An 89,027-nucleotide genomic window follows, 5' to 3' on the forward strand; every position below is an offset into this window, starting at 1 on the left:
TGGGGACGCGGCGCCATCAGACATGACCCCCTTCATCGGGGTCCTGACCCTTGACCAGCTTGTCGGCGGATTCGATGTCGTGCTCCTCGACCTCGTTGCCGCGGGCCAGCAGACCGTGCAGCGTGGCGCCCACCGCGGCCAGACCGATGGCGGCAAGGCCCGCGGTCTTGGTGACGCCCTTCCAGCCCTCGACCACCGGAGAGATCCGGGGATTTTCGGGCAGGTCGTTGTAGATGCCGGGCTTGTCCGCGTGATGCAGGACATACATCACATGGGTGCCGCCGACGCCGGCCGGGTCATACAGACCGGCGTTCTCATAGCCGCGCGATTTCAGATCCTCGATCCGGGTCTCGGCATGGGCCTGCATGTCGGCCTTGGTGCCGAACACGATCGCCTGCGTGGGGCAGGCTTTCGCGCAGGCGGGACCTTGGCCCACGGCCACCCGGTCCGAACAGAGCGTGCACTTATAGCTCTTGTGGTCGGTCTGGCTGATGCGGGGGATGTCGAAGGGACAGCCCGTGACGCAATAGCCGCAGCCGATGCAGTTGTCCTTGATGAAGTCCACGATGCCGTTGGAATATTGCACGATGGCACCGGGCGCCGGGCAGGCCTTGAGGCAGCCCGGGTCCTCGCAATGCATGCAGCCGTCCTTGCGGATCAGCCATTCCAGATCGTTGGTGGCCGGGTTCTCCCATTCGGCAAAGCGCATCAGGGTGAACATGTCGGGGGTCAGGTCGTGGGGGTTCTCATAGACCCCCACGTTCTCACCCACGGCCGGATGCGTGTCGTTCCATTCCACGCAGGCGGATTGGCAGGCCTTGCAGCCGATGCATTTGGACACATCGATCAGCTTGGCCAGCTTTTCCAGCTGGCGGTCGGGTTGCGGCACGTTGCGCGTGGCCGAGATGCGCACGACGTCGCGCGCATCGAAATAGGCCTCGGTCGGCTGCACGGGCGGGTTGGACGCCGCCGTGGTCGGGCTGTTTGCCATGTCGTTCATGCCACCGGCTCCTCGGCTGCGGGTTCGATGTTGACCAGGAACGCCTTGAATTCAGGCGTGTCCGTGTTCGCATCCCCGATGAAGGGCGTCAGGCTGTTGGGCCCCCAGCCCTTTTTCGCGGCGCCCATGAAGCCCCAGTGCAGCGGGATGCCCACGACATGCACGGTCTTGCCGTCGCAGGTCATCGGCCTGATCCGCTTGGTCACCACGGCCTTGGCCCAGACCTGCCCGCGCTTGCCCCAGACCCGCACGCGACCGCCCTTGGCGATGCCGCGTTCGGCGGCCAGCTCCTCGCTGATCTCCACGAAGAACTCGGGCTGCAACGCGGCGTTCACCGGGTTGTGCTTGGTCCAGTAGTGGAAATGCTCGGTCAGGCGGTACGAGGTCGCGACGAAGGGGAACTCGGAGCTGTCGCCAAGCCGCGCCACGTCGGATTCGAACACCCGCGCCACCGGGTTCCCGCGCATGCGCGGGTTGAACACGTTGGCCATCGGGCTCTCGAAGGGCTCCATATGCGTCGGGAAGGGCCCGTCGCGCATCATGCCCCGGGTGAACAGGCGCGACACGCCCTCCTGGTTCATGATGAAGGGGCCGACCTCGGTCGGGTTGGCGGTGGGCGCGATGTCAGGCACGTCATAGCCGCCCCACCGTGTGCCGTCCCACTGGACCAGCGGGCGCGTGGCATCCCAGGGCTGCCCCTGCGGATCGGCCGAGGCGCGGTTGTACAGCACCCGCCGGTTCGCAGGCCAGGCAAAGGCCCAGTTCAGGTACATGCCGACATCGTCGGGATCGGAATTGTCCCGCCGTGCCATCATGTTGCCGTCCTCGGTCCAGCTGCCGGCATAGATCCAGCAGCCCGCCATGGTCGTCCCGTCGTCGCGCAGCTGTCCGAAACCGGACACCTGCTGGCCCGCCTGAACGACCACCGCGCCCGTCGCCGGGTCGGTGACATCGGCCAGCGCGCGGCCGTTCATCTCGCGCGCCAGTTCCGACGGATGCGGCTCTCCGGGATCGGCATAGTCCCAGGACAGGTTCAGGATCGGATCGGGGAAGGCGCCGCCCTCGGTCCGATACAGCTCGCGGACCCGCGTCCAGATCTGCGCCATGATCCAGGTGTCATGCTTGGCCTCGCCCGGAGGCGTCGCGCCCGGCCAGTGCCATTGCAGCCAGCGGCCCGAATTGACCAGCGCGCCCTCGTCCTCGGCAAAGCAGGTCGTGGGCAGCTCCAGCACCTCGGTCTGGATGCTGGCGGTATCCACCTCGTTATGCGCGCCGTGGTTCTGCCAGAAATGCGAGGTCTCGGTGGACAGCGGGTCCATCACCACCAGCATCTTCAGCTTGGACAGGCCCGCGGTGACCTTGCCCCGGTCGGGGATGGACAACAGCGGGTTGAAGCCCTGGCAGAAATACAGGTTCACCCGATCGTTGTTCATCAGCTCGAACATGCGCATGATGTCATAGGCCGGGACGTCCAGCTTGGGCAGGTAGTCGAACGCCCAATCGTTCTCCTCGGTGGCGGCATCGCCCCACATGGCCTTGAGGAAGCTGACCATGAACTTGGGATAGTTCTGCCAATAGCTGGTCTGACCGGGCCGCAGCGGGGTAAAGCTGCGGGTGGACAGATAGGTCTGCCAATCGACCTCGCGCTCGGTCGGGATGTTCAGATAGCCGGGGATCAGGTTCGACATCAGGCCGATATCGGTCAGGCCCTGGATGTTGGAATGCCCGCGCAGCGCGTTCATCCCGCCACCGCGGACGCCGATATTGCCCAGGATCAGCTGCAGCATCGCCATGCCGCGGATGTTCTGGGCGCCCTTGGAATGCTGCGTCCAGCCAAGCGCGTACATCGACGTCATGGTCCGGTCGGGTGCGCTGCACTCTCCGATCATCGCGCAGATGTCTAGGAACTTGTCGCGCGGCGTGCCGGTGATGTTCTCCACGAATTCAGGCGTGTAGACATCGACATGCTGTTTCAGCATGTTCCAGACGCAGCGCGGGTCCTGCAGCGTCGGGTCGGTCAGCGCAAAGCCGTCCTCGCCGATCTGGTAATCCCAGCTTTCCTTGTCAAAGTCGCGCTTTTCTTCGTCATAGCCGCTGAAAAGCCCGTCCTGCCAGCCGAAATCCTCGCGCACGAGGAACGACGCGTTGGTATAGTTGCGGACATAGTCCCACTGGACCTTGTCGTTTTCCATGCACCAGCGGATCACCCCCATCAGGAAGGCGATGTCGGTGCCCGGACGGATGGGCGCATAGTAATCCGCGACCGATGCGGTGCGGGTATAGCGCGGATCGACCACGACCAGCTTGGCGCCGCGATGCGCCTTGGCCTCGGTCACCCATTTGAAGCCGCAGGGATGCGCTTCGGCGGCGTTTCCGCCCATCACGATCACCAAGTCGGTGTTCTTGATGTCAGTCCATGGATTGGTCATCGCTCCACGGCCAAACGTCGGGCCCAAACTGGACACCGTCGGGCCGTGTCAGACGCGCGCCTGATTATCGAATCCCACAATCCCCATGGACCGGACCGTCTTGTAGGTCAGCCATGCGGTCTCGTTCGTCGTGGCCGATGCGGCCAGGAAACCCGTCGTCGTCCAGCGGTTGACGGGGGTGCCGTCATCGTTGGTCGCGATGAAGTTCGCGTCGCGGTCGTCCTTGAGGGCGCGGGCGATCTTGTCCAGCGCCTCGTCCCAGGTGACCTGTTCGAACTGGTCCGAACCGGCGCGGCGCAGGCGGGGATGGGTCAGGCGCGTGGGCGCGTGGACGAAATCCTTCAGCGCCGCACCCTTGGGGCACAGCGTTCCGCGGTTCGTCGGGTGGTCGGCATCGCCCTCGATATGCATCAGCTCGGCGGTCTCGCCGGCCTTCACGTCGCCGCGGGAATACATGATGATTCCGCAGGCGACCGAGCAATAGGGACAGGTGTTGCGCGTTTCCGTCGTCGTGGCCAGCTTGAAGGGTCGCACATGCGCCGCCTCTGCTGCCTCTGCGGCGCCAAATCCCATGGCGCCCAGTGACGTTGCCGCAACCCCCGCTCCCGCCAGCCTCAGAAAGCTGCGGCGCGAAGGGTCGATATTCATGGGACCCTCCCCTTTGCCTGTCGAATTGGTAGGTAAGCACCAATCGTCCGCGTTTGCTCCGGCCAAGTCAAAACGTGATCCCTTGCGCGCGATCAAAACCCTGCGCTAGAAGGGCCGGACAAGCCGATGCGCCGGGTGCGTTCGGGCCGCGTGGGTTCCGCCGGAAACGGGGGCTTGGCACATCGGCGCGAGACCCGGCCATGAGCCCGCCGATCACCGCGCCCCATTCACACCCTCGGAGCCTGCCCCATGCCCCTGTTGTCGCGCCTGTTTGCCACGATGCTGGCCACCGCCCTGCCTTTGTCCGCCGCAGCCCAGGACACGCTGTATTTCTCGGCCATCCCCGATGAGGACGAGACCCGGCTGATCGAACGGTTCAGCGCCGTCGCGGACTATCTGTCGGAGGAACTGGGCGTTCCGGTCGCGTTCGTGCCGGTGAAATCCTATCCCGCCGCCGTCACCGCGTTCCGCAACGATCAGGTCCAGCTGGCCTGGTTCGGCGGGCTGTCGGGGGTTCAGGCCCGGCTGCTGGTCGACGGTGCCCGCGCCATCGCGCAGGGCGATGAGGACACCACCTTCGTCAGCTATTTCATCGCCCATACCGATACCGGGCTGGAGCGGTCGGACGATTTCCCCGAGGCCGCGCGCGGCCTGTCCTTCACCTTCGGGGCCAAGACCTCGACCTCGGGGCGGCTGATGCCCGAATACGGCATCCGCCAGGAGACCGGAGAGGCACCCGAGGATTTCTTCAGCCGCGTGGGTTTTTCGGGCGATCACAGTCAGACGCTGCGGCTGGTGGCGTCGGGGGCGTGGCAGGTTGGTGCGCTGAACTATACCGTCTATGACCAGGCCGTGGCCGACAACGCCCCCGAGGTCGAGACGACCACGATCATCTGGCAGACGCCGCCCTATCCCGATTACAACTGGACCATCAGGGGCGATGTCGATGCCCGGTGGGGCGAGGGCTTTGCCGACCGCGTGCAGGCCGCGCTGATCGGCATGGACGACCCGGACCTGCTGGCGGCCTTCCCGCGCAACGCCTTCATCGCGGCCCGGAACGACGACTATGCCCCCATCGAGCAGGTCGCCCGCGATCTGGATCTGCTGGAGTAACCTGTTGCAGCTGCTGGACGGGGCCGATCTGGGCTATGGCGGCGCGCCCGTGCTGTCGGGGGTGCGCCTGCATGTCGCGCCCGGCGAGCGGGTGGCCCTGCTGGGGCGCAGCGGGTCGGGCAAGTCGACCCTGCTGGCGGCGCTGCACCGGGCGGCCTTGGCGCGGGGCCTGCGCGTGGCGCTGGTCCCGCAGGACACGGCGCTGGTCCCGCAGCTGTCGGCCTTGCGCAATGTGCTGATGGGGCGGCTGGACGATCACGGCGCCTGGCGCAATCTGCGCACCCTGATCCGGCCCGCGGCCCCCGACCGGGCGGCGGCGCTGGCCGATCTGGCGCGCGTGGGCCTGACCCCCGAGGCCGATCGCGCGGTCGAGGGCCTGTCCGGCGGTCAGGCGCAGCGCGTGGCCTTGGCCCGCGCGATCCATCGCGGCGGCGACCTGATCCTGGGCGATGAGCCGCTGTCCGCCGTCGACCCCCGTCAGGCCGAGGCGCTGGCCGCGCTGATCCGGGGCGCCTTCCCCACCGCGATCCTGGCGCTGCATGACGTGGCCATCGCGCGGGCATTCGCCACGCGGGTCATCGGGCTGCGCCAGGGGGCGTTCCTGTTCGACCTGCCGGTCGCCGAACTGGACGCCGCGCGGATCGAGGCGCTTTATGGCTAGCCTGTCGCGCCTTGGGGTCGTGGCGGGTTTTCTGGCCGTGGCCGTCTTGTGCCTGCCGCTGGCCGATCTGGCCACCGCCGGGCACGACCCTTGGGCCACGCTGGCGCGGATGGGGCGCGGGTTCCTGTCGCCCGATTTCAGCGCCATCGAACAGATCGCGCGCGCCGTCGCGTTGACCGTGGCCTTTGCCGTCGCCGGCGTCGCCCTGGGCGGCATCGCGGGGCTGGCCATGGCGCCCTTCTATCGCTGGCGCATGGTGCGGGGCCTGGCCATCGCGCTGCGGTCGGTGCACGAGCTGTTCTGGGCGCTGCTGCTGCTGCAGGTCTTTGGCATCAGCATCTGGTCGGGGGTGCTGGCCATCGCGCTGCCCTATTCCGGCATCTTCGCCAAGGTCCTCTCCGAGATCCTGGACGAGGCCGACCGCCGCCCCGCCGACTGGCTGGGGCCGCGCGCCGACCCGCTGACGCGGTTCCTATGGGCGCGGCTGCCGCTGGCGGTGCCGCAGATGGTGACCTATGCGCTGTACCGGGTGGAATGCGGGCTGCGATCGTCGGCGGTGCTTGGCTTCATCGGGTTGCCGACCCTGGGGTTCCAGCTGGACACCTTCTTTCGCCAGGGCGAATACGGCGCGGCGGGGGCGGTCATGGCGATCTATATCGCGCTGATCGCCACGGTGCGGCTGTGGATGCGGCCCCGCGCGGTGCTGCTGTGGCTGGTGGCGTCCGCCGTGATGCTGGCGCAGGTGACATCGCCGCCGATGGGGCAAGGCGCGCTGTGGCGGTTCCTGAGCCAGGATATCATCCCCGCCCCCCTGCGCCGGGGCGATCCTGCCGCGCTGTGGCCTTGGCTGTGGGATCTGACCACCACGGCAATCCTGCCCGGTCTGGCCGCGACGCTGATCGTGGCGCAGCTGGCGCTGGTGCTGGCGGGGGCGGTGGCGTTCCTGGGCCAGGCGCTGATCGCGCGGCGGGTGACGGGGCGGGTCGGTGCGGCCGCCGGGCACCTGTTGCTGGTCATCCTGCGGTCGTTCCCGGAATACATGCTGGCCTATCTGTTCCTGCAGGTCTGGGGACCGTCCATGCTGCCCGCGATCCTGGCGCTTGGGCTGCATAACGGGGCGATCATCGCGCATCTCTTGGGCTGTCAGGCAGACGGGCTGCGCCTGCGCGCCGACGCGCCGCGCGGCCTGACGCTGTGGGGGTGGGAGATCGTGCCGCGCCTGTTCGGCCCCTTCGTCGCGCTGTGTCTGTACCGGTGGGAGATCATCATCCGCGAATCCGCGATCATGGGCATCCTGGGCATCGCGACACTGGGGTTCTATCTGGACGACGCTATCGGAGAGCTGCGCTTGGACCGCGCCATCGTCATCCTGGCCGCCACCGCGCTGGTGACGGTCGGCATCGACGCGCTGTCGCGCGCCATCCGCGCCCGGATCGGCGCGGGTCGGGTGCAGGTCGCGCCCGCAGGCACGGCGCCGGGGCAGGCGACCGGGTGCTAGGCCGCCATCGCGGGCTGACGCACGGCGCAGGCAAAGGCCAGGAACTTGCCGTCGTCATTGCCAACCAGATCGCCCATCCGGCGCGGCGTCCAGCCAAGCCGCGTGGCCATGCGCAAAAACGCCGGCGGCCCCAGGAACAGGCAATCGGTCGCGCCCACCTGATGCAGATGGCGGTTCGCGGCCTCCAGGATCGCCTCGGCCAGGCCGGGGATGGGCAGGGCGGCAAAGCGTGTCAGCTCCCACGACTGTGGATCGACGGGGGGTTCGTCATGGCACAGGTTGGTGGGCATGCCGGGCAGCAGCCCCAGATGCGCGTCGCGGATCATGTAGGAATAGACCACCTTGCCGCCGCCGAACGAACAGTCGGTGCGTTTCAGCCGCGCGCCCCCCACCGCGCGCCCGTCCTGATGGGCGATCACATAGACGGTGTCGAAGGTGTCGTATTGCTCGAACTCGATGCCCTCGGCGTGGTGCAGGGGCCAGGCCATCCGGTCCACGAAGATCTGCTTGCGCAGCTTGAAGAAGCTGGTCACCAGATCGAATTGCGCCATGTCCTGCGGCAGGCGGATCGTGGCGATCCGCACATCGGTCAGTGTCGTCGTCATGTCATGCTCCTTTATTGGCGATAGGTGTCGGGTAGCCGGGCCAGTCCCAGAAATTGCCGCCCACCCGTCACCGTGTTGGGCAGCCACAGGCCCCAATCGGTCACCTCGACCTTCAGGACCCCGTCCTGGGCATAGACGTCGAAATAGGTCAGCATCGTCTCGACCATGTCCCGACTGAACTCGGCCGTGGCCAGTTTAGGCTCTCTGATACTCTTCACCATCCGGTCCTCCGTTTGCTGGCATAGGTTAACGGAATGGGGGTGGGGCGGCCGGATGTCGCGCGAAAAACGGGAAAGCTGCCTTTTCAGTATGTCCGAAAAGGCATATTCTGGGGTTCTGCTGCCGGAGACCGCGATGCTGCACGACCTGATCCCCAATTTCGACGACGAGATCGCGCAGATGCATGTCCTGGCGCCGACCGGCTGGATCATGGGGTTCAACCTGACCTATCGGGGCCCGGAACACCTGTTCAACGCCTATCCCGACGCCTGGCGCGCCATCTATGAGGATCGGAATTACTTTTTCGGCGATCCCATCGCGATGTGGACGATGACGCATGACGGCGCCGCCCGCTGGTCCGAGGTGCGCATCCCCGACCTGCGCGGCGTGATGCAGGCCGCGCGCAAGTTCCGCCTGAACCACGGCGTTGCGATCTCGCGCAAGGTCGCGGGCAAGCGGTCGTTCCTGACCCTGTCCCACCCCGACCGTGAATTCACCGATGAGGAGATCGCGCTGTGCCGGGCCAAGTTCCAGCTGTGGACCGACCTGGTGCTGAACCGCGCGGCCCTGACCCCGGCCGAGCTGGACGTGCTGCGCTGTTTCCGCGACGGGTTGGGGCAGGCCGACACGGCGACCCTGCTGTCCATCGCGGAATCGACCGTCAAGCAGCGCGCCATCAAGGCCTGCAGCAAACTGGGTGCGAAAAGCCGCACCCAGGCTGTCGCGATCGCCGTGGCGCGCAACTATCTGTGACGCCTACTGGACGCTGCGGATCGCCGGATAGGCCGCGCGGAAATCGGCATGGGCCTGGGCAAAGGCGTCGCGCAGCGCCGGGTCCGGGGCCACGTGGCGGGTGACGCGCGGCGGCGTCATGACCTGATCCACCGTGCCCGCGCCCGCAGCCACCATGCCAAGCCGCGCCGCGCCCAGGGCCGCGCCGAATTCGCCATCCTCGGGCAGCGTCAGCGTGACGTCCAGCGCGGTGGCGATCACCTGCAGCCAGTATTCCGACCGCGCGCCGCCGCCGATCGCCATCAGCTGCGTGGGCTGCGCGCCCGTCGATTGCAGCGCCGCCAGACTGTCGGCCAGCCCGAAGGCCACCCCCTCCAGCACGGCGCGGGTCAGGTCGTCGCGGTCGGTCGCCGCCGCCATGCCCGTCAGGCTGGCGCGAATCGCGGGGTCGTTATGCGGCGTCCGCTCACCCGACAGATAGGGCAGGAAGCGCACCGCGCCGGGCGCGCGCAGCGGCCCCAGATCGGCGGTCAGCGCGGCGGGCTTGGCCCCGGTGACGCGGCCGAGCCAGTTCAGGCTGTCGGTCGCGGCCAGCATCACCCCCATCTGATACCAGCGCCCCGGCACCGCGTGGCAAAAGCTGTGCAGCGCCGTGTCGGGCGCGGGGGCATAGCCGTCGCGCGCCGCCAGCAGGACGCCCGATGTGCCAAGCGACACGAACCCCGCCCCCTCGGCCATCGCGCCGATCCCGCAGGCGGCGGCGGCATTGTCGCCCGCCCCCCCGGCCACGGTGACCGGCGCGGACAGCCCCCATTCGGCGGCCAGATCGGCGCGCAGCTGTCCGGCCGCGCCGGACCCCTCGACCAGGCGGGGCATCTGCGCGCGGGTCATGCCGGTGGCGGCCAGCAGATCGTCGGACCAGTCGCGTCCGCCCGTGTCCAGCCAGGCCGTGCCCGAGGCGTCCGACAGATCGCCCACCGCCTCTCCGGTCAGCCACAGGTTCAGATAGGCCGCGGGGAGCAGCACGCGGGCGGCCTGCGCGAACAGGTCCGGCTCATGCGCGGCCATCCAGGCCAGCTTGGGCGCGGTAAAGCCCGGAAAGACGATGTTGCCGGTCAGCGCCCGGAACCGCGGATCGGCGTCCAGGACCGCGGCCTCGGCATGGCTGCGCGTGTCGTTCCACAGGATCGCCGGGCGCAGCACGCGGTCGGCCCCGTCCAGCGCGCAGGCGCCGTGCATATGCCCCGCCACGCCGATGCCGCGCAGATCCGCGAATTCTGGATGCGCCGCGCGCAGGTCGGCCACCGCGCCCTGAAAGGCGGTGATCCAGTCGGCGGGGTCCTGTTCGGACCAGCCGGCATGGGGGTGGGCCACGCCGTAATGGCGTTCGGTCGCGCCCAGGGGCCGGCCCGCGTCATCCACCAGCAGGGCCCGCAGCCCCGATGTGCCCAGATCGATGCCAAGATAGCTCATCGCACTCTCTCCCTCTTGTTGGGCCGACCATGATCACCCCTGCGCGGATGTCCAGACGTCATGAACCGTCCGGTCGGGTGACAGACGTGATTGACAGAGGGCATGGTAACGATATCATGGCAACCGAGGACCAGAGGGGGGACGACCGCATGAGAGCCGCGATCGAGGCGCTGTGGCGCATGATAGACATCATCATGGCGGTGTTGCTGGCGGGCATGATCGTGCTGGTCTTTACCAATGTCGTCCTGCGTTACGGCTTCTCCAGCGGGTTGCGCGTCACGATCGAGCTGTCGCGCCTGTGGTTTGTCTGGGTGGTCATGCTGGGCGCCGCCGTGGCCCTGCGCCGGGGAGAGCATCTGCAGCTGTCGGAATTTTCCGAGGCGCTGATGCCGCGCTTCGTGCCGATCCTGCGGCGCATCTGCTGGGTGGTGGTGCTGGTCGCGGTGCTGATGCTGTTCCTGGGCGCCTGGCGGCAGACGCTGGCCAACTGGAACAACATCTCTCAGCTGACGGGGCTGCCTTCGGGGCTTCTGTATCTGGCGGGGGTGGTGTCGGCGGTGCTGATGGCGGCGGTGGCGCTGGTGCGCATCTTCGGCCCCGACCGCCCGCCCTTGGCCACCCGGCAGGAGCATTGAGATGACCCTGGCCCTGTTCCTCGGCGTGCTGTTCCTGGGCATCCTGGCCGGATTGCCGGTGGCCTTCGCGCTGCTGCTGTCGTCGATGGCGCTGATGGTGCACATGAACCTGTTCAGCGCCGACATCCTGGCGCAGTCGCTGATCAACGGCGTGGACAGCTTTCCGCTGCTGGCGGTGCCGTTCTTCCTGGTCGCCGGAGAGGTCATGTCGCGCGGCGGGCTGTCCACGCGCATCGTGGCGCTGGCCATGGCGCTGGTCGGGCATCGGCGCGGGGGCCTGGGATACGTCGCCATCCTGACCGCCATCGTGCTGGCCGGGCTGTCGGGATCGGCGGTGGCGGATGCGGCGGCGCTGGTCTCGATCCTCTATCCGATGATGCGCAAGGCGGGCTACCCCGAGGGGCGCAGCCTGGGCCTGCTGGCATCGGGCGGCATCATCGCGCCGATCATTCCGCCGTCGCTGCCGCTGATCCTGGTGGGCGTGGCGGGCAACATCTCGATCGCGAAACTGTTCATGGCGGGCATCGCACCGGGCCTGATGATGGCGCTGATGCTGATCACCATCTGGACCCTGATCATGCGCGGAGAGGAGATCGAGGTCCTGCCCCGCGCCACCCGCGCCGAACGCTGGAAGGCGCTGCGCGAGGGCATCTGGGCGCTGCTCTTGCCGGTCATCATCATCGGCGGCATCCGTTCGGGCGCCTTCACCCCGACCGAGGCCGCGGTGGTGGCCGCCGTCTATGCCATCGTCATCTCGACCGTGATCTATCGCGAACTGTCCTTCCGGGGCTTTGTCGACGTGCTGATCCAGGCGGGGCGGTCCACGGCCATGGTGATGTTCCTGGTCGGCTGCGCGATGGTCGCGGCCTGGCTGATCACGGTCGCGCAGCTGCCGCAACAGCTGGCCGCCCTGCTGCAACCGCTGATCGACAGCCCGCGCCTGTTGATGCTGGTCATCATGCTGCTGGTGCTGGCCGTGGGCATGGTCATGGACCTGTCGCCTACGGTGCTGATCCTGGTGCCGCTGCTGATGCCGGTGGTGCGCATGGCGGGCATCGACGAGGTCTATTTCGGGCTGATGTTCATCCTGAACTGTTCCATCGGGCTGATCACGCCGCCGGTGGGCACGGTGCTGAACGTCGTCTGCGGCGTCGGCCGCGTGCCGATGAGCCAGGCCGTGCGCGGCGTCGGGCCGTTCATCCTGGGCTATGTGGTCCTTCTGGGCCTGTTCATCCTGTTTCCGCAACTGATCACCGTGCCCGCCCGCATCCTGGGCGGCTGACATCCTTGAGGGAGGACCCAACCATGACGACGCTGTTCCGCACCACCTGCCTGGCCGCCATCCTGTCGGTGGCCGGCCTGGCCGCCCAGGCCCAGACCGCCCTGCGCCTGGCCCATGCCGCGCCCGAGACCGACCTGCAGCAGAATCTTGCCCTGTTCCTGAAGGAACAGCTGGAGGAGCGCAGCGGCGGAGAGATCACCGTCACCATCTTTCCCCAGGGCCAGCTGGGCAATGACGCGGCCATGGTGGATGGCACGCGATCGGGGATCATCGACGTGGTGATGACCGGCCTGAACAACATGACCGGCCTCGTCCCCGAGGCGGGCGCCTTCGAGCTGCCCTTCATTTTTCCGACGCGGGCGGATGCCTATGCCGTGCTGGACGGCGAGGTGGGCCAGGGGATCAGCGAGCAATTTCAGGGCCATGGCCTGAAGATGCTGGGATATCCGGAAAACGGCTATCGCAACATGACCAACAATCGCGGGCCGATCACCCAGCCCGGGGACGTGGCCGGGCTGCAGATGCGGGTCAACAACTCCAAGGCGCTGTCGGACATGTTCCAGGCGCTTGGCGCGACGCCCCAGCAGATCCCCGTGGCCGAGCTGTACACCGCGCTGGAAACCGGTGTGGTCGATGCGCAGGACCACCCCGTGGGCATCGTCCAAAGCTTCAAGTTCGACGAGGTGCAGGACTATCTGTCGCTGACCCAGCATGCCTATTCAGCCCTGGCCCTGGCCATGAACCTGAACAAGTTCAACGGCTTGTCCGAGGAACATCAGGCCCTGGTGCAGGAGGTCGCGACCGAGGCCGTGGCCATGCAGCGCGGCCTGGCGCAGGACCGCGAGGAGGAGATGCTGGCCGATCTGGAGGGCAAGGGCATGCAGATCAACCGCGATGTCGATGCGGCGGCCTTTCAGGAGGCGGTGCGCCCGGTCTGGGACGGCTTTGTGGCCCAAAACGGCGATGCCATCGTGACGGCCATCACCAGCCGCTGATCGGGAGGGGGCGGGCGACCGTCCCCCTGTTGCGTTGCGGGCGTTGCTGTGATGCGTTGCGTAACGGGTGGGTGTCGCAGGGCCAGCATGTGCTGGGTTTTTGGCCGCACGGGGCGTGCACCGGGGCTGCACCGGACAGGCACAGGGTGTACACCGCTTGCGCGCGTTGCGTTAGGGAATCGTCAGGACCCGGTGCTGGCGCGGGTCATCAGCTGGGGCGTGATGCCGATCAGGGCGGGGTCGGGCAGGGTGCCGTCCAGCGCCTGCAGGATCAGCGCGGCGGCCTGGGCGCCAATCCGGCCGGGAAAGGGGTTCACGGTGGTCAGGGGCGGGACGCAGATGGCCGCGATCTCGTAATCGCCGAAGCCTGCGATGGCCACGCGGTCGGGCACCGCCACGCCGCGCCGCTGGCATTCCGACAGCGCGCCAAAGGCCGACAGGTCGGACACGCAGACCACCGCATCGGTATCGGGCAGCCGCGCCAGCAGCTCGGCCATGGCCGCGGCCCCCTCGGCCATCGAGATGGGCGGCGCGCCGGCATCGATCAGCCGCGTCGCGTCCAGCCCGTGGCGCCGCATCGCGGCCACAAAGCCGCGCCTGCGGTCGGTGCCGCGGGTGTCGCGGGCGGCGTCCCCGCCGATGAAGGCGATGCGGCGGCGGCCCTGGCCCACCAGGTGATCGACCAGCATGCCCATCGCGGCGGCGTTGGAAAAGCCCACCACATGGCCGATGGGGCGGGCGGGCAGGTCCCAGATCTCGACCACGGGGATGGCGGCCTTGTCCAGCAGGGCGCGGGCGCGGTCGGTATGGGTGCCGCCGGTGACGACCATCGCCTCGGGGCGGCGGCGCAGCAGCTGGGCGATCAGGGTCTCTTCGGCCTGGACGTCGTAATCGGTATAGCCCAGCAGGATCTGCAACCCCCGCGCCCGCAGCCCGTCCGACAGCCCCCGCACCGTATCGGCAAAGTTGGCGTTGTTGATGGACGGGATCGTCACCGCGACGAAATCGCTGCGCTGCGAGCGCAGCGCGCTGGCAGTGCTGTCAAAGACATAGCCCAACTGGTCGGCAGCCTGCATCACGGCCGCGCGGGCGGTGTCGCTGACGCGGCCGTCATCCTTGAAGGCGCGGCTGACGGTCATGGGCGACACACCCGCCAGGCGCGCGATGTCGATCATGGTGGGGGCGCGGCGGGTCATGGGTGGGCCTGTGCGGGGGCTGCGGTCACTGTCCCGGATCGGGCGGCGGTTTTCAAGCCGGGGTCAGGTCGTGATCATGGGCGGTGGTGACGTGATGGTGGATCTGGCCGTCGAAGAACCGGGCCAGGACCGCCTCGGTCGCGGCCTTGGCGCGGGTCCGGGCGGGGCTGGCCAGGGCGGCATGGACCGTGTCCAGATCGGGATAGCTGATCGCCAGGATCATCGGGATCGAGGGCGCGCCATCGTCGCGAAACTCGGCAAAGTTCACGCGCACGGACAGGGCGCCGGGGAACGCCTGCCATTCGGGCAGCACCTCGGACAGGATGGCCGCGCGGAAGGCCGCGTCCTGGCCGTCGCGGATGCGGCCCTGGAACAGGGCGAAGCGGGTGATCATCGGGTGGGCTCCTTGGCCAGGGGGTTGGGAAAGAATTCCATCAGCGCGGCCTGATCCTGATCGCCCAAGCCCTGGGCGGTCAGCAGGCGGTGGATCTCGGCGCAAAGGGCGGTCAGCGGCATGGGGGTGTGGGTCGCGCGGGCCAGGTCCTGCGCGCCGTTCAGGTCCTTGACCATGTTGTCGATGCGCCCCGTCGGGCGATAGTCGCGGGCGGCAAAGCGGGGCATGTATTCCTGCAGGATGGCGCTGTCGGCCCGGCCACCCGCCAGGGCCGCGGGGATGCGGTCGGCGGCGACGCCCGCGGCCTCGGCCAGGGCGGTGGCCTCGGCCACGGCGAGGAAGTTCAGCCCGCAGAGGATCTGGTTGATCAGCTTGGTCGTCTGACCCGCGCCCACCGGCCCCATATGCGTCTGGTTCGAGGCGACCTGCGCCAGAACGGCTTGGGCGCGGGCGACGTGATCGGCCTCACCCCCCTGCATCAGCGTCAGATTGCCCGTGGCGGCCTTGGGCGCGCCGCCCGACAGCGGGCTGTCGACCCAGTGCAGGCCGCGCAGCGCCGCCCGCGCCGCCAGATCGCGCGTGGCCGCCGGGTCGATCGAGGACATGTCGATGATCAGCGTGCCGGGGGCCGCGCCCGCCGCCACGCCGTCGGGGCCAAAGACGGCGGCGTCGACGATATGGGGGGCGTTCAGCGACAGGATCACCGCCTGCGCACCGCGTGCGGCCTCTGCGGCGCTGGTGGCGGCCTGCGCGCCAAGCGCGGTCAGGGGCGCCAGTCGCGCGGGGTCCAGGTCAAAGACGGTCAGCACCGTGCCGGTCGCGGCCAGGCGCGCGCCGATGGCGCCGCCCATCGCGCCTGCACCGATCAGAGCTGTGGTCTGGGTCATGGGTCCGGTCCTGTCAGGTCAGAGGGATGCGGTGATGCCGCCATCGACGTAGAGCACATGGCCGTTCACGAAGCTGGCCGCGTCGGACGCCAGAAAGACGCAGGCGCCGACCAGCTCCTCGACCCGGCCCCACCGGCCTGCGGGGGTGCGTTTCTCCAGCCAGGTGGTGAAATCGGGGTCGGCGACCAGGGCGGCATTCAGCGGCGTGTCGAAATAGCCCGGCGCGATGGCGTTGCATTGCAGCCCGTGGCGCGCCCAATCGGTCGCCATGCCCTTGGTCAGATTGCCGACCGCGCCCTTGGTCGCGGTATAGGGCGCGATGGAGGGGCGGGCCAGCGCGGTCTGGACGCTGGCGATGTTGATGATGCGCCCCGCACCGCGCGCGATCATGTGCCGCGCGACCGCCTGTCCGACGTTGAAGACGGACGCCACATTGGTCTGCAGCAGCTGCTGGAAGGCGTCGGCGGGAAACTCCTCCAGCGGCGCGCGGAACTGCATGCCCGCGTTGTTGACCAGGATGTGCAGGGGGCCGTGATCGGCCTCGAACCCGTCCACGGCGGCGCGGGCGGCGGCGTGGTCGGTCACGTCGAAGGGCAGGGCGACCGCCCCGGGGATCTGCGCCACAGCGTCCGCCAGGCGGCCCGCGTCGCGCCCGTTCAGCACCACCTGCGCGCCCGCCTGTGCCAGCCCGCGCGCCAGCGCCAGGCCGATGCCCTGGGACGATCCGGTGATCAGGGCGCGGCGGCCGGTCAGGTCGAAAAGCGGGTTGGTCATGGGGCAACCTTTCGGGCGTGTTTGGCAGTGGACAGGGTGGTTTCCCGTGACTATGGTATCGTTAACAACGCCTGTCAAGCCGCCGGAGGACCGATGTCGCGACCCCAGATCCTGCAGATGGGCCCCTATCCCGCATGGGATCAGGAGCCGCTGGAGCAGATGTTCACCATGCACCGCCTGTTCGAGGCCACGGACCGCGCGGCCTTTCTGGCCCAGCACGGCGCGCAGGTGCGCGGCATCGCCACGCGCGGAGAGCTGGGCGCGGATGCCGCCCTGATCGCCGCCTGCCCGCAGCTGGAGGTGATCAGCGTCTATGGCGTGGGCACCGACGCGGTCGATCTGGCGGCGGCGCGGGCGCGGGGCATCCGGGTGACCAACACGCCCGACGTGCTGACCGAGGATGTGGCCGATCTGGGCGTCGGCATGGCGCTGGCCCTGTCGCGGGGCATGATCGGGGCCGAGGCCTGGGTCCGCGACGGGTCCTGGGCGGCCAAGGGCGGCTATCCGCTGCAGCGGCGGCTGTCGGGGCGGCGTGCGGGCATCCTGGGGCTGGGCCGGATCGGCATGGCGGTGGGGCAGAGGCTGGCGGCATTCGGCATGCCCATCGCGTATTCGGGCCGCGCGCCCAAGGCGGACGCACCCCAAGGCTGGACCTTCCTGCCCGATGCGGTCAGTCTGGCGCAGCAGTCGGATTTGCTGGTCATGGCGCTGTCGGCCACGCCCGAGACGCGCCACATCGTCGATGCCCGCGTGCTGGAGGCGCTTGGGGCCGATGGCATGCTGGTCAACATCTCGCGCGCGGCGAACCTGGACGAGGAGGCGCTGCTGGACGCGCTGGAGGGGGGGCGCATCGCGGGGGCCGCGCTGGACGTGTTCGAGGGGGAACCGGCGCTGAACCCGCGCTTTCTGGCGCTGCGCAACGTGGTCCTGCAACCCCATCACGCCAGCGGCACCATCGAGACGCGCCGCGCCATGGGTCAGCTGTTGCGCGACAATCTGGCCGCGCATTTCGCGGGCCGCCCGCTGCTCAGCGAGGTGGCGTGATGCGCGCGCTGGTCATCCATGCCGCCGGCGATCTGCGCCTGGAGGAGCGTCCCGACCCCGCGCCCGGCCCCGGCCAGCTGCTGCTGCGCCTGGCCGCCGGGGGGATCTGCGGGTCGGATCTGCATTACGTCAATCACGGCGGTTTCGGCGCGATCCGCCTCAAGGAGCCGATGATCCTGGGGCATGAGGTCTCGGCCCATGTCGAGGCTTTGGGCGAGGGCGTCACCGGTTTCGCGCCCGGACAGCTGGTCGCGGTCTCTCCGTCGCGGCCCTGCGGGGGGTGCCGGTTCTGTCGGCAAGGCTTGCCCAATCATTGCCTGAACATGCGGTTCTATGGTTCGGCCATGCCGTTTCCGCATGTGCAGGGCGCGTTCCGGCAGCTGCTGGTGGCGGATGTGGCGCAATGCGTGGACGCGACCGGGCTGACCCCGGGACAGGCCGCCATGGCCGAGCCGCTGGCCGTCACGCTGCATGCGACGGGGCGGGCGGGGCCGATGCTGGGCGCGCGGGTGCTGGTCACGGGCTGCGGTCCCATCGGGCTGTTGTCGGTGCTGGCCGCGCGCCGGGCGGGGGCGGCGCAGATCGTGGCGGCGGATCTGTCGGATTACACGCTGGATCTGGCGCGGCAGGTGGGGGCGGACCTGACCGTGAACCTGGCGCGCGACCCGGAGGGCCTGGCCGGATATGGCGCGGACAAGGGGCATTTCGACATGCTGTATGAATGCACCGGCGCGCAGCCCGCGCTGGTCGCAGGCATCGGCGCGATGCGCCCGAGGGGCGTCGTGCTGCAGCTGGGCCTGGGCGGCGACATGAGCCTGCCGATGATGGCCATCACCGCCAAGGAGCTGGACCTGCGCGGCAGCTTCCGCTTTCACGACGAGTTCGCGACCGGCATCGCCCTGATGCGGCAGGGGCTGATCGACGTGACGCCGCTGATCAGCCATACCGTGCCGCTGGAGCGCGCGGCCGAGGGGTTCGCCCTGGCCTCGGACCGCAGCCGGGCGATGAAGGTGCAGATCGCCTTTTAGGGCGCGGCCAGGGCCTGTTCGCGGGCGCGGAAATGCGCCCGCAGCCGGGCCAGCCGGTCGGCATCCCAGCCTGGCGGGTCGGTTACCGCCAGCCAGGGGTCGATGTGATCGACGTAGGAATAGAGGTGGCCGTGACCCATCGGCACCTCCAGCGCGATGGCCATGTCGAAGGCCAGCTGCAGCTGCGTCACGATGGGATACCAGCGCAGCGCGTCAGACACCTCGGGGGCGCGGGGATAGGCCAGCCAGCCGGGCGGGCGGAACCCGCTGTCGGGGCGAAAGAACACGATCGGGTCGCTGCCATATTGCAGATAGACGATGCGCACGCGGCCCCAGGGGCCGTCGCCGATATCGTCGCGGCGCCCGTCGGTGAACCGCACGACCTCTCCGGTGGTCAGCTGCGGCAGCCAGGCGGGGGAGCCGGGGTCGCGTTCCGCGGTCAGCGTCTGCCACAGCGGGCTGACAAAGGGCGGGCCGACCCACAGCGCGCCATCCACGGGCTGGTCCAGCATCTCGTGCAGGCGCAGCGATTGCTGCGAGGCATGCGCGCCCAGGCTGAGACCGTAGAGATAGAGGCGCGGGCGCGCCTCGGGCGGGCGTTCCAGCCACAGGCGGTGGACGGCGGCGAACAGCGCGCGCCCGGCATCGGTCGCGTAATCAGGCTGGACCAGCAGCGAGATCCAGCTTTGCAGATAGGAATATTGCAGCGCCACGGTCGCCACGTCGCCATGGTTCAGCATCTCCAGCGGCTCGATGGCGGCGGGGTCCATCCAGCCGGTGCCGGTGGGCATGGCCACGACCAGCGTGGCGCGGTCAAAGCCGCCCGCCCGCTCCAGCTCGCGCGCGGCCAGATCGGCGCGGGCCTCAAGCGTGTCGGCGGCGTTCAGGCCGACATAGACGCGCAGGGGCTGGCGCGCCGGGCGGCCCGTCACCGCCGTCAGGCTGTCGGGGTCGGGGGTGTTTGCGACAAAGATCCGGCCCTCGCGGCCCAGATCCTGCCAGGCGACCAGCGATCCGGGGCCGCCGGGCTGAAACGCCCCGGTGGGGGGCGTCAGATCGGCCGGGATCAGCGCATCCAGCGCCTGCGCGCTGGTGTCGATGCTGCGCACCACGCCGCGCAGCAACACGCCGCTGAACACCTGCTGGGCCAGAAACAGCGTGATGACGATGCCCAGCACCCGCGCCGGGCGGGGCGGCAGGACCCGCGCGATATGGCGGCTGACCAGCCGGACCAGCGCCGCCAGCAGCTTGGCCACGATCAGCAGGGCGGCGGCGACGACGATGCCGTGGCCCGCCACGATCAGGGGGGCCGCGCCTTCGGACGGGGGCAGGGCCATGGCGGCGCGGATGTCGTTCTGCCACCGGGTCGAGCGCGCCAGGAACACCAGGATGATCGCCAGCGCGCCCAGACCCATCAGCGGCACCACGATGCGCGCCTGGCGGTCGGGCAGGCCCGGCAGCTGCAGATAGCGCCACAGCATTCCCGCCGCGACCGTGGCGCCATATCCGGCGGCAAAGCTGGTGCCGGCCAGGATGCCCTGGATTTCGGGGCTGCGGGGGATCAGGCTGGGGGTCAGGGCGGCGGCCACGAACAGCGCGCCGACCACCAGCCCCACCCCCGAGGTCCGCCGGTCCAGCCAGGCGATCAGGCCGCGCCCCAGGGCCGTGCGGGGGGTGGAGGACCGGGTCACGCCGGCCTCAGGGCGCGCCGTCCAGCCACTGGACGACCAGGTCGTTCAGCTGGCGGTCGAACCGCTCAATATCGCCGGACTGCTCCAGCGCGGGGTCGGGAAAGCCGCGCGCGGCCAGCGCATCGACCAGCCGCAGCATCGCCCCGTGGCCGGGCCCGTCGCGATGGGTGCCATGGGCGGCCTTGAACGCGTCCCGCGCAGGCGTGGCCATGCGCGCCCGGACACAGGCGGCCATCAGCACGGTCGCCAGATCGGCCATGTCGTCCAGGGTGTGGCGCAGCGCCTGGTGGACCATCGCGGGCAGATCGTCGGGGGCGACGGGCACGCCCTCGATCGCGCGGTCGGCCAGCTGCAGGTTCACATGGGCGGTGGCGGTGCGCCAGAAGTCCTGCTCCAGCTCGAACGCGTCCTTGAGGCCGTGCAGGCGGGCGGCCAGGATGCGGTTCTGGCTGACCACATGCTGCAGATGGTCGCGGCAGATCGCGCCGCCGCCTTGGGTGGCCAGGGTCGTGGCCTCGCGCAGCACGATGGGGCTGGGGCGGTTGCGGGGCACCTGACGCGGCGGGGCGCCGGTCAGGGCGGGGATCATCGCATCGACGACGGCGTCGTCGCCCTGCGCCTGCAGGCGTTGGATGATGCCCGCGATGACCGCCAGATGGGCCGAGGGTGTGGCGATGGGCGCCATGCGGCGGCGCTGGCTTTCCAGCATGTCGGGGGCGGCACCGTGCAGGTCCAGATAGGCCGCCCCGCGCTGGTGGACCAGGACCGAGGCGATGGCCTCGGCATGCAGGTGGCGGCGCATCAGGGGGTTCGGGCTGCCGGTCTGGTCGGGTTGGTCGGTCAGCAGGCGCGGGTCGGCGCAGGCCTGCATCCAGTCGTCCAGAAAGGCCAGCGCGTCCGGGGTCGGGCGATAGAACAGCGGGCTGGCATGGAGGAAGGGCGCCTGGCGGGCCTCGGGGGTGTCGGCCTCCAGCAGGGTCAGGGCGTCGCGCTTGGTCAGATGCTCCTGCGCGGACCAGGCCGAGGCGCTGCCATGCACAAAGCCCTGCGGCGCCGCCCGGCACAGCGCCAGCAGCCGGTCGGGCAGGGACGGCAGGCCGCGCAGCGCGCCGGGCGCGTGGCTGCCCGCGTCGTGATGGACGACGATGTCGTCGGGCCCGACCTGGGACAGCACCTGACGCAGCACGAAGGGCCGCCAGGCACCAAAGGCCACGCCGCGCCCGTCGCGGGGCACGGTGGGGTTGGCGTCCCAGAAGCCGTCGGCCTCCAGCCGGTCGGCGGTGTAATGGATCGCGCTGTCGAAACCCGCCCCCGCCGCGCTGTCGCAGAGGAACCGGGCATTGTCGTGATAGGGCTGCGTGCCGTCCGAAAAGACCAGCAGATGCACGCGTCCGCGGGGTTGGCTGTTATCGCTCATGCGGGGTGGTATTCCATTGGCTGATGCGGAACGCCACCCTTTTGTCAGCCCTTGCTGAGCCGGGCGTGGCGACGGGCATATTGCTGCTTGTCGGGATAGCGTTTGATCAGCCGCTGCAGGCGGCTGAGGGCCTCGTTGCGATGACCGGCGCGGATCAGCAGGTCGGTGTTCAGCATGACCAGCGGCGGGTGGTCGTCCGCCCATTGCAGCGTCCAGTCCAGCACCGCGCGCGCGCCCGCATCGTCGCCCTGATCGGCCTTCATCTGCGCCAGGTCGCATTGCCGCCGCCAGTTCAGCGGCGCCAGCGCCAGCCCGCGTTCCAGCAGGCGGATGGCGTCGGGCACCCGATCCGCCGCCTGCGCGGCATCGGCCGCCAGGAACAGGATCGACGGGAACAGCAGCCGCCCCTCGTCCATCAGGGCGACCAGCGCCTCGGCCGCGCCGGGCGTGTCGCCGGCGCGCATCTGGAACAGCGCCCTGAGCGCGCGCAGGATCGAGGCGCGCGGCGCCAGGCGGATCGCCTCGTCCATGGCGGCCAGGGCCTCCAGGTGGCGGTCCTGTTCGTGGCGCAGCTCGGCCAGGCGCTTGTGAAAGATGGCGACCTGCGGCTTGGCGGCGATGGCCTCGGTCAGCATGGCCTCGGCCTGGTCCAGGTCGCCCTCGCGCAGCGCGATCATGCCGGTGAAGCTGTCGAAATGCGGCTTGAGGTCGGGCGACCAGACGCGGCGTTCCAGAATCCGCAGGATGGTGCGGAAATGGCCGCGGAACTTGTAATGCCCGCGCAGGTCGGACCGGGTGAAATCGGGCCATTCCCAGACCATCACCCGGTTGGTCGGCACCATCCGCTCGAACTCCAGCACGCCCGCGTCGATCAGCGGGGTGTAGTAGGTGCGGACGTGATCGACGACGAAGCGGTTGGGGAACAGCCGCTCGATCTCGGGGTCGGTGATCCAGAAGTTGCTGTCGTCGAAATCGCCCTGGGCGCGCAACAGGCCCGCCAGGGCGTTGATCTCTCCCTCCACCGGCTCGTGCCAGAAGGCCGAGGTGATCTGCTCCAGCCCCGCCTCCCTGCGGCCCAGCATCAACAGCGCCAGCCCGTGATACAGCGCGACCTGCGCAAAGCTGCGCTGGAACGCGACAAAGCCGCGGTCGATGGCGGCGCGCAGGTCGCAGATCTGCTGATACTGGCCGTCGAAATACATCTCTCGGACGGTCATCGCGTGGACGAAGGCGATGTTCAGCCCGCCCTCGATATGCTGGCGGGCGATGCGGATGAATTCGGCCCGGCGCCCGGTCTTGACCAGATGTTCGCAGGCATAGACCAGATACTGGCCGATTTCGCCCTCATTGGCGAACAGGTGCGGCTCGTCGCGCAGGCGGGCGGCCAGCAGGTCCAGCGCCTCGTGGCGGGCCTCGGGGGTGATCTGGGATTCGACGTCGCGGAAATCGCCGCCGCCGATGGTCTTGGCGGTCGAGCTGAAGGCCGACGAGGGCGGCGCCACGATCAGGTCCGACAGCGACATCGCGAACAGCTCCAGCGCGTCGCGCTGCACCTCGGTCAGGGCGCTGGTATCGGCGATGCGCACGAAAGTCAGTAGGCCCGGAAACATCCCGGTATAGCGGTCAAGCACGGCCTGATTGTCGCTGAACAGGATGGTGCGGGTGCCGTCGCCTTCCAGATTGGCGCGGATATGGGTCTCGAAGAACTCGTCGGGGACGAACTTGTTCGGCCAGGCGCGGTTCATGGCGCGCATGTCGCTGGTCAGATCGCCCCGGCGGATGTGATAGGACACCGTCCGCCGCCCGTCGCGCAGCTGGTCGCGCAGCGCGTCCAGATGCTGCGCCAGAACCGGGTTCAGGGGCAGGTCGTCGACCACGGCGCGAAAGGTCCGCGCGACCTGCGCCTCGTCCTCGAAGGGCAGGCGCAGCACGTCGAAGGGCGGGTCCAGCAGCACGTGCATGCCGCCCTCCAGATGCTGCAGGAAGGCCTCGCGCGTCTGGCTGTGGATCACGGTGCCGATGGCAGTCGCGCTTTCCTTCATCTGGCGATAGGTCGGCTTGTCGATGAAATGGTCGCGCACGAAATCGGGGTGGAACAGCTCCGACCCGTCACCCAGCCCGTCGCTGTCGCGCCAATACACGACAAAGGGCAGGTCATAGCTGCGCGCGAAACGCAGCGTGTTCAACAGCGCGATCAGCCGGCCCCCCATGCGGTCGGCGCGGAATGCGATCAGCTTGCCCTGTGTCCCGGTCATGCGCTCAGCCCGCGTGATGTGCGAGGAACCAGCGATAGGCATCCGCGATGCCCTCGCGCAGCGTGACCTGCGGCCGCCAGCCCATCGCCGTCAGCTTGTCCGAGGACATCAGTTTGCGCATGGTGCCGTCGGGGCGCGTCAGGTCGTTGGTGATCCGCCCGCGATAGCCCACGACCTCGGCCACCATGGCGGCCAGCTCGCCGATGGCGATGTCGGTGCCGGACCCTACGTTCAGATGCGACAGCATCGGCTCGGTCTGCGCGTCATAGGCGGCGCGGTCCAGATCGAACACGAACAGCGAGGCCCGTGCCATGTCGTCCACATGCAGGAACTCGCGGCGCGGTGTGCCGGTGCCCCACATCACCACCTCGGGCAGGTCGTCGTGCGCGGCCTCGTGAAAGCGGCGGATCAGGGCGGGCATCACATGGCTGTTCTCGGGGTCGAAATTGTCGCCCGGACCGTACAGGTTCGACGGCATCACCGACCGGTAATCGGTGCCGTATTGCCGGTTATAGCTTTCGCACAGCTTGATGCCCGCGATCTTGGCGATGGCATAGGGCTCGTTCGTGGGCTCCAGCGGGCCGGTCAGCAGGGCGTCCTCGCGGATGGGCTGGCAGGTCTCGCGCGGATAGATGCAGCTGGAGCCCAGCTGCAGCAGCCGCGTGACGCCATGGGCCCAGGCCTCGTGGATGACGTTGCATTCGATCATCAGGTTGCGGTGGATGAATTCCGCCGGATAGGTGTTGTTGGCATGGATGCCGCCCACCTTGGCCGCGGCCAGGATCACCGCATCGGGCCGTTCCGCCGCCATGAAGGCGCGCACGGCGGCCTGTTCGGTCAGGTCCAGCTCGGCGCTGGTGCGGGTGATCAGGGTGACGCCATCGCGGTCCTGCAGCTGACGCAGGATCGCGCTGCCGACCATGCCGCGATGCCCTGCCACAAAGATGCGCGTCATGGCGGCCTCAGTTTTCGTGATAGAGGGGCATGTCATAGCCATGCGTGCGCAGCAGGGCGTGGCGGCGGGCCGATTTCAGATCCTCGGCCACCATCTCGTCGCACATCTGCTGGGCGGTGATCTCGGGGACCCAGCCCAGCTTTTCCTTGGCCTTGGTCGGATCGCCCAGCAGCGTCTCGACCTCGGTCGGGCGGTAATAGCGCGGGTCGATCCGCACGATCACATCGCCCGGTTTGACCGCGGGGGCCTGATCGCCGGTCACCGCCTCGACGATGCCGATCTCGGCCTCGGCCGTGCCCTTAAAGCGCAGCGTGATGCCCAGATGCGCCGCCGACCATTCGATGAACTGGCGCACGGAATACTGAACCCCGGTGGCGATCACGAAATCCTCGGCCACGTCCTGCTGCAGCATCATCCACTGCATGCGGACATAGTCTTTGGCATGGCCCCAGTCCCGCAGCGCGTCGATATTGCCCATATACAGGCAATCCTCCAGCCCCTGGGCAATATTGGCCAAGCCGCGGGTGATCTTGCGCGTGACGAAGGTCTCTCCGCGGCGGGGGGATTCGTGGTTGAACAGGATGCCGTTGCAGGCATAGATCCCATAGGCCTCGCGATAGTTCACGGCGATCCAATAGGCATACATCTTGGCCACCGCATAGGGCGAGCGGGGATAGAAGGGCGTCGTCTCGCGCTGCGGGGTCTCCTGGACCAGGCCATAGAGTTCCGAAGTCGAGGCCTGGTAGAAGCGGGTCTTGTCCTCCAGCCCCAGAAACCGGATCGCCTCGAGGATGCGCAGCGTGCCGATGGCGTCCACGTTGGCGGTGTATTCGGGGGTGGCGAAACTGACCGCGACATGGGACTGCGCGCCCAGGTTATAGACCTCGTCGGGTTTGACATCGGCCATGACCCGCATCACAGAGGAGGTGTCGCCCAGGTCGCCGTAATGCAGGAACATGCGCGCGTTGACCGCATGAGGGTCCTGATAGATGTGGTCGATGCGCTGCGTGTTCAGCGAGGATGACCGGCGCTTGATCCCGTGGACCTCATATCCCTTGTCCATCAGCAGTTCAGCCAGATAGCTTCCGTCCTGGCCGGTAATTCCGGTAATCAGCGCCCGCTTGGTCATGGCCGTTCCCCTTGTCACTCAGCACGGACGCCCGTGGTGCCCCAAGGTGCCGTCTCAGCCGGTTTACGGCAGGCCCAAGATCATTGCGATAGTCAAGTTCTGCGCATTTTCGCGATCCTGCATGCCATGCCGCAGCCCGGCAGCAGTCGGGCCGGGGGGCTGCCACTCTGCCAGGGCTGGGCGCAGGGCCGCGATGCAGTCAGCCCAGCACGACGCGGTGTTCGGGCTGACCGGTGACCCCGGCGGGGACCGCAAAGGTGCAGCCGTCGCCCGCCTGCGGATCGTCCAGCCCCTGGCGCGCCGAGGTGGCGAACAGCGTCGTCAGGCTGGCCCCACCGAAGGCCGGGCAGGACACGTGCCGCGCGGGCAGCACGATCGCCCGGTCGAACCGCCCCTGCCGGTCATAGCGCGCGAGGCGGGACGCGCCCCATTGCGCCGACCACAGACCGCCTTCGCTGTCGATCACCGCGCCGTCGGGGTTCAGCCCCTGGGACGCCAGGTCGATGAAGGGTTGCGGGTCGCCCAAGGGCCAGCCGTCGCGATCCAGCCGGACCTGCCAGATCATCGACCGGTCGGTATCGGCGAAATGCGCCAGATCGCCCTCGGGGGAAAAGCAGATGGCGTTGGTGATGGTGATGGCCGGGAACAGGCGGCGCAATTCGCCCCTGTAATAGCGCCAGATCGACCCCGCGCCCGGTTCGGCGTTCAGCCCCATCGTGCCGATCCAGAACCCGCCCTGCGGATCGGCGCGGCCATCATTGCTGCGCGTCACCGGGTTGTCGGCCTCCAGCGGCACCAGCGGCGTGCTGGTCCCGTCGCGCAGATCGAACAGCGACAGCGCCCGGGCCGAGGCCACGACGATGCGGTCGCGGTCCACCAGCCCCGCCGCCGAGACGTGGTTGGGGAAATCCCAGTGCTGGCGCGCGCCGTCCTGGGGTTTCAGGAACAGGCGTTTCTGGATGATGTCGAACCAGATCAGGGCGTTGCGGTCGGGATGCCACAGCGCGCCCTCGCCCAGGGTGCAGGGGGTGGGGTCAAAGATCATGCCGATGCCTCCCATGCCGCGACCATCGCGCGGGCCTTGTCCGCGACCGTGGCCGCATCATCGCCGGGTTTGTACAGCGCCGATCCGATGCCAAACCCCGCCGCCCCCGCGCGCCGCCAGTCGGCCATGGTATCCGCGGACACCCCGCCCACCGCCCAGCATTCCGTGCCTTGGGGCAGCACCGCCCGCATGGCGCGCAGGCCGGTGGGGCCGATCAGTTCGCCGGGAAACAGCTTCAGCCCGGTGGCGCCCGCATCCAGCGCGGTGAACGCCTCGGTCGGGGTCATCACACCTGGATAGCTGGCCATGCCCGCCGCGACGGTGGCGCGGATGACATCGGGGTTGCAGTTGGGCGACAGCACCATGCGCCCCCCTGCCTCGGCCACGGCGCGCACCTGATCAGCGGTCAGCACGGTGCCCGCGCCGATCTGCGCCACGTCGCCAAAGTCGCGCGCCAGACGCGCGATGCTGTCCAGCGGGTCGGGAGAGTTCAGCGGCACCTCCAGCCGGGTGATGCCGGCGTCGATCAGGGCGCGGCCGATGGCGGGGGCGTCTTGCGGGGTCAGGCCGCGCAGGATGGCGATCAGGGGGCGGGACATGGGATCATCCTTGCAGGAATTGGCGATGGGCGGCGGCCAGGCCCGCCAGGGTCGCGTCGGCCACGGACATGCGCGCGGGCGCCAGCCCCTGCGCCGTCAGCGCCTCGGCATAAAGGGCCGACAGCGCGGGCGCACCGATGATGGTCACGTCGCAGCCCAGCCACCAGGGGCGGGCGGCGGCCAGCTCCCACCCGATCAGGGTGCCGGACAGGCGGGCGCGGGCCGTGGCCGGGTCCAGATCCGCCAGCAGCGATTCCGCGCGCAGCTGGAACAGCCCGGCATAGCCGCGTTCGGGCCGCGCCATCGCGTCCGAAACCGCGCCCCGGAACACCGCCGGATCGCAGGTGCCCGTGCCCACGGAATGGCGCAGGACCGACTGTTCGGCCAGCAGGCCGAAGATCTCTCCGGTCATGAAGCTTTTGAAGTTGCAGATCTCTCCGGCGGAAATGCGGACCCATTTCGTATGCGTGCCGGGCAGGCAGGCGATGCCGTCGAAGTCCGGGTCCAGTGCCAGAAGACCCGCGATCTGGGTCTCCTCTCCGCGCATCACATCGGCGGGGGCGTCCTGGCGGATGCCGCAGACGATGCGCACCGGACGGCCGCCCGGATCGCCGGGCACCGCGACCATGCGCGGGGTGGCGGGGCAGGGGACGGCGGCATAGGGGGCCTCGACCCAGCCCTGGCGCGACCCGACCATGCCGCAGGCGATGACCGGCACGGCGGGCCAGCCATCGGTCGCCTGCGCCAGCACGTCCGCGAACTGGTCGGGGGTCAGGCTGGCCATGCCCTGGTCGCTGCTGCGGGCCTCGACCGGGCTGCGGCCGGACATGGCCCACAGGCGCAGGTTGGTGGTGCCCCAATCGGCGGCGATCCAGTCTATCGTCACAGTTTCACCCCTTCGATGACGGCGATGGTCTGCGGGAAGGCGGGCGGCAGGGCAACCCCCTGCGCCATCAGCGCCGCGCCGGGCAGGGTCACCGGCCCCCGCGACAGCGCCACCGGGGAACTGGGATGCCCACGCGGATGTTCCAGCATCGTCAGACGATAATGCGCCGCCGGGTCCAGTCCGGTCAGGCGCAGGGGCGGCGGCTGCACCGCCACGGGCGCGTCGATCTGGGCGGCAAAGACGACCAGGCGGTGGCCGTCCGCGGCCATCTGCATCTCGGCCAGGGCGCCCGCGGGGCGGTCCAGCCGCCAGATGTCGCCCGCCATCATCCAGTCGCGGTTGGCCTTCCACCAGGCGGTGACGCGGTTCACGGTCTCGGCCTCGGGGTCGGTCAGTTCGCGCGGGTCCATCTCGAACCCCATGTGGCGTTGCGCTGCGGTCCAGGCGCGCAGCGCCATGGGCAGCACCCGCCCCGAGGTGTGGCAGTCGCGCGGGCCCACATGGCTGCCCGTGACGCAGGCGGGCAGCAGCATCGCGGCGTGGTGCTGGATGCGCAGCCGTTCGATCGCGTCATTGCTGTCGGACAGCCAGACGCGGCCGCAGCGGGTCAGGATGCCCGCGTCGATGCGGCCCCCACCGGACGCGCAGCTTTCGAATTCCACCCCCGGATGGGCCGCGCGCAGCCGGTCCAGCAGCGCATAGACGCCCCGCGTCTGGCCCGCGTCGGGCCAGGGCGTCAGGCGGTTGTGGTCCCATTTGACATAGTCGATGTCCCACGCGCCCAGGATGCCGCCGATGCGGTGGAACAGATGGTCGCGCACATCGTCGCGGGCCATGTCCAGATGCAGCTGGTTGCGGCCCCGGATCTGGTCCGCCGGCCCCAGCACCCAGTCCGGATGGGCGCGATAGAGGTCGCTGTCCTCGTTGATCATCTCAGGCTCGAACCACAGGCCAAAGCGCATGTTCAGGGCGCGCAGCTTGTCGATCAGCGGCTGGAATCCGTGGGAATGCTTGCGCGGGTCGATGGCCCAATCGCCCAGGGACGAGGTGTCGTCGTCGCGCCGCCCGAACCAGCCATCGTCCAGCACGAAACGCTCGGCCCCCAGGGCCGCCGCGCGTTCGGCGATGTCAGACAGCTCGGCCGCGTCATGGCGGAAATAGATCGCCTCCCAACCGTTGTAATGCACCGGGCGGGGCTGGCGCGCGGGCGGCAGGGCGTCGCGGATCGCGCGCTGGAAGGGGATCGCCACGCTGTTCAGGCCCCTATCGCCGCGGGCCAGCCAGATCTCGGCGGTCTGGAACATCGTGCCGGGCGCGCGTTCGGACCCTGAGCAATGGCCCAGCTGGATCTGGCGGCGGCCCTCGGGCAGGGCCTCGACCAGCATGCGGTGGCCGCCGGACCAGCCGTAATGCAGGGCCACGGCCTCTCCGCCGGTGTTGGTGGTGCCGGGCGCGGTCAGCCACAGATGCGGCGGATGTTCGTGTCCCGACCGGCCCGTGCGCGCATCGCGCAGGCGCGCGCCGTGGTCCAGCGTGCTGGTCACCGGCTGGAATTCGCGCGTCCAGCGGCCCGCCAGTTCGGTCAGCTGGGTCAGATGCGCGGGCACCGGCAGGGCCAGCGCCAGATGGTGCAGCGTCAGCGCCGCGTCCGCCGTCAGCCGCGCGGACAGGCCGATCAGCCCGTGATCCATCGCGCGGATGGTGATGTCCAGCCGCAGGCCCGGCGCGACATGGCGCAGGGTCAGCGCGTCGCCCTGATCCGCGCCGTCGAAGCGCCACTCCGGCTCCAGCGGCAGGCCGTTCTGGAACGCGACCAGCCCCGGCTGGCCCGGAAAGCTGCGCCGCGCCTCGGGGATCAGCGACAAGGGCGGCAGCGCGTCCAGCATGCCGCCGGTGATGCCGCCCGCCCCCGCCGCCACCAGCGCCTCAAGGTCGGTGTCGAGGGCCAGGGGCGCGCCCCAGTAATGGCAGCAGGCCATGCCGCCGTCGCTGCCCAGAACCATCGTCTGCGCGGGGGTGTCGATGCGCCAGAGGGTCATTTCACCGCACCCAGAGTCAGGCCCGCGATGAAGTGCCGCTGCATCATGAAGAACATCAGCACCGGGGGCAGGGCGGCCAGGATGGACCCCGCGCTGACCAGGTGCCAGGCGGCGATCCACTGGCCGTTCAGGCTGTTCAGGCCCGCCGTCACCGGCTGCGTGCTGGCGCCGGTGGTCAGCACCATGGCCCAGAAATAATCGTTCCAGATGAAGGTGAAGACCAGCACCGACAGCGCCGCGATGGCAGGTCGCACCAGCGGCAGGACGATATGCCAGAAGATCTGCCATTCGGTGACGCCCTCGACGCGGGCAGCCTCAATCAGTTCGCGCGGCAGGGCCTTGATGAAGTTGCGCATGAACAGCGTGCAGAACCCCGTCTGGAACGCGATGTGGAACAGCGCCAGCCCGGTGATGGTGTTGTAGAGGCCCAGATCGACCGTCAGGTCGCGCACCGGCACCATCAGGATCTGGAAGGGCACGAAATTGCCCGCCACGAACATGAAGAACACCAGCAGCGACAGGCGGAACTTGTACACCGCCAGCGCGAACCCGGTCAGGCAGGACAGCGCCACCGCGCCGAACATCACCGGAATGGTGATGCGAAAGCTGTTCCACAGATACTGCGCCAGCGGCGAATTGCGGAACACATCGGCGTAATTCTCGAAGGCCAGCCGCGAGGGGATACCGAAATAGTTGCCCGCGGCCAGATCGCCCGACGGACGGACCGAGGTCATGGCGACCCCCAGCAGCGGCAGCAGCCACAGGATCAGCATGATCGGCAGCACGATCTTGTAGGTGCGCTGCGCTGCGGGGGACATCGTCTGGATGGGACGGGGGAACATGGGTCAGGCCCCTTTCTCGTCGCGCCACATCTTCCAGATGAAGCCCGAGATGAAGATCATCATGATGCCGAACAGCACGACCGCGATCGCCGCGCCGTAACCCATCCGGTATCCGTATTCCGACAGCGCCTGTTCGTACATGTAATAGGACAGCACGCGCGACGACCCGAACGGCCCGCCCGAGGTCATGATGCTGACCAGATCAAAGCTGCGCAGCGCGCCGATGACGGTGACCACCACCGCGATGAAGGTCGCGGGACGCAATTGCGGCAGCACGACGTGCCACAGCATCCGCCAGCCCTTGGCGCCGTCCAGGCGGGCGGCCTCGATCTGGTCGGGGGCCACCGCGTTCAGGCCGGTCAGATACAGGATCATGCAATAGGCGATCTGCGGCCACAGGCCCGCGGCGATGATGCCATAGGTCACGTAACGCTCATCCGCCAACAGCGCCACGCCTGTGCCCGTCACCCATTCGATCAGCGCATAGAACAGCCCGAATCCCGGCGCGTAGAACCACGAAAAGATCAGCCCCACGACCACCTGGCTGATGACGAAGGGAAAGAAGAACAGTGACTTGTAGATGCGGATGCCGCGCACGGTCTGGTTCAGGAACAGCGCGATCATCAGCCCGGCCGGCACGGCCAGCAGATACAGCGCCAGCCAGATGATGTTGTTCTTGAGGCTGGTATAGAACGCCTCGTCCCACCACAGCTCGCTGTAATTGGCCAGGCCGATCCAGCGCATGGCCCCCAGCCCGTCCCAATCGTGAAACGACACCCAGATCGACTGAAAGATCGGGATGATCACATAGACGGAAAACATCAGCAGGCCCGGGGCCAGGAACAGCCAGGGCGTCAGCTGACGCCGCGACCGGCGCGCGCGCGGGACGGTCGCCGGGGGCGGGGCGGGGTGGGGCAGGGCGGTCATCGGGGCCACCTTCTTCTGGCGGGAAAACACGCGGGCAGGGGCTGCCCGCGCAAGGGTTCACGGGGTGACGATCACTGGGCGTAGACGCGCTGACGCTGACGCTCCAGCCGGTCCAGGATGGCGTCCAGACGCTCGGGGCGGACCATGAATTCCTGGAAGCCCTCCATCCCGGCCTTGGCCATTTCCGGCGGCGCGTCGCGGTCAAAGAACTGCGCGATGCCGCCCTCGGCGGTGGACAGCATCTCGAACCCGGCCTGCAGGAAGGGGTCGTCGCCCACCGTCGCCTCGGCATTGACCGGCAGCTGGCCCAGGGCCGCGTTCAGCGTGGTCTGCACGTCGGGACGCGCGGCAAAGGCCAAGAATAGCTTGGCATCGTCGGGGTTCTTGGCACCCGCGGGGATATGCAGCGTGTCGGTCGGGGCCTCTTCGGCGCGGGGGATGTCGGGGTTGATCGTGGGGAAGGACATGAAGCCCAGGCTGTCATCCGTCATGCCGCCATCCTTGAAGCTTGCGACCGCGAAATTGCCCATGACGTAGTTCGCGGCCTTGCCCTGCACCAGGTTCGACACCGCATCCTGCCAATCGATCGCGGCATGGTTGGCCGAGACATAGGGCAGCACCTTTTCGAATTCGGCAAAGACCGCGCGCACGCTGTCGTCCGTCCAGGGGATTTCCCCGTTGGTCAGCTGCATGTGCCAGTCATAGCCGTTCGTGCGCAGCGACAGATAGTCGAACAGCCCCGCCACCGGCCACAGCGCCTTGGAGCCCGTGGTCAGGCAGTCGATGCCCGCGGCCTTGAACGCCTCGCAATTGGCCAGGAACCCCTCCCATGTGTCGGCGGGCTCGACCCCCACCTGCGCATAGACGTCGCGGTTCATGTAGACGCCCCACTGGTAATAGGTGAAGGGCACGCCCCATTGCTTGTCGTCGATGGTCATCGCCGACAGGGTCGAGGACAGGCTGTCGGTCAGCCCGTGTTCCGCCCAGACATCCGACACGTCCATGAACTGGCCCGCATCGACAAAGGGGCGCATGCGGTTGCCCGCGAACCAGAACACCACATCGGGCGCATCGGCGGTCAGAAAGTTGCGGATCGCGGTCTTGTAGCCTTCGTGGTCGAAGGTGTTCACCTGCACGTCGATCTCGGGGTTCTCGGCCTCGAAATCCGCGACCAGCTGCTCGAACGCGGCCTTGGGGGCGGGGTCGGATGCGTTGCTGTTGAACACCAGAACCCGGCTTTGGGCAAAGGCGGGGGCGGCGGTGGACAGCAGCATCGCCAGCACCAGCCCTTTTCTCAGATGGACCATGGTCTCCCTCCCATTTTGGTTCCAAATAGTGAAACTTAGTTTTGAATATTGAAACTATGCTGCGAATCGCATAGCCTGTCAACAACGAGGGAGGACGCCGTGACAGGGCAGGGACGCGAGACGACCGACGGCACCGTGGGCCGCACGCTGGCCGTGCTGGACCTGGTGGCGGCCTTCGGGCGGCCGGTGCGCTTTGCCGAGATCCTGCCGGTGGCGGGCCTGCCCAAGGCGACGCTGTACCGGTTCCTGCAGGCGCTGACGCATCAGGACATGCTGGCTTATGACGACGACCGCCAGACCTATGCGCCCGGCATGCGGCTGGTGCGGCTGGCCCATGCGGCCTGGGCGCAGTCCAGCTTGGCGCCCCTGGCGCAGGAGGTGCTGGACCGGCTGGCCGTGGATCTGGGCCAGACGGTGCATCTGGCGCAGCTGGACAACGGCGCGGTCCTTTATGTGGACAAGCGCAACGCCAAGCTGCCGGTCGAGATGTTCGCTCAATCGGGCAAGGTCGGCCCCGCCTATTGCACCGGCGTGGGCAAGGCGATGCTGGCCCATCTGCCCGAGGACAAGCTGGCCGCCGCCCTGTCGCGGCAGTCCTATCACGCGCATACGCCCAACTCCCTGACCAGCGCGGAGGCGCTGCGCGCCGAGCTGGTCCGCATCCGAGAGCGCGGCTATGCCCTGGACGACGAGGAGCACGAGACCGGCATCGCCTGCATCGCGGCACCGATCCTGTCGGGCACCGGGCGGGTGCTGGGCGCGATTTCCGTCACCACCACCACGGCCACGACCAGCCGCGCGCAACTGCTGGCGCTGGCCGGTCCCGTCACCCAAGCAGCGGCCCAGATCGCCGCGACCGCCGACACCTGGCGGTTCCCCGAACACAAGCAAGCATGAGGTTGCCATGTCCGGCGTCCAGTTAAGCCGCGTCACCAAGGATTTCGGCCCCGTGCGGGTCATTCACGGCGTCGACCTGCAGGTCGATCAGGGAGAGTTCTGCGTCTTTGTCGGCCCATCGGGCTGCGGGAAATCGACCCTGCTGCGGATGATCGCGGGGCTGGAAGAGACCAGCGCCGGAGAGATCCGCATCGAGGCCCAGGACGTGACCCATGCCGACCCCGCCGACCGGGGCGTGGCGATGGTGTTCCAGACCTATGCGCTTTATCCGCATATGACGGTCGCGCAGAACATGGGCTTCGGGCTGAAGATGAACGGCCACCCCAAGGCCCAGATCGCCGCCAAGGTGGCCGAGGCCGCGCGCATCCTGAAGCTGGACCCGCTGCTGGACCGCAAGCCCGCGAACCTGTCGGGCGGCCAGCGTCAGCGCGTGGCGATCGGGCGCGCCATCGTGCGCGGCCCCAAGGTGTTCCTGTTCGACGAGCCGCTGTCGAACCTCGATGCCGAATTGCGCGTCGAGATGCGGGCCGAGATCGCGCGCCTGCACCGAGAACTGGGCGCGACGATGATCTATGTCACCCATGACCAGGTCGAGGCGATGACCATGGCCGACAAGATCGTCGTCCTGCGCGCGGGCCGGATCGAGCAGGTGGGCAGCCCGATGCGGCTGTATGACGACCCCGACAACCGCTTTGTCGCGGGCTTCATCGGCAGCCCGGCGATGAATTTCGTCGCCGGGCGCGTGCAGGGCGGACAGGTCGTGACGGGGGCCTTTGACGCGACCCTGCCCGCCACCAGTCCCGCCCTGACGGAGGGTCGCGCGGTCGAGATCGGGCTGCGCCCCGACGCGCTGACGCTGACCGCCGACGGCCCCTTCCGGGTGGAACTGGCCGAGAATCTGGGCGGCACGACCTTCGCGCATCTGCGCGCGCCCTCGGGCGAAAAGCTGATCGTGCAGACCGGCCAGCGGCTGGACCCGGCGGGCGGCGGCAGCGTCGGCCTGACCTTTGATCCCGCACATGCGTTCTATTTCGACGCCCAGACCGGGCAGCGGCTGAGATGAGCCTGCGCATCGGACTTGTGGGTCTGGGCACCATCGCGCGTGCCCAGCACCTGCCCGCCATTGCCGCGACCGATGGTGTGGCCCTGACCGCCATCGCCAGCCGCAATGCTACGCTGGAGGGCGTCGCCAACCATCGCGACGTGACGCAGATGCTGGCCGATGTGGATGCCGTGTCGCTGTGCACCCCGCCGCAGGGGCGCTTCGATCAGGCCATGGCGGTGCTGCGCGCGGGCCGCCACCTGATGCTGGAGAAACCCCCCGGCGCGACCCTGTCGGAGATGGCCGTCCTTGAGGCCGAGGCCGCGCGGCAGGGCGTCACGATCCACGCCACCTGGCACTCGCGTGAGGCGGCGGCGGTCGATGCCGCCCGTGACTGGCTGGCCCGGACACGCATCCGTGCCATCCGCATCGACTGGCGCGAGGATGTACGCAAATGGCATCCGGGGCAGGACTGGATCTGGCAGCCCGGCGGCCTTGGCGTCTTTGACCCCGGCATCAACGCGCTGTCGATCCTGACCGCGCTGATCCCCGATGCGCGCATGGTCGGCGCCGATCTGCATATCCCCGCGAACCGCCAGGCCCCCATCGCCGCCGATCTGGAACTGGATGCGGGCCATCCCATCGCCGCGCATTTTAACTGGCGCGTGACGGGCGGAGAGACCTGGCAGATCGCCTTTGACACCGATGCGGGCGCGGCCACGCTGTCCGAAGGCGGCGCGCGCTTTACCGCGCCGGGCATTCAGACCGCCGGAGAGAACCGCGAATATGCCCGCCTCTACGCCCGGTTCCGCGATCTGGTCGCGGCGGGCGACAGCGATTGCGATCTGGCGCCGCTGCGTCTGGTCGCCGATGCCTTCCTGACGGGCCGCCAGCACGCGGCCCCCGCCTTCGAGGACCATTCATGAAAATCACCGCCGTCGAGACCTTCATCGTTCCGCCCCGCTGGTGCTTCGTCAAGATCAGCACCGACGCGGGCATCAGCGGGTGGGGTGAACCCGTGCTGGAGGGCCGCGCCGCATCGGTCGCCACCTGCGTCGAGGAGCTGTCCGACTATCTGATCGGCCGCGACCCGCGCCTGATCCAGGACCATTGGACGGTGATGTATCGCGCCGGTTTCTATCGCGGCGGCGGCATCCACATGTCGGCCATCGCGGGCATCGATCAAGCGCTGTGGGACATCAAGGGCAAGGATCTGGGCGTGCCGGTCCATGCCCTGCTGGGCGGCCAGCAGCGCGACCGGATCCGCGTCTATTCCTGGATCGGCGGCGACCGTCCGGGCGACACGGCGCGGATGGCGCGCGAGTGCGGCGACCGGGGCTTTACCGCCGTCAAGATGAACGGCACCGAGGAGATGCAGTTCGTCGACAGCCATGCCAAGGTCGATCAGGTCCTGGCGCGCGTCCAGGCCATCCGCGAGGAGATGGGCCCCGATTTCGGGATCGGCATCGATTTCCACGGCCGGGTGCATCGCCCGATGGCGAAGGTGTTGGCCAAGGAACTGGAGCCCTTCCGCCTGATGTTCATCGAGGAACCCGTCCTGTCGGAACATGCCGAGGCGCTGCGCGAGATCGCCAATCACTGCTCCACCCCCATCGCGCTTGGGGAACGGCTGTATTCCCGGTGGGATTTCAAGGCGATCCTGCAGGGCGGTTATGTCGACATCATCCAGCCCGATCCCAGCCATGCCGGCGGCATCACCGAGACCTATCGCATCGCCGCCATGGCCGAGGCGCATGACGTGGCCCTGGCGCTGCACCGTCCGCTTGGCCCCATCGCGCTGGCCGCGAACCTGCAGCTGGACGCGGTCTGCTACAACGCCTTCATCCAGGAACAGTCGCTTGGCATCCATTACAACCAGGGCAGCGACCTGCTGGATTATCTGACCGACCCGTCGGTCTTTGCCTATGACGATGGCTTTGTCGCGATCCCGCAAGGGCCGGGCCTGGGCATCGAGGTGAACGAGGACAAGGTCCGCCAGATGGCCGCCCAAGGGCACCGCTGGCGCAACCCCGTCTGGCGCCATGCCGACGGCAGCTTTGCGGAGTGGTGAACATGCGGACTATCGACAAACTGAACCATGGCTGGATCTTTGCCGAAGGGGCTGCCGACCCTGCCGCGCCGCTGGCAGGCGCGTCGGTCACCCTGCCGCATAACGCCGTCGACCTGCCGCTGAGCTATTTCGATGAGACCGGCTATCAGCGCGCCTTCACCTATCAGCGCGTGATCGCGTGGGATGACGCATGGGCGGGCCGCCGGGTGCAGCTGCGGTTCGACGGTGCGATGGCCGACAATGTGGTCTGGGTGAACGGCGTGCAGGTCGTGGCGCATCCCGACGGCTATACCCCCTTCGTGGCCGACCTGACCGACCATCTGCGCCCCGGCGACAATCTGGTCACGGTGCGGATCGACGGGTCGGAAAACCCCGCCATCCCGCCCTTCGGCGCGCAGATCGACTATCTGACCTATGCAGGCATCTATCGCGATGTCTGGCTGATGGTGCTGCCCGAACGGCATCTGACCAATGCCCGCATCCTGACGCCCGACGCGCTGTCTGACTCCAAGACCGTTGTGATCCGCCCTGAGGTGACCGCCCCCGGCCCGGTTCGCGCCCGCCTGCTGGACGGCACGCGCGAGATCGCCACCGTGGAGGGCGAGGGGGAGCTGACCCTGTCGGACCTCACCGGCCTCGGCCTCTGGTCCACCGACAGCCCGCAGCTTTACACGGTCGAGCTGACCCTGCCCGACAGCGGCGACGTGACCACGCACCGCTTTGGTTTCCGCACCGCGCAGTGGACGCCGCAGGGGTTCCTGCTGAACGGCCAGCCGATGACGCTGCGTGGCCTCAACCGGCATCAAAGCTGGGCGCATCAGGGCTATGCCGCGGGCCGTCACGCGCAGGAGCGCGACGCCGAGATCCTGCGCCATGATCTGGGCTGCAACATGGTCCGCACCTCGCATTATCCGCAAAGCCCATGGTTCCTGGACCGCTGCGACGAGATCGGGCTGCTGGTGTTTGAGGAAATTCCCGGCTGGCAGCATATCGGCGACCAGGCGTGGCAGGATCGCAGCGTGGACAACGTGCGCGCCATGATCACCCGCGACTGGAACCATCCCAGCATCGTGATCTGGGGCGTGCGCATCAACGAAAGCCCGGACAGCCACGATTTCTATGTGCGCACCAACGCGCTGGCGCGCGAGCTGGACCCGACGCGGGCCATCGGCGGCGTACGCTGCATCACCGACAGCGAGCTGCTGGAGGATGTCTATACGATGAACGATTTCATCCTGGACGAATCCGAGCTGCCGCTGATCAACCGGCCGCGCACCCCACTGCGCCCGGTGGAAGAGGTCACGGGGATCAAGAAACCGGTCCCCTATCTGGTCACCGAATATAACGGCCACATGTTCCCGACCAAGGCGCAGGACCCGGAGCTGCGCCAGATGGAGCATGTGATCCGCCATCTTGAGGTTCTGAACGCCGCCCATGGCGACCCGGCGATTTCGGGGTGCATCGGCTGGTGCATGTTCGACTACAACACGCACAAGGATTTCGGCGCAGGCGACCGCATCTGCCATCACGGGGTCATGGACATCTGGCGCGAACCGAAATTCGCGGCCCATGCCTATGGCAGCCAGAAGCCGCCGTCCGAAGGCATCGTCATGGAGCCGGTGACCTTCTGGGCGCGCGGCGAGCGCAACATCGGCGGCGTCCTGCCGCTGATCGTGCTGACGAACTGTGACGAGGTCGAATTCGAATGCGCGGGCGTCACCCGCCGCGTGGGCCCCGACCGCGCGCGGTTCCCGCATCTGCCGCATCCGCCGGTCATCATCGACCACCGCCATATCAGCGCCGAGGAGCTGGGGCAGTGGGGCATGAGCTGGCATCCGGGCCGCATCACCGGCTGGCTGAAGGGCGAACAGGTCGCGGTGCGCGACTATGTGGCCGACCCACTGCCCACGACGCTGCAGGTCGCGCCCGATCGCGACGCGGTTCCGGCGGATGCGGATATCGACCTGCGGGTGATGCTGCGCGCGCTGGACCAGGCGGGCAACCGGCTGCCCTTCCTGGATGCCGGGGTCGCGGTCACGGTGGACGGCCCCGCGCGCCTGATCGGGCCCGACCTGCGCATGCTGCAGGGGGGCACGACGGGTCTGCTGCTGCGCCTGACCGGCGAGGTCGGACAGGTCCGCATCACCGCGCGGCACCCGCAATTCCCGGACGGTCAGGCCACGGTCTCGGTCGGCTAGGGGCGGTCCAGCAGATAGCGCGTTTCGGTCCGCCAGACGGTGCCGGGGCGCAGGATCGTGGGCGGGAAGTCGGGGCGGTTCGGGGCGTCGGGCCATTCCTGCGCCTCGAAGGCCACGGCGGATTGCGGGCGGGCCGTCTGGCCCGGATGGCCGGGCAGGCCCGCATCGGGGAAATGCGCGCCGTCATAGACCTGCAGCCCCGGCGCGGTGGTCAGCACCCGCAGCCGCAGGTCCGGGGCGGTCAGCGACGCGACCTCGCGCAGCGGCTGGTGGTCGTCCGACAGGCAGAAGCAATGGTCCAGCCCCGCGCGACCCAGGGGCCGGGCCGTTCGGAAATCGAACCGCGTGCCCGCGACCGGCGCAGGCGCATCCGGCAGCGGGATCAGCGCGTCATCGACCGGCAGATAGCGGTCCGCCGCCACCTGCAGAAGGTGGTCGGCGGACCCGTCGGGCGACAGGGTCCAGTATCCGTGATGCGTCAGGTTGCAGGGCGTGGGCCGCGTCGCGGTGGCCTGCAGCGCCACGGTCACGCCCGCGACGCCATCCGCATCCGACAGGCACAGCGTGGCCAGAGCCTGCATCGCGCCGGGAAAGCCCATCTCTCCGTCGGTGAAATCCAGCGCCAGGCTCACCGCATCGGGGGCCGCGCGGGTGATCCGCCACACCCGGACCGAGGCGCCCGCGCTGCCGCCATGCAGGCAGTTCGGCGCCTCGTTCGCGTCGACCGCGTGATCGCGCCCCGACAGGCGGAACCGTGCCCCTGCGATGCGGTTCGCGAACCGCCCGACCAGCGCGCCGACATGGCGGAACGGGTCCAGATAGGCGGCGGGGTCCGGATGGCCCAGGACCAGCGGGTGATCCACGCCGTCCAGCCGCAGGTCCTGAATGATGCCGCCCAAGGTCAGCACCCGCGCCCTGAGGCGCCCCGATTGCAGGTCCACCGCCTGCACCCGCTGCCCGTCGGGCAATTGTCCCATGTCGATCATCGTCGTCCCCCCGTTTTGCCGCGATCTGACAGCGGCGCGGGGCGGAAGGCAAGATCAGCCGCGCTGCGCCTCGGTTCGGGCCAGCTTGTCCTCGACCCGGCGAAAGGTGGCCAGCAGCTCGTCCTTGAACTGGCCGGGCGCGAATTCGCGCAGGCCGGAATGCGCCGCGCACAGCCAGCGCAGATCGCGCGTCAGCCCCGCCAGACCATGCAGCCAGTCGCGGAAATCGTGCACCGCGCCCGCGCGGGGCAGCAGCGCCTGCGGCAGGGTCGGGTGCAGAAAGACGCGCGGTTCGGGGAACAGGCGGCGCAGCAGGCCCGGCACCGGCATCAGGTTGATCGTGTCATCGACATGCAGCGTGCGGCTGGCCGGGTGCCAGGCCAGCAGCGATCCGGCATGGACGCGTTCGTTCCGGCTGACATAGTCGATGCCCCGCGGCAGGGACAGGACCAGATCGTCGGCGAACATGTCCTGAACCTCGGGCGATTCGACGGGCTCGGGGCGCCAATCCAGATCGGGATGGCGCAGGCGGTGGCGATGTGCGCCGAACAGCGCCGCATGAGGCAGGTCGCGCGCGATGGTCGCGCAATGCAGCGTGTGGAACGGGTGCAGGTTCAGCACCGCCTGAATGGCGCGGCCCTGATCGGTCAGCGCCATCACCTGATCGCGCACCGCCCCCGTCAGCGGATAGCTGTCCAGCATCACGAACCGCCCCGTGGACAGGCGGACCAGCGCCGCCTGCGTGCCGACATTCAGCACGCCGCCGATGCGCAGATCGCCCCGGATCGTCCAGAAGCCGTGGTCAAGGTCGTGGATCGCTTCGGTCATTCGGTCACCTCATGCGCCGGGGGCCAGGCCGAAATCGCGGCTGTCGGGTTCGGGCTGGCGGGTTTCGCGGCAGATCTGGCGCAGCGCGGCCTTCATGCCCTCCTCCAGGGTCGGATGATAGAAGGGCATCTCCAGCAGGCCCGATGCCGTGGCCCCCGACTGCACGGCCCAGGCCAGCAGATGGGCCAGATGCTCGGCCCCCGGACAGCACAGATCGGCACCGATCAGGCGGCCCTGGGCGTCGGCATGGATGGTCATCACGCCCTCGGCCCGCGCCTCGGTCCGGGCGCGGCCCTGGTTGCCGTAGTCGCTGTGGCCGCAGATCACGCCATCGCCCGGCCCCGCGCCGACCGAGGCCAGCGGCGGGTCGGTGAAGGTCAGCGCAAAGGCCGGGCTGCGCGTGCCCGGCGTGACAGTGGGATGGGTCGCGGCATTGCGCCCGGCGATGGCGCCCTCGGTCGAGGCCTCGTGCAAGAGCGTCGCATCGGCATCGGCGTCGCCTGCGATGAAGATGGCCGCATCGCCGCATTGCATCGTCAGGCGGTCAAAGACCGGCGTGCCGTGATCGTCCAGCGTCAGCCCCGAGGCCGCAAGGTCCAGCCCGTCCAGGTTGGGCGGGCGGCCCGTGGCGACCAGCACGTGGCTAAAGACCTGCGCGCCCTGCGACGCGCCCGACCAGGCGATGCGGATGCCGTCATCGGCGGGTTCGGGCGTCGTTTCGACCCCCAGACACAGGGTGATGTCGCGCGCAACGGCCGTGCGCAGCGCGTCATGGACCGCATCGCCGCGCGCCTTGGCAAGGCGGTCGCCCTGATCGAACAGCGTCACCGTCACGCCAAGACGGCCCATCGCCTGCGCCAGCTCCAGCCCGATGGGGCCGCCGCCGATCACGGCCAGGCTGGCGGGCAGGTCGGGGAGTTCAAAGACGGTCTCGTTGGTCAGGATGCGCGGGCCCAGATCCCGGAAGGGGCCGGGCACCAGCGCGGTCGATCCGGTGGCGATGACCACCGCGCCCGCCTGGACCTGCCGCCCGTCGGACAGCGCCAGGCGGGTGGGTGCGACAAATCGCGCATGCGCCCGGATCATGGTCCCCTGGGGCAGATCGTCCAGCCCCTCGCGGGTGAAGGCCACAAAGCGGTCGCGTTCCGCCCGCACGCGGGCCATCACCGCGGGGCCGTCGATGACCGGGTCGCCCGGACGCACGCCAAAGACCGGCGCGCGGCGCGAGGCATGGGCCGCATGGGCCGCCGCGATCAGCAGCTTGGACGGCATGCAGCCTGTGTTCGCGCACAGCGTGCCACGGAATTCCGGGTCGATCAGCAGGGTGCGGGCACCAGCCTTGCGCGCGGCGCGTTCGGCGGCAAGGCCTGCGGTCCCCGCGCCGATCACGGCCACGTCGCAGGTCAGGTCGGGGCGGTCGGTCATGGGGGGCATCGGTCCCTTGCAGGGTTGCGTTCCCCCCTCAACCGGCCAAAGCGCCGCGCGTTCCCTGGCTGCGGTCAGATGTCCTGCGCGGCGGCCAGCCCCTTGGCGATGATCGGCCCGGTCGGGCGCCCGGTGGGCGAGCCGCCCGCAGGCTCCAGCGTGATCTCATAGAGCTGGGCATCGGCGGGCGCGGGCAGGTCCGGCCCCGCCAGCGACGCCGCCCGCGGCCCGTCCAGCACCCCGAGCGAGCGTGGCCCCATCTCGACCGAGGGCAGCGTCCAGGCCTGGATCGCAAAGCCCGGCGGGACCTCAATATCCGACACAAAGCGGATCTGCGCGGTCTCGTCGCCGTAATCCTCGATGATGGCGCGGGGCTGGCCCTGATCGTCCAGCAGAACGGCCACGACCTGGGGCGCGGGGGCGGGGCGCTGCATCGCGCCGCCAAAGCCCAGGGCCAGGCCCAGGACCAGCGACGCAGCCAGCCCCGCCAGCCAGCGGCGCGGCGCGCGGGGCAGGTTGGCGGGCACCGGCGCGACCGTGGGGTCGCCCGACAGCGGCAGGGGCGCGCCGTCCTGGGGCGTGCGCGCGATGATCGCCTGCAGGCGGGCGGCGAAACCGGGGGGCAGGGCCTGCGCCTCGGCCGACAGGTCCAGCGGCAGCAGCTGGTCGCGCAGGCGGGCGACATGGGCGGCCAGGGCGGGGTCGGCGGCCATCAGCGCCTCGAACAGCTCGGTCTCGGTGGGCGACATCAGGCCCAGCACATAGTCGTCGGCAAAGGCGGTCACGTCATCGCGAAAGGCATTCATGACAGACACTCCCGCAGCGAGGCCAGGCCACGCCGGATCCATGATTTCGCCGTGCCAAGCGGCACCCCCTGGCGGGCCGAGATCTCTCCGTGGCTATAGCCCGCGACATGCGCCAGCAGGATCGCGCGCCGCGCCGGGTCGTCCAGCGCATCCAGGCATTCGCCAAGCCGCCCCTTGCCGGCCAGCAGCTTCCAGTCGTCGTCCGACACCAGCTCCTGGCGGGCCTCCTGCATGCTGGTCAGCTCATCGGGGGACAGGCTGGACAGGCGCGCGCCGTCGCGCAGGATCGTCAGGCAGCGGTTGCGCAGGATCGCATAGATCCAGCCGCGCGACGACCCGTCGCCCTGGCGCTGTTGTGCGGCCTTGCGCCACACCATGACCATCGCGTCCTGCAACGCCTCCTCGGCCAGGTCGTGACGGATCAGGATGCGGCGGGCCAGACCCAGCAGGCGCGGGCCTTCCAGCTCCAGGATGGCGTCGATGCCCTGGGGGCGGCCCTCGGCGCAGTCGGTCACGGCGCGGTCCAGCCGGCGGTTGCGCTGTTCGGCGTCTTCGGTCACGAAAGCCCCCCTGTTCTGGTCCCCCTTTCTGACGCAAAGCGCGGCCGGGTTGCAACCGCCCGCAGGATCGGCGGGGCGGGGCGCGAAAGAATTTGGGGGTGCGTGCATTTTTTCTGCATCCGGTTTCCCATCCGGCGCGTCACCCGCATTAAGGACGGCGACACGCGCCGCCTGTGACAGAAGCTGAACCGAAAGGAACATCCCCATGTTTCGCATTGCTGCATTCTCGACCTCTGCCCTCGCGCTGTCCATCTCGGCGGCGGCTGCCGCGACCGGCGTCGGCCTGACCGACGACCGCACCCTGGTGATGTTCGACACCGAGACGCTGGAGGTCACCGGCACCATGGAGGTCGAGGGCGTCGACCGCCTGCTGGGCATCGACCTGCGCCCGTCGAACAACACGCTGGTCGGCGTGACCGATGACATGCGCATCGTCACCATCGACACCGCGACCGGCGCCGCGACCGACCTGTCCACCATGGACACCCCCCTTGAGGTGACCGACATGCCGGTCATCGTGGACTTCAACCCGATGGCCGACCGCCTGCGCTTCATGACCGGCACCACCAACCACCGCGTGAACGTGGACACCGGCGAGGTCACCGTGGACGGCAGCCTGAACTGGACCCCCGAGGACGAGAATGCCGAGGCCAGCCCGATGGTCGCGGCCGCCGCCTATATCAACAGCTATGGCACGCCGGAAGCGACCGCGATGTACAACATCGACGCAGGCCTGGGCGCGCTGCTGCAGCAGACCGCGCCCAATGACGGCACGCTGGCCACCATCGGCATGCTGAACGTCGAGAACCCCGGCGAGGCGATGGCCTTTGACGTGCAGACCGATGCCGAAGGCACGAACATGGCTTGGCTGGTGACGAACAACACCATCCATTCGGTCGATCTGGAAACCGGCGCCGCCACCGCCGCCGGCACGATCGAGGCCGAGGGCCAGATCCGCGACCTGACCGTCCTGCCCGCGATGTGATCCCATGCCGGACCCGCGATGCGGATCCGGCCGTTGCTGTTCATGGTACCCGACGCCCCCTTGCGATCCCTCCGCAGGGGGGCGTTCTTTTGCGCGTCACAGCAGGACGGGCAGCATGGACCCCACCAGCAGGACCGCCATCGCGCCGTTGAACAGCCGCAGCCGCGCGGGGTCCGCGATCAGCCTTGCGATGCGCGCGCCCGCCAGCACCCACAGCAGATGACAGGGCAGCCCGATGGCGGCAAAGACCATCGCCACCGTCACCGGACCGCCCGGCACCGCCCCATGCGTGGCCAAGGCCGCCAGGACCATCGCCCAGGCCTTGGGGTTGACCCATTGGAACGCCGCCGCCTGGCACAGCGTCACGGGCCGTGCCGCCCGCGCCTGTCCGGGCGGCGCGGCCCGCGCGATGCGCCAGGCCAGCCACGCCACATAGGCCAGCCCCGCCGCCTGCATCGCGGCGCGCAGGCCGGGCCGCCCCTCGACCGCGGGCGCCAGCCCCGCCCCAAGCGCCAGCACCATCACTGCAAAGCCCAGCATGATGCCCCCCATATGCGGCCAGCTGCCCCGCAAGCCGCGATTGGCGCCGGTGGCCATTAGCATCGTATTGTTTGGCCCCGGCGTGACGGTGGTTGCCGCCGCGAATGCCGCCAGCCCGATCAGCGCATCCATGCCCGTCTCCTGTCCGTGATCTGTCGGCGCAGCATGGCATGCCGGGGCTGGCGGATGTTCGCATTCCGCGCGATGATGGGGGCAGATCCGCAGGAAAGACCCGTAATGGACGCAATCGACGACAAGATCCTGCATATCCTGACGGCAGAGGGTCGAATCACCCATCAGGCGCTGGCGCAGCGGGTGGGGGCGTCGGCCTCGACCTGCCAGCGCCGGGTCGAGGCGCTGGAGCGGCGCGGCATCATCGCGGGCTATCGCGCCGTTCTGGGCCCGGAGGCGCGCCAGATCGGCTTTGCCGCCTTCGTGCTGGTGGGGCTGGGGCGGCACACGGCGCGGGTTCAGCTGGCCTTCGAGGCGCGCTGCGCCGCAGCCCCGCAGGTCGTCGAATGTCACAACATCACCGGCACGGTCGAATACCTTCTGCGCGTCGAATGCCGCGACCTGGCCAGCTACAAGCAGTTCCACCACGAGGTGCTGGGCGGCTTTGCCGAGCTGACCACCATCGTGACCCATGTCATCGTGGGCACTGCCAAGGACCAGCGCGCATGACACCCCCGCCCGCCGTCGCGCGCCATGCGGGGTTTCCCCGCCGGTGGTTTTCTGGCATTGGCCGGAACGGCGTCCTTGCTAGAATGCCGCGCAACGGGCCATTCGTGCCGGCATCGGGGGACAGATCATGACGCAGGGCGCGCCGCAGAGCCTGACCGACCGGCTGCTGCACGGGCTGGGGCGTGCGCTGATGGCACGGCGTTCGGCGCGCCGTCAGGTCGCTCTGGCGCTGACGGCCATCGCGGTATCCACCGCGCTGCGCTTTGCGCTGGACCGGGCGCTGCCGCCGGGCTTTCCGTTCCTGACCTTCTTTCCGGCGGTGATGCTGACGCTGGTCTTTGCGTCGCTGCGGGCGGGGCTGGCGGTGGGCGTGGCCTGCGGGCTGATCGCGTGGTATTTCTTCATCGAACCGCTGAACAGCGTGGCGATGACGTCGGGGGCGGTGCTGGCGCTTGGCTTCTATGCGCTGATCATCGCGACGGACGTGATCTTCATCACCGCCGCCGGGCGCGCGCTGGAGCTGCGCGCCGCCGCGGAACGCCGCGCCAGCGGGCTGGCCCATGCCCGCAGCCTGATGTTCTCGGAGCTGCAGCACCGCATCTCGAACAACCTGTCCACGGTCGCGGCGCTGCTGCGCCTGCAAAGCCAGCAGGTCTCGGACGAGACCGCGCGCCAGGCGCTGGTGGCGTCGCAGACGCGCATCCGCTCGATCTCGCTGCTGCAGCGGCGGCTGCATTCGCCCGACATGCAGACGCTGGACGCGGCCGACTATCTGCGCGAGGTGCTTCATGACGTGGTCCAGGTCGCGGGTGCGGGCGATGTCGCGCTGGAGGTTCAGGCCGACAGCCTGCCGCTGCCGCATGACACCGCCGTGCCCCTGGGCCTGATCGCCAGCGAGCTGGTGATGAACGCCATCGAACACGGCGCCCCGGCGCAGGGCCCGACCCGCATCGCCGTGGCGCTGGCCGTGGCCCCCGCCGCGCGCGACGGGCGCGTGGCGGCTGTGCTGACCATCACCGATGGCGGCCCCGGCCTGCCGGAGGGCTTTGATCTGGAGGCGACCGACAGCCTTGGCCTAATCGTCGCGCGCCAGTTCGCCACCGCGCTGAACGGCGCGCTGAGCCTGGCGCGGGGCACCACGGGCGGCACCGTGGCGCGGCTGGATTTCCTGATCGACCCGCTGTCGCCGATGACCGGACCCCCGACCAGCATTTGATGCCGGAACGCGCCCGGTCGGCGCGCGTTCACCGTCATGGACATTCACATGGCGCCCCCCCACATGCCGACCCCAATCACCCCCCGACGCATCGCAATCATCGGCACTGGCCCGACCGGCATCTATACGCTGAGTCATCTGCTGGGGATGGGGCAGCCCCTGGCCGTCACCCTGCTGGAGCGTGGACCCCAGGCCGGGATCGGCATGCCCTATTCCTCCGAAGCGGCCAGCCGCGCCATGCTGGCCAATATCGCCAGCATCGAGATCCCGCCCGTCGTGGTCCCCTATCTGGACTGGCTGCGCGCGCGGTCGGATGCCGAACTGGGGCGCTATGGGCTGGGGCGGGGCGATCTGGATGACCGGCTGTTCACGCCGCGCCTGCTGCTGGGCGAATATTACCGCGACCAGCTGCTGATCCTGGTGCGCGACGCGCAGGCCGCCGGTCACGTCATCACCATCCGCGAGGGGACCGAGGTGCAGGACATCGCCCCGACCCCTGCCGGGCTGATGCTGGCGACCGATGCGGGCGTCGTCGGGCCGTTCGACCGGGCTGTCCTTGCGACGGGGCACCAGTTCCCCGACGCCGACGAGGCCACGCGCAGCTATTTCCCCAGCCCCTGGTCGGGCCTGATCGAGGCCCGGGTTCCCGCCTGTCGGGTGGGGGTGATGGGCACCTCGCTTAGCGCGATCGACGCGGCGATGGCGGTCGCGACCCAGCATGGCCGGTTCCGCCGCGACGGCGACGATCTGGTCTTTGACCGTGATCCGCAGGCGGAGGCGCTGCGCATCGTGCTGATGTCGCGGACCGGCATCCTGCCCGAGGCGGATTTCTATTGCCCGATCCCCTATCAGCCGCTGGCGGTGGCGACCGGCCCGGCGCTGGCCGCCTGCCTGTCGGCCCCCGCACCGCTGGACGCGGCGTTCGACCTGATCCGGGCCGAGATCATGCAGGCCGACCCGGCCTTTGCGCTACGCGTGGGCCTGGGCGGTCTGGACGCGGACAGCTTTGCCGACTCCTATTTCGCCGCGCGGGCCGAGGCCGACCCGTTCCGATGGGCCCGCCGCAACCTGGCCGAGGTCGAGCGCAACCGCGCTGACCGCGTCACCGTCGCCTGGCGCTATGCCCTGCTGCGCCTGCACGAGGCGGTGGAGGAGATCGTGGCGGAGCTGTCCGACGATGACCGCGCCCGGTTCGATGCCGGGCTTAAGAAGGTGTTCGTCGACAATTATGCCGCCGTGCCGCCGGAATCGATCCGCCGCCTGCTGGCGCTGCGCGATGCGGGCATCCTGTCGCTGCTGACCCTGGGCGAGGATTACGACCTGACCCGCGAAGGTCCCGACACGGTCATCGACCACCCCGAGGGGCGCGACCGGTTCGCGGTCTTCATCGACGCGCGCGGACAGAAGGCGCTGACCAGCGAGGATCTGCCGTTTCCGTCCCTGCGGGGCGCGCTGCTGGACCAGGATCAGGAGATCCCCGAGGTCGCGCAGGATTACAGCCTGCTGAACGCGGGCGATTTCACCGGCAGGCTGTGCCTGGCGGCCATCCCCTACCTGATGCACGACCGGCCCTTTGTGCAGGGCATCACCGCCTGCGCGGACATCGCCCAGGCCATCGCGGGCGGCATGGCCACCGGGCGCCGCCGCCGTCTGGTGTCATAGGCCCCGATTGACATAAATCAGGTCGTAATGCTTCCTGATAGCATCCATATGGATGGTATCAGGAAGGGAAACCCTATGGCCACACCATCACCGGCCCGCACGGCCGATACCGAAAAGATCACCATCAACCTGGGCTTCGTCGATCTGGGGCGCATCGACCTGCTGGTGCGCGAAGGCTTTTACGCCAGCCGCAGCGACCTGATCCGCACCGCCATCCGCGCCCAGCTGGACCGCCATGACGCGGCGGTCGCCCCCGCGATCCGGCGCGACGATTTCGTCATGGGCCTGCGCGACATCTCCCGCCCCGAACTGGAGACCCTGCAGGCCGCGCATCAGATGCTGGACCTGCGGGTCATCGGCCTGCTGCGTCTGGCCCCCGACATCACCCCCGATCTGGTGACCGCGACCATCGCCTCGGTCGAGGTGCTGGGCACCATTCAGGCACCGCCCGCCGTCAAGGCCGCGCTGCAATCCTGCCGACCCCCCAAAGGACCGCAATCATGACAAAACCCCTGACGCTGGACATGACCAAAATCACGCAGCTGATGCGCGACGGACAGCTCAGCGAAGCCACCCGGATGATCCAGACCGGCCTGTCCGGCGACGCATCCCCGCAGGTCGCGCCCCCGATGCCGTTCCCGCAGGGCGGCTTTCAGAAACCCGCCTTTGCCGCCCCGTCGCTGGACGGGCTGCGGCGCGGGGGCGGTGCCGTCACAGTGCCTCAGGGCGGCCAGTGGAGCTGGCGCACCCATCATGGCGCCGGGCAGACGCGTGAGGTGCGGGTCTATGTCCCCGCCTCGGTTGGGGAGGAGGCGCCCGCGGGTCTGCTGCTGCTGTTGCACGGCTGCACCCAGGACCCGGACGATTTCGCGCGCGGCACCGCCATCCTGCAGGCGGCGGAACGCGACCGGATGATCGTCGTGGCACCCGCCCAGCCCACCAGCGCGAACATGAACCGCTGCTGGACCTGGTTCGACCCGCGCCACGCGGCCACGGATGGCGGAGAGGCGGCGTTTCTGGTCGACCTGACCCGCACCGTCGCCCAGGAACACGCGATCCCGCCCGACAGGCGCTTTGCCGCGGGGCTGTCGGCAGGCGGCGCGATGGCGGTGATCCTGGGCGCGGTCTTTACCGATGATTTCGGGGCGGTGGCCTGCCATTCGGGCCTGCCCAACGGCGCGGCGCGCGATATGGGCGGGGCCTTTGCGGCCATGTCGCAGGGCGGACCCGGCCAAGGCGCAGGCGTCGGTTGCCGTCTGTTCGTGATCCACGGAACGGCGGATCGCACCGTCACCCCGCGCAACGGAGAGGCCGTGCTGGACCAGGCGCTGCGCCGCCAGCCCGGGCTGACCCGTCGCGCCGCCGATGCGCGGCTGGAGGGGCATGCCGTCAGCATCGGCCGTCACCGCGACGCCGACGGCCAGCTGCGCATCCAGACCTGGACGGTGCAGGGGCTGGGCCACGCCTGGTCGGGCGGCGCGCCGCAGGGCAGCCATACCGCGCCGGGTCCCGACGCGACCGAGGCGATGATGCGGTTCTTTCTAGACTGAGACCGTCCGGATGGGGGCGGGCGGAACCCGGCCCCCGGTCGCGGGTTGAGCGGCGCGCCAGACTGTGGCGCGCCGGGGACCCACCATGACATCGCAACTTTCGGGGCCGCCGCTGGCCCCCGCCGAACCGCCGCAGGATCGCACGGACATCGTCCGCATGGCCGCCTGGATGGTGGTCGGATCGGTCATCATCGGCCTGCTGTATTTCGGACAGGACGTGCTGATCCCGCTGGCCATCGCGTTCCTGGTCAGCTTTGCCCTGGGGCCGCTGGTGCGGAGTCTGGTCCGGCGCGGCGTGCCGCAGGTCGCGGCGGTGGCGCTGGTGATGCTGACGGTCATCGCGATGCTGCTGGGGCTGGGGCTGCTGATCACCTCTCAGGTCAGCGTGCTCAGCGCCGAGCTGCCGGCCTATCAATCCACCATCCGCACCAAGATCGCGGCGCTTGGCCAGTCGATGGAGGGGCCGGGCCTGTTCGACGGCGTGCTGCAGACCGTCGCCACCGTTCAGGACCAGATGGCCACCGCCCTGCAGGACGCGCCGGGCAGCGTGGCCGACCCGCTGGCGGTGACGGTGGTGGGGGACGGGCCGTCGCCCTTTTCCACGGCCATCGCCTGGCTGACGCCCGCGCTGGCGCCGCTGGCCACCCTGGGCATCGTGGTGGTGTTCGTGTTCCTGGTGCTGCTGGACCGGGGCGATCTGCGCGACCGGCTGATCCGCCTGCTGGGCGGCAATCTGCACCGCTCCACCGACGCGCTGGAGGAGGCGGGCAAGCGCATCTCGAAATATCTGCTGATGCAGCTGGTGGTGAACGTGACCTATGGCATTCCCATGGCGATCGGGCTGTGGGCCATCGGCGTGCCGGGATGGGTGCTGTGGGGGACGCTGGCCGCGATCATGCGGTTCATCCCCTATGTCGGGCCGATGCTGTCGGCGGTGTTCCCGCTGGCGCTGGCCTTTGCGGTCGATCCGGGCTGGGACATGGTGCTGATAGCGCTGGCGCTGATCCTGTTTCTGGAGCTGGTCAGCAACAACATCGTCGAGCCGCTGCTGTATGGCACCTCGACCGGGCTGTCGGCGCTGTCGCTGATCGCGGCGGCGACGTTCTGGACGGCGCTGTGGGGGCCCGTGGGTCTGATCCTGTCCACGCCGTTGACGGTCTGCCTGCTGGTCGTGGGGCGCAACCTGCCGCAGCTTGCGTTTTTCGACACGCTGCTGGGCTCCACGCCCGCGCTGGATCTGCCGACGCGCATCTATCAGCGCCTGATCGCGGATGACCCGGACGAGGCCTATGACATCGCCACAGACGCCATCGCCGCGACCGGCGTGACGGGGTTCTACAACCAGTCCGGGCTGGAGGTGCTGCGTCAGGCCAGCGACGATTTCCATGCCAATGCGCGGGTCGAGCACCGCCTGCGCGTGGTCGAGGGCATGGACAGCCTGCTGGACGACCTGCAGGAGGATCACCCCGCCGACCCGCCCGGCCCCGCCCGTATCGCCTGCATCGGCGGCAAATGGCAGGTGGATGCGATCTCGGCCCGGATGCTGGTGCATGGGCTTGCGCTGGCCGGGGTCGCGGCCGAAGTGCGGCCTGCGGGCGCGATCACCGCGCGCCAGGTCGCGGCGCTGGATCTGGAGGGGGTGGGCACGCTGTGCATCACCTCGTTCAGCCGCGACCCGGACACCGCGTTGCGCGCCACCGTGCGGCGGGTGCGACGCCGCTGGCCCGACCTGCGCATCGTCCTGGCGCTGTGGAACGCGCCCGACGGGCAGGCCGGGGCCGACCGCGCCGCGGCCCTGGGCGTCGATCAGATCGTGCTGTCCCTGGAGGAGGCCGTCCAGCGCCTGACGCCCGCCGCCCCCGCCCCGGCCCCCGCCGCCCCGGCCGAGGCCGCGCGCCTGTCCGCCCTGTCCGCCAGCGGCGTGCTGGACGGTCATGCGCGCGCCGATCTGGACGATCTGGCGATGCGGGCGGCGGATGCGTTCGACGTGGGCATGGCCTTTGTCCTGGTGCTGGAGGCCGATGCCGAATACGTCGTCGGCCAGAACATCGACCTGCCCGGACGACGCAGCGCGACCCACCCGGCGATGACCTGGCTGACGCGCGGCGATGCCCTGTCAGCCGCCATCGTGGATGAGGACCGGACGCTGGTGGTGCCCGACACGGACCGCGACGCGCGGTTTTCGGACAACCCTGCGATCCGGCAATGGCAGGGGCGGTTCTTTGCGGGCACGCCGCTGCGCACGGCGGACGGTCATGTGCTGGGCGCGCTGTGTCTGGCCGACCGCGACCCGCGCCAGATCGCGGATGCCGAACTGGACCTGCTGGACCGCATCGCCGCCGAGGCCGTGGCGCTGATGACGCGCCAGGACGCGGTGATCCCCGAACCCCGCCGCGAGGTGCCCCCGGCGCCCCGCAGCATGCTGGGCCAGCGCGTCCCGGACTAGGTCGCGCCGGGCCGGGCCATCTCGCGCGTCAGCGCGGGGGGCAGCTCGATCGCGGCGAAATCGACGGCGGGAAAGGGGGCATCGCGGCCCGCGATGGCCTGGGCATACAGGCCCTCGTGGGCGGCGATCATGCGGGTCAGGGTGAAATGCGCCTCGACCCGGGCGCGGGGCAGGGTGCGGGGGATCGCCATCGCGTCGCGCAGGGCGCGGTCCAGGCCCGCCCCGTCCGCAGCCGCCAGCCGACCAGCGGGGCCGATGACCGAGGCGGCGGCCCCCATCGCGATGGCCGCGACCGGGGTGCCGCAGGCCATCGCCTCGATCGCGGTCAGGCCGAACGGCTCGTCCCATTGCGGCGTGAACAGCAGGGCCGAGGCGCGCCCGTATTCCACCGCCAGATCCGCCGCCGCCAGATGCCCGCCAAAACGGATGTCGCCCGCCAGCAGCGGCCGGATGTGGGTGGCGAAATAATCGCCATCCTCGATCGCGCCGAACAGGGTCAGCCCGACCCCGGCACGCCGCGCGGCGGCAATGGCCAGATGCGGCGCCTTGTTCGGTGTGATGCGCCCGGCCCAGACCGCCCGCCCGTCGCCCTGCGGCGAAAAGGGCCAATCCGCCAGGTCGATGCCATTGGGCACCACATGCGCCCAAGGCGGCGGGCCGTCGGGGTAATAGGCCGCCAGGTGGCTGTCCGAACAGCCCGTGACCCGGTGCCAGGGCGCCCCGCTGTCGCGGATGGCGCGGCGCAGCGCGTCAAAGGGCGGCACATGCAGCGACGTGACCATCGGCACCCGCGCCTGCCGCGACAGGCGCGGGGGATAGCGATGCAGCGTGTTGTTGTGGATCACGTCGAACCCCATCCCCGCCATCGCCTGCAGGGCATCGGCGTGGCGGTCGTCCAGATGCGCGTTCAGCGCCGCCGTTCCGTGCCACTGATGCCAGGGATAATCGCGGTCGTAATGCTGCGCCATCAGGGGCATGACCGCCACGCGGGCACGGCTGTCGCCCGCCGCGACCAGGGTCACGTCATGGCCGCGCGCCTGCAGCGCATGGGCCAGATGGTGGGCATGCGCCTCCATCCCGCCCATGAAGGGCGCGGCGACGGGGTGGCGGCAATGCGCCATGACCGCGATGCGCAGCGGGCGTGGCGTCATTCCGCCGCCGGCAGCAGCATGTCCTGCTGGTCGTGGGCCACGCGGGTGGCGCGGTCGGCGGACAGGCGGTCGGGGGCCTGCTGCAGCTGGTCGATGACGCGGCGCGAATTGGCATAGGGCATGTGCCCCTGCTGTTCGCACAGTGCGAATTCGGCGGGCCCCGGTTCGCGCAGCACCTGCAGACCGTCCGCGGTATTGCGGATCAGCCCCATCAGGCGGAACGCATGCAGCCAGTGCTCCATCGTGCGGTGGCCCCATTTGCGGGCGAACACCTCGGTGTTGCGCAGGACGGAATGCAGGTGGTGGACGGGCGGCATGCAATGGGGGTGATACTGGTGATAGACGCGGCCCCCCGCGATCCACCAGATCGGCAGGCCCGCCTCGGACCAGGCGCGGCCGAAATCGGTATCCTCGCCGCCATAACCGGTGAAATCCTCGTCAAAGCGGGGACCGGCCAGCCAGTCGGCCCGCCACAGCGCAAAGTTCAGCGACCAGAAACAGCGATAGTCGCCGCAGGGCGCGATCCCCTGCGCGGGCGGTCCCTGGCGGTCGGAATGCTTGACCGCCAGCCCGGCAAGGCGGTCGAAATCCAGCCCCTGATCGGTGGCACCCTGGGGCAGATACAGCACCTCGCCCATGAACAGGCCGCGCCGCCCCTCCATCCGCGCCAGATAGCCCGCGATAAAATCGGGCGCGGGGATGCAATCGACATCGACAAAGACCAGCACCTGCCCGCAGGCGGCATCGGCCACCGCGTTGCGCGCCGCCGACAGCGGCAGTTCGGGCGCGGTGACGCGGATCTGGCGGATGGGAAAGTCGGTGGCGGGCAGGTCGTCATAGTCGTGGTCCTGCATCACGCCGATGATCAGCTCGCACGGTTTGTGCTGCTGGGCCTGAAAGCCCGCGACGACGTTTCTCAGATGAGCCGGGCGGCCGGCGGCGATGGTCAGGGCGGAAACGGTCGTCATGCGGGAACTCCTGTCGGGATGGGGGGTGCGGGCGCCGGGGCCCACAGGCGATGGGCCAGATCCTCCAGCCAGCGGGCGGTGCCTTGGGCGGGATCGGGCGCGATCAGGCGGGCCTGGGCTGCGGGGTCGTGCCCGTCGATGGCGGCGACCACCGCCGCGCGCCAGGCCTGCGCGCTGGAGGGCAGATGCGGCAGGTGCAGCGCCACGCCCGCGCGGGCCAGGGCCTGCGCCTTGTGGTGCTGTTCGTCGAAATAGCGCCATTCCGGCACCACGATCCACGGTCGCCCGGCGGCCAGCACCTGCGCGCAGGTTGTGTTGCCGGTCGATGAGATCACCAGATCGGCCGCTGCCACATGGGTCGCGGGGTCGTCCACCCAGCCCTTGTGGGTCAGATTGGCCCCTTGGGTCGCGTGCCAGTCGGGCTGCATCGCGCCGATGGCCAGCCAGTGCCAGTCGGGAAAGGCCCGCGCCGCGACCCCCAGGGGGGCCTGGGCAAAGCCGTTGCCGCCCGCGCCCGACACCAGCAGCGCCACGGGCCGGTCGGGGTCCAGCCCCAGGGCCGCCCGCGCCGCCGCCCGGTCGGGCAGGGGGGTGCAGGCGATGCCAAGGCCCGGCGCGTGATGGATGCGGCCCGCCAGCCCCTGCCAGTCGGGCTGGTCCAGCGCCGCGTGGAACGGCGCCAGCAGCCCCGCAGCACCCTGATAGGCGGCCTGGTGGCCCGGATCGTCGCGCTGGCCGTGCTGCAGGATCTTGACATGCGGGACCGAGCAGATGCGCGACAGCTGCGCGATCTCGGCGCTGACATCGCAGATCATCAGGGCGGGGTCCTGATCGGCGAACCAGCCGGCGATGGTGCCCATCGCCTGACGGATGCCGGGCCAGCCCAGGGGCGCGCAATGCTGCGTGTCGGGGGTGGGGACCGCGTCCATGTCGCATTCGCCGCCCGTGCGTTCGAACAGCGACGGGATGCGCAGGATGCGGGCATGGTCGGGCAGGGCGGGAAAGATGTCGTCGCGGGCGCAAAAGATGGTCACGGGCCGCGTGGGCGGCAGCGCGTTGACGATGGCCGCGCAGCGTTCCGCGTGTCCACGCCCCTGGTGGTGCACGAAATAGCCGAAGGGCCGCTGCGGGGGCGTGTCACGCATGCGGCCGCCCCCGCGCCAGGCCAAGCCGCGCCAGCCCGTCGATCACGCCCGCCGCATGGGCATGCGGGCTGCGATGCACGCGGCGGCCGCGCAGATGGGCCAGTTCGGCATAGGCGTTCGACGGCAGGATCGAGGCGCCGCTGGCGGCCAGCATGTCGGCGTCGTTGCCGCTGTCGCCCGCCGCGATGCAATCCTTTAGCGTCAGGCCGTGGCGCGCGGCCTCGAACCGGAGGGCGGCGGCCTTGCCCGCGGCCAGCGGCAGCACGTCGATGAACTGCCCATGCGAGGCGATGACCCGCGCCGCCAGCCCTGCCTGCGCCAGATCGCGCACGATCAGGCCCGCCTGCGCGGCGGTGCCGGTCAGCGACAGCTTCCAGCGGCGCTGTTCGTGGCCGGCCTGCCAGACGGGGGCGCGGGCGGCCAGCACGGCCTCGACCGCGGGGCGGTCCCATGCGGCGTCCAGCAGGGTCGCGTAATCAGAGCAGGGATGCAGGCGATCGCCCGCGCCCCACCGCCAGATCTCGGACCCGACCGAGGTGATGAACAGATCGGGCCGGGGCAGCGACCAGTCGGACAGCACGCGGCGCGCCTGCGAGACCGACCGCCCCGTGGCGACCGCGAACAGCAGGCCCGCGTCGCGCTGGCCGTGCCAGTCGACGAACCGTGCGGCGGCCTGCGTGCAGCCGGTCAGCGTGCCGTCGATGTCGCAGGCCAGCACGCGCCGGATGCCGCCGCGCGGGGCCGGGGCCGGGCGGCGCAGCGCGTCGCAGACCGCCAGCGACCGCCGCGCCCAATCGCCCCAGTCATAGGCCGCCAGCGCGCGCGCCTGCGCCTGCGCGGCACCCGCGCCGTCACCCATCAGGTCCAGGCAGGCATCGGCGATGGCCGTGGGATCGGCCGGGTCGATCAGCGCGCCGTGGCCCAGCTGCGCCAGGATGTCCACCGGGCCGCCATTGCGGGTGGCCACGACCGGAACGCCCGCCTGCGCTGCCTCGACCAGTGTGAGGCCAAAGGGCTCGTGCAGGGCCGGGTTCACGAACACGCCCCCCTGCGCCGCCCGTGCATACAGAGCGCGCAGCTGAGTCGCGTCATGGCGCGCGGGCAGGGCCACGCGCCCCCACAGCCCGTGGCGGTCGATGCGGTCGAACAGACCGCGCAGCACCGGCACATGATCGGCAGGGCCGCCCTCGATCCCGTCGCGCAGGCCCGCCAGGAGCACCAGATTGGCGTGATCCTGCAGGGCGGGGCTGGCGGCATAGGCGTCGATCAGCCCGGCCAGGTTCTTCTTGGCCACGGGGCGGGCGACGGCCAGCACGATGGGACGGCCCGGGTCGCGCAGGAACGGCGCCAGCAGCGCATCGGCCGCAGCCGTGCCCCGGTCGGGCAACAGCGTGACACCCGGCGCCAGCACATGGCTGCGCCCCTCGGCCGCCGCGCCATAGGGGCGCAGCTGGCGCTCGGCCTCGTCGCGCGAGGACAGGATGATGGCCGATGCCCCCGCGACCGCGTCGCGTTCGGCGGCGATGCGAACGCGCAACGCGGGGTCATGCGCGGCATCCGGCCTCTTTTGCAGGGCCAGCGAATGCGGGGTGTAGATCCAGGGGATGCCGAACTGTGCCTGCGCGGCCTGGGCCAGCCGGGCGGCATCGGCAAAATGCGCGTGGATCACGTCGGGGCGGCTGTCCATCGCCGCCAGCAGCGCGCAGAACGCGGCGGTCAGGGCGGGCAGTTCGGCCTCCAGCGCCTCCTTGGCCAGATAGGCACGGTTCCCGGTCGACAGGCGCAGGATGCGGGCGCGGGGGGCCAGCGGCTCGACCGGCAGGGCGTGGACGGGGTCGATGGCGTCAAAGGCGCGGGTCACGATATCAACCGCGCGCACCTGCGGCAGCGCCGCCTGCGCCAGCGCCGCGCCCAGAACATAGGCGATGTGCCCGCCCGTATCCTCGGTCACGCCATAGCGCACCGGGGCCGCCCTGAGGCAACCGCCCAGGGCCAGATGGAGAATATGCATGATGATGCCTTTCGGCCGTGTGACTGCAGACCGTGCAATCGGGTGTCTGGCAGGCCAACACGGTTCAGGACCCCCTAGTTCACTAAAAAGCGCCCGAGTAAAGAAAGATGAATTTTGTCACCGGCCCGTGATCCCGCAGGGCGGCCCGTGCGTTGCGGCCCCGATCCGCGTGAACAGGGGAACCGCCATGCATCATCGATACGTCTTTGTGGGCGGGCTGCACCGGTCCGGCACCTCGGTTCTGGCGCGGGCCATCGCGGCCCATCCTGAGGTCTCGGCCATCCGCGACGCCCCCGTCCCCGAGAACGAAGGTTGTTACCTGCAGGGCGCCATTCCCCATACCGCGCTGCATGGCAGGCCGATGCATTTCGCCGCCGACCCCGCCCAGCACCTGACCGAGGGGCATCCGCTGGACAGCCTGGCCACGCGCCAGCGGATGGAGGCCGACTGGCAGCCCTGGTTCGACCCGGACCGTCCCTGGCGGGTCGAGAAATCGCCCGTGAACCTGACGCGCATGCGCCTGTATCAGCAGTTGTTCCCGCTGTCGCAATTCGTGGTGATCCTGCGTCATCCGCAGGCGGTGGCGGCCGCTGTGGGCGGGTGGGTGTCGGACCCGGCACCGGCGCTGATCGATCACTGGCTGGCCGCGCATCACCGCATGGCGCAGGATCTGGCGCATCTGCACGCCGCGCTGGTGCTGCGCTATGAGGATCTGGTGGCCGATCCTGCGGGCACGCTGGCGCGGGTGATGGCGTTCCTGTCATTGACGCCCACCGCACCGCCCGAGCCGCTGACCGACGGCAATGCCCGCCACGCCCCTGACGTCCCGCGCATGAGCAGCGCGCAGATCCGGGCGGCGGCGCGGTGGGGCTATGGCCCCGATCTGGAGGTGACGCCGTGGCAGCCGCTGGTCAGCCACCCGCTGCGCGCGGTGCGCGACCGGGTGGCCGTTCCCGCCTGACAGGCGGGGTTATCCACAATTTCCGGGGACAGATCCGGGGATAGCCGCGGATTGTCCCGCCTTGTCAGGGGGCTACGGTCCTGCTGAAACCGCAGCCCCCACGCCGTTCAGCGATACAGCAGCACCGGGATGGTCACCGCCTGCACCAATGCTGTCGTGGTCGACCCGATGATCAGCCGGCGGATGCGCGAATGGCCATAGGCGCCCATCACCAGCAGATCGAACCCCTCATCTGCGACCAGCGTCTGCAGCACGTCGTCGGGGTGGCCGGGCAGGATGCGCGCGGTGGCGTCCAGCCCGGCATCGGTCAGCTGCGCCACGGACTGATCTATTGCCGCGCCCAGGGGCCCCGCGCCGGTGTCGACATGCAGCACGGTGATCTGCAGCCCGCGAAAGACCGGGCTGTCGGCCATGCGCGCGATCGCCTTGCGGGCCGAGGCGCTGCCGTCGAACGCCACCAGCACCCGCCCGATCGGACGGAATGCCCGTGCCGCGACAAAGACCGGCACGCTGACCGCGCGCACGATCCGCTCCAGGTTGGAGCCCAGATGGCCGCTGGCGAAATCGGCGCCCTCGCCGCGCTTGCCGATGACGATGGCGCGCAGGCCGGGTTCGGCCTGGCGGACCTCCTCCAGCAGATCGCCGCGCCGCAGATGCGGGGTGACGGATGCCTGCCCGTCCGCGCCCAGCAGGGCCTGCGCATCATCCAGGATGGCGCGGCCCCGCGCCTGCGCCAGACGTGCGCGCTGTGCATCGGTGGCGGCCAGCTCCTCCAGCAGGGCGCTGCGGGCACCCAGGGTCAGCGCGCCAGACAGGTTCTGGGCGGACCCGCCCCCCTCGCGGCGGCCGATGACATGCATCACGTCCACCGCCGCGTTCAGCCGCGCGGCGATCCACGCGGCATGGCGGCAGACGCTGTCGGAATAGGCGGACCCGTCCACCAAAGCCAGGATCTTGTCGGTCATGGTGATGCTCCTCAATGGGCGGTCAGCTTGTCCAGCGCGCCGGGCTTGTCATGGATGGCCAGGCGGTCGACCAGCGTTTCGGAGGCCTCGTTCATGCCGATCAGGCGCACCTCGGCCCCGGCGCGGCGGAACTTGAGGATCGCCATGTCCAGCGCCTGCACGGAACTGATGTCCCAGATATGCGCGCCGCTGACGTCGATTGTCACGACCTCGACCGCCTCGCGGAAATCGAAGGCGTTGGCGAAATCCTCGGCCGAGCCGTAGAACAGCTGACCCTCGACCACATAGGTCCGTTCCCGCCCGTCCGCCGAAAGGGTCGAGCGGATGCGGAACAGCTGCGCGATCTTGGCCGCGAAGAAGATCCCCGACAGCATTACGCCCACCAGCACCCCGATGGCCAGGTTATGCGTCCACACCACCGTGGCCACCGTTGCCAGCATCACCACCGATGACGACCGCGGATGCGTGCGCAGGTTGGCGATGGACGACCAGCTGAACGTGCCGATCGACACCATGATCATGATCGCGACCAGCGCGGGCATGGGAATGATGCCCACCAGATCGCCCAGGCCCACCACCAGGATCAGCAGCACGACCCCCGCAGTAAAGGACGACAGCCGCCCCCGCCCGCCGGATTTGACGTTGATGATCGACTGTCCGATCATCGCGCAGCCCGCCATGCCGCCGATAAAGCCGGTGGCGGTATTGGCGATGCCCTGGCCCACGCATTCCTGATTGCGGTTCGATCGGGTGTCGGTCAGCTCATCGACGATGTTCTGCGTCATCAGGCTTTCCAGCAGGCCCACGATGGCCACCGCAAAGGAATAGGGCAGGATGATCAGCAGCGTGTCCAGGTTCAGCGGAATGTCCGGGATCAGGAAGACCGGCAGCGTGTCTGGCAGCGCGCCCATGTCGCCCACCGTGCGCACGTCCCAGCCCGTCACCCAGATCAGCGCCGTCAGCACGATGATCGTGACCAGCGGCGAGGGGATCGCCGTGGTCAGGCGCGGCACCAGATAGATGATCGCCAGCCCCGCCGCGACCAGCGCCCAGGTCAGCCAGGTGACGCCGGGATTGGCCAGGTCCAGCTCTGGCAGCTGCGCCATGAAGATCAGGATCGCCAGCGCATTCACGAACCCGGTCATCACCGATTTCGACACATAGCGCATGTAGCGGCCCAGCTGCAGCAGGCCCGCGCCGATCTGGATCAGCCCGGCCAGCACGGTGGCCGCCAGCAGGTATTCCAGCCCGTAATCGCGCACCAGCGTGATCATCAGCACCGCCGTCGCCGCCGTCGCGGCCGAGATCATGCCGGGCCTGCCGCCCACGATGGCCGTGATCACCGCGATGGAAAAGCTGGCATACAGCCCCACCTTGGGGTCCACGCCCGCGATGATGGAAAAGGCGATCGCCTCGGGGATCAGGGCCAGGGCCACGACCAGCCCGGCCAGCAGGTCGGGACGGATGTTGCCGAACCATTGGCTGCGATATTCGGAAAATGATGTCATATGGTATCCAATTTCCCCGCACCGGCTGGTTCCGTCCGGAACGTCGCGGCATCGACGCGGGGCCTGTCAGAGGATTGTCCGGCGGATCGGCGGCCGGAAGAGCCACCCGGGCTTTCACCGGGGTCCTTGCGCATGGGCACGCTTATAGGCGGGCAGGCGCAAAAGGCAACCGTCCTGACCGCGCGCCGTGGCCCGGCCCCTGGCGGGTGCTGATGCGCGGTTGCCGGACTGCCTGCCCACGGCGCCCATCGCCCGCCAAACGCGCAATACCACCCGAAGAACGCGGTTTCGCGGCCAGGGCGCTTGCCAGTCCGCCCTGTCGAACCATAGGGTGAACCATTGCAAAGTGGTTCGCCGCCGACCGTGACCATTGCGGCGGCGACCGCCCCTCCGGCCCTGTCACGGGGCCGGGCCTCATGCGGCCCGCACGGGCCGCCCATGACAAACAAGACGGGGAGATGTCAGATGAAAACAACCGCCTTCATGGCCACGCTGCTGGGCACGGTCGCCCTTGGCGGCATGGCCTTTGCCGCCGATCTGCGGATCGGCCTGAACGAGGACCCGGATTCGCTGGACCCGGCGCAGTCGCGGACCTTCGTGTCGTCGCTGGTCTATGAATCGCTGTGTGCGCGCCTGTTCAACACCAATACCGACATGGAGATCATCCCCGAGCTGGCCACCGACTGGTCCTGGTCCGAGGACGGGATGACCCTGGTGCTGCAGCTGCGCGAGGGGGTCACCCATCACGACGGCACGCCCTTTGACGCGGCCAGCGCGGCCCGCGTGCTGGACCGCAATATGACCCTGCAGGAAAGCCGCCGCCGCGGAGAGCTGTCCTCGATCGCCGCGGTCGAGGCCACGGGCGATCATGAGCTGACCATCACCCTGAACGCGCCCGACGTGACGCTGCTGGCGCAGCTGGCCCATCACGCGGGCCGCATGTATTCGCCCGACGCCGCCGAAGAGGCCGGGGCCGCCTTCGGCACGCGCCCGGTCTGCACCGGCCCCTATGCCTTTGTCGACCGCGTCGAGGGCGACCGCATCGTGCTGGAGAAATTCGCGGATCACTGGGAGGCGGACGAGTATCACTATGACCGGGTGATCTATCAGCCGATCCCGGACACGACCGTGCGCCTGGCCAATGTCCGTTCGGGCGATCTGGACATCATCGAACGCACCGCGCCGTCCGACGTGCCCGGCATCCGCGAGGACAGCCGCCTGCAGCTGTTCGAGGTGCCCAATATCGGCTATCAGGGCATCACCGTGAACGTGGCCAACGGCCCGCGCGCCGAAGGGCCGCTTGGGTCGAACCCGCTGGTGCGTCAGGCGCTGTCGCTGTCCATCGACCGCGAGGCGCTGAACCAGGTCGTCTTCGAGGGCGAATACGTGGTCGGCAACCAATGGGCCGCGCCCGGCACCGCCTGGTATGACGACAACGACCCGCTGCCCGCCCGCGACATCGACCGCGCCCGCGAACTGCTGGCCGAGGCCGGGGTCGAGACCCCCATCCGCATCGAGATGCAGATCGGCAACAACCCCATCGCCCAGCAGGTGGGCCAGGTGGTGCAGGCCATGGCCTCCGAGGCGGGCTTTGACATCTCGCTGCGCGCGACGGAGTTCGCGACGCTGTTGGCCGAGAACGTGGCCGGCAATTTCGACATGTCGCTGCAGGGCTGGTCGGGGCGCATCGACCCGGATGCCAACATCCACCCCTTTGTCGGCAGCGACGGCGCCAACAACGACCAGCACTATCGCAACGACCAGGTCGATGCCCTGCTGGCCGAGGCGCGCACCCTGCCCGATACGGATGCCCGCAAGGCGCTGTATGACCAGACGCGCGACATCCTCAAGAACGACCTGCCGCTGATCTATCTGTACCACATCAAGTATTTCTACACGATGCGGACGGGGATCGAAGGGTTCGAACCCTATGCCGACGGCATCATCCGCCTGAAGGGCGTGTCGGGCTGACGCCCCCTGCCGCCCGCCCGGCATGACCGGGCGGGCGGCACCCGGACCTGCGCATCGCCTGCCCTGGGGCGACCGAACCCGCCCGCATTCGCGGTCCGGGTGAAAATGCGTGCTTGAAATATGGCGCGGAACAGGCATGGCTGCACGCCGTGGCCGGAGAACCGGTCACGCCGGCGTGATCGTCCGTGCCGTGGCGCGATCGCGCGGGCCCCACCGCTCAACGAGGCGACCCGGCCCCGCCGAAGGTCGCCCGCCCTTTCAGGGAGGTTTCTCTCATGTCCCGACGCCTGTCGCTCTGGCTTGTCGCGCTGGTCATCCTGTCCTGCTTTGCCGTGCCCTATGCCCTGATCGGGCATGTGGCCGCCTGGTATGGCAGCTTTCTGTTCTGGTGCTTGGCCGGTCTGGCCATCATCGTGCTGAACATCACCGCCACCGCCGGTTTCACGGAGGAGGGCGAATGACCCTGTCGCTGGTTCTGTGGGGCATCGCGATCTATGTCGTGCTGTCGATGGCCGTGGCCTGGGCGTCGCGGTCGGGCGCGCCGGGGTCGATGTCGGGCTATTTCCTGGGCAACCGCAAGATGGGCGGCATCGTCCTGGCGCTCAGCTATTCGGCGACGACCTATTCGGCCTTCATGATGGTGGGGCTGGCAGGGCTGACCTATCGCGGCGGCGTCGGCGCTCTGGGGTTCGAGATCGTGTATTTCGCGGGCGTCACCCTGGTCGCCATCTTCGGCCCGCGCTTCTGGCGGGTCGGGCGGATGCACGGCGTCGTCACCCCGTTCGAGATGTTGGGCCTGCGCTATGGCAGCAAATGGGTCGCGGTGCTGGCGGGGCTGACCAGCCTGGTCTTCCTGATCCCCTATTCGGCGGTGCAGCTGTCCGGCGTGGGTTATCTGCTGTCGGGCATGACCCAGGGCCAGATCAGCTTTGGCACCGGCATCCTGATCGCCACGGTGCTGGCGATCCTGTTTTCCTGGATCGCGGGCATCCGGTCCGTGATGTGGACCGACAGCCTGCAGGCGCTGGTGATGATCGTGGCGTCGGTCGCGGTCTGCGGGCTGGTGGTGGCGGAACTGGGCGGGTTCTTCAGCCTGTTCGACCGCATCGTCCAGGCGTCGCCCGCGCATCTGCAGGTGCCGGGGCCGGGTCTGTTCAGCTTTGCGACCTTCCTGGGGATGTCGCTGCCGTGGTTCTTCTTCGCCATCTCGAACCCGCAGGTCAGCCAGCGGCTGTTCATGCCGGCATCGCTGGCGGCGATGCGGCGGATGCTGATCATCTTCCTGTGCTTCGGGCTGGTCTATACCATCGTTTCGGTGATCTGGGGCTTTTCGGCCTTCGTGCTGTTCCCGGGGCTGGAGCGGCCGGACCTGGCGACCGCGACGCTGCTGTCGTCCTCCTATGTCCCGCCGGTTCTGGGGGTGATCGTGATGATCGGCATCATGGCGGCGGCGATCTCGACCATCGATTCGATCCTGCTGACGCTGTCGTCGATCTTCGCGCGCGACGTCTATGGCAACCTGACGGGCGATCACGACGATGCCCGCCAGCTGCGCATCGGCAAATGGGTGATCCCGGTGATCTCGTTGCTGGCGATGGGCTTTGCCGCGATGGAGTTCAGCATGATCGCCATCCTCTCGGTCGCAAGCTCGGTCGGGCTGGTGGTGATCGTGCCCGCGACCATCGGCGCGTTCTTCTGGCGGCGCGGCACGGCGGCGGGGGCGATCGCCTCCATCGCGGGCGGGGTCGCCTTCGTCACGGTGATGTATCTGACCGGAAACGCGCTGATGGGGCTGAATGCGGGGGTGCTGGGCTTTCCGGTGGCCTGCGTGATCTTCGTCGCGGTCAGCCTGGTCACGCGCCCCCGGCCCGGACAGGTTCTGGAGGGGTTCGTGAATGACCGCCGGACATCGGTCGCGAGACGGGTTCGCCCCGCCTGAGGCACCCGGATGCGCGGCCTAGCGGCTGCGCATCCGGCTTTCGGCCAGCAGGCCCTCCTCGTTCAGGATGGGGTGGGCCACGGCCACGAAATGCGCGTTGATCCGTTTCAGGTCGCGCAGGATGTCCAGATGCAGCGAGGATGTCTCGCGGCTCTGGTCCAGGCCCTCGCGCAGGCGGATCAGGTGGCGCTGCGCGGATTGGCGTTCGAAATTGCGGATCTCGACCTTCTGCTCCATCATCTGACGGGCCAGGTCCATGTCGCGGGTCATGAAGATGGTCTGGGCGATGCGCAGTGTCTCCTGGGTCATCAGGAACATCGCGTCCAGCTCCTTGTAGCCGGCATCGGAAAAGCGCAGGCCCAGGCCGATCTTCTTGCGCACGCCGGCGGCCAGGCCCTTTTCGATGATGTCGCCCACATGCTCCAGGTTGATGACGTAATCCAGGATGGTGATGGACCGGCGGCGGTCATCCTCATCCGCGTCGCGGCCAAGGCGGGACAGATAGGTCTTGACCTGCTGCTGGCGCAGATCGACGCGGTCCTCCAGCGTCACCACCTCGGCCAGGGGGGCGGCGTCGTTCTTGCGAAAGGCCAGCCGCGTCTGGTCCAGCATCCGCCCCACATCGTCACCGATCGACAGCGCCTGACGGCTGGCCCCGGCCAAAGCCAGGGGCGGCTGGTCCAGCGCGGCCTCGTCCAGCCAGCGGGGCAGGGCGTCCTCGACCGGGGGCAGGTCGGGCTGCGCCCGCTCCAACAGGCGCGACAGCAGGCCTGCAAAGGGCCAGATCACCGCCGCCAGCGCCAGGTTGAAGCCCAGATGCGCCGCCACCGGCAGCGCGGTCATGCCGGGCGCGGCCCACAGGATCAGCTGCGCCGCCTGCTGCGCGACCGGCAGCACGGCCAGACAGCCGAGGGCGCGCACCAGCAGATTGCCGATGGTCAACCGCCGTGCCGCCATGTCGGCCCCCGCGGTCACCAGCACGGGCGGGATCGCGCCGCCGATATTCGCGCCCAGGACCAGCACCACGGCAAGCCCCGCGGGCAGGTCCAGCGACGCGATCAGCAGCACCGCGGCCAGCGAGGATGAACAGACCGCCGCGATCACCGCGGCAAAGATCAGCGCCACGGGCCAGGCGCTGTCCAGCATGGTCAGGAAGGCGGCCATCTGGGGCGCCTCGCGCAGGGGTTCGGTGCCCTGGCTCAGCAGCGACAGCGACACCAGCATCAGCCCCAGCCCGATCAGCGACCGCCCCACGCCCGCAACCACGGGATGGGCGCGTCGCGCGGTCGCCACCCCCGCCAGGATCAGCGCCGGGGCGATGACGCCGATGCCCGACGACACGATCACCGCGGTGATGGCCGTGCCGACATTGGCGCCCAGCAGCACGATCTGGGCCATGCGCCCCGCGATCATGCCGCGCCCGACGAAGGATGCCGTCAACAGCGCCGTTGCGGTCGAGGATTGCAGCCCAAGCGTTGCCACCAGCCCCGACAGAAAGGCGCGCGGCCCGTTGCGCGTGCCCAGCCCCAGGGCGGTCTTGAGCCGCAGCCCAAAGGCCGTGGTCACGCCGTCGCGGACCAGCCCCAGCCCAAACAGAAGCAGGGCCACCGCGCCGCCGATCTGAAGGAACACAATGATCGAGTCCATGGGACATCCTCAAGACGATGGGCGGAACGCCCGCCCCTTCACTCTGCTCCCCTGAACCGCGCCGTCAAGCGAATGTCACGGCGTCACCATATTCTTTCGTGCATGCGCGCTTATCGTCGCATTGCCCGGATCACAGGCAGGTCGAGGTCGCGATGACCGGAAACAGCGTCACCAGGGTCGAGACCAGCCCGATCCAGGCGCCCAGCACGATCAGCTGGCGCGGCCTTCCCGTGCCCTGCGGCAGCAGCCACAGGATCAGCCCATGCGCCGCCAGCCCCGCGCCCCAGGCCAGCCACATCGCCATGTGGTGCCAGTCGGTGCCCAGAACGGGCCGCCCCTGCCAGCCCAGATTGCAGCCCGCGCCATGCAGCGCATAGACCAGCGAAAACATCGCCGCCCACAGGATCGGCCCCGCCAGCGCCCGCCACAGCCAGCCCATCACAGCACCTCCTGCGCGGCGATCAGGGCGACGGACACAGCGGTCGTGGTCAGCCAGAAAGCCTGGAACATCTGCCAGATGGGGGCCGCACCACGGCGGACCTCGCTCAGCCGGCCGGTCTGGGCATCGCGCAGGCTGCGCAGCGCCAGCATCGCGGCGATCACGCCGTGGAAGACGGCGAATCCCAGGATCGCCCCGCGCAGCGCGTCGCGCGCGTGGCGGCGCGGATCGTCCAGACCCAGCCCGACGACCGCCAGCGCCACCAGCGCGACAAGCGCCGCCGCCAGCCCCAGCCCGGCCCAGGCCGCGCCCGAGGCATGGCTGCGCTGCGCCTCGGCCCGGTGGGAGGCCAGCAGGCCCAGGGCCATCGCGGCCAGGGCCAGCGCGGCCGCCGCGATCACCGGCAGGCTGACCAGCGTGCTGGGCGGCGCGGGCCATGCCGGCGCCACGACCGACAGAAAGCCCACCCCGAACAGCAGCGCCGCATAGAGCGTCCCGTCCGCCAGCAACAGCGCGATGGCCCCGGTCCGCGCCAGCGTGTTGCGCGTCTGCCAGTGCAGCGGCAGGGTCAGGCCGGGGGCGACGGCGGCAGGCGCGTGGTCGCGGTCGGTGCCCATGATCGCGCCCCATTTCCAGGCCGCGATCAGCGTCAGCACCATGCCCAGGGGCGCCAGCCAGTACAGCCCCACCAGCATGGCCGCGAAAAAGCTGCCGATCGCAGCCGAGGTCAGCAGCGGCAGCCAGGTGCTGGTCGCCAGCACGGCGACATGGTCGGGGCGACCGGTCCCGGCCTCGACCACCAGCGTCTCTCGGAAGCCGCGCGGCGCGCCGGGCAGCAGCCCCTCGCCCCGCGCCAAGGGCAGCAGGGCCGAGGCATCGGCCTGACGCGGACCGGGAAGCGAGGCGAAGTTATAGGAGGGCGCCGGCAGCGGCATGGCCCAGTCCAGCGTCGGCGCGCGCCACGGGTTGCGGCGGCTGCGGCGTCCGAACATCCACTGCATGATCACGTCAAAGGCGAACAGCGCAAAGCCCGCCGACATGATCATCCCGAAGATCGACGAGATCAGGTTCAGCCACTCCCATTCCGGGTTGTTGGGATAGACCGCGATGCGGCGCGGCATGCCCAGAAGGCCGGTCAGGTGCATCAGGAAGAAGGTGCCGTGAAAGCCGATCAGGATCAGCCAGAAGGCCGATTCCCCCAGGCCCCGCACGCGCCAGCGCCCGCAGATCAGCGGCATCCAGTAGCTGACCGCCGCCAGCATCGGAAAGACGAAGCCGCCGACCAGCACGTAATGCAGGTGCGCGGTGACGAAGGCCGTGTCATGGGCCTGCCAGTTGAAGGGCACCATGGCCAGCATGACGCCCGTCAGCCCGCCCATCACGAAGGTGATGAAGAACCCCATCACATACAGCATCGGCAGGCGAAAGCTGACCTTGCCGTCCCACATGGTGCCGATCCAGGCAAAGACCTGGACCGCCGTGGGCACTGCCACCAGGGCAGAGGCCGCGCTGAAGAAGGCCAGCGCCATATGCGGGATGCCCACGGTGAACATGTGATGCACCCAGAGGCCGAAGGACAGGAACACCAGCCCCGCGATGGCCGCGACGATGGCGCCATAGCCCAGGATGGTGGTGCGCGCCATGATCGGGATGATCGTGGACAGCGCGCCCGCGGCGGGCAGGAAGATGATATAGACCTCGGGGTGGCCGAACAGCCAGAAGAGGTGCTGCCACAGCAGCGGATCGCCGCCGCGCGCCACGTCGAAGAACGGCCAGTCGAAGGCGCGCTGCACCTCCAGCAGGATCGAGCCCAGGATCAGCGGCGGAAAGCCCACCAGCATCATCACCGCCGTGCCCAGCAGATACCAGCCCATCAGCGGCATCCGCGTCAGCGGCATATGCGCCGCGCGGCAGCGCAGGATGGTCACGGTGATCTCGACCGCGGCGGCCATGGCGCTGATTTCGACGAAGGTCACGCCCAGCAGCCAGACATCGGCATTCACGCCGGGCGAATGGGTCCGGTCGGACAGGGGCGTGTACATGAACCAGCCGTCATCGGGCGCCAGCCCGAACAGCAGCGAACCGACGATGACCGTGCCCCCGAACAGATAGCACCAGTAGCCAAGGGCCGACAGGCGCGGAAAGGCCATGTCGCGCGCACCCAGGATCTTGGGCAGCAGCCACAGGGCCAGCCCCTCCAGCATGGGGATGGCGAAGAGGAACATCATGATGCTGCCATGCATCGTGAAGATCTGGTTATACAGGTCCACGTCCAGGAACGCGCCCTGCCGCGTCGCCAGCTGCGCGCGGATCATCATGGCCAGCACGCCGCCGATGGCGAAGAACACGAAGGACGTCACCATGAACCGCAGCCCGATCGTGCCGTGGTTGACCGAGGTGAAGAACCCGCGCCAGCCCGGCTCGTCGCGCCAGGTCCGGTCCAGCTCGCGGTGCAGCGACAGGGCGCGGCGGGTGTCGTTGGGGGCGATGTCGGCGCGGGGGTCGAACATCGGCTCGTTCGGCGCGATGTCGCGGTCGCCCATGGGGCGGGTGACGGTCATGGACGGGTCTCCGGGATCAGGTCGGCCGACATGTCGGGGATGGGGCCGGTCGGGTCATAGGCCACGACGGTGAAACGCATGAAGCTGTGGCCGATCCCGCAGAATTCGGCACAAAGCCCCTCATAGATGCCGGGCGTGTCGGCGCGCAGGCGGTGCAGGTTCTGGTGGCCGGGAATGGCATCCATCTTGCCGCCCAGCTGCGGCACCCAAAAGCTGTGGATCACGTCCTGGGCGGTGATCTCCACGTCAAAGCTCTCTCCGGCGGGGATATATAGGGTGTCGACGGTCTGGACGGGCAGGCCGTCAGGGCCGGGCTGGGTGAAGCGCCATTCCCACTGCGCGGCATGCGCGCCCACGCGCAGCGCATCGTCGCCGCGCGCCAGCATGCGTTCCCCGATCCACAGCGAAAACCCCAGCAGCACCACCAGGACGGCGCCGGTGAAGCCCAGGCCCCAGCCCCAGATCCAGCCGCGTTCCGACCGCCGCGCGCCGTTGTTGCGCACCGCTGCCGTCAGCAGGCCCAGCACCAGCGCGGTGATCAGCCCCGACCCGATCAGCATCGCCCACCACAGCATCGCGATGTCGCGCGCGGCCGGCCCCGAGGGGGCCAGTGTGCTCAGCGCGCCATCGCATCCGGCCAGCAGGGGAACCGCGGACAGTGCCAGGGCCTTGTGCCCATGACCCTTCAGCCAGAGGAACCGCCCATGCGCCAGAAACGCAGCTGGAAACAGCGCCGCCGCCTTGCCGACCCCATCGAGGAGCACGTCACCTTCAACGACACCGAGACCAAGATCGCCGTCTCGGGCCATCCGCTGCATGCGATGATGGTGGCCTTTCCCATCGCGCTGGCCTTTTCCACCTTCGGCGCCGATGCGATGTACTGGCTGACCGCCGATGATTTCTGGCCCCGCGTCGCGCTGTGGGCCACGGGTGCGGCCTTTGGTCTGGGGGTGCTGGCCGGGATCACCGGCACGATCGAACTGCTGATGGTGCCGGGGATCCGCATCCGGGCGGCAAGCTGGACGCATTTCATCCTCGCGGTGATGCTGTTGTCGTTGCTGGGGTTGAACTGGGGCTTTCGCCTGCCCGATCCGCAGGCCGTCGTCCTGCCCTGGGGCATCCTGCTGTCGGCCCTGACGGCAGCCATGACCGGCATCACCGGATGGCATGGCGGCAAGTTGGTCTTCGACTATCAGATCGGTACCAAGAGCCACGGCGCGGGCGGCTGAACCGGCCCTCATGTCTGGCCCGCCGCCTGACCGCGGGGGGCCAGCATGAATTCAGGCATCCAGTCCGCGATCCAGGCCAGGTCGGGCTTGGCCAGGACCAGCCACAGGACCCCGACCATCAGCGGCACCCCCATAACCAGCGCCCAGAGCGACGACGGCATGTTCCGCAGGCCGCGGTTTTCTCCCGACGACAGGACCAGATGGCCGATCCAGGCATGGACCAGCGCCATGCCCGCGACCAGCGCCAGCTTGGCCACGAACCACAGATCGAACACCTGCGCGGCAAAGATCAGACCCGTGCCCGCCGCAATGGCGATGATCGCCGCGGGCGTGGCAAAACCGATATAGCCGTAATGCGTGATCAGCCGGAATTCGGCATAGCGCGCCTGCGTCTGCTCTGATCCGGTGGTGCTGCGCCAGATCGCGCCATAGAAATGCAGCATCAACGGCAGCGCGACCATGGCCGCGCACCAGCACAGCATCGCCGCCAGGTGCAGGTATTTCAGCCCCGCGATGATCATGCCGCAAACCCCCTGCGCCAGGCCAGCCACAGCATCCGACCGGCGATCGCCGCCACCGGCACAAAGCCCGGCACCCACATCACCAGTCCCGCCAGCTGCTGATCCGCCAGCGGCGACAGGCCCCAGGGGATCGTGCCCGCGACATGGGGGAAATACAGGATCGACGGCGCAAAGGTCAGGATCGCGCCCAGAAAGCCCATGACCCCCGCCAGCCCGCCGATCAGCGCGGCGCGGCGCAGGGCCTCTTCGGCGCCGAAACCGGGGGCCAGGACCGCCGACCAGAACGCCCAGGCCGACAGCAGCATCGCACCCTGCATCAGCCAGTACAGCCCGTCCGACGCCCAGATCGCGTCATAGACACCCGGCAGGTGCCAGGCGATCATCGCCCCGGACAAGGCCGCCAGCGACAGCCCCGCAGGCACCCGCGCCAGCAGCGGCATCGCCACGGCCAGCGCCGGCGCGGCCAGCGTGATCAGCACCAGATGATGCGCCGCGCGCGCCGAAAACAGCGCCACCGTCAGCGCGCAGAGCGGCGACACGAAGGCCAGCACCAGCGCCCCTACCGCGATCGCGCCGGGCGCAAGGCCCGCGCGCCCGCCGCGCCGGATCAGGATCACGGCCAGCACCGCGATCGCAGCCAGCACGACAGGGTCCATGTTCCAGCTGCTCCACAGCTGGCCCGGCACCGGGGCAGGCCCGCAATAGGGCATGGGGGTGTCTGTCATTCTGTCTCCTCAGGGATGGCGCGGGCCGGATCGGTCGGAACGCATGTCATGGGGTGCAACACCGGTCTTCGGGGTCGGTTCCACGCCATGCGGAACCCGCCCGGAGGCGTGGCGTTGGCGTGGCATGGATGACACGACACGCAACGCGCCGCACAGGCATGTCCGCCCCGGTGACCACACCGCCGCCGTTCGCCTTCAGGCCGCGGGCTGGCTGATGGTGGCGGCAGTGGGGTTGGTGTTGCCCTATCTGGTGATCCTGTCGGGCGATCCGCCGCGCGACCCGTCGCTGATGCGCAACCTGTCCTATGGTCTGGGCTTTGGCGCGCTGGCACTGGCCGGTCTGCAATTCGCGCTGACCGGGCGGATCAAGGTGCTGCTGCGCCCCTTTGGTGCCGACATCATTCCGGTGTTTCACCGGTTCCTCAGCTGGGGTGCGGTGGCGCTGATGCTGGGTCATTTCGCGATCCTGTATCTGTGGCACAAGGACGACATGGGGGTGCTGAACCCGCTGGCCGCGCCCGCCTACATGACCGCGGGGCGGGTGGCGCTGCTGTGCTTTGTGACGCTGATCGTCAGCTCGGAGTTCCGGAAATGGCTGCGGCTGGACTATCTGTGGTGGCGGCGGCTGCATGTCGGGCTGGCCCTGACCGGCTTTGCCGCAGCCATCTGGCATGTGCTGGGGGCGGGGCATTTTACCGGCCAGGACGGCACCCGCGGGCTGTGGCTGGCGGTGACCGTGGCTTGGGCCGGGCTGATCGTCTACACCCGCCTGATCCGCCCCTGGCGGCAGTCGCGCAACCCCTGGCGCGTGGTCGAGAACCGGGACGAGGGCGACGATATCCGCACCCTGGTGCTGGAGCCGCAGGGGCGTCCGCTGCGCGACTGGCGGCCTGGGCAGTTCGCCTGGCTGGCGGTCGGAGGGTCGCCCTTTTCGCTGCGCGAGCATCCCTTTACCATCTCGACCGCGCCGGACAAAGGGCCGCGCATCAGCTTTTCGATCAAGCCCCTGGGCGATGACAGCGCCCGTCTGGCCCGGACCAAGCCCGGCACGACCGCGTGGATCGACGGCCCTTATGGCGTCTTCACTGTCGACCGGGAGGCTGATGCCGACGGGTTCGTGATGATCGCGGGCGGGGTGGGCATCACCCCCATCATGGCGAACCTGCATGCGCTGGAGGCCCGCCGCGACCCGCGCCCGGTGCATCTGCTCTATGCCAATGACAGCTGGGACGAGGTCGCCTTTCGCGATGAGCTGGCGCGGATGGCCACCCGCATTGATCTGCACGTAACCCATGTGATCCAGAACCCGCCGGACAGGGATTGGCCGCCGCAGGATCATCAGGTCGCCGAGGGGCGGATCGACGCGGACCTGCTGGCGCGCCTTCTGCCCGCCGAAGCGCGCGATTGGCCGCACATGATGTGCGGACCCGCGCCGATGCTGGAGGCGATCCGGCCAGCGCTGCGCCAGATGGGTGTGCCCTTGGGGCGCATCCACAGTGAAATCTTCGAGATGGTGTGACGATGCGCCCCCGGCTTGCCCTAATCCTCGCCCTGATGCTGATCGCGCTGACCTTGGCCTGCGCGGTCGTGCTGGCCGTGACTGTAACCCGCTAAGGCGCGCCTCAGGCGGCCGTCACGCGCCAGATAACGTCGCCCACATCGTCGGCCACCAGCAGCGAGCGTTCGTCGGCGCCAATCGCGACGCCCACCGGGCGGCCATAGGCGTGACGCTCGTCCTCGGACAGGAACCCCGACAGGATGTCGCGGGGCGGCCCCGATGGCTTGCCATTCGCGAAGGGCACAAAGATCACCCGGTATCCGCTGAGCTTTGAGCGGTTCCACGAGCCATGCTGGCCGATGACCATTCCGTCGGGAAAGCCGGGCAGCGTGCCCGCGGGCATCCAGCACAGCCCCAGGGATGCGGTATGGCCGCCAAGGGCGTAATCGGGCGTGATGGCGCGGGCGACCATCTCGGCGTCCTGCGCGACCCGGTCGTCCACCGTCTGCCCCCAATAGCAATAGGGCCAACCATAGAAGCCCCCATCGCGGACCGAGGTCAGGTAATCGGGCGGCGTCTCGTCACCCAGCCCGTCGCGTTCGTTCACTACCGTCCACAGGACGCCGGTCTGCGGCTCCCAGGCCATGCCGACCGCGTTGCGCAGGCCGCTGGCAAAGATGCGCGCCTGTTCGGTCGCCAGATCCAGATGCCAGATGGCGGCGCGGCCCTCCTCAGCGGCCATGCCCTGATCGCCGATATTACTCAGCGATCCGACACCGGCGTAAAGCCCGCTCCCGTCCGGGGCGACGATCAGGCTGCGGGTCCAGTGGCCGTTGGGCTTGAAGGAGACCAGCGTGCGGCCCGGGGCGGTAATCGTCGTCTGGCCGGGCTGATAGGGAAAGGCCACGATGCCGTCAGTATTGCCGACATAGAAGGTGTCACCCACCACGGCCATGCCAAAGGGCTGGTTCTGGTCCTGCAGGAACACTTCGCGCGTTTCGGCCACGCCGTCGCCATCGCTGTCACGCCACAGGGTGATGCGGTTCGCGCTGATGCCGATGGCGCGGGCGCGGCGCATGGTGGCCTGGGCCGCATGATCCATCAGGGTCTTGGGCGGGGCGGGCTGTTCCTTGGATTCGGCGACCAGCACGTCGCCATTGGGCAGCACCTCGATCCAGCGCGGGTGATCCAAGCCCGAGGCAAAGGCATTGACCGCCAGCCCCGGCGCGCAATCGGGAACATGGCCGGGGGCCCAGCCCTTGGCGGTGGGCATCTTGAGGGTCATGATGCCCTGTGCCCGCGCCTCGGGGATCTGCGGTTCCTGGCCGACGGCCTGAACCCGTGGGGCGCCATAGCGCCTGATCGCGACCATCGCCGCGCCTACCGCCGCCGTCGCTCGTGCCATCAGTTCCATGATCCGCCCCCTTAATATCGTCTTGGCGCACTGTAACCACATGGGGGGCCGCGTCAAATGCCCTGCGCCGGGGGACAGGGGCCCCGGCGCAGGGCGGTTTCTGCCTACCAGCCCGCGGCGACTGCACGTTCCACTGCCGCGTGATGCGAGGCCGGGACGCCCGCCATCGATTTCTGCGGTGAGGTGCGGAACTGTCGCGCCTTTCCGGCCAGCTGATCGGTCTGCTCCTCAAGCGCGCGGGCGGCGGCTGTGGTCTGTTCGACCATGGCGGCGTTCTGCTGGGTGACCTTGTCCATCTGGTCCGCGCCCGCCGACAGCGACCGCAGGCTTTGCGACTGCTCGCGGGTGCGCGAGGCGATCATGGTGATGATCGTGCGCACCGCCGAGACCTCCTCGACGATGGTCACCAGCGACGTCCCCGATGCGCGCACCAGATCGGCGCCCTCGCGGACATGCAGGTTGGACGTGCCGATCAGATCCTTGATCTGATGCGCGGCCTCGGCCGATTTATGGGCCAGGGCGCGGACCTCGTGCGCCACGACCGCAAAGCCGCGACCTGCTTCCCCGGCGCGGGCGGCCTCGATGCCGGCGTTCAGGGCCAGCAGGTTGGTCTGGAAGGCGATCTCGTCGATGACGGTGACGATCGTGCCGATCTTCTGGGTCGATTCCTCGATCTCACCGACCGCCGAGACGGCCTTCTGGACGATCTCTCCGCCGCCCTGGGCGTTGTGCTGGGCGGTCTCGGCGCTGGTCTGTGCGCTGGAGGCGCCCTCGGCGGATTCGTCGACCCCGCGCGACACCTCGGTCAAGGCGGCGACGGTTTCCTCAAGGTTGGCGGCCTGCTGTTCGGTGCGATGGGCCAGATCATGCGCGGCGGCACTGATCTCGGCCAGGCCGGCGCGGATGATGCCCACCCCCTCGACCACCGTGCCCAGAGCCTCGTCCAACTGGCCGAGCGAGTCGTTGAACTGCCGCTTGATCGCCTCGAATTCGGGGGCGACATCCTGGGTGATGCGCACCGTCAGATCGCCGCGGCTGAGCGTGTCGAACCCCGTGCTGATCGCGGCCACGAACTGCTGCAGTTGGGTTGCGCGGCGGCTGGTCTCCTCGACCATGGCGGCTTGGCGGGCGTTCACGGCCTCGGCCTCGGCGCTCAGGCGGTCGCGGTCGATGGTGGCGGCGCGAAAGGTCTCGACGGCGCGGGCCATGGCGCCGATCTCGTCGCGGCGGGCGGCGCCGGGGGCCGGCAGGTCGGTCTGGCCCTGCGCCAGGCGTCCCATCATCGCGGTCAGCGTCTTGATGGGACGGCTGATGCTGCGCGACAGCGGCACCGCGCAGGCGATCAGCGCTGCCAGCAGCAGCGCCGACCAGATCCCGCTGCGTTGCAGCTCGGCCATGAAATCGGCGTTGATGTCGTCGACATAAAGCCCCGCGCCCACGGTCCAGTCCCAGGGTTGGAACAAGGCCGAATAGGACAGCTTGGGCTGCGGATCGCCCCCCGACAGGCGCGCGACGTGATAGTCCGTGAAGCCCCCGCCCGCCTGCGCCGTCTGGATCATCTCGCGGATATGCAGCTTGCCGTTCGCGTCGGTCGCCTCCCAGGCATTGGTGCCCTCACGCTCGGTATCGGGGTGCATCACGCGGTTGCCCTGGGGGTCGTACATGAACACATAGTCGCCGTCGCCATAGCGGATGGCGCGCGCGGCCTCCTTGGCGCGGGTCTGCGCCTCGTCCAGGGTCATGGCGCCCGCATCAGCCTGGGCCGCGAAATGCGCCAGCATGCTCATGGTGCTTTCCACCTGCGTGGCGATCAGGTCCTGACGGTCCTTCCACAGAATCTTGTGCAGGGAATAGAGCTGCAGCGACATCGCAAGGATGCTGAGGGTCACCGCAACCCCGATCATCAGGGTCAGTTTACGTGAAATGCCAAAGGTCATGAAGCCGCCATCCCGGTTTGAAGCCCCCAAGCCTTAGCCCCAAAAGATGAAGGTTCGGTTGACGCGACAAACCACCGCAGCCCGCTTGCGCCACCGGACCGATGCCGCGATCATGCCGCCATGACCCACCGCGCAGGCCCCGATCCATGACCCACGACCCCCACCCCTGGGCGGGGCAGAGAGATACGCTGCTGGACCAGATCTGGGCGCGGCTGGTGCGGGGCGTGGGCGACCGGCATGCCCCGGCGCGGCATCCGACGCTGGCCACGGTGACGCCGCAGGGGATGCCGCAGGCGCGCACGGTCGTCCTGCGCGCGGCCGACCGCGGGGCGGGGGTGCTGGAGGTGCATACCGACCTGCAATCCGGAAAGGTGGCCGACCTGCGCGCCAACCCGCGGGTGGCGCTGCATATCTGGGACGCGGGCGCGCATCTGCAGACCCGGATCGAGGCGCGCGCCGACATCCTGACCGGCGACGCGGTCGCGGCGGTCTGGGCGCGCGTGCCCGACCCGTCGCGGCAAAGCTATGGGTCGCAACCCGCGCCCGGCACGCCCATCGACGATGCGCTGGCCTATGCGAAGCGCCCCGACGCGGCCTGCTTTGCGGTGCTGCGCCTGACGGTCCTGGCGATCGACGCGGTGCATCTGGGCCCGGAGCACCGTCGCGCGCGATACACGCGCGAGACGGGCTGGCAGGGGCAGTGGCTTGCGCCCTAGACCATCACGAAATGACGGTCCGATACCTGCCGCCAGTCGCGTTTCGGCGGCTGAAAGCCGATGGGGCGGACCGGGCTTTTCAGCTCGTCGACCTGCATGGCGCGGCGCAGGCCCCGGCGGGCCGGGTCGGGGATGGGCACGGCGGCGATCAGCTTTTTCGTGTAGGGATGCTGCGGGTCGGCAAAGATCGCCTCGCGCGGGCCGATCTCGACGATTTCGCCCAGATACATCACCGCGACGCGGTGGCTGACGCGTTCGACCACGGCCATGTCGTGGCTGATGAACAGATAGGCGATCTTGAGCCGCTCCTGCAGGTCCATCAGCAGGTTGCAGACCTGCGCCTTGATCGACACGTCCAGCGCGGACACGCTTTCATCGGCCACGATCACCTTGGGGTTCAGGCCCAGAACGCGGGCGATCGCCACGCGCTGGCGCTGGCCGCCGCTGAATTCATGCGGATAGCGGTCCAGCATCGACCCGTCCAGACCCACCTGCGCCAGGAGTTCGGCGGCCCGTTCCCGGACCTGCGCGCGCGGGACCAGCTTGTGCGTCAGGATCGGCTCGGCCACGGTCTGTCCCACGGTCATGCGCGGGTTCAGGCTGGAGAACGGGTCCTGAAAGATCATCTGGCCCGACCGCCGCATCCGCCGCAGATCGCCCGGACCCGCGCCCAGCACGTCGAATCCGTCCAGCGTCACCTGTCCGGATTCCGGCTGGACCAGCCGCAGGATCGACCGCCCCGTGGTCGATTTCCCGCAACCGGATTCGCCCACCAGCGACAGGGTCTCTCCCTGCCACAGATCGAAGGTCAGGTCCTCGACCGCATGGACCTTGCCGGTGGGGCGGCCCAGCAGGTCGGACCCTGCGGCAAATCGGGTGACCAGGTTCCGGACCGACAGCACCGGCGTCGCGCTGCGGTCGACGGTGTCCACGACCGCGGGCTGCGCGGTGATCGTGCCGCTGTCCATGTCGACCCTGGGGAAGCGCAGCGGCCAGTCCTGGCCCGCCATTTGCCCAAGGCGCGGCACCGCCGCCAGCAGCGCGCGGGTATAGGGCTGGGTTGCGCCGGTGAACAGATCGGCGGTTGCGCCTGTCTCGATGTGATCGCCTCGGAACATCACCACGGTGCGGTCGGCAATTTCGGCCACCACGCCCATGTCATGGGTGATGAACAGGACGGCCATGCCCTGCTCCTCCTGGATCTCCTTGATCAGGTCCAGGATCTGGCCCTGAATGGTCACGTCCAGCGCGGTCGTCGGCTCATCCGCGATCAGCAGGCGCGGGCGCGCTGCCAGGGCCATCGCGATCATCACCCGCTGGCGCATGCCGCCTGAGAACTGGTGCGGATAGTCCTTGATGCGCGCATGCGCATTCGGGATGCGGACGCGGTCCATCAGGCGCAGGACCTCGGCCGCGACCTGATCGCGCGGCACCTGGCCGTGGCGGATCAGCAGTTCGGCGATCTGGTCGCCCACCGGAAAGACCGGGTTCAGCGACGACATCGGCTCTTGAAAGATCATCGCGATGTCGTTGCCGCGCACCTGGCGCATCTGCTTTTCGGGCAGGCCCAGCAGGTCGCGCCCGTCCAGCAGCACCTGGCCGCTGACCCGCGCCCGCTTGTCCAGCAGCCCCATGATCGCCAGCGAGGTGACGCTCTTGCCAGAGCCGCTTTCGCCGACGATGGCCACGGTCTCGCCGGGGGCCACGTCAAAGCTGATGTTGCGGACGACCTCCTTGAGGCCATCTTCGGTCGGAAAGGCGGCGGTCAGGTTTCGCAGCGAAAGGATGGGTTGGGTCATGTCACCGCCCCGCCGCATAGGCTTGCATCAGGCGCGGGGTCGCGGCCGCGCGCAGCAGGCCCTGCGTATCGCGGCTGGCCGCGGTCAGGCGGCCGATATCCCACGGCCCGGTGACCGTCACGTCATGGCCGCGACGGCGCAATTCGTCGATGGTGGCCTGGCCCACGCGATCCTCGATCAGCATGCCGCCCGGTGCCGCCGTGCGCGGGTGGAACGAGGCCGGGAAATGCGTCGAATGGAACAGCGGCGCGTCGATGGCGGCCTGCAGGTTCGGCTCGAAATGGACGTGGCGCAGAAAGAACACCAGCTGCCATTGGTCCTGCTGATCACCGCCGGGCGTGCCAAAGGACAGGTGTGGCACCCCGTCCCGCAGCGCCAGCGACGGCGTCAGCGTGGTGCGCGGCCGCCGCCCCGGCGCCAGCGAGGTGGGCAGGCCCGGCTGCAACCAGAACATCTGCGCCCGGCTGTTCAGGCAGAAGCCCAGTTCCGGGATGATCGGCGACGATTGCAGCCAGCCGCCCGACGGCGTGGTGGACACTATGTTGCCCCATTGGTCGATCACGTCGATATGCACGGTATCGCCACGCTTTTCCGACAGATGCGCCATGGTCGGCTCATAGACCGCGCCTTTGCCCAGGCCGTCCAGCAGCGACAGGGTGCGGGCGCGCTGATCCTCATACCCCGGCACGGTGCCGGGGCGCAGGTCCAGCGAGGCGGTGTCGCCGATCAGCGCGCGGCGCTCCGTGGCATAGGCGGGCGACAGCAGCGCCTCCATCGGGACGTCGTGCATCAACGGATCGCCGTAATAGACCTCGCGGTCTCCATAGGAGAGCTTCATCGTCTCGATGACGGTGTGGACAAAATCAGGGCCGTTCGGGTCCATCGCGGCGATGTCGATGCCCTCCAGGATCTTCAGCCCCTGCAGCAGCACCGGCCCCTGGCCCCAGGGCCCGGTCTTGGCGATGGACCAGCCGTGATAATCGGCCCAGGTCGGCTCCTCGGTGGTGGCGCTGTAGCCCGCCATGTCGTCGGCGGTCAGCACGCCGCGATGCTTGGCGCCGCTGCCGTCCATCACTTCGGTCGTGCGGCAGAAGCGGTCGATCGCCTCGGCCACAAAGCCGCGATAGAAGGCGTCGCGGGCGGCCTGCACGCCCGCGACGCGCGTGGGCGCGCCCTCGGACGCCTCGACGATCCGGCTGTAAGTGTCTGCCAGTGCGGTGTTTTGGAACAGTGCGCCCGCCTGCGGGGCCTGCCCGCCCGGCAGCCAGGTCGCATGCGACGTGGGCCACTCGGCGGCAAAGAAATCGGCCAGACCGGCGATGCTGTCGGCCACGCGGGGCAGCATCGGATGGCCGTGGCGCGCATAGTGGATGGCGGGGGCCAGAACCTCGGCGACGGTCATCGTGCCGTGCTCCTGCAGCATCAGCATCCAGCCGTCGAAGGCGCCGGGAATGACCGTTGCCAGCAGCCCGTTGCCGGGGATCAGGTCGATCCCCTCGGCCCGGTAATGGTCGATCGTGGCGCCGGCGGGGGCGGGGCCTTGCGCGCAGATCACCTGGGTCTTGCCGGTTTTCGCGGAATGGATGATCGCGGGCAGGTCGCCCGCAGGGCCGTTCAGATGCGGCTCGACGATCTGCAGCACGAACCCGGTCGCCACGGCAGCGTCAAAGGCGTTGCCGCCCTTTTCCAGAATGCTCATCCCCACGGCGGTCGCGATCCAATGGGTCGAGGTGACGACGCCGAACGTGCCGGTGATCTCGGGGCGGGTGGTGAATTGGGTCATGACGACTCCTTGAAAATCAGTGTTCGCGCGGGTCCAGCGCATCGCGCAGCCCGTCGCCGATCAGGTTGAAGCCGATCACGACCAGAAAGATTGCGGCCCCCGGCCACCAGGCCATCCAGGGCGCCTGCGTCAGGAAGTTCTTGGCCACGTTCAGCATCGACCCCCAGCTGGGCGCGGGAGCCTGCTGGCCCAGACCCAGGAAGGACAGCGACGCCTCGGCGATGATCGCGGTGGCGATGGTCAGCGTGGCCTGCACGATGATCGGCGGCACGATATTGGGCAGGATATAGCGGCGCATGATCGCCAGATGCCCCAGACCGATGGCGCGGGCGCCCTCGACATAATCCTCGGTCTTGACGGACATGACCTGGGCCCTGGTCAGGCGAATGAAGATCGGCATGGCCGACAGGCCGATGGCGATCATCGCGTTGGTCAGGCTTGGCCCCAGAAAGGCGGCCAGCGCGATGGCCATGATCAGGAACGGCATCGCCAGCAGCGCATCGGTGAAGCGCGAGATGATCGTGTCGGTCCAGCCGCCGAAATAGCCTGCGATCAGCCCGATGGGCACGCCAGTCATCACCGCGATCGCGACCGAGATGACGCCCGCCATCAGGGATGCCTGCGCGCCCCAGATCATCCGGGACAGGATGTCGCGCCCGATCTCGTCCGAGCCCAGCCAGTATTCCGCGGATGGCGCCAGCCGGATCGCGGTCCAGCTGGTGGCCAGCGGGTCCGCGATGGGCAGGATCGGCGCGGCCACCGCAAGCAGGACAAAGAACGCGACGATCACGCCCCCGACCAGGGCCGCGCGGTTGCGCCGGAACTTGCGCCAGAAGCGGCTTTTGGCGCGGGGTGCGGGCATGTCGATGGCGGTCATAGGGCGGCCCTCATCCGGGGGTTCAGAAGGACGCTGACGACGTCCGCGATCAGGTTCATCAGCAGGAAACCGACGGCCGTGCACAGCACCACGCCCTGCACCACGGCATAGTCGCGGTTGAACACCGCATCGACGATCAGCTTGCCGAAACCGGGGATGGTAAAGATCTGCTCGGTCAGGACCGCGCCCGCCAGCAATTCGCCGAACAGCAGCGCGGACAGCGTGATCACCGGCAGCAGTGCATTCCTGAAGCTGTGCTTCAGCACGACCTGGCGCCCGGTCAGGCCCTTGGCGCGCGCGGTGCGGATATAGTCGGCCGACAGCACCCCCAGCATGGCAGAGCGCGTGTGGCGCATCAGCGTGGCGGCCAGACCGGTGCCCAGTACGAAGGCGGGCATGATCATCGTCTCCAGCGACCGCACCGGATCGACGAAGATCGATTCATAGCCCGATGCCGGCAGCCAGCCCAGATTGACCGAGACCAGCAGGATCAGCATGATCCCCAGCCAGAAGTTCGGGATCGACAGGCCCGACAGCGCCACGATGTTGGCGGTCCAGTCCAGCACGCCGCCCTTGCGGACCGCCGCGATGATGCCCGCGGGAATCCCGATCAGCGCGGCAAAGATCATCGCCATCACCGCCAGCTGGATCGTCACCGGCAGCTTTTGCAGGATCAGTTCCGACACCGGCTGCCCGGTGCGCAGGGACGTCCCGAAATCGCCCTGCAGCACGCCGCCCAGCCAGCGCAGATACTGCACCGGCAGCGGGTCGTTCAGGTTCAGCTGTTCGCGGATGCGGGCCAGGGTCTCGGGGTCGCGGTCCTCTCCGGCCATGGCCAGGACCGGATCACCGGGCAGCAGCATCTGCAACCCGAAGACCAGCATCGACACGATCAGCAATGTCGGCAACGCCACCAGCAGGCGCTTGGCTATATAGATCAGCATGGTGTTCCTTTCGCCGGGCCGGGGGTATGGCGCCCCCGGCCGCAGTCATGTCCGGGTCACTGGGAGAGGGTCACGTCCTGCAGGCGGATCATCCCGTCCGGGAAGGCCTCAAAGCCCTGCACGCCCTGATCCAGCGCAAAGATGTAGGTCTGGTGGCCCAGATAGATCACCGGCAGGTCCTGGTTCAGGATCACGCCCGCCTGATCGTACAGGCCCTTGCGGACCTCGGGGTCGTTGGCGGCGCGGGCCTCGTTCAGCAGGCGGTCGACCTCGGGGTTGCAATAGCGCGGATCGTTGATGCCGCCCTCGCAGGTGACGAACTGGTGCAGGTTGCCGTCCGGGTCGGGACGCCCCGACCAGTCCGACCGCGACAGCTGGAAATTGCCCGCCGTCTGTTCGGACAGCAGCGTCGCGAATTCGGTCGCGCGCAGGGTCACGTCGAAGCCTGCCTCGGCCACCATGGCCTGGATGACCTGCATCATCTGGGTGATGACGGGGTTGTTGGCGTGCTGGATCTCGACCGGCATCCGGTCGATCCCGGCCTCGGCCAGCAGGGCGCGCGCGGCCTCGACGTCGCGGGCGGGGACCGGCAGATCCTGGTTGAACCACGGGGACGAGGGCGGGAAGGGCTGGTTGCCGGGCACGGCGGTGCCTTCGAACACGACCTGGTTCAGCGCCTCACGGTCGATCGCCAGAGAGAAAGCCTGGCGGACGCGGGCGTCCTCTCCCATCGGCGTCAGGGCGCGGTCGCCATTGCCGATATTGGCATAGATCGCCATGTAGCCCAGGCCCACGGCCTCCTGCATCTGCAAGGCGGCGTCCTGAGAGACCGACCCCACGTCGGAGGCCGCGATGCGTTCGACGATGTCCAGCTCTCCCGAGCGCAGGTTGGCCAGGCGCACGGTGGTGTCGGGGATCGGGCGATAGGTGACGCGGTCGATCGCGATGCGGTCGGCGTCGTAATAATCGGCGAATTTCTCCAGCACGATCCGGTCCTGCTGGATGCGTTCGACGAACCGGAACGGCCCCGAACAGACCGGGTTCTGGCCGAACTCGGCGCCCGCCGCCTCGGCCGCGGTCGGAGAGACCATCATTCCCGCCCTGTCCGACAGCTGCGCGATCAACGAGGCGTCGGGCGCGGTCAGGGTAAGGGTCACCTGCATCGGCCCCGTCGCCTCGATCCCCGCGACCGAGGACAGCTCCGACTTGCGCCGCGATTCCGGCAGCGTCATCGAGCGGGTGATGTTGGCCACCACCGCATCGGCGTCAAAGAGCGTGCCGTCATGGAACACCACCCCCTCGCGCAGGTCCATGACCAGCGCCATGCCGTCGTCGGACCAGGACCAGTCGGTCGCCAGCATCGGGATTATGTTGGCCTGGGCGTCCAGATCGACCAGCTTGTCGCACAGGCCCGCATAGACGATGCGGCCGACGAAGGTGCGCGACTGGTCGGGGTCCAGGATGTCGGCATCGTCGCTGAGGCCGATGCGCAGGGTCTGGGCGCCGGCGGGCAGGGCGCTCATCAGCGCGATCATGGCGGTGGCGGACAGAAGATGTCGGGTCATGGGGGCTTCCTGTTGATGGGGGTCAGGCATGGGCCGGTTGATCCGGCCTTCCGGTCTGGGTAGGGGACAGGTCCGCCGATCCAAGGCGGATCAGTTTTTCCTGCAGCATGAACAGATGCACGCGCATCTGCTCGGCCGCCGCCTGCGGGTCGCGGGCGGCGATGGCGTCGATGATGGCGCGGTGCTGGGCCACCGGGAGGGCGTGCCCCGCCAGCCCGCCGCGCGCCCGTTCGCGCACCGCCTGCCAGGCGGCGTCCTGTCGCACGCGGTTCACGATGTCGAACAGCGACAGGAACAGCGCATTGCCTGCGGCCTCGGCGATCTGGCGGTGCAGGGTGCCGTCCCACAATTCGCCCTCATCGGCATCAAGGCACTGGGCGATACGGTCCGACAGCTCATAGAGGCGGGTGATGTGCTCGGGCTTCGCCCGCAGCGCGGCCAGTGCGGCCAGCTGCGGCTCTAGGCGCAGACGGACCTCCATGATCTCGAAGAAATTGGTCGTATCGACGATGCTGTCGCCCGCAGGGGCTGGGGCCGCCCCGCCGATGAAGGTGCCGGCGCCCTGCCTGCGGGTGATGCGCCCCTCGGCCTCCAGCACCTCCAGCGCGCGACGGATCGCGCGCCGTCCCATGCCCAGCTGCTCCGACAGCTGCCGCTCGGTCGGCATGCGGTCGCCGGTCTGACGCGATGCGTCATCGATATAAGCCCGCAACCGCGCCAGCGCGTAGGTCGAGGTCGTGTGGCCCTGATCGGTATCGGCGTCCATGTGCGAACCATTGGTGACTATTGGTTCATGCTGCCACATTTCCGTCATCATGCAAGCCCGCCACTGAACTTCCTGCTCCCATCCCGCCAAAACAGCGATGGTCCTGCGTGTTCGTGCCAGACATCATGCTTTACGCAGAGGCAAACAATCGAACCAATTCAACGAAATGGTTTACCGTTGGAGCGGTTCTTCTCGCCGATGCCCTTTTTTTGAGCGGGTGTGAAAGATAGGGTGGTTCAATGTGTTCACACGAAGACCGCGGCTAGCATGTTCCATAATTCTGATTATTGAGCGATGCTGTGTAGAACCGAAGTAGAATTGTCGCGAACTGGCGAAGTTGATTTGTCGCCTCTGCCCTGAAGGCTGACGCTGTGCTGAGCAGCATGGCACGAGGGTTTTCGACATGGGCCTTCTTCTGATGAGCGAACGCGAGCTTCAACGGATCGAGGTGCTGGCGCAGGTGCTGGACGGCAGCCTGCGCCCCACGACGGCGGCCGATCTTCTGGGTCTGAGCCAGCGACAAGTGCAACGACTTGTGCACGATGTGCAAGACAATGGCGCCATTGCCGTCCGTCACAAGCTGCGCGGCTGTCCGTCGAACAACCGCATCAGTGATCTGAAGCGCGATTATATCCTGTCGCTGATCCGCAACGACTACCCGGATTTCGGCTCGACACTGGCCACGGAGATGCTGGCGGAACGGCATGGCATCCGTGTCTCCTCGGAGACGCTGCGCAAATGGATGATAGCGGATGGCCTCTGGAAGAGCCGTGCGCAGCGGCACCGTGTGCATCAGCCCCGATTGCGGCGTGAACCATCGGGTGAGTTGATCCAGATCGATGGCTCGGAACACCGCTGGTTTGAGGATCGCGGCCCCGCCTGCACCTTGCTGGTCTTTGTTGACGATGCGACCGGAACCCTCATGCATTTGCGCTTTGTCCCCTCGGAGTCGACCGAGAGCTCCTTTGCGGCCCTGTCAGATTACCTGCACGACCACGGGCTGCCGGTAGCCCTCTATTCCGACAAGCACAACGTCTTCCGCGTGAACCGCCGCGCGCCCCGGAGCGGGCATGGGATGACGCAATTTGGGCGGGCGCTCAGCGAGTTGAACATCGAGATCCTCTGCGCAAACAGTTCATAAGCCAAGGGCCGCGTCGAGCGAGCCAATCGGACTTTGCAAGACAGGCTGGTCAAGGAACTGCGCCTCGCAGGTATTAGCGACATGGCCGCAGCCAATGCTTTTCTGCCTGGCTTTATGGCTCACCACAAGTTGCGCTTCTCGCAGGCCCCTGCCCGACCGGATAACGGGCACCGGCCTTTGACCTTGGACGCTTCACGGCTGTCGGACATCCTCTGTGTGCGCGATCAGCGCCAGGCCGGCAAAAGTCTCGTGGTCGATTACGAGCGCATGAAGTTCATCCTGAAAGACGGTGAGCATGCCCGGAATGCGATCGACCGATATGTCGAGACTTACACTTATCCTGATCGGTCCCTCGAAATCCGTTGGAAGGGTATCTCGCTACCCTATCGCATCTTCAACCCTGCACAGCAGCGCGTCACCCATGCCGCAGTGACCGAGAACAAGCGCCTGAGCGAGGTTCTGGCCCATGTGATGGCCGCCAGAAGGTTGCCCCGCCGGAGGTCGGACCAGCTGGCAAGCAGCGCAGCCGACACGCGCTGACCCCAGCCAGATCGAGGCCGTGACGGCCACCGGCGCCGGCGCCGCGCAGGTGCTGACCTACGGGATCGTACCGCAGGTGCTGCCAGCCTTATGGGGGATTACGGTGTTCCGGTGGGACATCAACATCCGCGAAAGCACCATCCTGGGGCTGGGCGGGGCGGGCGGGCTGGGGTTGAAGTTGCAGGCCTCGCTGAACACACTGGCCTGGCCGCAGGTCACGATGATCCTGATCGTGATCCTGGGGACGGTCGTCGTGTCAGAATGGATTTCCGGAACGGTGCTGCGCGCGTTGATCTAAGTAGTCTTCGCTAGGGTCAGGGCTCGTTCTTGATCACAGCCAGAACAGGACGGTTGCGGCCAATGCGATTGCGGAGAGGTAGGTTTCCGGGCACCTGTCGTAACGCGTGGCGACACGTCTGCAGTCCTTCAGACGACCGAACATGATCTCGATACGATTGCGCCTTTTATAGCGCCGCTTGTCGTATTTCACGGTCTTTTTGCGGGACTTCCGGCCGGGGATGCAGGCGCTTATCCCTTTGTCTTTCCAACGCTTCTCGCAGCCGGTCGGCGTCATATCCCCTGTCAGCCGGAAACCAGTCCGCCTTCGGCAGGCTGCCCAACAGCGCTGCCGCACCGGTGTAATCGCTGACCTGCCCTGCCGATATGAAGAACCGGATGGGACGGCCTTTCGCATCGGTGACGGCATGC

The 89,027-nt window shown here is 68.8% G+C and carries 77 protein-coding genes, 3 pseudogenes and 1 other annotated feature (1 of these 81 running past the window's edge); of the genes and pseudogenes, 30 read left to right on the top strand and 50 right to left on the bottom strand.

Translation table 11 applies throughout. From position 1 onward, the window contains the following. The 4 genes in view from FA740_RS09595 to FA740_RS20560 are tightly spaced (at most 12 nt apart) and all read right to left on the bottom strand, a layout consistent with a single transcriptional unit that may run on beyond the window. Positions 1-17, bottom strand: partial view of a formate dehydrogenase subunit gamma gene (locus FA740_RS09595; protein ID WP_136856554.1) — the 5' portion only. 673 nt of this gene lie to the left of the window's left edge; the window shows 17 of its 690 coding nt (coding positions 1-17); it begins with the start codon at positions 15-17; its stop codon lies off the left edge, out of view. Beyond that, positions 17-1,000, bottom strand: coding sequence for a formate dehydrogenase subunit beta (fdxH, locus tag FA740_RS09600; protein ID WP_211243676.1), 984 nt, complete (start codon positions 998-1,000; stop codon positions 17-19). Before fdxH ends, FA740_RS09595 begins: the two co-directional genes overlap by 1 nt. Next, positions 997-3,465: a formate dehydrogenase-N subunit alpha gene (gene fdnG, locus FA740_RS09605; RefSeq protein WP_211243677.1), complete on the bottom strand. Its 2,469-nt coding sequence runs from the start codon at positions 3,463-3,465 to the stop codon at positions 997-999. The genes fdxH and fdnG overlap by 4 nt, the downstream gene beginning before the upstream one ends. Positions 3,466-3,477: 12 nt before the next feature. Next, positions 3,478-4,077, bottom strand: a complete 600-nt coding sequence (locus FA740_RS20560; protein WP_211243678.1) for a molybdopterin-dependent oxidoreductase — start codon at positions 4,075-4,077, stop codon at positions 3,478-3,480. 249 nt (positions 4,078-4,326) lie between these two features. Between FA740_RS20560 and FA740_RS09610 the strand changes: the two genes are divergently transcribed. The 3 genes from FA740_RS09610 to FA740_RS09620 are packed head-to-tail and all read left to right on the top strand — an operon-like array spanning position 4,327 to position 7,349. Then, positions 4,327-5,190 carry a putative selenate ABC transporter substrate-binding protein gene (locus FA740_RS09610; protein ID WP_136856556.1) on the top strand — a complete coding sequence of 288 codons (864 nt, stop codon included), beginning with the start codon at positions 4,327-4,329 and terminating at the stop codon, positions 5,188-5,190. Between the two features lie 4 nt (positions 5,191-5,194). After that, positions 5,195-5,851 carry an ATP-binding cassette domain-containing protein gene (locus FA740_RS09615; RefSeq protein ID WP_246053565.1) on the top strand — a complete coding sequence of 219 codons (657 nt, stop codon included), beginning with the start codon at positions 5,195-5,197 and terminating at the stop codon, positions 5,849-5,851. Beyond that, positions 5,844-7,349 (top strand): PhnE/PtxC family ABC transporter permease, encoded by a 1,506-nt coding sequence (locus FA740_RS09620; protein WP_136856558.1) that lies wholly within the window; start codon positions 5,844-5,846, stop codon positions 7,347-7,349. Before FA740_RS09615 ends, FA740_RS09620 begins: the two co-directional genes overlap by 8 nt. On the opposite strand, the gene FA740_RS09625 is transcribed toward FA740_RS09620, so the two are convergent. Both FA740_RS09625 and FA740_RS19700 read right to left on the bottom strand, forming a co-directional pair. Then, positions 7,346-7,954, bottom strand: a complete 609-nt coding sequence (locus tag FA740_RS09625) for an acyl-homoserine-lactone synthase (RefSeq protein WP_136856559.1) — start codon at positions 7,952-7,954, stop codon at positions 7,346-7,348. The two genes, FA740_RS09620 and FA740_RS09625, sit on opposite strands and share 4 nt — an antisense overlap. 11 nt (positions 7,955-7,965) lie before the next feature. Beyond that, positions 7,966-8,172, bottom strand: a complete 207-nt coding sequence (locus tag FA740_RS19700; protein ID WP_169306270.1) for a hypothetical protein — start codon at positions 8,170-8,172, stop codon at positions 7,966-7,968. Positions 8,173-8,308: 136 nt separating this feature from the next. On the opposite strand from FA740_RS19700, the gene FA740_RS09630 reads away from it, so the two are divergent. Beyond that, positions 8,309-8,926 (top strand): helix-turn-helix transcriptional regulator, encoded by a 618-nt coding sequence (locus FA740_RS09630; protein WP_169306271.1) that lies wholly within the window; start codon positions 8,309-8,311, stop codon positions 8,924-8,926. A 3-nt stretch (positions 8,927-8,929) separates the two neighbouring features. Here FA740_RS09630 and xylB read toward each other — a convergent pair whose 3' ends face one another. After that, entirely contained in the window at positions 8,930-10,378 is a 1,449-nt protein-coding gene (gene xylB, locus FA740_RS09635; RefSeq protein WP_136856561.1) for a xylulokinase, read from the bottom strand. 149 nt (positions 10,379-10,527) lie between these two features. Between xylB and FA740_RS09640 the strand changes: the two genes are divergently transcribed. The 3 genes from FA740_RS09640 to FA740_RS09650 are packed head-to-tail and all read left to right on the top strand — an operon-like array spanning position 10,528 to position 13,290. Next, the gene (locus tag FA740_RS09640; protein ID WP_136856562.1) at positions 10,528-11,013 is read left to right on the top strand and encodes a TRAP transporter small permease; all 486 of its coding nucleotides are present in this window, start codon (positions 10,528-10,530) and stop codon (positions 11,011-11,013) included. Position 11,014: 1 nt separating this feature from the next. Next, on the top strand, positions 11,015-12,295 hold the full coding sequence (locus FA740_RS09645) for a TRAP transporter large permease subunit (RefSeq protein ID WP_136856563.1): 1,281 nt from the start codon (positions 11,015-11,017) through the stop codon (positions 12,293-12,295). Positions 12,296-12,318: 23 nt separating this feature from the next. Then, positions 12,319-13,290: a DctP family TRAP transporter solute-binding subunit gene (locus FA740_RS09650; protein WP_136856564.1), complete on the top strand. Its 972-nt coding sequence runs from the start codon at positions 12,319-12,321 to the stop codon at positions 13,288-13,290. 182 nt (positions 13,291-13,472) lie between these two features. Here the strand turns inward: FA740_RS09650 and FA740_RS09655 are convergent, their stop codons facing one another. From FA740_RS09655 to FA740_RS09670, 4 genes are read right to left on the bottom strand one after another with little or no spacing between them, the layout of a single operon-like run. After that, positions 13,473-14,486: a LacI family DNA-binding transcriptional regulator gene (locus FA740_RS09655; protein ID WP_246053567.1), complete on the bottom strand. Its 1,014-nt coding sequence runs from the start codon at positions 14,484-14,486 to the stop codon at positions 13,473-13,475. A 52-nt stretch (positions 14,487-14,538) separates the two neighbouring features. After that, on the bottom strand, positions 14,539-14,880 hold the full coding sequence (locus FA740_RS09660) for a hypothetical protein (protein WP_136856565.1): 342 nt from the start codon (positions 14,878-14,880) through the stop codon (positions 14,539-14,541). Then, positions 14,877-15,767: an NAD(P)-dependent oxidoreductase gene (locus FA740_RS09665; protein ID WP_136856566.1), complete on the bottom strand. Its 891-nt coding sequence runs from the start codon at positions 15,765-15,767 to the stop codon at positions 14,877-14,879. The genes FA740_RS09660 and FA740_RS09665 overlap by 4 nt, the downstream gene beginning before the upstream one ends. Before the next feature lie 18 nt (positions 15,768-15,785). Further along, positions 15,786-16,541 carry an SDR family oxidoreductase gene (locus tag FA740_RS09670; protein WP_136856567.1) on the bottom strand — a complete coding sequence of 252 codons (756 nt, stop codon included), beginning with the start codon at positions 16,539-16,541 and terminating at the stop codon, positions 15,786-15,788. Positions 16,542-16,634: 93 nt separating this feature from the next. On the opposite strand from FA740_RS09670, the gene FA740_RS09675 reads away from it, so the two are divergent. After that, positions 16,635-17,585 (top strand): 2-hydroxyacid dehydrogenase, encoded by a 951-nt coding sequence (locus FA740_RS09675; protein WP_136856568.1) that lies wholly within the window; start codon positions 16,635-16,637, stop codon positions 17,583-17,585. Further along, a complete protein-coding gene (locus FA740_RS09680) occupies positions 17,585-18,613 on the top strand; it encodes an L-idonate 5-dehydrogenase (RefSeq protein ID WP_136856569.1) in 1,029 nt (342 codons plus the stop codon). Before FA740_RS09675 ends, FA740_RS09680 begins: the two co-directional genes overlap by 1 nt. Here the strand turns inward: FA740_RS09680 and FA740_RS09685 are convergent. The 12 genes from FA740_RS09685 to FA740_RS09740 all read right to left on the bottom strand — a co-directional run bounded on the left by FA740_RS09685 (position 18,610) and on the right by FA740_RS09740 (position 33,705). Then, a complete protein-coding gene (locus FA740_RS09685; protein WP_136856570.1) occupies positions 18,610-20,304 on the bottom strand; it encodes an alpha/beta hydrolase in 1,695 nt (564 codons plus the stop codon). The genes FA740_RS09680 and FA740_RS09685 overlap by 4 nt on opposite strands. A 7-nt stretch (positions 20,305-20,311) precedes the next feature. After that, positions 20,312-21,721, bottom strand: a complete 1,410-nt coding sequence (locus FA740_RS09690) for a hypothetical protein (protein WP_136856571.1) — start codon at positions 21,719-21,721, stop codon at positions 20,312-20,314. A 44-nt stretch (positions 21,722-21,765) separates the two neighbouring features. Next, positions 21,766-23,976, bottom strand: coding sequence for a tetratricopeptide repeat protein (locus tag FA740_RS09695; RefSeq protein WP_136856572.1), 2,211 nt, complete (start codon positions 23,974-23,976; stop codon positions 21,766-21,768). Positions 23,977-23,980: 4 nt separating this feature from the next. Further along, on the bottom strand, positions 23,981-24,931 hold the full coding sequence (fcl, locus tag FA740_RS09700) for a GDP-L-fucose synthase (RefSeq protein ID WP_136856573.1): 951 nt from the start codon (positions 24,929-24,931) through the stop codon (positions 23,981-23,983). A 7-nt stretch (positions 24,932-24,938) separates the two neighbouring features. After that, positions 24,939-26,060 carry a GDP-mannose 4,6-dehydratase gene (gmd, locus tag FA740_RS09705; protein WP_136856574.1) on the bottom strand — a complete coding sequence of 374 codons (1,122 nt, stop codon included), beginning with the start codon at positions 26,058-26,060 and terminating at the stop codon, positions 24,939-24,941. Between the two features lie 199 nt (positions 26,061-26,259). Continuing rightward, positions 26,260-27,105, bottom strand: a complete 846-nt coding sequence (locus FA740_RS09710; RefSeq protein ID WP_136856575.1) for an SMP-30/gluconolactonase/LRE family protein — start codon at positions 27,103-27,105, stop codon at positions 26,260-26,262. Next, the gene (locus FA740_RS09715; protein ID WP_136856576.1) at positions 27,102-27,704 is read right to left on the bottom strand and encodes a 2-dehydro-3-deoxy-6-phosphogalactonate aldolase; all 603 of its coding nucleotides are present in this window, start codon (positions 27,702-27,704) and stop codon (positions 27,102-27,104) included. The genes FA740_RS09710 and FA740_RS09715 overlap by 4 nt, the downstream gene beginning before the upstream one ends. A gap of 4 nt (positions 27,705-27,708) precedes the next feature. Further along, on the bottom strand, positions 27,709-28,590 hold the full coding sequence (locus FA740_RS09720) for a 2-dehydro-3-deoxygalactonokinase (protein WP_136856577.1): 882 nt from the start codon (positions 28,588-28,590) through the stop codon (positions 27,709-27,711). After that, positions 28,587-30,629: an alpha-galactosidase gene (locus FA740_RS09725; RefSeq protein WP_136856578.1), complete on the bottom strand. Its 2,043-nt coding sequence runs from the start codon at positions 30,627-30,629 to the stop codon at positions 28,587-28,589. The genes FA740_RS09720 and FA740_RS09725 overlap by 4 nt, the downstream gene beginning before the upstream one ends. Next, positions 30,626-31,471 (bottom strand): carbohydrate ABC transporter permease, encoded by an 846-nt coding sequence (locus FA740_RS09730; protein ID WP_136856579.1) that lies wholly within the window; start codon positions 31,469-31,471, stop codon positions 30,626-30,628. Before FA740_RS09730 ends, FA740_RS09725 begins: the two co-directional genes overlap by 4 nt. Positions 31,472-31,474: 3 nt before the next feature. Continuing rightward, a complete protein-coding gene (locus tag FA740_RS09735) occupies positions 31,475-32,398 on the bottom strand; it encodes a carbohydrate ABC transporter permease (protein WP_136856580.1) in 924 nt (307 codons plus the stop codon). A gap of 71 nt (positions 32,399-32,469) precedes the next feature. After that, positions 32,470-33,705 (bottom strand): ABC transporter substrate-binding protein, encoded by a 1,236-nt coding sequence (locus FA740_RS09740; RefSeq protein ID WP_136856581.1) that lies wholly within the window; start codon positions 33,703-33,705, stop codon positions 32,470-32,472. A gap of 99 nt (positions 33,706-33,804) precedes the next feature. Here FA740_RS09740 and FA740_RS09745 point away from each other — a divergent pair, with 99 nt between their 5' ends. Genes FA740_RS09745 through FA740_RS09765 form a run of 5 tightly spaced genes read left to right on the top strand, consistent with a single transcriptional unit; the run spans position 33,805 to position 39,913 of the window. Next, positions 33,805-34,602 (top strand): IclR family transcriptional regulator, encoded by a 798-nt coding sequence (locus FA740_RS09745; protein ID WP_136856582.1) that lies wholly within the window; start codon positions 33,805-33,807, stop codon positions 34,600-34,602. A 7-nt stretch (positions 34,603-34,609) separates the two neighbouring features. Further along, on the top strand, positions 34,610-35,665 hold the full coding sequence (locus FA740_RS09750; protein WP_136856583.1) for an ABC transporter ATP-binding protein: 1,056 nt from the start codon (positions 34,610-34,612) through the stop codon (positions 35,663-35,665). Continuing rightward, a complete protein-coding gene (locus tag FA740_RS09755) occupies positions 35,662-36,570 on the top strand; it encodes a Gfo/Idh/MocA family protein (RefSeq protein ID WP_136856584.1) in 909 nt (302 codons plus the stop codon). Before FA740_RS09750 ends, FA740_RS09755 begins: the two co-directional genes overlap by 4 nt. Continuing rightward, positions 36,567-37,715, top strand: coding sequence for a galactonate dehydratase (dgoD, locus tag FA740_RS09760; RefSeq protein WP_136856585.1), 1,149 nt, complete (start codon positions 36,567-36,569; stop codon positions 37,713-37,715). The genes FA740_RS09755 and dgoD overlap by 4 nt, the downstream gene beginning before the upstream one ends. A gap of 2 nt (positions 37,716-37,717) precedes the next feature. Beyond that, positions 37,718-39,913 (top strand): glycoside hydrolase family 2 protein, encoded by a 2,196-nt coding sequence (locus FA740_RS09765; protein ID WP_136856586.1) that lies wholly within the window; start codon positions 37,718-37,720, stop codon positions 39,911-39,913. Here FA740_RS09765 and FA740_RS09770 read toward each other — a convergent pair. From FA740_RS09770 to FA740_RS09790, 5 genes are all read right to left on the bottom strand, one after another. Further along, on the bottom strand, positions 39,910-40,899 hold the full coding sequence (locus tag FA740_RS09770; RefSeq protein WP_136856587.1) for an aldose epimerase family protein: 990 nt from the start codon (positions 40,897-40,899) through the stop codon (positions 39,910-39,912). The two genes, FA740_RS09765 and FA740_RS09770, sit on opposite strands and share 4 nt — an antisense overlap. A 54-nt stretch (positions 40,900-40,953) precedes the next feature. Next, the gene (locus FA740_RS09775; RefSeq protein ID WP_136856588.1) at positions 40,954-41,727 is read right to left on the bottom strand and encodes a hypothetical protein; all 774 of its coding nucleotides are present in this window, start codon (positions 41,725-41,727) and stop codon (positions 40,954-40,956) included. A 9-nt stretch (positions 41,728-41,736) separates the two neighbouring features. Then, positions 41,737-43,152, bottom strand: a complete 1,416-nt coding sequence (locus FA740_RS09780; RefSeq protein ID WP_136856589.1) for a dihydrolipoyl dehydrogenase — start codon at positions 43,150-43,152, stop codon at positions 41,737-41,739. A gap of 74 nt (positions 43,153-43,226) precedes the next feature. Beyond that, positions 43,227-43,958, bottom strand: coding sequence for an anti-sigma factor (locus tag FA740_RS09785; protein ID WP_136856590.1), 732 nt, complete (start codon positions 43,956-43,958; stop codon positions 43,227-43,229). Beyond that, complete coding sequence (locus FA740_RS09790; RefSeq protein WP_246053568.1) at positions 43,955-44,518, bottom strand: sigma-70 family RNA polymerase sigma factor; 564 nt, start codon at positions 44,516-44,518, stop codon at positions 43,955-43,957. The genes FA740_RS09785 and FA740_RS09790 overlap by 4 nt, the downstream gene beginning before the upstream one ends. A 205-nt stretch (positions 44,519-44,723) precedes the next feature. Between FA740_RS09790 and FA740_RS09795 the strand changes: the two genes are divergently transcribed. Next, positions 44,724-45,503: a DUF4394 domain-containing protein gene (locus FA740_RS09795; RefSeq protein WP_136856592.1), complete on the top strand. Its 780-nt coding sequence runs from the start codon at positions 44,724-44,726 to the stop codon at positions 45,501-45,503. Between the two features lie 96 nt (positions 45,504-45,599). On the opposite strand, the gene FA740_RS09800 is transcribed toward FA740_RS09795, so the two are convergent. Then, positions 45,600-46,175 carry a LysE family translocator gene (locus FA740_RS09800; protein WP_136856593.1) on the bottom strand — a complete coding sequence of 192 codons (576 nt, stop codon included), beginning with the start codon at positions 46,173-46,175 and terminating at the stop codon, positions 45,600-45,602. A gap of 105 nt (positions 46,176-46,280) precedes the next feature. On the opposite strand from FA740_RS09800, the gene FA740_RS09805 reads away from it, so the two are divergent. The 6 genes from FA740_RS09805 (at position 46,281) to FA740_RS09830 (ending at position 53,598) form a co-directional block, all read left to right on the top strand. Continuing rightward, positions 46,281-46,724, top strand: coding sequence for an Lrp/AsnC family transcriptional regulator (locus FA740_RS09805; RefSeq protein ID WP_136856594.1), 444 nt, complete (start codon positions 46,281-46,283; stop codon positions 46,722-46,724). 127 nt (positions 46,725-46,851) lie between these two features. Next, entirely contained in the window at positions 46,852-47,940 is a 1,089-nt protein-coding gene (locus tag FA740_RS09810) for a sensor histidine kinase (RefSeq protein WP_136856595.1), read from the top strand. Positions 47,941-47,988: 48 nt separating this feature from the next. Continuing rightward, positions 47,989-49,602, top strand: a complete 1,614-nt coding sequence (locus FA740_RS09815; RefSeq protein ID WP_246053569.1) for an FAD/NAD(P)-binding protein — start codon at positions 47,989-47,991, stop codon at positions 49,600-49,602. Between the two features lie 75 nt (positions 49,603-49,677). After that, positions 49,678-50,106 (top strand): CopG family transcriptional regulator, encoded by a 429-nt coding sequence (locus tag FA740_RS09820; protein WP_136856596.1) that lies wholly within the window; start codon positions 49,678-49,680, stop codon positions 50,104-50,106. Next, positions 50,103-51,152, top strand: coding sequence for an extracellular catalytic domain type 1 short-chain-length polyhydroxyalkanoate depolymerase (locus FA740_RS09825; protein WP_136856597.1), 1,050 nt, complete (start codon positions 50,103-50,105; stop codon positions 51,150-51,152). The genes FA740_RS09820 and FA740_RS09825 overlap by 4 nt, the downstream gene beginning before the upstream one ends. An 85-nt stretch (positions 51,153-51,237) precedes the next feature. Further along, positions 51,238-53,598, top strand: a complete 2,361-nt coding sequence (locus FA740_RS09830) for an AI-2E family transporter (RefSeq protein ID WP_136856598.1) — start codon at positions 51,238-51,240, stop codon at positions 53,596-53,598. On the opposite strand, the gene FA740_RS09835 is transcribed toward FA740_RS09830, so the two are convergent. Genes FA740_RS09835 through FA740_RS09850 form a run of 4 tightly spaced genes read right to left on the bottom strand, consistent with a single transcriptional unit; the run spans position 53,595 to position 58,873 of the window. Beyond that, a complete protein-coding gene (locus tag FA740_RS09835) occupies positions 53,595-54,749 on the bottom strand; it encodes a glycosyltransferase (protein WP_211243679.1) in 1,155 nt (384 codons plus the stop codon). The two genes, FA740_RS09830 and FA740_RS09835, sit on opposite strands and share 4 nt — an antisense overlap. Beyond that, positions 54,746-55,717, bottom strand: a complete 972-nt coding sequence (locus tag FA740_RS09840; protein WP_136856599.1) for a glycosyltransferase — start codon at positions 55,715-55,717, stop codon at positions 54,746-54,748. Before FA740_RS09840 ends, FA740_RS09835 begins: the two co-directional genes overlap by 4 nt. Beyond that, positions 55,714-56,862, bottom strand: a complete 1,149-nt coding sequence (locus FA740_RS09845) for a glycosyltransferase (protein ID WP_136856600.1) — start codon at positions 56,860-56,862, stop codon at positions 55,714-55,716. Before FA740_RS09845 ends, FA740_RS09840 begins: the two co-directional genes overlap by 4 nt. Beyond that, positions 56,855-58,873 (bottom strand): HAD-IIB family hydrolase, encoded by a 2,019-nt coding sequence (locus tag FA740_RS09850; RefSeq protein WP_136856601.1) that lies wholly within the window; start codon positions 58,871-58,873, stop codon positions 56,855-56,857. Before FA740_RS09850 ends, FA740_RS09845 begins: the two co-directional genes overlap by 8 nt. Positions 58,874-59,060: 187 nt before the next feature. On the opposite strand from FA740_RS09850, the gene FA740_RS09855 reads away from it, so the two are divergent. Next, positions 59,061-59,834 (top strand): sulfotransferase family protein, encoded by a 774-nt coding sequence (locus FA740_RS09855; protein WP_136856602.1) that lies wholly within the window; start codon positions 59,061-59,063, stop codon positions 59,832-59,834. A 107-nt stretch (positions 59,835-59,941) separates the two neighbouring features. Here FA740_RS09855 and FA740_RS09860 read toward each other — a convergent pair whose 3' ends face one another. Both FA740_RS09860 and FA740_RS09865 read right to left on the bottom strand, forming a co-directional pair. Further along, positions 59,942-60,799: a universal stress protein gene (locus FA740_RS09860; RefSeq protein WP_136856603.1), complete on the bottom strand. Its 858-nt coding sequence runs from the start codon at positions 60,797-60,799 to the stop codon at positions 59,942-59,944. Positions 60,800-60,810: 11 nt separating this feature from the next. Beyond that, positions 60,811-62,307 (bottom strand): SulP family inorganic anion transporter, encoded by a 1,497-nt coding sequence (locus FA740_RS09865; protein ID WP_136856604.1) that lies wholly within the window; start codon positions 62,305-62,307, stop codon positions 60,811-60,813. A gap of 72 nt (positions 62,308-62,379) precedes the next feature. After that, positions 62,380-62,436: a sequence feature (sul1 is cis-regulatory element that is thought to sense ions involved in sulfur or methionine metabolism; They are found in Alphaproteobacteria), on the bottom strand. A 336-nt stretch (positions 62,437-62,772) separates the two neighbouring features. Here FA740_RS09865 and FA740_RS09870 point away from each other — a divergent pair. The 3 genes from FA740_RS09870 to FA740_RS09880 all read left to right on the top strand — a co-directional run bounded on the left by FA740_RS09870 (position 62,773) and on the right by FA740_RS09880 (position 66,217). Continuing rightward, positions 62,773-64,278, top strand: coding sequence for an ABC transporter substrate-binding protein (locus tag FA740_RS09870; RefSeq protein WP_136856605.1), 1,506 nt, complete (start codon positions 62,773-62,775; stop codon positions 64,276-64,278). Positions 64,279-64,553: 275 nt separating this feature from the next. After that, positions 64,554-64,739 (top strand): hypothetical protein, encoded by a 186-nt coding sequence (locus tag FA740_RS09875; RefSeq protein WP_136856606.1) that lies wholly within the window; start codon positions 64,554-64,556, stop codon positions 64,737-64,739. After that, the gene (locus FA740_RS09880) at positions 64,736-66,217 is read left to right on the top strand and encodes a sodium:solute symporter family protein (RefSeq protein ID WP_136856607.1); all 1,482 of its coding nucleotides are present in this window, start codon (positions 64,736-64,738) and stop codon (positions 66,215-66,217) included. Before FA740_RS09875 ends, FA740_RS09880 begins: the two co-directional genes overlap by 4 nt. Before the next feature lie 18 nt (positions 66,218-66,235). On the opposite strand, the gene FA740_RS09885 is transcribed toward FA740_RS09880, so the two are convergent. The 4 genes from FA740_RS09885 to FA740_RS09900 all read right to left on the bottom strand — a co-directional run bounded on the left by FA740_RS09885 (position 66,236) and on the right by FA740_RS09900 (position 71,628). After that, a complete protein-coding gene (locus FA740_RS09885) occupies positions 66,236-67,864 on the bottom strand; it encodes a Na/Pi cotransporter family protein (protein ID WP_136856608.1) in 1,629 nt (542 codons plus the stop codon). 130 nt (positions 67,865-67,994) lie between these two features. Then, the gene (locus tag FA740_RS09890) at positions 67,995-68,303 is read right to left on the bottom strand and encodes a hypothetical protein (RefSeq protein ID WP_136856609.1); all 309 of its coding nucleotides are present in this window, start codon (positions 68,301-68,303) and stop codon (positions 67,995-67,997) included. Further along, positions 68,303-70,813 (bottom strand): cytochrome c oxidase subunit I, encoded by a 2,511-nt coding sequence (ctaD, locus tag FA740_RS09895; protein WP_136856636.1) that lies wholly within the window; start codon positions 70,811-70,813, stop codon positions 68,303-68,305. Before ctaD ends, FA740_RS09890 begins: the two co-directional genes overlap by 1 nt. A 47-nt stretch (positions 70,814-70,860) precedes the next feature. Then, positions 70,861-71,628 (bottom strand): cytochrome c oxidase subunit II, encoded by a 768-nt coding sequence (locus FA740_RS09900; RefSeq protein ID WP_246053571.1) that lies wholly within the window; start codon positions 71,626-71,628, stop codon positions 70,861-70,863. On the opposite strand from FA740_RS09900, the gene FA740_RS09905 reads away from it, so the two are divergent. Then, positions 71,569-72,093 carry a DUF2231 domain-containing protein gene (locus FA740_RS09905; RefSeq protein WP_136856611.1) on the top strand — a complete coding sequence of 175 codons (525 nt, stop codon included), beginning with the start codon at positions 71,569-71,571 and terminating at the stop codon, positions 72,091-72,093. The two genes, FA740_RS09900 and FA740_RS09905, sit on opposite strands and share 60 nt — an antisense overlap. A gap of 8 nt (positions 72,094-72,101) precedes the next feature. Here the strand turns inward: FA740_RS09905 and FA740_RS09910 are convergent, their stop codons facing one another. After that, complete coding sequence (locus FA740_RS09910; protein ID WP_136856612.1) at positions 72,102-72,614, bottom strand: CopD family protein; 513 nt, start codon at positions 72,612-72,614, stop codon at positions 72,102-72,104. Beyond that, the gene (locus tag FA740_RS09915; protein WP_136856613.1) at positions 72,611-73,339 is read right to left on the bottom strand and encodes a cytochrome c oxidase assembly protein; all 729 of its coding nucleotides are present in this window, start codon (positions 73,337-73,339) and stop codon (positions 72,611-72,613) included. The genes FA740_RS09910 and FA740_RS09915 overlap by 4 nt, the downstream gene beginning before the upstream one ends. A 124-nt stretch (positions 73,340-73,463) precedes the next feature. Here FA740_RS09915 and FA740_RS09920 point away from each other — a divergent pair, with 124 nt between their 5' ends. Continuing rightward, on the top strand, positions 73,464-74,858 hold the full coding sequence (locus tag FA740_RS09920) for a ferredoxin reductase family protein (protein WP_169306272.1): 1,395 nt from the start codon (positions 73,464-73,466) through the stop codon (positions 74,856-74,858). Positions 74,859-74,961: 103 nt separating this feature from the next. Here FA740_RS09920 and FA740_RS09925 read toward each other — a convergent pair whose 3' ends face one another. Further along, a complete protein-coding gene (locus FA740_RS09925; RefSeq protein ID WP_136856615.1) occupies positions 74,962-76,251 on the bottom strand; it encodes a PQQ-dependent sugar dehydrogenase in 1,290 nt (429 codons plus the stop codon). A gap of 104 nt (positions 76,252-76,355) precedes the next feature. After that, positions 76,356-78,188 (bottom strand): methyl-accepting chemotaxis protein, encoded by a 1,833-nt coding sequence (locus FA740_RS09930; RefSeq protein ID WP_136856616.1) that lies wholly within the window; start codon positions 78,186-78,188, stop codon positions 76,356-76,358. A gap of 146 nt (positions 78,189-78,334) precedes the next feature. Between FA740_RS09930 and FA740_RS09935 the strand changes: the two genes are divergently transcribed. After that, positions 78,335-78,904, top strand: a complete 570-nt coding sequence (locus FA740_RS09935) for a pyridoxamine 5'-phosphate oxidase family protein (RefSeq protein ID WP_136856617.1) — start codon at positions 78,335-78,337, stop codon at positions 78,902-78,904. On the opposite strand, the gene FA740_RS09940 is transcribed toward FA740_RS09935, so the two are convergent. The 6 genes from FA740_RS09940 to FA740_RS09965 are packed head-to-tail and all read right to left on the bottom strand — an operon-like array spanning position 78,901 to position 86,638. Beyond that, positions 78,901-80,703 carry an ABC transporter ATP-binding protein gene (locus FA740_RS09940; RefSeq protein ID WP_211243680.1) on the bottom strand — a complete coding sequence of 601 codons (1,803 nt, stop codon included), beginning with the start codon at positions 80,701-80,703 and terminating at the stop codon, positions 78,901-78,903. The genes FA740_RS09935 and FA740_RS09940 overlap by 4 nt on opposite strands. 1 nt (position 80,704) lies before the next feature. Further along, positions 80,705-82,486: a gamma-glutamyltransferase family protein gene (locus FA740_RS09945; RefSeq protein ID WP_136856619.1), complete on the bottom strand. Its 1,782-nt coding sequence runs from the start codon at positions 82,484-82,486 to the stop codon at positions 80,705-80,707. A gap of 16 nt (positions 82,487-82,502) precedes the next feature. After that, complete coding sequence (locus FA740_RS09950; protein WP_136856620.1) at positions 82,503-83,363, bottom strand: ABC transporter permease; 861 nt, start codon at positions 83,361-83,363, stop codon at positions 82,503-82,505. Beyond that, on the bottom strand, positions 83,360-84,307 hold the full coding sequence (locus tag FA740_RS09955) for an ABC transporter permease (RefSeq protein ID WP_136856621.1): 948 nt from the start codon (positions 84,305-84,307) through the stop codon (positions 83,360-83,362). The genes FA740_RS09950 and FA740_RS09955 overlap by 4 nt, the downstream gene beginning before the upstream one ends. Before the next feature lie 56 nt (positions 84,308-84,363). Further along, on the bottom strand, positions 84,364-85,872 hold the full coding sequence (locus FA740_RS09960) for an ABC transporter substrate-binding protein (RefSeq protein ID WP_136856622.1): 1,509 nt from the start codon (positions 85,870-85,872) through the stop codon (positions 84,364-84,366). Positions 85,873-85,894: 22 nt separating this feature from the next. Then, positions 85,895-86,638 (bottom strand): FadR/GntR family transcriptional regulator, encoded by a 744-nt coding sequence (locus FA740_RS09965; protein WP_136856623.1) that lies wholly within the window; start codon positions 86,636-86,638, stop codon positions 85,895-85,897. 403 nt (positions 86,639-87,041) lie between these two features. Here FA740_RS09965 and FA740_RS20065 point away from each other — a divergent pair. Both FA740_RS20065 and FA740_RS09980 read left to right on the top strand, forming a co-directional pair. Continuing rightward, positions 87,042-88,250: pseudogene (locus tag FA740_RS20065) on the top strand (ISNCY family transposase); the annotation flags it as partial. Positions 88,251-88,317: 67 nt separating this feature from the next. Beyond that, a pseudogene (locus tag FA740_RS09980) lies at positions 88,318-88,617 on the top strand (PhnE/PtxC family ABC transporter permease); the annotation flags it as partial. 33 nt (positions 88,618-88,650) lie between these two features. Here the strand turns inward: FA740_RS09980 and FA740_RS09985 are convergent. After that, positions 88,651-89,027 (bottom strand): annotated as a pseudogene (locus FA740_RS09985) (IS5 family transposase); the annotation flags it as partial.

Origin of the sequence: Paracoccus hibiscisoli (assembly GCF_005048265.1) — a bacterium.
In the GTDB taxonomy this organism is placed as follows: domain Bacteria; phylum Pseudomonadota; class Alphaproteobacteria; order Rhodobacterales; family Rhodobacteraceae; genus Paracoccus; species Paracoccus hibiscisoli.

Bases quoted from the DNA above. Each gene is read 5' to 3' on its own strand.
- fdxH (WP_211243676.1), bottom strand. From the start codon at position 1,000: ATGAACGACATGGCAAACAGCCCGACCACGGCGGCGTCCAACCCGCCC.
- FA740_RS09690 (WP_136856571.1), bottom strand. From the start codon at position 21,721: ATGAGCGATAACAGCCAACCCCGCGGACGCGTGCATCTGCTGGTCTTT.
- FA740_RS09735 (WP_136856580.1), bottom strand. From the start codon at position 32,398: ATGACCGCCCTGCCCCACCCCGCCCCGCCCCCGGCGACCGTCCCGCGC.
- FA740_RS09870 (WP_136856605.1), top strand. From the start codon at position 62,773: ATGAAAACAACCGCCTTCATGGCCACGCTGCTGGGCACGGTCGCCCTT.
- FA740_RS09725 (WP_136856578.1), bottom strand. From the start codon at position 30,629: ATGACCCTCTGGCGCATCGACACCCCCGCGCAGACGATGGTTCTGGGC.
- fcl (WP_136856573.1), bottom strand. From the start codon at position 24,931: ATGACGCGCATCTTTGTGGCAGGGCATCGCGGCATGGTCGGCAGCGCG.
- FA740_RS09950 (WP_136856620.1), bottom strand. From the start codon at position 83,363: ATGACCGCCATCGACATGCCCGCACCCCGCGCCAAAAGCCGCTTCTGG.
- FA740_RS09710 (WP_136856575.1), bottom strand. From the start codon at position 27,105: ATGATCTTTGACCCCACCCCCTGCACCCTGGGCGAGGGCGCGCTGTGG.
- FA740_RS09680 (WP_136856569.1), top strand. From the start codon at position 17,585: ATGCGCGCGCTGGTCATCCATGCCGCCGGCGATCTGCGCCTGGAGGAG.
- FA740_RS09645 (WP_136856563.1), top strand. From the start codon at position 11,015: ATGACCCTGGCCCTGTTCCTCGGCGTGCTGTTCCTGGGCATCCTGGCC.
- FA740_RS09675 (WP_136856568.1), top strand. From the start codon at position 16,635: ATGTCGCGACCCCAGATCCTGCAGATGGGCCCCTATCCCGCATGGGAT.
- FA740_RS09920 (WP_169306272.1), top strand. From the start codon at position 73,464: ATGGATGACACGACACGCAACGCGCCGCACAGGCATGTCCGCCCCGGT.
- FA740_RS09860 (WP_136856603.1), bottom strand. From the start codon at position 60,799: ATGACCGACAAGATCCTGGCTTTGGTGGACGGGTCCGCCTATTCCGAC.
- FA740_RS09915 (WP_136856613.1), bottom strand. From the start codon at position 73,339: ATGACAGACACCCCCATGCCCTATTGCGGGCCTGCCCCGGTGCCGGGC.
- FA740_RS09840 (WP_136856599.1), bottom strand. From the start codon at position 55,717: ATGACGACCGTTTCCGCCCTGACCATCGCCGCCGGCCGCCCGGCTCAT.
- FA740_RS09850 (WP_136856601.1), bottom strand. From the start codon at position 58,873: ATGCATATTCTCCATCTGGCCCTGGGCGGTTGCCTCAGGGCGGCCCCG.
- FA740_RS09650 (WP_136856564.1), top strand. From the start codon at position 12,319: ATGACGACGCTGTTCCGCACCACCTGCCTGGCCGCCATCCTGTCGGTG.
- FA740_RS09865 (WP_136856604.1), bottom strand. From the start codon at position 62,307: ATGACATCATTTTCCGAATATCGCAGCCAATGGTTCGGCAACATCCGT.
- FA740_RS09795 (WP_136856592.1), top strand. From the start codon at position 44,724: ATGTTTCGCATTGCTGCATTCTCGACCTCTGCCCTCGCGCTGTCCATC.
- FA740_RS09940 (WP_211243680.1), bottom strand. From the start codon at position 80,703: ATGACCCAACCCATCCTTTCGCTGCGAAACCTGACCGCCGCCTTTCCG.
- FA740_RS09660 (WP_136856565.1), bottom strand. From the start codon at position 14,880: ATGATCACCCGCTTCGCCCTGTTCCAGGGCCGCATCCGCGACGGCCAG.
- FA740_RS09820 (WP_136856596.1), top strand. From the start codon at position 49,678: ATGGCCACACCATCACCGGCCCGCACGGCCGATACCGAAAAGATCACC.
- xylB (WP_136856561.1), bottom strand. From the start codon at position 10,378: ATGAGCTATCTTGGCATCGATCTGGGCACATCGGGGCTGCGGGCCCTG.
- FA740_RS09875 (WP_136856606.1), top strand. From the start codon at position 64,554: ATGTCCCGACGCCTGTCGCTCTGGCTTGTCGCGCTGGTCATCCTGTCC.
- gmd (WP_136856574.1), bottom strand. From the start codon at position 26,060: ATGACCAAGCGGGCGCTGATTACCGGAATTACCGGCCAGGACGGAAGC.
- FA740_RS09780 (WP_136856589.1), bottom strand. From the start codon at position 43,152: ATGACCGACCGCCCCGACCTGACCTGCGACGTGGCCGTGATCGGCGCG.
- FA740_RS09855 (WP_136856602.1), top strand. From the start codon at position 59,061: ATGCATCATCGATACGTCTTTGTGGGCGGGCTGCACCGGTCCGGCACC.
- FA740_RS09845 (WP_136856600.1), bottom strand. From the start codon at position 56,862: ATGCGTGACACGCCCCCGCAGCGGCCCTTCGGCTATTTCGTGCACCAC.
- FA740_RS09835 (WP_211243679.1), bottom strand. From the start codon at position 54,749: ATGACGCCACGCCCGCTGCGCATCGCGGTCATGGCGCATTGCCGCCAC.
- ctaD (WP_136856636.1), bottom strand. From the start codon at position 70,813: ATGTTCGACCCCCGCGCCGACATCGCCCCCAACGACACCCGCCGCGCC.
- FA740_RS09630 (WP_169306271.1), top strand. From the start codon at position 8,309: ATGCTGCACGACCTGATCCCCAATTTCGACGACGAGATCGCGCAGATG.
- FA740_RS09670 (WP_136856567.1), bottom strand. From the start codon at position 16,541: ATGACCAACCCGCTTTTCGACCTGACCGGCCGCCGCGCCCTGATCACC.
- dgoD (WP_136856585.1), top strand. From the start codon at position 36,567: ATGAAAATCACCGCCGTCGAGACCTTCATCGTTCCGCCCCGCTGGTGC.
- FA740_RS09805 (WP_136856594.1), top strand. From the start codon at position 46,281: ATGGACGCAATCGACGACAAGATCCTGCATATCCTGACGGCAGAGGGT.
- FA740_RS09730 (WP_136856579.1), bottom strand. From the start codon at position 31,471: ATGTTCCCCCGTCCCATCCAGACGATGTCCCCCGCAGCGCAGCGCACC.
- FA740_RS09890 (WP_136856609.1), bottom strand. From the start codon at position 68,303: ATGGGCTGGCTGTGGCGGGCGCTGGCGGGGCCGATCCTGTGGGCGGCG.
- FA740_RS09955 (WP_136856621.1), bottom strand. From the start codon at position 84,307: ATGCTGATCTATATAGCCAAGCGCCTGCTGGTGGCGTTGCCGACATTG.
- FA740_RS09945 (WP_136856619.1), bottom strand. From the start codon at position 82,486: ATGACCCAATTCACCACCCGCCCCGAGATCACCGGCACGTTCGGCGTC.
- FA740_RS09800 (WP_136856593.1), bottom strand. From the start codon at position 46,175: ATGGATGCGCTGATCGGGCTGGCGGCATTCGCGGCGGCAACCACCGTC.
- FA740_RS09825 (WP_136856597.1), top strand. From the start codon at position 50,103: ATGACAAAACCCCTGACGCTGGACATGACCAAAATCACGCAGCTGATG.
- FA740_RS09640 (WP_136856562.1), top strand. From the start codon at position 10,528: ATGAGAGCCGCGATCGAGGCGCTGTGGCGCATGATAGACATCATCATG.
- FA740_RS09925 (WP_136856615.1), bottom strand. From the start codon at position 76,251: ATGGAACTGATGGCACGAGCGACGGCGGCGGTAGGCGCGGCGATGGTC.
- FA740_RS09715 (WP_136856576.1), bottom strand. From the start codon at position 27,704: ATGTCCCGCCCCCTGATCGCCATCCTGCGCGGCCTGACCCCGCAAGAC.
- FA740_RS09815 (WP_246053569.1), top strand. From the start codon at position 47,989: ATGGCGCCCCCCCACATGCCGACCCCAATCACCCCCCGACGCATCGCA.
- FA740_RS09810 (WP_136856595.1), top strand. From the start codon at position 46,852: ATGACGCAGGGCGCGCCGCAGAGCCTGACCGACCGGCTGCTGCACGGG.
- FA740_RS09655 (WP_246053567.1), bottom strand. From the start codon at position 14,486: ATGACCCGCCGCGCCCCCACCATGATCGACATCGCGCGCCTGGCGGGT.
- FA740_RS09910 (WP_136856612.1), bottom strand. From the start codon at position 72,614: ATGATCATCGCGGGGCTGAAATACCTGCACCTGGCGGCGATGCTGTGC.
- FA740_RS09960 (WP_136856622.1), bottom strand. From the start codon at position 85,872: ATGACCCGACATCTTCTGTCCGCCACCGCCATGATCGCGCTGATGAGC.
- FA740_RS09785 (WP_136856590.1), bottom strand. From the start codon at position 43,958: ATGAATGCCTTTCGCGATGACGTGACCGCCTTTGCCGACGACTATGTG.
- FA740_RS09930 (WP_136856616.1), bottom strand. From the start codon at position 78,188: ATGACCTTTGGCATTTCACGTAAACTGACCCTGATGATCGGGGTTGCG.
- FA740_RS09885 (WP_136856608.1), bottom strand. From the start codon at position 67,864: ATGGACTCGATCATTGTGTTCCTTCAGATCGGCGGCGCGGTGGCCCTG.
- FA740_RS09775 (WP_136856588.1), bottom strand. From the start codon at position 41,727: ATGACCGAAGCGATCCACGACCTTGACCACGGCTTCTGGACGATCCGG.
- FA740_RS09880 (WP_136856607.1), top strand. From the start codon at position 64,736: ATGACCCTGTCGCTGGTTCTGTGGGGCATCGCGATCTATGTCGTGCTG.
- FA740_RS09935 (WP_136856617.1), top strand. From the start codon at position 78,335: ATGACCCACGACCCCCACCCCTGGGCGGGGCAGAGAGATACGCTGCTG.
- FA740_RS09770 (WP_136856587.1), bottom strand. From the start codon at position 40,899: ATGATCGACATGGGACAATTGCCCGACGGGCAGCGGGTGCAGGCGGTG.
- FA740_RS09740 (WP_136856581.1), bottom strand. From the start codon at position 33,705: ATGGTCCATCTGAGAAAAGGGCTGGTGCTGGCGATGCTGCTGTCCACC.
- FA740_RS09905 (WP_136856611.1), top strand. From the start codon at position 71,569: ATGCGCCAGAAACGCAGCTGGAAACAGCGCCGCCGCCTTGCCGACCCC.
- FA740_RS09750 (WP_136856583.1), top strand. From the start codon at position 34,610: ATGTCCGGCGTCCAGTTAAGCCGCGTCACCAAGGATTTCGGCCCCGTG.
- FA740_RS09765 (WP_136856586.1), top strand. From the start codon at position 37,718: ATGCGGACTATCGACAAACTGAACCATGGCTGGATCTTTGCCGAAGGG.
- FA740_RS09610 (WP_136856556.1), top strand. From the start codon at position 4,327: ATGCCCCTGTTGTCGCGCCTGTTTGCCACGATGCTGGCCACCGCCCTG.
- FA740_RS20560 (WP_211243678.1), bottom strand. From the start codon at position 4,077: ATGAATATCGACCCTTCGCGCCGCAGCTTTCTGAGGCTGGCGGGAGCG.
- FA740_RS09830 (WP_136856598.1), top strand. From the start codon at position 51,238: ATGACATCGCAACTTTCGGGGCCGCCGCTGGCCCCCGCCGAACCGCCG.
- FA740_RS09620 (WP_136856558.1), top strand. From the start codon at position 5,844: ATGGCTAGCCTGTCGCGCCTTGGGGTCGTGGCGGGTTTTCTGGCCGTG.
- FA740_RS09695 (WP_136856572.1), bottom strand. From the start codon at position 23,976: ATGACCGGGACACAGGGCAAGCTGATCGCATTCCGCGCCGACCGCATG.
- FA740_RS09625 (WP_136856559.1), bottom strand. From the start codon at position 7,954: ATGACGACGACACTGACCGATGTGCGGATCGCCACGATCCGCCTGCCG.
- FA740_RS09965 (WP_136856623.1), bottom strand. From the start codon at position 86,638: ATGGACGCCGATACCGATCAGGGCCACACGACCTCGACCTACGCGCTG.
- FA740_RS09665 (WP_136856566.1), bottom strand. From the start codon at position 15,767: ATGACCCAGACCACAGCTCTGATCGGTGCAGGCGCGATGGGCGGCGCC.
- FA740_RS09755 (WP_136856584.1), top strand. From the start codon at position 35,662: ATGAGCCTGCGCATCGGACTTGTGGGTCTGGGCACCATCGCGCGTGCC.